110 protein-coding genes, 1 tRNA gene and 1 pseudogene (1 of these 112 running past the window's edge) are annotated in these 112,672 nt (G+C 72.4%); 43 read left to right on the top strand and 69 right to left on the bottom strand.

Features of this window, described 5'->3' with window-relative positions; translation table 11 throughout:
• Window positions 1-191: 191 nt before the first annotated feature.
• Together SM450_RS01675 and SM450_RS01670 are read left to right on the top strand one after the other, a co-directional pair.
• A complete protein-coding gene (locus SM450_RS01675) occupies window positions 192-1,121 on the top strand; it encodes a ribonuclease Z (RefSeq protein WP_474617847.1) in 930 nt (309 codons plus the stop codon).
• Entirely contained in the window at window positions 1,118-1,627 is a 510-nt protein-coding gene (locus tag SM450_RS01670; protein ID WP_474617846.1) for an N-acetyltransferase family protein, read from the top strand. The genes SM450_RS01675 and SM450_RS01670 overlap by 4 nt, the downstream gene beginning before the upstream one ends.
• A gap of 60 nt (window positions 1,628-1,687) precedes the next feature.
• Here SM450_RS01670 and SM450_RS01665 read toward each other — a convergent pair whose 3' ends face one another.
• Both SM450_RS01665 and SM450_RS01660 read right to left on the bottom strand, forming a co-directional pair.
• Complete coding sequence (locus SM450_RS01665) at window positions 1,688-3,058, bottom strand: cystathionine beta-synthase (protein WP_474617845.1); 1,371 nt, start codon at window positions 3,056-3,058, stop codon at window positions 1,688-1,690.
• A 73-nt stretch (window positions 3,059-3,131) separates the two neighbouring features.
• Window positions 3,132-3,488, bottom strand: a complete 357-nt coding sequence (locus SM450_RS01660; protein WP_474617844.1) for a YkvA family protein — start codon at window positions 3,486-3,488, stop codon at window positions 3,132-3,134.
• Window positions 3,489-3,619: 131 nt separating this feature from the next.
• On the opposite strand from SM450_RS01660, the gene SM450_RS01655 reads away from it, so the two are divergent.
• From SM450_RS01655 to SM450_RS01640, 4 genes are read left to right on the top strand one after another with little or no spacing between them, the layout of a single operon-like run.
• A complete protein-coding gene (locus tag SM450_RS01655) occupies window positions 3,620-4,666 on the top strand; it encodes an SGNH/GDSL hydrolase family protein (RefSeq protein WP_474617843.1) in 1,047 nt (348 codons plus the stop codon).
• A gap of 34 nt (window positions 4,667-4,700) precedes the next feature.
• Window positions 4,701-5,516 (top strand): SGNH/GDSL hydrolase family protein, encoded by an 816-nt coding sequence (locus tag SM450_RS01650; RefSeq protein ID WP_474617842.1) that lies wholly within the window; start codon window positions 4,701-4,703, stop codon window positions 5,514-5,516.
• 58 nt (window positions 5,517-5,574) lie between these two features.
• Entirely contained in the window at window positions 5,575-6,837 is a 1,263-nt protein-coding gene (locus tag SM450_RS01645) for an acetyl-CoA C-acetyltransferase (RefSeq protein ID WP_474617841.1), read from the top strand.
• A gap of 40 nt (window positions 6,838-6,877) precedes the next feature.
• On the top strand, window positions 6,878-8,362 hold the full coding sequence (locus SM450_RS01640; protein WP_474617840.1) for a CYTH and CHAD domain-containing protein: 1,485 nt from the start codon (window positions 6,878-6,880) through the stop codon (window positions 8,360-8,362).
• Window positions 8,363-8,470: 108 nt separating this feature from the next.
• On the opposite strand, the gene SM450_RS01635 is transcribed toward SM450_RS01640, so the two are convergent.
• From SM450_RS01635 to SM450_RS01625, 3 genes are all read right to left on the bottom strand, one after another.
• Window positions 8,471-8,791, bottom strand: coding sequence for a hypothetical protein (locus SM450_RS01635; protein ID WP_474617839.1), 321 nt, complete (start codon window positions 8,789-8,791; stop codon window positions 8,471-8,473).
• A 97-nt stretch (window positions 8,792-8,888) separates the two neighbouring features.
• Window positions 8,889-9,722, bottom strand: a complete 834-nt coding sequence (locus SM450_RS01630; RefSeq protein ID WP_474617838.1) for a Bax inhibitor-1/YccA family protein — start codon at window positions 9,720-9,722, stop codon at window positions 8,889-8,891.
• Between the two features lie 110 nt (window positions 9,723-9,832).
• Window positions 9,833-9,913: transfer RNA gene (locus SM450_RS01625), tRNA-Leu, on the bottom strand.
• A 103-nt stretch (window positions 9,914-10,016) separates the two neighbouring features.
• Here SM450_RS01625 and SM450_RS01620 point away from each other — a divergent pair.
• On the top strand, window positions 10,017-11,855 hold the full coding sequence (locus SM450_RS01620) for a DUF6311 domain-containing protein (protein ID WP_474617837.1): 1,839 nt from the start codon (window positions 10,017-10,019) through the stop codon (window positions 11,853-11,855).
• On the opposite strand, the gene SM450_RS01615 is transcribed toward SM450_RS01620, so the two are convergent.
• From SM450_RS01615 to SM450_RS01570, 10 genes are all read right to left on the bottom strand, one after another.
• Complete coding sequence (locus SM450_RS01615) at window positions 11,842-13,176, bottom strand: NAD(P)/FAD-dependent oxidoreductase (protein ID WP_474617836.1); 1,335 nt, start codon at window positions 13,174-13,176, stop codon at window positions 11,842-11,844. The genes SM450_RS01620 and SM450_RS01615 overlap by 14 nt on opposite strands.
• 102 nt (window positions 13,177-13,278) lie before the next feature.
• Window positions 13,279-13,839 (bottom strand): hypothetical protein, encoded by a 561-nt coding sequence (locus tag SM450_RS01610; RefSeq protein WP_474617835.1) that lies wholly within the window; start codon window positions 13,837-13,839, stop codon window positions 13,279-13,281.
• Entirely contained in the window at window positions 13,836-15,200 is a 1,365-nt protein-coding gene (locus SM450_RS01605) for a DUF58 domain-containing protein (RefSeq protein WP_474617834.1), read from the bottom strand. The genes SM450_RS01610 and SM450_RS01605 overlap by 4 nt, the downstream gene beginning before the upstream one ends.
• A complete protein-coding gene (locus tag SM450_RS01600) occupies window positions 15,200-16,198 on the bottom strand; it encodes an AAA family ATPase (RefSeq protein ID WP_281584911.1) in 999 nt (332 codons plus the stop codon). Before SM450_RS01600 ends, SM450_RS01605 begins: the two co-directional genes overlap by 1 nt.
• Complete coding sequence (locus SM450_RS01595; protein WP_474617833.1) at window positions 16,198-16,782, bottom strand: hypothetical protein; 585 nt, start codon at window positions 16,780-16,782, stop codon at window positions 16,198-16,200. Before SM450_RS01595 ends, SM450_RS01600 begins: the two co-directional genes overlap by 1 nt.
• A complete protein-coding gene (locus SM450_RS01590; protein ID WP_474617832.1) occupies window positions 16,779-17,498 on the bottom strand; it encodes a DUF4129 domain-containing protein in 720 nt (239 codons plus the stop codon). Before SM450_RS01590 ends, SM450_RS01595 begins: the two co-directional genes overlap by 4 nt.
• Before the next feature lie 20 nt (window positions 17,499-17,518).
• On the bottom strand, window positions 17,519-18,232 hold the full coding sequence (locus tag SM450_RS01585) for a uracil-DNA glycosylase (RefSeq protein WP_474618346.1): 714 nt from the start codon (window positions 18,230-18,232) through the stop codon (window positions 17,519-17,521).
• Between the two features lie 19 nt (window positions 18,233-18,251).
• Window positions 18,252-18,938 carry a dienelactone hydrolase family protein gene (locus tag SM450_RS01580; RefSeq protein ID WP_474617831.1) on the bottom strand — a complete coding sequence of 229 codons (687 nt, stop codon included), beginning with the start codon at window positions 18,936-18,938 and terminating at the stop codon, window positions 18,252-18,254.
• A 208-nt stretch (window positions 18,939-19,146) separates the two neighbouring features.
• Window positions 19,147-20,130 (bottom strand): HAAS signaling domain-containing protein, encoded by a 984-nt coding sequence (locus SM450_RS01575; RefSeq protein ID WP_474617830.1) that lies wholly within the window; start codon window positions 20,128-20,130, stop codon window positions 19,147-19,149.
• Window positions 20,127-20,459, bottom strand: coding sequence for a PadR family transcriptional regulator (locus SM450_RS01570; RefSeq protein WP_474617829.1), 333 nt, complete (start codon window positions 20,457-20,459; stop codon window positions 20,127-20,129). Before SM450_RS01570 ends, SM450_RS01575 begins: the two co-directional genes overlap by 4 nt.
• Before the next feature lie 392 nt (window positions 20,460-20,851).
• Here SM450_RS01570 and SM450_RS01565 point away from each other — a divergent pair, with 392 nt between their 5' ends.
• On the top strand, window positions 20,852-21,040 hold the full coding sequence (locus tag SM450_RS01565; RefSeq protein WP_474617828.1) for a hypothetical protein: 189 nt from the start codon (window positions 20,852-20,854) through the stop codon (window positions 21,038-21,040).
• A gap of 79 nt (window positions 21,041-21,119) precedes the next feature.
• Here SM450_RS01565 and SM450_RS01560 read toward each other — a convergent pair whose 3' ends face one another.
• From SM450_RS01560 to eno, 5 genes are all read right to left on the bottom strand, one after another.
• Entirely contained in the window at window positions 21,120-22,049 is a 930-nt protein-coding gene (locus SM450_RS01560; RefSeq protein WP_474618345.1) for a Ppx/GppA phosphatase family protein, read from the bottom strand.
• Between the two features lie 124 nt (window positions 22,050-22,173).
• A complete protein-coding gene (locus tag SM450_RS01555; RefSeq protein WP_474617827.1) occupies window positions 22,174-22,686 on the bottom strand; it encodes an amino-acid N-acetyltransferase in 513 nt (170 codons plus the stop codon).
• On the bottom strand, window positions 22,683-23,237 hold the full coding sequence (locus SM450_RS01550; protein WP_474617826.1) for a DUF501 domain-containing protein: 555 nt from the start codon (window positions 23,235-23,237) through the stop codon (window positions 22,683-22,685). Before SM450_RS01550 ends, SM450_RS01555 begins: the two co-directional genes overlap by 4 nt.
• A gap of 23 nt (window positions 23,238-23,260) precedes the next feature.
• Window positions 23,261-23,896: an FtsB family cell division protein gene (locus SM450_RS01545; protein WP_474618344.1), complete on the bottom strand. Its 636-nt coding sequence runs from the start codon at window positions 23,894-23,896 to the stop codon at window positions 23,261-23,263.
• Window positions 23,897-23,924: 28 nt separating this feature from the next.
• Window positions 23,925-25,208 (bottom strand): phosphopyruvate hydratase, encoded by a 1,284-nt coding sequence (gene eno, locus SM450_RS01540; RefSeq protein ID WP_474617825.1) that lies wholly within the window; start codon window positions 25,206-25,208, stop codon window positions 23,925-23,927.
• A 212-nt stretch (window positions 25,209-25,420) separates the two neighbouring features.
• On the opposite strand from eno, the gene SM450_RS01535 reads away from it, so the two are divergent.
• Entirely contained in the window at window positions 25,421-26,113 is a 693-nt protein-coding gene (locus tag SM450_RS01535) for a hypothetical protein (RefSeq protein ID WP_474617824.1), read from the top strand.
• Window positions 26,114-26,117: 4 nt separating this feature from the next.
• Here the strand turns inward: SM450_RS01535 and SM450_RS01530 are convergent, their stop codons facing one another.
• The 4 genes from SM450_RS01530 to mfd are packed head-to-tail and all read right to left on the bottom strand — an operon-like array spanning window position 26,118 to window position 33,209.
• Window positions 26,118-27,737 (bottom strand): DUF885 domain-containing protein, encoded by a 1,620-nt coding sequence (locus SM450_RS01530; protein WP_474617823.1) that lies wholly within the window; start codon window positions 27,735-27,737, stop codon window positions 26,118-26,120.
• A 47-nt stretch (window positions 27,738-27,784) separates the two neighbouring features.
• Window positions 27,785-28,774, bottom strand: coding sequence for a nucleoside triphosphate pyrophosphohydrolase (locus SM450_RS01525; protein WP_474617822.1), 990 nt, complete (start codon window positions 28,772-28,774; stop codon window positions 27,785-27,787).
• On the bottom strand, window positions 28,771-29,526 hold the full coding sequence (locus SM450_RS01520) for a hypothetical protein (RefSeq protein ID WP_474617821.1): 756 nt from the start codon (window positions 29,524-29,526) through the stop codon (window positions 28,771-28,773). Before SM450_RS01520 ends, SM450_RS01525 begins: the two co-directional genes overlap by 4 nt.
• 47 nt (window positions 29,527-29,573) lie before the next feature.
• Window positions 29,574-33,209, bottom strand: coding sequence for a transcription-repair coupling factor (gene mfd / locus SM450_RS01515; protein WP_474617820.1), 3,636 nt, complete (start codon window positions 33,207-33,209; stop codon window positions 29,574-29,576).
• 172 nt (window positions 33,210-33,381) lie between these two features.
• On the opposite strand from mfd, the gene SM450_RS01510 reads away from it, so the two are divergent.
• Complete coding sequence (locus tag SM450_RS01510) at window positions 33,382-34,284, top strand: cyclase family protein (protein WP_474617819.1); 903 nt, start codon at window positions 33,382-33,384, stop codon at window positions 34,282-34,284.
• A gap of 449 nt (window positions 34,285-34,733) precedes the next feature.
• On the opposite strand, the gene SM450_RS01505 is transcribed toward SM450_RS01510, so the two are convergent.
• Complete coding sequence (locus SM450_RS01505) at window positions 34,734-35,042, bottom strand: hypothetical protein (protein WP_474617818.1); 309 nt, start codon at window positions 35,040-35,042, stop codon at window positions 34,734-34,736.
• 65 nt (window positions 35,043-35,107) lie between these two features.
• Between SM450_RS01505 and SM450_RS01500 the strand changes: the two genes are divergently transcribed.
• The gene (locus tag SM450_RS01500; RefSeq protein WP_474617817.1) at window positions 35,108-35,476 is read left to right on the top strand and encodes a winged helix-turn-helix domain-containing protein; all 369 of its coding nucleotides are present in this window, start codon (window positions 35,108-35,110) and stop codon (window positions 35,474-35,476) included.
• Here the strand turns inward: SM450_RS01500 and SM450_RS01495 are convergent.
• Window positions 35,470-36,511 (bottom strand): annotated as a pseudogene (locus SM450_RS01495) (S66 family peptidase). The gene SM450_RS01500 and the pseudogene SM450_RS01495 sit on opposite strands and share 7 nt — an antisense overlap.
• Window positions 36,512-36,562: 51 nt before the next feature.
• Between SM450_RS01495 and SM450_RS01490 the strand changes: the two are divergent.
• Both SM450_RS01490 and ppc read left to right on the top strand, forming a co-directional pair.
• A complete protein-coding gene (locus SM450_RS01490; protein ID WP_474617816.1) occupies window positions 36,563-37,612 on the top strand; it encodes an ABC-2 transporter permease in 1,050 nt (349 codons plus the stop codon).
• Window positions 37,613-37,735: 123 nt separating this feature from the next.
• The gene (gene ppc, locus SM450_RS01485) at window positions 37,736-40,522 is read left to right on the top strand and encodes a phosphoenolpyruvate carboxylase (RefSeq protein ID WP_474617815.1); all 2,787 of its coding nucleotides are present in this window, start codon (window positions 37,736-37,738) and stop codon (window positions 40,520-40,522) included.
• Between the two features lie 69 nt (window positions 40,523-40,591).
• Here the strand turns inward: ppc and SM450_RS01480 are convergent, their stop codons facing one another.
• Window positions 40,592-41,365: a hypothetical protein gene (locus tag SM450_RS01480; protein ID WP_474617814.1), complete on the bottom strand. Its 774-nt coding sequence runs from the start codon at window positions 41,363-41,365 to the stop codon at window positions 40,592-40,594.
• A 55-nt stretch (window positions 41,366-41,420) separates the two neighbouring features.
• Here SM450_RS01480 and rmuC point away from each other — a divergent pair, with 55 nt between their 5' ends.
• The gene (gene rmuC / locus SM450_RS01475) at window positions 41,421-42,599 is read left to right on the top strand and encodes a DNA recombination protein RmuC (protein WP_474617813.1); all 1,179 of its coding nucleotides are present in this window, start codon (window positions 41,421-41,423) and stop codon (window positions 42,597-42,599) included.
• Window positions 42,600-42,745: 146 nt separating this feature from the next.
• Window positions 42,746-46,051: a S8 family serine peptidase gene (locus tag SM450_RS01470; protein WP_474617812.1), complete on the top strand. Its 3,306-nt coding sequence runs from the start codon at window positions 42,746-42,748 to the stop codon at window positions 46,049-46,051.
• Window positions 46,052-46,144: 93 nt separating this feature from the next.
• Here the strand turns inward: SM450_RS01470 and SM450_RS01465 are convergent, their stop codons facing one another.
• Window positions 46,145-46,549: a hypothetical protein gene (locus tag SM450_RS01465; RefSeq protein ID WP_474617811.1), complete on the bottom strand. Its 405-nt coding sequence runs from the start codon at window positions 46,547-46,549 to the stop codon at window positions 46,145-46,147.
• Between the two features lie 37 nt (window positions 46,550-46,586).
• On the bottom strand, window positions 46,587-47,573 hold the full coding sequence (locus SM450_RS01460) for a 4-hydroxy-3-methylbut-2-enyl diphosphate reductase (RefSeq protein ID WP_474617810.1): 987 nt from the start codon (window positions 47,571-47,573) through the stop codon (window positions 46,587-46,589).
• A gap of 69 nt (window positions 47,574-47,642) precedes the next feature.
• Between SM450_RS01460 and xseA the strand changes: the two genes are divergently transcribed.
• Together xseA and SM450_RS01450 are read left to right on the top strand one after the other, a co-directional pair.
• Window positions 47,643-48,899, top strand: coding sequence for an exodeoxyribonuclease VII large subunit (gene xseA / locus SM450_RS01455; RefSeq protein WP_474617809.1), 1,257 nt, complete (start codon window positions 47,643-47,645; stop codon window positions 48,897-48,899).
• A 13-nt stretch (window positions 48,900-48,912) separates the two neighbouring features.
• Window positions 48,913-49,125 (top strand): exodeoxyribonuclease VII small subunit, encoded by a 213-nt coding sequence (locus tag SM450_RS01450; protein WP_474617808.1) that lies wholly within the window; start codon window positions 48,913-48,915, stop codon window positions 49,123-49,125.
• A 52-nt stretch (window positions 49,126-49,177) separates the two neighbouring features.
• Here the strand turns inward: SM450_RS01450 and SM450_RS01445 are convergent, their stop codons facing one another.
• The 3 genes from SM450_RS01445 to SM450_RS01435 all read right to left on the bottom strand — a co-directional run bounded on the left by SM450_RS01445 (window position 49,178) and on the right by SM450_RS01435 (window position 51,868).
• The gene (locus tag SM450_RS01445; protein WP_474617807.1) at window positions 49,178-50,017 is read right to left on the bottom strand and encodes a hypothetical protein; all 840 of its coding nucleotides are present in this window, start codon (window positions 50,015-50,017) and stop codon (window positions 49,178-49,180) included.
• A gap of 228 nt (window positions 50,018-50,245) precedes the next feature.
• Window positions 50,246-51,064 (bottom strand): hypothetical protein, encoded by an 819-nt coding sequence (locus SM450_RS01440; RefSeq protein WP_474617806.1) that lies wholly within the window; start codon window positions 51,062-51,064, stop codon window positions 50,246-50,248.
• 114 nt (window positions 51,065-51,178) lie between these two features.
• On the bottom strand, window positions 51,179-51,868 hold the full coding sequence (locus tag SM450_RS01435; RefSeq protein ID WP_474617805.1) for a DUF4245 domain-containing protein: 690 nt from the start codon (window positions 51,866-51,868) through the stop codon (window positions 51,179-51,181).
• 160 nt (window positions 51,869-52,028) lie between these two features.
• Here SM450_RS01435 and glpX point away from each other — a divergent pair, with 160 nt between their 5' ends.
• Both glpX and SM450_RS01425 read left to right on the top strand, forming a co-directional pair.
• Entirely contained in the window at window positions 52,029-53,060 is a 1,032-nt protein-coding gene (gene glpX, locus SM450_RS01430) for a class II fructose-bisphosphatase (RefSeq protein ID WP_474617804.1), read from the top strand.
• Between the two features lie 26 nt (window positions 53,061-53,086).
• Window positions 53,087-54,016: a DMT family transporter gene (locus tag SM450_RS01425; RefSeq protein WP_474618343.1), complete on the top strand. Its 930-nt coding sequence runs from the start codon at window positions 53,087-53,089 to the stop codon at window positions 54,014-54,016.
• Between the two features lie 75 nt (window positions 54,017-54,091).
• On the opposite strand, the gene SM450_RS01420 is transcribed toward SM450_RS01425, so the two are convergent.
• The gene (locus tag SM450_RS01420; RefSeq protein WP_474617803.1) at window positions 54,092-55,021 is read right to left on the bottom strand and encodes an NAD-dependent epimerase/dehydratase family protein; all 930 of its coding nucleotides are present in this window, start codon (window positions 55,019-55,021) and stop codon (window positions 54,092-54,094) included.
• Between the two features lie 139 nt (window positions 55,022-55,160).
• Here SM450_RS01420 and SM450_RS01415 point away from each other — a divergent pair, with 139 nt between their 5' ends.
• The gene (locus SM450_RS01415) at window positions 55,161-55,847 is read left to right on the top strand and encodes a TetR/AcrR family transcriptional regulator (RefSeq protein WP_474617802.1); all 687 of its coding nucleotides are present in this window, start codon (window positions 55,161-55,163) and stop codon (window positions 55,845-55,847) included.
• 75 nt (window positions 55,848-55,922) lie between these two features.
• Here SM450_RS01415 and SM450_RS01410 read toward each other — a convergent pair whose 3' ends face one another.
• The 6 genes from SM450_RS01410 to SM450_RS01385 form a co-directional block, all read right to left on the bottom strand.
• Entirely contained in the window at window positions 55,923-56,891 is a 969-nt protein-coding gene (locus SM450_RS01410; RefSeq protein ID WP_474617801.1) for an NAD(P)/FAD-dependent oxidoreductase, read from the bottom strand.
• Window positions 56,892-56,998: 107 nt separating this feature from the next.
• Window positions 56,999-57,658, bottom strand: coding sequence for a rhomboid family intramembrane serine protease (locus tag SM450_RS01405; protein ID WP_474617800.1), 660 nt, complete (start codon window positions 57,656-57,658; stop codon window positions 56,999-57,001).
• Window positions 57,659-57,769: 111 nt separating this feature from the next.
• Window positions 57,770-58,459 carry an aggregation-promoting factor C-terminal-like domain-containing protein gene (locus SM450_RS01400; protein WP_474617799.1) on the bottom strand — a complete coding sequence of 230 codons (690 nt, stop codon included), beginning with the start codon at window positions 58,457-58,459 and terminating at the stop codon, window positions 57,770-57,772.
• A gap of 288 nt (window positions 58,460-58,747) precedes the next feature.
• The gene (locus SM450_RS01395; RefSeq protein ID WP_474617798.1) at window positions 58,748-60,160 is read right to left on the bottom strand and encodes a PhoH family protein; all 1,413 of its coding nucleotides are present in this window, start codon (window positions 60,158-60,160) and stop codon (window positions 58,748-58,750) included.
• A gap of 262 nt (window positions 60,161-60,422) precedes the next feature.
• Window positions 60,423-60,836 carry a hypothetical protein gene (locus tag SM450_RS01390; RefSeq protein ID WP_474617797.1) on the bottom strand — a complete coding sequence of 138 codons (414 nt, stop codon included), beginning with the start codon at window positions 60,834-60,836 and terminating at the stop codon, window positions 60,423-60,425.
• Entirely contained in the window at window positions 60,833-61,174 is a 342-nt protein-coding gene (locus SM450_RS01385; RefSeq protein WP_474617796.1) for a hypothetical protein, read from the bottom strand. Before SM450_RS01385 ends, SM450_RS01390 begins: the two co-directional genes overlap by 4 nt.
• Window positions 61,175-61,438: 264 nt before the next feature.
• Here SM450_RS01385 and SM450_RS01380 point away from each other — a divergent pair, with 264 nt between their 5' ends.
• The 3 genes from SM450_RS01380 to otsB all read left to right on the top strand — a co-directional run bounded on the left by SM450_RS01380 (window position 61,439) and on the right by otsB (window position 63,289).
• Entirely contained in the window at window positions 61,439-61,879 is a 441-nt protein-coding gene (locus tag SM450_RS01380; RefSeq protein WP_474617795.1) for a helix-turn-helix domain-containing protein, read from the top strand.
• 162 nt (window positions 61,880-62,041) lie between these two features.
• Window positions 62,042-62,395, top strand: a complete 354-nt coding sequence (locus tag SM450_RS01375; RefSeq protein ID WP_091060788.1) for a hypothetical protein — start codon at window positions 62,042-62,044, stop codon at window positions 62,393-62,395.
• A gap of 69 nt (window positions 62,396-62,464) precedes the next feature.
• Entirely contained in the window at window positions 62,465-63,289 is an 825-nt protein-coding gene (otsB, locus tag SM450_RS01370; protein WP_474617794.1) for a trehalose-phosphatase, read from the top strand.
• Between the two features lie 19 nt (window positions 63,290-63,308).
• Here otsB and SM450_RS01365 read toward each other — a convergent pair whose 3' ends face one another.
• The 4 genes from SM450_RS01365 to SM450_RS01350 all read right to left on the bottom strand — a co-directional run bounded on the left by SM450_RS01365 (window position 63,309) and on the right by SM450_RS01350 (window position 68,696).
• Entirely contained in the window at window positions 63,309-64,079 is a 771-nt protein-coding gene (locus SM450_RS01365) for an isoprenyl transferase (RefSeq protein ID WP_474617793.1), read from the bottom strand.
• A gap of 126 nt (window positions 64,080-64,205) precedes the next feature.
• Complete coding sequence (locus SM450_RS01360) at window positions 64,206-65,369, bottom strand: geranylgeranyl reductase family protein (RefSeq protein WP_474617792.1); 1,164 nt, start codon at window positions 65,367-65,369, stop codon at window positions 64,206-64,208.
• A gap of 605 nt (window positions 65,370-65,974) precedes the next feature.
• Entirely contained in the window at window positions 65,975-66,814 is an 840-nt protein-coding gene (locus SM450_RS01355; protein ID WP_474617791.1) for a hypothetical protein, read from the bottom strand.
• Between the two features lie 40 nt (window positions 66,815-66,854).
• A complete protein-coding gene (locus SM450_RS01350) occupies window positions 66,855-68,696 on the bottom strand; it encodes a phosphoenolpyruvate carboxykinase (GTP) (RefSeq protein WP_474617790.1) in 1,842 nt (613 codons plus the stop codon).
• A 438-nt stretch (window positions 68,697-69,134) separates the two neighbouring features.
• On the opposite strand from SM450_RS01350, the gene SM450_RS01345 reads away from it, so the two are divergent.
• Window positions 69,135-69,671, top strand: a complete 537-nt coding sequence (locus SM450_RS01345; RefSeq protein ID WP_474618342.1) for a GtrA family protein — start codon at window positions 69,135-69,137, stop codon at window positions 69,669-69,671.
• A gap of 63 nt (window positions 69,672-69,734) precedes the next feature.
• Entirely contained in the window at window positions 69,735-70,430 is a 696-nt protein-coding gene (locus SM450_RS01340; protein ID WP_474617789.1) for a GtrA family protein, read from the top strand.
• A 52-nt stretch (window positions 70,431-70,482) separates the two neighbouring features.
• Here SM450_RS01340 and SM450_RS01335 read toward each other — a convergent pair whose 3' ends face one another.
• Window positions 70,483-71,052, bottom strand: a complete 570-nt coding sequence (locus SM450_RS01335) for a PH domain-containing protein (protein WP_474617788.1) — start codon at window positions 71,050-71,052, stop codon at window positions 70,483-70,485.
• A gap of 144 nt (window positions 71,053-71,196) precedes the next feature.
• Window positions 71,197-72,072, bottom strand: a complete 876-nt coding sequence (locus SM450_RS01330) for a biotin--[acetyl-CoA-carboxylase] ligase (protein WP_474617787.1) — start codon at window positions 72,070-72,072, stop codon at window positions 71,197-71,199.
• Between the two features lie 73 nt (window positions 72,073-72,145).
• Between SM450_RS01330 and SM450_RS01325 the strand changes: the two genes are divergently transcribed.
• Window positions 72,146-73,729: an acyl-CoA carboxylase subunit beta gene (locus SM450_RS01325; RefSeq protein WP_474617786.1), complete on the top strand. Its 1,584-nt coding sequence runs from the start codon at window positions 72,146-72,148 to the stop codon at window positions 73,727-73,729.
• A 68-nt stretch (window positions 73,730-73,797) separates the two neighbouring features.
• On the opposite strand, the gene SM450_RS01320 is transcribed toward SM450_RS01325, so the two are convergent.
• The 5 genes from SM450_RS01320 to SM450_RS01300 all read right to left on the bottom strand — a co-directional run bounded on the left by SM450_RS01320 (window position 73,798) and on the right by SM450_RS01300 (window position 77,608).
• Window positions 73,798-74,676 carry a hypothetical protein gene (locus tag SM450_RS01320; RefSeq protein WP_474617785.1) on the bottom strand — a complete coding sequence of 293 codons (879 nt, stop codon included), beginning with the start codon at window positions 74,674-74,676 and terminating at the stop codon, window positions 73,798-73,800.
• Window positions 74,669-75,172: a sigma-70 family RNA polymerase sigma factor gene (locus SM450_RS01315; protein ID WP_474618341.1), complete on the bottom strand. Its 504-nt coding sequence runs from the start codon at window positions 75,170-75,172 to the stop codon at window positions 74,669-74,671. The genes SM450_RS01320 and SM450_RS01315 overlap by 8 nt, the downstream gene beginning before the upstream one ends.
• 57 nt (window positions 75,173-75,229) lie before the next feature.
• A complete protein-coding gene (locus SM450_RS01310; protein ID WP_474617784.1) occupies window positions 75,230-76,213 on the bottom strand; it encodes a ketopantoate reductase family protein in 984 nt (327 codons plus the stop codon).
• 58 nt (window positions 76,214-76,271) lie between these two features.
• Window positions 76,272-76,490, bottom strand: a complete 219-nt coding sequence (locus SM450_RS01305; protein ID WP_474617783.1) for a helix-turn-helix transcriptional regulator — start codon at window positions 76,488-76,490, stop codon at window positions 76,272-76,274.
• A gap of 374 nt (window positions 76,491-76,864) precedes the next feature.
• The gene (locus tag SM450_RS01300) at window positions 76,865-77,608 is read right to left on the bottom strand and encodes a M50 family metallopeptidase (protein WP_474617782.1); all 744 of its coding nucleotides are present in this window, start codon (window positions 77,606-77,608) and stop codon (window positions 76,865-76,867) included.
• Between the two features lie 99 nt (window positions 77,609-77,707).
• On the opposite strand from SM450_RS01300, the gene SM450_RS01295 reads away from it, so the two are divergent.
• Together SM450_RS01295 and SM450_RS01290 are read left to right on the top strand one after the other, a co-directional pair.
• Window positions 77,708-78,268: a Uma2 family endonuclease gene (locus SM450_RS01295; protein ID WP_474617781.1), complete on the top strand. Its 561-nt coding sequence runs from the start codon at window positions 77,708-77,710 to the stop codon at window positions 78,266-78,268.
• 92 nt (window positions 78,269-78,360) lie between these two features.
• The gene (locus tag SM450_RS01290; protein ID WP_474617780.1) at window positions 78,361-79,113 is read left to right on the top strand and encodes a GH25 family lysozyme; all 753 of its coding nucleotides are present in this window, start codon (window positions 78,361-78,363) and stop codon (window positions 79,111-79,113) included.
• Window positions 79,114-79,185: 72 nt separating this feature from the next.
• Here the strand turns inward: SM450_RS01290 and SM450_RS01285 are convergent, their stop codons facing one another.
• Window positions 79,186-79,401 carry a hypothetical protein gene (locus tag SM450_RS01285; RefSeq protein ID WP_474617779.1) on the bottom strand — a complete coding sequence of 72 codons (216 nt, stop codon included), beginning with the start codon at window positions 79,399-79,401 and terminating at the stop codon, window positions 79,186-79,188.
• 90 nt (window positions 79,402-79,491) lie between these two features.
• Window positions 79,492-81,498, bottom strand: a complete 2,007-nt coding sequence (locus SM450_RS01280) for a serine/threonine-protein kinase (protein ID WP_474617778.1) — start codon at window positions 81,496-81,498, stop codon at window positions 79,492-79,494.
• Between the two features lie 92 nt (window positions 81,499-81,590).
• Between SM450_RS01280 and SM450_RS01275 the strand changes: the two genes are divergently transcribed.
• Entirely contained in the window at window positions 81,591-81,803 is a 213-nt protein-coding gene (locus SM450_RS01275) for an acyl-CoA carboxylase subunit epsilon (protein WP_474617777.1), read from the top strand.
• Between the two features lie 101 nt (window positions 81,804-81,904).
• Window positions 81,905-82,357 carry a hypothetical protein gene (locus SM450_RS01270; protein WP_474617776.1) on the top strand — a complete coding sequence of 151 codons (453 nt, stop codon included), beginning with the start codon at window positions 81,905-81,907 and terminating at the stop codon, window positions 82,355-82,357.
• A 382-nt stretch (window positions 82,358-82,739) separates the two neighbouring features.
• Here SM450_RS01270 and SM450_RS01265 read toward each other — a convergent pair whose 3' ends face one another.
• Together SM450_RS01265 and SM450_RS01260 are read right to left on the bottom strand one after the other, a co-directional pair.
• Window positions 82,740-82,904 carry a hypothetical protein gene (locus tag SM450_RS01265; protein WP_474617775.1) on the bottom strand — a complete coding sequence of 55 codons (165 nt, stop codon included), beginning with the start codon at window positions 82,902-82,904 and terminating at the stop codon, window positions 82,740-82,742.
• 837 nt (window positions 82,905-83,741) lie between these two features.
• Complete coding sequence (locus tag SM450_RS01260) at window positions 83,742-83,990, bottom strand: hypothetical protein (RefSeq protein ID WP_474618374.1); 249 nt, start codon at window positions 83,988-83,990, stop codon at window positions 83,742-83,744.
• Here SM450_RS01260 and SM450_RS01255 point away from each other — a divergent pair.
• Genes SM450_RS01255 through SM450_RS01245 form a run of 3 tightly spaced genes read left to right on the top strand, consistent with a single transcriptional unit; the run spans window position 83,901 to window position 86,151 of the window.
• Window positions 83,901-84,821 (top strand): S8 family serine peptidase, encoded by a 921-nt coding sequence (locus SM450_RS01255; RefSeq protein WP_474618340.1) that lies wholly within the window; start codon window positions 83,901-83,903, stop codon window positions 84,819-84,821. The two genes, SM450_RS01260 and SM450_RS01255, sit on opposite strands and share 90 nt — an antisense overlap.
• A 10-nt stretch (window positions 84,822-84,831) precedes the next feature.
• Window positions 84,832-85,488 carry a Maf family protein gene (locus SM450_RS01250; protein ID WP_474617774.1) on the top strand — a complete coding sequence of 219 codons (657 nt, stop codon included), beginning with the start codon at window positions 84,832-84,834 and terminating at the stop codon, window positions 85,486-85,488.
• A gap of 9 nt (window positions 85,489-85,497) precedes the next feature.
• Complete coding sequence (locus SM450_RS01245; protein ID WP_474617773.1) at window positions 85,498-86,151, top strand: O-methyltransferase; 654 nt, start codon at window positions 85,498-85,500, stop codon at window positions 86,149-86,151.
• A 65-nt stretch (window positions 86,152-86,216) separates the two neighbouring features.
• On the opposite strand, the gene SM450_RS01240 is transcribed toward SM450_RS01245, so the two are convergent.
• From SM450_RS01240 to SM450_RS01225, 4 genes are all read right to left on the bottom strand, one after another.
• The gene (locus SM450_RS01240) at window positions 86,217-87,524 is read right to left on the bottom strand and encodes an MFS transporter (RefSeq protein ID WP_474617772.1); all 1,308 of its coding nucleotides are present in this window, start codon (window positions 87,522-87,524) and stop codon (window positions 86,217-86,219) included.
• A gap of 115 nt (window positions 87,525-87,639) precedes the next feature.
• On the bottom strand, window positions 87,640-88,395 hold the full coding sequence (locus SM450_RS01235; RefSeq protein ID WP_474617771.1) for an ABC transporter permease: 756 nt from the start codon (window positions 88,393-88,395) through the stop codon (window positions 87,640-87,642).
• 17 nt (window positions 88,396-88,412) lie between these two features.
• Complete coding sequence (locus SM450_RS01230; protein ID WP_474617770.1) at window positions 88,413-89,372, bottom strand: ATP-binding cassette domain-containing protein; 960 nt, start codon at window positions 89,370-89,372, stop codon at window positions 88,413-88,415.
• Between the two features lie 95 nt (window positions 89,373-89,467).
• Entirely contained in the window at window positions 89,468-90,061 is a 594-nt protein-coding gene (locus SM450_RS01225) for a PadR family transcriptional regulator (protein WP_474618339.1), read from the bottom strand.
• Window positions 90,062-90,194: 133 nt separating this feature from the next.
• Between SM450_RS01225 and SM450_RS01220 the strand changes: the two genes are divergently transcribed.
• The 5 genes from SM450_RS01220 (at window position 90,195) to SM450_RS01200 (ending at window position 97,938) form a co-directional block, all read left to right on the top strand.
• A complete protein-coding gene (locus SM450_RS01220; RefSeq protein ID WP_474617769.1) occupies window positions 90,195-91,949 on the top strand; it encodes an acetyl/propionyl/methylcrotonyl-CoA carboxylase subunit alpha in 1,755 nt (584 codons plus the stop codon).
• 119 nt (window positions 91,950-92,068) lie between these two features.
• A complete protein-coding gene (locus SM450_RS01215) occupies window positions 92,069-93,508 on the top strand; it encodes a GuaB1 family IMP dehydrogenase-related protein (protein ID WP_474617768.1) in 1,440 nt (479 codons plus the stop codon).
• A gap of 112 nt (window positions 93,509-93,620) precedes the next feature.
• Entirely contained in the window at window positions 93,621-94,154 is a 534-nt protein-coding gene (locus tag SM450_RS01210) for a MarR family winged helix-turn-helix transcriptional regulator (protein ID WP_474618338.1), read from the top strand.
• Window positions 94,148-95,881 (top strand): ABC transporter ATP-binding protein, encoded by a 1,734-nt coding sequence (locus tag SM450_RS01205; RefSeq protein WP_474617767.1) that lies wholly within the window; start codon window positions 94,148-94,150, stop codon window positions 95,879-95,881. Before SM450_RS01210 ends, SM450_RS01205 begins: the two co-directional genes overlap by 7 nt.
• Before the next feature lie 107 nt (window positions 95,882-95,988).
• Window positions 95,989-97,938, top strand: a complete 1,950-nt coding sequence (locus tag SM450_RS01200) for an ABC transporter ATP-binding protein (RefSeq protein ID WP_474618337.1) — start codon at window positions 95,989-95,991, stop codon at window positions 97,936-97,938.
• Window positions 97,939-98,008: 70 nt separating this feature from the next.
• Here the strand turns inward: SM450_RS01200 and thrS are convergent, their stop codons facing one another.
• Complete coding sequence (gene thrS / locus SM450_RS01195; RefSeq protein WP_474617766.1) at window positions 98,009-99,226, bottom strand: threonine--tRNA ligase; 1,218 nt, start codon at window positions 99,224-99,226, stop codon at window positions 98,009-98,011.
• Window positions 99,227-99,433: 207 nt separating this feature from the next.
• On the bottom strand, window positions 99,434-99,712 hold the full coding sequence (locus SM450_RS01190; RefSeq protein WP_474617765.1) for an excalibur calcium-binding domain-containing protein: 279 nt from the start codon (window positions 99,710-99,712) through the stop codon (window positions 99,434-99,436).
• 265 nt (window positions 99,713-99,977) lie between these two features.
• Between SM450_RS01190 and SM450_RS01185 the strand changes: the two genes are divergently transcribed.
• The 3 genes from SM450_RS01185 (at window position 99,978) to SM450_RS01175 (ending at window position 102,486) form a co-directional block, all read left to right on the top strand.
• A complete protein-coding gene (locus SM450_RS01185) occupies window positions 99,978-100,799 on the top strand; it encodes a DedA family protein (protein ID WP_474617764.1) in 822 nt (273 codons plus the stop codon).
• 96 nt (window positions 100,800-100,895) lie between these two features.
• A complete protein-coding gene (locus tag SM450_RS01180; protein WP_474617763.1) occupies window positions 100,896-101,546 on the top strand; it encodes a DUF998 domain-containing protein in 651 nt (216 codons plus the stop codon).
• A gap of 25 nt (window positions 101,547-101,571) precedes the next feature.
• Window positions 101,572-102,486: a PhzF family phenazine biosynthesis protein gene (locus SM450_RS01175; protein WP_474617762.1), complete on the top strand. Its 915-nt coding sequence runs from the start codon at window positions 101,572-101,574 to the stop codon at window positions 102,484-102,486.
• A gap of 9 nt (window positions 102,487-102,495) precedes the next feature.
• On the opposite strand, the gene SM450_RS01170 is transcribed toward SM450_RS01175, so the two are convergent.
• Window positions 102,496-103,899, bottom strand: a complete 1,404-nt coding sequence (locus tag SM450_RS01170) for an NAD(P)H-quinone dehydrogenase (RefSeq protein WP_474617761.1) — start codon at window positions 103,897-103,899, stop codon at window positions 102,496-102,498.
• A gap of 166 nt (window positions 103,900-104,065) precedes the next feature.
• On the opposite strand from SM450_RS01170, the gene SM450_RS01165 reads away from it, so the two are divergent.
• Window positions 104,066-104,521: a gamma-glutamylcyclotransferase gene (locus SM450_RS01165; RefSeq protein ID WP_474617760.1), complete on the top strand. Its 456-nt coding sequence runs from the start codon at window positions 104,066-104,068 to the stop codon at window positions 104,519-104,521.
• Between the two features lie 74 nt (window positions 104,522-104,595).
• On the opposite strand, the gene SM450_RS01160 is transcribed toward SM450_RS01165, so the two are convergent.
• The 4 genes from SM450_RS01160 to SM450_RS01145 are packed head-to-tail and all read right to left on the bottom strand — an operon-like array spanning window position 104,596 to window position 108,017.
• Window positions 104,596-105,558 (bottom strand): GNAT family N-acetyltransferase, encoded by a 963-nt coding sequence (locus SM450_RS01160; RefSeq protein WP_474617759.1) that lies wholly within the window; start codon window positions 105,556-105,558, stop codon window positions 104,596-104,598.
• A gap of 42 nt (window positions 105,559-105,600) precedes the next feature.
• On the bottom strand, window positions 105,601-106,341 hold the full coding sequence (locus tag SM450_RS01155; RefSeq protein ID WP_474617758.1) for an SCO6745 family protein: 741 nt from the start codon (window positions 106,339-106,341) through the stop codon (window positions 105,601-105,603).
• 43 nt (window positions 106,342-106,384) lie between these two features.
• Window positions 106,385-107,392, bottom strand: a complete 1,008-nt coding sequence (locus SM450_RS01150; RefSeq protein ID WP_474617757.1) for a hypothetical protein — start codon at window positions 107,390-107,392, stop codon at window positions 106,385-106,387.
• The gene (locus tag SM450_RS01145; RefSeq protein WP_474617756.1) at window positions 107,385-108,017 is read right to left on the bottom strand and encodes an MBL fold metallo-hydrolase; all 633 of its coding nucleotides are present in this window, start codon (window positions 108,015-108,017) and stop codon (window positions 107,385-107,387) included. Before SM450_RS01145 ends, SM450_RS01150 begins: the two co-directional genes overlap by 8 nt.
• Window positions 108,018-108,220: 203 nt before the next feature.
• On the opposite strand from SM450_RS01145, the gene SM450_RS01140 reads away from it, so the two are divergent.
• Complete coding sequence (locus SM450_RS01140) at window positions 108,221-108,934, top strand: hypothetical protein (protein WP_474617755.1); 714 nt, start codon at window positions 108,221-108,223, stop codon at window positions 108,932-108,934.
• On the opposite strand, the gene SM450_RS01135 is transcribed toward SM450_RS01140, so the two are convergent.
• The 4 genes from SM450_RS01135 to SM450_RS01120 all read right to left on the bottom strand — a co-directional run.
• The gene (locus tag SM450_RS01135; RefSeq protein WP_474617754.1) at window positions 108,931-110,316 is read right to left on the bottom strand and encodes a glutamate-cysteine ligase family protein; all 1,386 of its coding nucleotides are present in this window, start codon (window positions 110,314-110,316) and stop codon (window positions 108,931-108,933) included. The genes SM450_RS01140 and SM450_RS01135 overlap by 4 nt on opposite strands.
• A 47-nt stretch (window positions 110,317-110,363) precedes the next feature.
• On the bottom strand, window positions 110,364-111,404 hold the full coding sequence (locus SM450_RS01130) for an N-formylglutamate amidohydrolase (protein ID WP_474617753.1): 1,041 nt from the start codon (window positions 111,402-111,404) through the stop codon (window positions 110,364-110,366).
• Window positions 111,405-111,487: 83 nt separating this feature from the next.
• Window positions 111,488-112,291, bottom strand: a complete 804-nt coding sequence (locus SM450_RS01125) for a histone deacetylase (protein WP_474617752.1) — start codon at window positions 112,289-112,291, stop codon at window positions 111,488-111,490.
• Window positions 112,288-112,672 carry the final stretch of an amidohydrolase gene (locus SM450_RS01120; RefSeq protein ID WP_474617751.1) on the bottom strand. Its footprint extends 908 nt past the window's final position, so 385 of the gene's 1,293 nt are visible here — the last part of the coding sequence; its start codon lies off the right edge, out of view; it ends in the stop codon at window positions 112,288-112,290. Before SM450_RS01120 ends, SM450_RS01125 begins: the two co-directional genes overlap by 4 nt.

The following is a 112,672-nucleotide window of genomic DNA, read 5'->3' as shown; positions in this document are numbered from 1 at the left end:
GCAATCGGACTCGTGAGGTGGCTGTCCGCTAGCCGCTGTCCTCGACAGTGAAGAACGATCGTCGAGACCGTGTGGCAGCGGTGCGGCGAAACCACGACAGCCACCCGACCCCCGGGGTGCCGGCCATAGTCCAGCCGGCCCGCGCGCGAGCGCGGAAGCCCCGGGGGTCGCTTCATGCCCGGGAGAAAACCTTGTCCATGCGTGAGCTGGTGGTGCTCGGCACGGCCAGTCAGGCCCCCACCCGGGCGCGCAACCACAACGGCTACCTGCTGCGCTGGGACGACGAGGTGATCCTCTTCGACCCGGGCGAGGGCAGCCAGCGTCAGATGCTGCACACCGGCGTCACCGCCACCGACCTGACCCGGATCTGCGTCACCCACTTCCACGGCGACCACTGCCTCGGGCTGCCCGGCATGATCCAACGGCTCTCCCTGGACCGGGTGCCACGCCCGGTGGCCGTCCACTTCCCGGCCGGCGGCGGCGAATACTTCGCCCGGCTTCGCCACGCCTCCAGCTTCTACGAAACCGCCGAGCTGGCCGTCACGCCGATCGACGCCGACGGGCAGCGGATCAGCCTGGGCGTCGGCACGCTTGAGGCCCGCCGGCTGCGGCACCCCGTGGAGACGTACGGCTACCGCCTGGTCGAGCCGGACGGCTGCCGGCTGCTCCCGGAGCGGCTGTCCGCGTACGGCATCGCCGGTCCGGGCGTGGGGCGGCTGCTCCGCGAGGGCCACCTGGACCTCGACGGGCGTCGCGTCAGCCGCGACGAGGTGAGCGTCACCCGACCCGGGCAGCGGTTCGCGTTCGTGATGGACACCGGGCTCTGCGACGGGGTGTACGCCCTCGCCGAACACGCCGACCTGCTTGTCATCGAGTCGACCTTCCTGGAGTCGGAGGCCACGCTCGCCGCCGAGGTCGGCCACCTCACCGCCGGCCAGGCCGCGCGGGTGGCGGCCGAGTCGGGGGTACGCACGCTCGTGCTCACCCACTTCTCCCAGCGGTACGCCGACGCGCGCCGGTTCCACGACGAGGCCCGGCGGCACTTCACCGGCGAACTGGTGATCGCCGAGGACCTGGTAACGGTTCCGGTGCCACCCCGCCGGGTAGCGTCGCCCGGGTGACGATCTCCCTACGCCCCGCTATCGAGACCGACCTGATGGCGGTCGGCGCCCTGCACCAGCGCTCCCGAATGGCGACATACTCGTCGTTCCTGCCGCCGGAGTCGCTTGCCGACCCGACCCCGGAGGCGATGGGCAGATACTGGGTGGAGCGGCTGACCTGGGAGGGCGCCGACCACCGGATGATCGTGGCCGAGCGGGACGGGCGGCTTGTCGGCTTCAGCTATCTGGGCCCGGACGACGAGGGCGACCCGGCGACCGGGCTGCTCAACGCCATCCACCTGGAGCCGGACGAGCGGGGCCGGGGCACCGGCCGGGCGCTGATGGTGGACGCGCTTGACGCGATGCGGGCCCGTGGTTGGACCCGCGCGGCACTGTGGGTGCTGCGCGACAACGCCGGCGCACGCCGCTTCTACGAGCGCGGCGGCTGGCACCCCACCGGCGGCCACCGCACCGACCGCATCGGCCGCGCGATGGTCCCCCAGCTCCGCTACACCCGTGCGGTGTAAGGAGGGGCCCCCGCTTAACGCATTCGGTAGAGGAGGGGCCCCCGCTTAACACTCACCAACTCAGCGGGCGCCGAGGTGGGCCAGCAGGTCCTGGCGGGTCAGCACGCCCCGGGGCTTGCCGTCGACAAGCACGAGCGCCGCGTCGGCCTTCTCCAGCAGCCCGACCGCCTCGCTGACCGGCTGCCCACCACCGATCATCGGCAACGGCTCGCCCATGTGCCGCTCGATCGTGTCGTGCAGGTGCGCCTGGCCGGTGAAGAGCGCGTCGAGCAGGTCCTTCTCGGCGATCGAGCCGGCCACCTCGCCGGTCACCACGGGCGGCTCGGCCTTGAGCACCGGGAGCTGGGAGACGCCGTACTCGCGCATGTAGTCGATGGCGTCGCGGACCGTCTCGGTCGGGTGGACGTGCACCAACTCGGGCAGGCCACCCGGCTTGCTGGCGAGCGCGTCGGCCACGGTCGGCTCGGTGCCGGCGTCGTCCAGGAAGCCGTACCGGGCCATCCACCGGTCGTTGAAAATCTTGGACAGGTAGCCCCGGCCGCCGTCCGGCAGCAGCACCACGACCACGTCGTCCGGCCCGGCCCTGCGGGCCACCTCAAGCGCGCCCACCACGGCCATGCCGCAGGAGCCGCCGACAAGCAGCCCCTCCTCGCGGGCCAGCCGACGGGTCATCTCGAACGACTGCTTGTCCGACACCTCGACGATCTCGTCGGCGATCGCGCGGTCGTACGTCGTCGGCCAGAAGTCCTCACCGACGCCCTCGACCAGGTACGGCCGGCCGGTGCCGCCGGAGTAGACCGAGCCCTCCGGATCCGCGCCGATCACCTTGACCCGGCCCTCGGACGCCTCCTTGAGATAGCGGCCGATGCCGGAGATGGTGCCGCCGGTGCCGACGCCTGTGACGAAGTGGGTGATCCGGCCCTCGGTCTGCCGCCACAGCTCCGGGCCGGTGGTCTCGTAGTGCGAGCGCGGGTTGGCCGGGTTGCTGTACTGGTCGGGCTTCCACGCGCCGGGGATCTCCCGGGCCAGCCGGTTGGAGACGTTGTAGTAGGAGCGCGGGTCCTCCGGCGCGACGGCGGTCGGGCAGACCACCACCTCGGCGCCGTACGCCCGCAGCACGTCCTGCTTGTCCTGGCTGACCTTGTCCGGGCAGACGAAGACACAGCGGTAGCCCTTGAGCTGGGCCACCAGGGCCAGCCCGACGCCGGTGTTGCCACTTGTCGGCTCCACGATCGTGCCGCCCGGCCCGAGGATGCCGGCCTCCTCGGCGTCCTCCACCATGCGCAGCGCGATCCGGTCCTTGACCGAGCCGCCCGGGTTGACGTATTCCACCTTCGCCAGCACGGTCGCCTGGATGCCCTCGGTGACGTTGCGCAGGCGTACCAGCGGGGTGTTGCCGATCAACTCGACGACGTTGTCGTAGTACTGCACCTCGTTGTGCCCTTCGTCGCGCCGCCGTCGTGGGGCGGCCGGTCAGCCGGTTTCGTCGCCAGCGTACGTGCCGTCAGGGGGCCACATGCCCGGGGATGACGGAGCTGCGGCGCGCCTCCCACTCCAGGAACCGTTCCGTCTCGGCGAGCACGCTGCCGGCCAGCCAGGTGACCATGACCGCGTCGTCGGCCAGCCCGAAGATCGCCAGCGGGATCTCCGGCAGCAGGTCGATCGGGGAGACGACGTACGCCGCCGCCCCGGCCATCAGCGCCAGCCGCAGCCCGCCGTCGTACTCTCCCCGGCTGGTGGCCCGGATCATCCGGGGCAGCGCCGCCATCCGGGCGCCGAGCGACGGCCCGCGTCGCGCGCCGGCCGCCAGTGCCCGGGCCAGCGCGGCGAACGCGGCGCTGCGCTTCAACGTCTTCCCCATGTTTCCGCCCTTCTCCGCCGCACCAGGGTGCGCCACCGGGGCAAGCCCACCCCACTGGTACCCAGAACGGTCACCGTCCAGCCACCCGATCAAGGACAGCGATGGTCGTGCCGGCGCGATACTGTCGGCTCATGGGGGACGCTGGTTCCGTGACGCCGGCCCGCCGGCGACGCGCCCGGCAGATCGTCCGCCTGGCGGCGATCGGCACGGGCGCCACGGTGGCGGCCACGGCCGCCACCGGCGGGGTGCTGCTCGGCCAGGCCCGGCAGGCCCGCCGCACCATCCCGATGGCGCAGGCCCCGCCGCCGCGCTGTGACGGCGTCTACGGCGCGAGGTTTCCCGGCCCGCCGGTCACCGTGGTCGTCCTCGGCGACTCCTCCGCCGCCGGCTACGGCGTCTACCGGCGCCGGGAGACGCCCGGCTCCCTGCTTGCCACCGGTCTGTCCCGCCGCCTGCACCGGCCGGTCCGGCTGCACCGCTTCGCCGTGGTGGGCGCACTGTCGGCCGGGCTGAAGCCGCAGGTCGAATCCGCGCTGGAGGTCGGGCCGGATATCGCCGTGGTGCTTGTCGGCGGCAACGACGTCACCAACCGCACCCCGCCGGCGGTGGCCGTGCGCTACCTGGTCGACGCGGTCCGCACGCTGCGGGCCGCCGGCTGCGAGGTGGTCGTCGGCACCTGCCCCGACCTGGGCACGATCCGGCCGATCCAGCCGCCGCTGCGCTGGCTGGCCCGGCGTTGGAGCCGGCAACTGGCCGCCGCCCAGACGGTGGCGGTGGTGGAGGCCGGCGGCCGGACGGTCTCCCTCGGCGACCTGCTGGGGCCGCGGTTCGCCGCCGAGCCCGGCCGGATGTTCGCCTGGGACCGGTTCCATCCCTCGGCGGAGGGGTACGCGATGGCGGCGGCGGCGTTGCTGCCCGCCGTGCTCTCGGCGCTTGAGGCGGTGCCCGAACGCCGGCCTTCGAGCACCGGGCTGGAGGGCGTACGGTCGCTTCCGGAGGCGGCTCAGGAGGCGGCCCGGCACGCCGGCACGGAGGTCACCGGCACCCAACTGCGGGGCCGCGACCGGGGGCCGGGCGGCAGGTGGGCGCAGCTTCGCCGACGGGCCTTCTTCGGCGTCGGCGCGGTGCCCCCGACCGGCGCCGCCGCCGACTCGGCCACGCTGGAGGGAACGGCATGAGCGAGCGCAGCGTCCGACACCGGGAGGTGATGGCATGAGCGGACCGAACGAGACGGCGGCCCGGTGGGGCCGGGCCGCGGCCCTGTCGCTGCTGGCCGGCACCGTGGGTGGCGCGGCTGTGCTCGCCGGCCAGGCCATCGCCGCCCGCAGTCGCGAGTACGCGCAGCCCGAGCTGGGTCTCGTGCTGCGCGCCACGGTCGGCCGGGCCGACGCGCCGCCGCTGCGGCTGGTGCTGCTCGGCGACTCGTCGGCGCTCGGCGTGGGTGTCGACAGGTTCGAGGAGACCATCGGCGGCCAGCTCGCCCTCCTGCTCGCCGAGGGGCCGACGGGTCGGCGGGTGCACCTGTCGAGCGTGGGGGTTTCCGGGTCCCGCGCCACCGACCTGGCCACCCAGGTGGCCCGCGCGCTGCTCGGTGAGCGGCCCGACGTGGCGGTGGTGCTGATCGGGGCGAACGACGCCACCGCGCTTGGTCGCCCGGCCGAGGCGGCGGCCTACCTCGGCTCGGCGGTACGCCGGCTGCGGGAGGCGCACGTCGAGGTGGTGGTGGGCACGTGCCCCGATCTCGGCGCGGTACGCGCGGTCGCCGCCCCGCTGCGCCAGGTGCTCGGCTGGTCCGGTCGGCGGATGGCGCGGGCCCAGACGGTGGCCGTGCTCGACGCCGGCGGCACCGTGGTCGACCTGGGGACCGAGACCGGCCCGGTGTTCCGGGCCGACGCCGGCACGCTGTGCCACGACGGTTTCCATCCGTCCGCGGACGGCTACCGGGTCTGGGCGCACGCGTTGCTCCCGGCGGTCGAGGCAGCCGCGGCGGTCGCGTTCCGGCACCACCGACGGCCGCCGGCGGGGTGACATTTCCCGCCCGGCGCGTGGCTTCCACCGCAAGTTACCCGCGGGTTAACGTTGGTTCATGCCGATTGAGTCGCCCCGCGACGCCGTCATCGTCGCCACCGCCCGGTCCCCCATCGGTCGCGCGTTCAAGGGTTCCCTGCGCGAGGTCCGCCCGGACGACCTCGCCGCCACCATCGTCCAGGCCGCCCTCGACCAGGTCCCGGCGCTAGATCCCACCACCATCGACGACCTCTACCTCGGTTGCGGTCTGCCCGGCGGTGAGCAGGGCTTCAACATGGCCCGGGTGGTCGCCACCCTGCTGGGCCTGGACGGGCTGCCGGGCGCCACGCTTACCCGCTACTGCGCCTCGTCGTTGCAGACCACCCGGATGGCGATGCACGCGATCCGGGCCGGCGAGGGCGACGTGTTCGTCTCCGCCGGGGTGGAGATGGTCTCCCGGTACGCCCGGGGCAACTCGGACACCCTGCCGCCGGAGGCGCAGGCGCTTGTCGGCGGCGGCTGGGAGAACCCGCGCTTCGCCGAGGCGCGGGAGCGCTCGCAGGCCCGCGCGCAGGCCGGCGCCGAGGTGTGGACCGACCCGCGTGATGCCGGCCGGTTGCCGGACGTCTACCTCGCCATGGGTCAGACCGCGGAGAACCTGGCCCAGGTGTACGACGTGACCCGCGAGGACATGGACGCGTTCGGCGTCCGCAGCCAGAACCTGGCCGAGAAGGCGATCGCGGACGGCTTCTGGGCCCGCGAGATCACGCCTGTCACGACGCCGGACGGCACCGTGGTCAGCGCCGACGACGGCCCGCGTGCGGGAGTGACCCTGGAGGGCGTGTCCGGGCTCAAGCCGGTGTTCCGCCCGGACGGCCGGATCACCGCCGGCAACTGCTGCCCGCTGAACGACGGCGCCGCCGCCGTGGTGATCATGAGCGCCGGCCGGGCGGCCGAACTGGGCCTCACCCCGCGGGCCCGGATCGTCTCCACAGGCGTCACCGCGCTCTCCCCCGAGATCATGGGGCTCGGCCCGGTCGAGGCGTCGAAGCAGGCGCTGAAGCGGGCCGGCATGACCATCGACGACGTCGACCTGGTGGAGATCAACGAGGCGTTCGCCGCCCAGGTGATCCCGTCGTACCGGCAGCTCGGCATCCCGGAGGAGAAGCTGAACGTGGCCGGTGGCGCGATCGCGGTCGGCCACCCGTTCGGCATGACCGGCGCCCGGATCACCGGCACCCTGCTCAACGCGTTGGAGTGGCACGACCGGACCATCGGTCTGGAGACCATGTGCGTGGGCGGCGGCCAGGGCATGGCCATGGTGCTCGAACGGCTCAACTGAGGCCGATTCACGACGGCGCGAACCGGGTACCGCACCAGTCATGGCGACCGTCGTGGAACGCGAGCGCAAATTCTCCGGCGACGAGGGTTTCCGGCTGCCCGACCTGACCGGGTGCGGTGGCGTCGCGACGGTGTCCGACGCCACCGCCGTGGAGCTGGACGCCGTCTACTGGGACACCGAGGACCTGCGGCTGCTCCGCAGCGGCCACGCGCTCCGGCGGCGTACCGGCGGGCACGACGCCGGCTGGCACCTGAAGGTGGGCGCGGTCGGCGGCGCGCGGGTGGAGCACCAGTTCCCGGCCGGAGCGTCCGACGCCGGCCCGCCGGCCGACCTGGCCGCGCTGATCCGGGGCGCGTCCCGGGGCCGACCGGTGGCCCCGGCCGCCCGGATCGTCAACCACCGCCGGGAGCGGCGGCTGCTCGACTCCGACGGCCGGGTGCTGGCCGAGGTCGCCGAGGACGACGTCAGGTCCGAGGACCTGGTCGACGGCGCCATCCAGAGCTGGCACGAGGTCGAGGTCGAGCTGGTCGACGGCGACGAGGATCTGCTCGACGCGGTGGCAGCCCGGCTGTCCGGGGCCGGCGCCCGGGAGGTGCCGGTCAGCAAGTCGCACCGAGCGGTCGCCGGACGGCTCGCGCGCTTCGACGACCGGCCGCCCGCCGACGCGGCCGGGCCGGTCATCGGGTACGCCCGGGAGCAGCGCGACACGATCGTCGCCAACCACGCGGCGGCGTACCAGGGGGACGAGGACGCGGTCCACGACATGCGCGTGGCGGTCCGCCGGCTCCGGGCCACACTGCGCACGTTTCGCGGCCTGTGGGACCGGCGGGAGAGCGAGGCGGTGCGGGCCGAGCTGCGCTGGCTCGGTGGCGAACTGGGCGCGGTGCGGGACCACCAGGTGATGACCGGCCGGCTGGTCGCGGCGGTGCACGAGCTGCCGGACGAGCTGGTGCTCGGCCCGGTCGCCGCGCGGATCGGCGAACGGTACGCCGCCGACCTGGCCGAGGCGACCGCCGCGCTACGGGCCGCGCTGGACTCCGAGCGCTACCCCGACCTGCTGACCCGCCTGGACCGGCTGATCGACGGCCCGACGGGCGAGGTCGGCAGTCGGTGGGTGGACCGCCGGGTACGCCGGGCGGTGCGCCGCGCCGACGAACGGCTGGACCGGGCGCTCGCCGGCGGCGGGCCGGCCGGGGACGCCGCCCTGCACGAGGCGCGCAAGAAGTACAAGGCGGCCCGGTACGCGGTGGAGGTGCGCGAGCCGACCGCCGGGATGCCGGCCGCCCACCTGGTGAAGCGGTTCAAGAGGCTCCAGGACCTGCTCGGCACGCACCAGGACTCGGTGGTGACCCGGGAGGTGCTGCTCCGCCACGCGCTGCGCGCGTACGCCGAGGGCGAGAACACGTTCACCTACGGCCTGCTGCACGCCCGCCAGGCCGAGACCGCCGGGCACGACCTGCCGGCGGTGCTCCGGGCGCGGGACCGGGCCCGGCGGCGCAAGGTACGCCGTTGGCTGGCCCGCTGAGCCGTTGGGCGTGGGCGTGCCGGGCAACCGCGATGAGCGGCCCGGCCCCCACCGGGCAGGCACGTGACCCGGCTCCGACGGCACACGCCGGCCAGTTCCGTTCGTCGGTCAGAGGGCGGAGCGGGTGCGGGTCACCGCGTCGGCGGCGCCGGCCAGCACGGGCTCCGGCGGGGCGGCCCGGGCCAGATCGGCGGCGACCACCCGGAGCTGGTCGGGCAGGGCCAGGTCGCTGGGGAGCCGGGGCACCTCCCGGCGCGGCTCGCCGGCCACGTCGGCGGACAGGTTGGCGAGTTCCTGGACGAGCTTGTGCACCAGGTCGGCCCGGGACACGTTGCCCCCCTCGGCCGGCGCCGACCAGCGCGGCTGCTGCCAGTGCCCGACCTGTCGGACCAGCAGGGTCACCGCCCGGTCCAGTTCCGCTGCGCTCATCGCCGCCGAGTCTACGGCCGGACGGACGGGCAAACGGCGACGCCCGCCGCCGCGGGTGCGGCAGGCGGGCGTCGACGGACGGACGGGCGGGCGACGGTCAGTCGTCGCCCTGGAGGTAGCTGAGCATTCGCAGGATTTCCAGGTAGAGCCAAACCAGGCCGACCACGATGCCGAACGCGGCAGTCCAGGCGTAGCGCTGTGGGAGGCCCATCCGGACCCCCTCCTCGATCTGGGCGAAGTTGAGCACGAAGCTCAGCGACGCCACCACGATGCAGACCAGGCTGAAGCCGATCGCGAGCGGGCTGCCGTCGCGCAGGTGCGTGTTCACACCGAACAGCGACAGCACCAGGTTGACGAGCATGACGCCGAACAGGCCGGCGATGATCGCCACCATGATCCGGGCGAACTTCGGGGTGGCCCGGATGATCCGCGCCTTGTAGATGATCGCCATCAGGAAGAAGACGCCGAAGCTGGCCGCCACCGCCTGGAGCACGATGCCGTCGTAACGCGACTCGAACGCCTTGCTGACCAGGCCGACGAAGACGCCCTCGACGATCGAGTACGTCACCACGAGCGCCGGGTTGGCGATCCGGGAGAACGAAATGATCAGGCCGAGCACCAGGCCGACCACTGCGGCGCCGATCCAGGCGACGCCGACCAGGGCGTCCGGCACGAGCACCCACGCCGCGGCACCCGCGGCACCGAGCAGGGCGAGCATGAGGACCGTCTTGACCACGACGTCGTCGATGGTCATCGGGGTCACGGCGGGTGGGGTCGCCGGCTGGCCGTAGGCGCCCGGGTAGGGCTGCTGCGGCGGGTACTGCTGGGGGTATCCGGGCTGACCGTACGGCCCGGGCTGGGCGTACCCGGTCGCCCGCTCACGCTCGGCCGCCTGGCCGAGCCGGGCGAGCACCGGGTTCGAGGACTTCACTTCTCAGGCCTCCCTCAGGGGGTCGTTCGCACGCAGACGTGCGCCTCCAGGGTAGACGGGGAGGCCAACCCGCGTGCGGCGCGAAGCTGTGGGAAACCTGAGAGTTCGGGTGCCCGGGGCGGGGGTCGAACCCGCACGCCTTGCGGCAGCCGCTTTTAAGGCGGCCGTGTCTGCCGTTCCACCACCCGGGCGGGTGACACCGGCGCGTCGACGCGCGTGGCGATGCAGATCTCACCGTAGCGGGTGCGCCGCGCCTCGGCGTACCCCGGCGGTGTGGCCGCTAGGGTCGGGGCCGTGACCAGCGCCGCCCGCCCGGCCCCGGCGTCCGGCCCGGACCAGGCGCTCCGCCCCGCGCCGCCAGCCGTCGGGGCGCGGCTGGCCCGGGCGCTTGCCGCCGCCCGCCGGCACCGCCCGGACCTGCTGGTCGGGCTGGCGTACGCCGTGTTCGCCGGCTGGCTCACCCACCGCCTGTGGCCGGCGCCGGGCACCCGGATGCTCGCGCTCAACCCCGCCGACCAGACGCTCTACGAGTGGTTCCTGGCGCTCGACGCACGCGCCCTGCGCGGCGACTTCAGCCTGGTCACCGACCGGCTCAACGCGCCCGACGGGGTGAACCTGCTTGCCAACACCTCGGTGGTGGCGCTCGGGGTGCCGTTGGCGCCGGTCACCCTGGCCTTCGGAGCACCTGTCACGTTCGCGTTGCTGGTCGCCGCCAACCTGGCCGGCACGGCGGTCGCCTGGTATCTGCTGTTCAGCCGGACGCTTGGGTCCCGCCGGCTCGCCGCCGGGCTCGGCGCGGCGCTCTGCGGCTTCGGGCCGGGGATGGTCTCGCAGAGCAACGGCCACCTGCACATGACCGCGCAGTGGCTGGTGCCGGTGGTCGTGTGGTTGGTGGTCCGGCTGCTGCGCGCCGCGGATCCGGCCGGCCGCCCGGACGGCCCGGACCGCCGCCGGATGGCCTCCTCGGCGGTCGGGCTGGCCGCCGTCGTCACCGTGCAGGTCTTCGTCGGTGAGGAGGTGCTCTTCCTCACCGCGCTCACCCTGGCGGTGATGGCGGTCGGGTACGGGTTGGCCGACCGGGAGCTGACCCGCCGCGCGCTCCCCGGCTTCGCCGGCGGGCTGCTGTGCGCCGCCGGGCTGTCGCTGCTGGTGCTGGCGTACCCGCTCCGGGTGCAGTTCGCCGGCCCGCAGGGCATCGCGGACGGAATGTTCCCGGCGGCCTACTTCTCCGCCGACCTGACCGGCTGGGTCAGGCTCTCCGCGCTCACCGTGTTCGGCAGCCCGGAATCGGTCCGGCTGACCACCGGTCCGGCCGAGTTCACCACGTTCCTCGGTTGGCCGCTGCTGCTGGTGGCGGCCGGCTGCGCGCTCTGGTCGGGGCGGCGGGCACTGGTGCGCGCCATCGTGGCCGCGGCGCTTGTGATGGCCGCGCTCTCGCTCGGCCGCGAGGTGGTGGCCGGCGGCGAGCGGACCGGCGTGCCCGGCCCGTACGCGCTGCTGGACGGCCTGCCGGTGGTGGACGGCGCGCTGCCGACGCGCTTCGCGCTTGCCGTGCTGCCGCTTGTCGGCGCCGTGCTCACGCTCGCCGTGCACCTGGCGCTGCGCGAGCCGGGTCCGGCCCGCCGGCTGGTGCCGCTCGCGGTCGGCGCGGCCCTGCTCAGCGTGTTCCCCACGCCCCTGCCCACGGTCGACCGGCCGCCCCTGCCCGAGTTCGTCACCGGCGGTCACTGGCGGCAGTGCGTACGCCCCGGCGGGGTGCTGGTGCCGGTGCCGACGGCCACCCCGCGCGATCCCGGGCCGATGCGCTGGGCCACCGCCACCGGGGTCGAGTTCGGCATGCCGGAGGGCTTCTTCATCGGCCCGTACGGGCGGGGCGGCTCGGCCACCATGGGCACCTGGCAGCGCCCCACCTCGGCCCTGCTCGCCGACGTGGCCCGGCGGGGCGTGCCGCCCGCGGTCGGCGACCGGCAGCGCCGCCAGGCGGCCCGGGACGTCGCGGCCTGGCGCGCGTCGTGCGTCGCGCTCACCGACGACGCCCCGCACGCGGCGCTGCTGCGCCGCACGCTTGAGGCGCTGTTCGGGCCGGGCACCCGGGTCGCCGACGCCTGGACCTGGCGGTTCAGCCCCGCGTAGCGCCGACCGGCGGGGCGGACGCCTCGGCGAACTCCTCGCGCGGGTCGTGCAACTGGCCCAGGGCGACCACCTCACGCTTGAGGAAGAACGCCAACGACCAGTCGACCACCACCCGGACCTTGCGGTTGAGCGAGGGGATCCGCGACATGTGGTACGTCCGGTGCATGAACCAGGCCGGCCAGCCGGTCATCTTGATGCCGTAGACCTGCGCCACCCCCTTGTGCAGGCCGAGGCTGGCGACGCTGCCGACGTGCTTGTGCTTGTAGTCGACCGGCTCGCGCCCGCGGACCACGTTCACGATGTTGTCGGCCATCCGGGCCGCCTGCCGCACCGCGTGCTGCGCGCTCGGCGAGCAGAAGTTGCCCGGCTCCTTGGTGAGGTCCGGCACTGCGGCGCAGTCACCGGCGCTCCACGCGCCCTCGACCACCCGGTCGCCGTCCACGACCTGGAGCGTCGGAAGGCAGGTGACCCGGCGACGCTCGTCCCGCGGGAGGTCGGTCGCGTCAAGCATCGGCGACGGCTTCACGCCTGCGGTCCAGACGATGGTGTCGGACGGAAAACTGTCGCCGTCGGAGAGCTTGACCACCCCGTCGACGCAGGACTCCAGGCGGGTGTCCAGCCGGATGTCCATGTTCCGCTTCATCAGCTGCTGCACCGTGTAGGCACCCATGTCCCGGTCGACCTCGGGCAGCACCCGCTGGGTGGCTTCGACGAGCACCCAGCGCATCTCCTCCGGCGTCAGCTCCGGGTAGTAGCGCAGCGCGTCGCGGGCCATGTCCTCCATCTCGGCGAGCGCCTCGATGCCGGCGTAGCCGCCGCCGACGAAGGTGAACGTCAGCGCCCGGCGGCGGACCTCCGGGTCGGTGGTGGCAGCCGCCACGTCGAGCCGGTCCAGCACGTGGTTGCGCAGGAAGATGGCCTCACCGATGGTCTTGAACCCGATGCCGTTCTCGTGCAGGCCGGGGATCGGCAGGGTGCGGGAGACCGAGCCGGGGGCGACCACCACGTGGTCGTACGGGATCTCCCGGGCCGGGCCGCTGATCGGCTGCACCACAGCGGTCTTGCGGTGGTGGTCGATCCGGGTGACCGTCCCGGCCACCACCGTGCACTTGCGCAACTCCCGCCGCAGCGGCACCACAGCGTGCCGAGGGGAGATGTTGCCCGCCGAGGCCTCCGGGAGGAACGGCTGGTACGTCATGTGCGGCTGCGGGTCGACGACGACCACCTCGGCCTCACGCGAGCTCAGCTTCTTGGACAGACGCAGAGCGGCGTACAGGCCGACGTGCCCGGCACCCACGACAAGGATCCGCTTCGGATTCACGCCTCCATCTTTCCCCGGGGGGCTCGGGTAATCCCGCGCGAGACCCCCTTCTGTGACGGAGCACAACCGGTGTGACCTGCGCAACGTGCCCGGAATGTGCCGTCACCTGCGACGCAGCAGCCACCCCAGCAGCGCGCTCAGCCCCACCGCGACCAGCAGTCCCGCCACCGTCGCCGCCTGCGTGCCGCCGGTGCCGCCGACCCCGCCGAGCCAGGCGAGCACGATGCCGAGCACGGCGCTCGCCAGCACCACCCCGCCGGCCCGGGCCAGCCACCGCAGCACCAGGTCCGGGTCGATCAACCCGTCGTAGGGCAACAGGGCGGCGAGCGCGCAGAGCGTGTGCGCCAGATAGAGCAGCGTGGCCACGGCGAGCAGCCGCCACAGCGCCGGCGGCCGGTCGAAGCCGAGCGCGGCCAGCAGCCAGCCGGCGACCGTGACGAGCGCGGTGAAGGTCGGCCAGATCCGCCGCGGCCCGACCGCCGGCAGCACCGCGGCCACCGTCAGGGCCAGCAGCGCCCGCGGGGCCAGGGCCTCCGCCGGGTACGCGAGCAGGAAGCCGGCCAGCACGACGAGGAAGATGCCGCCCCGCACCAGCAGCGGCAGCGGGCTGACCCGCGCGGCCCGGTGCCGCAGCCCGCGCATCCGCTCGACCACGGTGTTCATCGGGCCCCCACCCGGGGAGCGGTGGCCAGGCGGGCCACGTCACGCAGCACCTCGTCCAGGCTGCCCGCGCCGGCCCAGCGCACCACCGGCACCCCGTGCTCGCGGAGCTGGCCGATCATCGTGTCCCGGTCCAGCCGCCACAGCCGGTACGCCACCTCGGCCCAGCCCCGGTCCTTCGGCACCGGCAGCTCGGCCGGCAGCGTGTCCACCGCGACCACGAACCGGCCGCCCCGCGCCAGCCGGGCGAGCATCTGCGCCGACCGCTCGTCAAGCAGCGGCGTGAGCACCACCACGAGCGCGTCCGAGGAGAGCACCTGCGGGCCGAACACCTGGTCGTACGGCTCGTGCGGGGAGGACTCGGCGTGCACGTCGAGCAGCCACTCCAGCACCGTCAGGTATTGCCGCCGGCCGGTCGCCGGGCGCAGTCGCCGGGCGGCCGGACCGTACTCCAGCAGCGCCACCCGGTCGCCCCGGTGCAGGTAGTGCTCGGCGATCGCGGCGGCGGCCCGGACCGTGGTGTCGAGCACCGAGGCCGGCCCGCGTACGCCGCCGGACCGGCCCGCCTCGGCCAACACGTCAAGCAGCACCACCACCTCGGCGTCCCGGTCGGAGAGGGTGGCCGCGACGTGCAGTTGGCGGGCCCGCAACGACACCCGCCAGTCGATCCGGCGCAGCCGGTCCCCGGGCGCGAAGACGCGTACGCCGGCCAGCTCCCCGCTCTCCCCCGGCCGCCGGGACCGGTGCCCGCCGACCAGCCCGGCGGCCCGGGGCATCGCCTCGACCGCGTCGAACGGCTCGGTGCGCGGGTAGACCCGGGCCCGGATCGCGTCGGTGATCACCGCCCGGGAGACGAGCAGCCCGTCGGCGGCGGCGACCCGGACGCCGGCCGGGCCGAGCGGGTGCCGGCCCCAGCGCAGCGCGGTGCCGGTCAGCTCCAGGTCGACCGCACTGCCCGGGGGCACGGAGGTGACGAACGGCCGGTCCGCGCCCCCGGAGCGGCTCACGTCAAGCGTGGCGCCACCGAAGCCGACCTGCTCCACCCGCAGCCACTGGGACATCCGGGTCCGCACCACCGCCATGTCGTACCCGATCAGGTCCGGGTTGGCGATCGCCACCGTGGCGGCCATCGGCGCGCCCTCGACCAGGTGGGTGTCGGTGACGCTCAGCTCCAGCTCGGGCTGCGCGGCCGGGCGGCGGCGCAGCGCGTACGCGGTGCCGAGCGCGAACGGCGTGGCCAGCACCACCAGGTCGAGCCGGCCGAGCAGCACGGCCGCGACGATCAGCACGCCGGTGAGCAGCACGGCCCGGCCGAGCGCCCAGGTGGGCGCCCAGCCGCCCGCCGGCTCGGCCCGCACGTCCATCAGCGCCCGGCGGCGTAGCTGGGCAGCGCGCCGCTGGCCGGGGCGGGCGTCGATTCGAGCACCTCACCGACGACGAACGCCGGGTCCACCCGGCGCAGCCACATCTCCGGCCGCAGCGTGATCCGGTGTGCAAGCGCGGGCGCGGCCACCGCCTTCACGTCCTCCGGCACCACGTAGTCCCGGTTGGCGAGCACCGCGCGCGTGCGGGACAGCAGCAGCAGCGCCAGCGACCCACGCGGTGACGCGCCGACGAGCACCGACGGGTGCTCCCGGGTGGCCGCGGTGAGCGACACGATGTACCTGCCGATCGAGTCCTCCACGACCACGTCCTCAAGCGCGGCCTGCATGGCGCGCAGCGTGCCGGCGTCCACCACCGGCTTGATCTCGGCCTCCTCGCGGCGGCGGGCGATCCGCCGGCGCAACACGTCCCACTCCTCGTCGTGCGTCGGGTAGCCGAACGAGACACGCAGCAGGAACCGGTCGAGCTGCGCCTCGGGCAGCGGGTAGGTGCCCTCGTACTCGATCGGGTTGGCGGTGGCCAGCACGTGGAACGGCTCGTCCAGCCGGTAGGTCACGCCCTCCACCGAGACCTGCTTCTCCTGCATCGCCTCCAGCAGCGCCGACTGGGTCTTCGGCGGCGTCCGGTTGATCTCGTCGGCGAGCAGCAGGTTGGTGAAGAGCGGCCCGGCCCGGAACGAGAAGTCGCCGCTGCTCTGGTCGTAGAGGAAGGAGCCGGTGACGTCGGCGGGCAGCAGGTCGGGGGTGAACTGGAGCCGGCGGAAGTCCAGCCCGAGCGCCTGCGCGAAACACCGCGCGGTGAGCGTCTTGCCCAGGCCGGGCAGATCCTCCAGCAGCACGTGCCCGCCGGCGAGGATCCCGGCCAACACCAGCTCCAGCGCGTCGCGTTTGCCGACCACGACGGTGCCGACCGCGTCCAGGACGGCCCGGGCGAGCCGGCCCACCTCGGCGGGGGGCATGCTCCGGTCCACGTCGTTCATCAGAGTTTCTCCAGTTCGGCGACGATCGCCGCGAGGTCGCGCGGCGTCGGGGGGCGGCGGGCGGGGGTGCCGAGGAACGTCCAGAGCGGCTCGCCAAGCAGCGCACGGGCGCGGGCCGGGTCGGACTCGCGGGTCACGCCGTGCCGCTGGCGCAGCCGCTCGTCGGCCAGCTCGCCCAGGCGCGGCAGCACCCGCTCGGTGAACCGCTCCCGGTTGTCGGAGCACCAGTCGAGCGGTCGTTCCCAGCCGTTGATGGCGGTCCGCAGCGCGTCCCGGGCGGACCAGTTCCAGGTGCCCGGCTCCTCCCCGTCGGCGGAGCTGCGGACGCCGGCGCGGGGCGGCGGCGGGGGTGAGAGCGCGGCCGTGACCCGGCGGACGGCGAGCACCGCCAGCACACCCGCCACGATGATCCAGATCGGCACGCGCAGACCTACCGCGCGCAGGCCGACCATGACCACCACCACCACGGCGGCGGTGACCGCGGCGGTCCGCAGCAGCAGGCGTGCCCGGCCGCCCGAGCGCCGTTCCGCGTCCCGGGCGGGCTCCTCGCCGGCGCCGAGCAGATCGTCGATGCTTGTGCTCATACCGAACCCGCCACGCTTGTCAGCTCGCCCCGCAGCCGCCGCAGCGCGGCCCGGGCCTGGTCCCGCATGCGCTCGTCGACCGCATGGGTGGCGTAACGGGCCTCCCGGTAGACGTGCGCGAAGCCGTCAAGCACGTCGGCGCTGGCGATAGCCGGGATGCCGGCCGCCGGGTCACCGCGCAGCAGCCGGCTGACCAGATCGGTGGGGGTGTCGCCGGTGTGCCGGGGCACGCCGGCGTCCTCGGCGGCCTCCTCCAGCCGCACCCAGCAGGCGATCACCGCGGTCCGCGGGTCGGTGGACCTGTCGTCCAGTTCTTCCAGGCCGGCGTCCAGGGCCGCCACCACCTCGCGGGCGGTGCCCTCGGCGGTACGCCTGGTACGTCTCGTCGCCACCGCGCGGGTCTTCCGGCGCGGCAGGGCGCGGACGATGCTCCAGAGCGCATAGCCGACGCCGGCAAGCACGATCGCGGACAGCAGCGCCACGGCGGCGGTACCAAGCCAGTCGGGCACTCCACCCGAGCTGGGCTCGCCTACTTCCCGGGGTTCGATCCGGATCGAGGGCACCGCCTCGGGCGACGGGTATTTCGGCGCGTACGGGACGCCGGGCGGGATCCGGCTGGCCCCGATGGCGGAGTGACCGGCGGCGAGCGCGGCGACCGCGAGCAGTGCCGCCACCGCCGCGACCGGCCACCACCTGCGCAGCACGCCGAAATCCATTCCACCGCCTCAGGTCTGTGTCAGTCCACCCCGGACAGCTGCTTGGCCCGGGTGAACACGTCGTCCAGCATCGAGGGCGTGAGCCGGCCGGTGAACGTGTTCTGCTGGCTGACGTGATAGCAGCCGAGCACCGCCGGCACGGACTCGCCGGACCAGTGTGCCCCATGCCCGAACACCGGTCGCGGTGTGGGCGGGCGCTGCCCGTACACCTGGCGTAGCACCGGCCACCACGCGGCCCACGCGAACGCGCCGAGCGCGACCACCACGCGCAGCGTGGGGCGTACCAGTTCGACCTCGCGGTGCAGCCACGGCGCGCAGGTGTCCCGCTCGGCCGGGGTGGGCTTGTTGTCCGGCGGCGCGCAGCGCACGGCGGCGAAGATGCGGGTGTCCCGCAGTGTCAGGCCGTCGTCGGCGGCGACGCTCGTCGGCTGGTTGGCCAGCCCGGCCCGGTGCAGCGCGGCGAAGAGCACGTCGCCGGAGCGGTCCCCGGTGAAGATCCGGCCGGTGCGGTTGCCGCCGTGCGCGGCCGGCGCCAAACCGAGGATGGCGATCCGCGCGTCCGGCGGGCCGAGGCCGGGCACCGGCCGCCCCCAGTAGTCCTGGTCGCGGAACGCCGCCCGCTTGACCCGGGCCACCTCCTCGCGCCACGTCACCAGCCGGGGGCAGGCGAAACAGTCGCTCACCGCGCCGTCGAGGTCGGCCAGGTCGGTCGCCCGCGCCGCGCGGGCGACCACCTCCTCGGGGGTACGCGACTCAGCCAAGCTTCGCCCGGAACAGTTCCAGCGTGCGGGCCCACGCGGTGGCGGCGGCCCGCTGGTCGAAGTGCTCCGGCCGGTCCTCGTTGAAGAACGCGTGCGCGGTGCCCGGATAGTCGAACGTCTGACAGGTGCCACCGGCGGCCTCGACGGCCCGGCGTACGCTCTGCACCCCGTCGGCGGCGGACAGGCCGTCCGCCTCGGAGCAGTGGATGAGCGCGGCCTTCCCCGCGTAGTCGGCCCAGTCGGCGGACATACCCTCCCAGGGCAGCCGCGGGTAGAAGCCGGCCGTGGCGACGATCCGCTCGGAGAACGTGCCGGACCACAGGGCCAGGCTGGCGCCCGCGCAGAACCCGGCGCAGCCCACCTTGCCGGCGACCTCGGGCCGGTCGACCAGGTATTCGGCGGCGGCGGCGATGTCGCTCGCCGCCTCGTCCATCTGCGTGCTGTTCAGCATCTGCCGGGGCTCGGTCGGCTTGACGGCCGGCCCGCCGTGGCGGAAGTCGGGCGCGAGGGCGACGAAGCCGGCGTCGGCGAAACGGTCGACCACGGCCCGGACGTGGGGCACCAACCCCCACCAGTCCTGGATGACGATGACCGCCGGGCTGGCCGCACCGCCGGAGGGTATCGCGAGATACCCCTCGCTCGTTCCCCCGTTGCCGGTGAAGCTCACCATTTCGCCCATGGGCCGTCCTCCTAGCGGTCAGTCAACGTTGGCTGGTCGCACAGTTGGGTGTCACGTGCCGGTAGCGTGCCACGCGATCATGGGCCCGGGGAAGACGGAACAACAGTGGCATTCACCTCCTGCCAACCCCCGGCCGCACAGCAGCCGCGTCCGCCTCGCGGTGGTAGGCGAGGCGGACGCGGGACGGCGTTCGTCGGGCCGGCGGCGGTCAGTTGGTTGGTGTCGGAGTCGGCGCCTCCGACTCCGTCGAAACGCCGGGGCCGGGCGTGGGTGTCGCCGCGGGCGTGGCGCTCGCGGTCGGCGCTGGCGTGCCGCTGGCCGTGGGAGCCGGCGCGGGCGGGACCGCCGGCCCGAACGGGGCCGACTCCGGGCAGTACGGGTAGGCGTTGCGCGGCGCGGGCACGGCGCCGAACGAGTCGAGGCAGTTCGGCCAGCCGAGCCGGATCGGCACACCGTTCTGGTCGAAGAGCTGGGCGTCGCGGATCAGCCGCCCCTGCTGGTCGTAGACGAAGACGTCCTCGATCCGGTCCAGCCGCCGGTCGACCGACGCCTGCTGGTAGTCGGCGTACACGTCGGCGCTGGCGTGCCGGTCCACGTCGGCGAGCACCACGAGCGAGAAGACCACGAGCACGGCGGTGCCCACCAGGTGCAGCCGGCGCGGCCAGCCGGTGAAACCGCCGGAGCGGCGACCGAGCCACAGGGACGCGAGGATCGCGCCGCCCAGGAGCAGCAGACCGGCAAGCGCGCTGTCGTCGAGCCGGGGCAGCAGGCCGGACCGGCCACCGCCGATCACCTCGCTGACCAGCAGCGCGGCCAGCCAGCCGCGCACCAACCACCAGGCCGGACGCAGCGAGCGCAGGAAGTCCGCGACCCGGGCGTGCCCGAACAGCGGGCCGAGCTGACGGTCGAGCAGGCGTACCTGGGTGAACGCCCGGTTCCGCGCGGCGTTCAGGCGGCGCAGGCGCACCGGTCGCCCGCCGGGCTCCGCGCCGGCCGCGCTCCGCAACTCCATCGCGTACGCCTCGGGCGGGCCGAGCCGGTCGACGAGCGCGCCGTCATCTTCGGCGGCCACCTCGGTTAGGTGCTCCGGAAGGTCCTCGGTCAACTCGTCCCGGAGCGCCGGCGGGAGGTCGGCGAGCGCGGCCCGCACCCGGTCGACGTAGTCCGTGATCTCCTGCCCAGTGACGGTCATGCCGCCATCCCCCGATCGTCGAGCAGTGCGTCCATGGTGGTGGCGAACGAGCGCCAGGTCTTGCCGGAGCAGGTGAGCTGGTCGCGCCCGGCGGCGTTCAGCGAGTAGTACTTGCGGTGCGGCCCGGACTCGCTCGGCACCACGTATGTGGTCAGCAGGCCGCCCGCGAAGAGCCGGCGCAGGGTGCCGTAGACCGAGGCGTCGCCGACCTCGGACAGGCCGGCCTCGCGGAGCCGGCGGAGGATGTCGTAGCCGTATCCGTCCTCGTCCTTGAGCACGGCGAGCACGGCGAGATCGAGGACACCCTTGAGGAGTTGCGTTGCATCCACACTCGCCACACTAGTGCGCATTGCGGAATACCGTCAAGAACGCCATACCCCCTCCCCACCGCCGCCGGCAATCAAGACAGCCGGCGTTGAATCCTCGGAGCAGGTCGGCCGTCGCGTCGAACAAGCAGGCCGCCATGTAGATCGACAGGGCGACCCGCTCGCGCCGGTAGTCCATCAGCAGCAAGAGGCGGGCCGGTTGACACGGCCAGGGGCCCGCGCACACCCGGCAGAGCCAGCACGGCCGCATCGGTAGGTGGGGTCGCACGACCCGGCGACCGCGATCGGGTACGGAGGAAGCGCTCATCCCCCGATCGCGTCGACTTCCGTTGACGACGTCAATAGCCTCCGTAATTGTCGTCATCTACGGACTGCGCCGCTGCCATCGTCAAGGCGTGGAGTTGGTGGGCGTGTCGGAGATCCGGGCGATGCTCGGCAACGTCTCGCGCCAGCGTGCGTCCGTGATCGCCAATCAGCGCAACTTCCCGGAGCCGATCGCCGTGCTGGCCATGGGCAAGGTGTGGCGGAAGTCGGACGTTGAGAAGTGGGTGCGGGAACACCGACCCGACCTGTCGACGGACTGAATCGCCACCCGAGATCTTGGAGCGGAACGGCCCCTCCAGGGGCACTTTCCTTCCAAGATCTCCTGGCGTCCTGGCAGGGCTACGCCAGGCTCCAGGCGATGCCGTCGAGGATGTCGTGTTCGGAGGCGACCACCGAGGACATCCCGGCCCGCTCCATGATCACGCGCAGCACCAGCGCACCGGCGCCGATCACGTCCGCCCGGCCGGGGTGCATCACCGGCTCAGCCAGCCGCTGTTCCCGCGTCGCGCCGAGCAGGTAGGCGGTCACCGACGCCACCCGGGCGTACGGCACCCGGGCGTGGTGGATGCGGCTCGGGTCGTACTCCCGGAGCCCTTCGGCCAGGGCGACCACTGTGGTGACCGAACCGGCAAGCCCGACGAGCGTGGCGGCCTCCCGGCCGGGCACGGCGGCCAGCGCCCGGTCCACCGCAGCCGCGATGTCGGCCTCGGCGGCGGCGATCTCGGCCGGGCCGGGCGGGTCGCCGTGCAGGTGCCGCTCGGTCATCCGGACGCAGCCGATGTCCACCGAGATCGCCCCGCGCACGCCACCGGCGCGGGTGCCGACCACGAACTCGGTGGAGCCGCCGCCGATGTCGACCACCAGGTACGGCGGCTCGGCGTCGGCGGGCAGGCCGCGCACCGCGCCGGTGAACGAGAGGCGGGCCTCCTCGTCGCCGGTCACCACCTCCGGCGGTACGCCGAGCGTCCGCTCGACCATGGTTCGGAAGTCGTCGGCGTTCGAGGCGTCGCGGGAGGCCGAGGTGGCGCACATCCGCACCCGGTCGACGCCCGCCTTCTCGATCTGGGCGGCGTAGTCGGCGAGCGCCACCCGGGTCCGCTCGATCGCCTCGGGCGCGAGCGTGCCGGTGCGGTCCACGCCCTGCCCCAGCCGCACGATCTCCATCCGCCGGCTGACGTCCACCAGCGGCGCGGACGCCCCCGCGGACGGATCCGGCAGGTCGGCGATCAGCAGTCGGATCGAGTTGGTCCCGCAGTCGATGGCCCCCACACGCACGCTCACGCCGCCCACCCTACGACAGGTCCCGCCAGCCGTCGGTGATCATGAAGCTGGCGGCGACAAACCGGACAGCGGGCGCCGTCAGCTTCATGATCACCGCAGAGGGGGCGCGGGGTCAGAGGCGCAGCAACATGCGGGTGTTGCCGAGGGTGTTGGGCTTGACCCGTTCCAGGTCCAAGAACTCGGCGACACCTTCGTCGTAGGAGCGGAGGAGCTGTTCGTAGACCGGCTGCGGGACCGGGGCGCCGTCGATCTCGCGGAAGCCGAACGCGCCGAAGAAGCCGGTCTCGAACGTGAGCACGAAGATCCGGGCGACGCCCAGCTCCCGCGCCGCGTCGATCAGCTCGCCGACGATCCGGTGCCCGAGCCGGTGCCCCCGGCAGGACGGGTCGACCGCCACGGTGCGGATCTCGGCCAGGTCCTCCCACATGACGTGCAGCGCGCCGCAGCCGACCACCGTCCCGTCCGGCGTCACCGCGACCCGGAACTCCTGCACGTCCTCGTAGAGCGTCACGGTGGCCTTGCTGAGCAGCCGCCGGTCGTCGGTGTAGGTGTCCACGAGCCGGCGGATGCCGCGTACGTCTGCGGTCCGGGCGCGGCGGATCGTGACCTGGTCGACGGTGGTCACGTGGTGGGCACGTCCACGCAGGGGCCGGCGGCCCACCACTTCTCCACGAGCGCCAGCGTCTCGTCGCCGAGCGGGTTGACCCCCGGCCCGGCGCCGAGCGCATGGCCCAGGTGCACGTGCAGGCATTTCACCCGGCCGGGCATCCCACCGGCGGAGATGCCGGCGATTTCCGGCACCTCGCCGATCGCCTCCCGGCGGGCCAGGTAGTCGGAGTGCGCCGCCCGGTAGCGGGCGGCCAGGTCCGGGTCCTCGGCGAGCCGGTCGGCCATCTCCTTCATCAGCCCGGCCGACTCCAGCCGGCTGCACGCCGCGGTGGCTCGCGGGCAGGTCAGGTAGAACAGCGTCGGGAACGGCGTGCCGTCGGCCAGCCGGGGCGTCGTCTCCACCACGTCGGGCAGGCCGCACGGGCACCTGTGGGCCACCGCCCGGGTGCCGCGCGGCGTGCGTCCGAGCTGCGCGGCCACCGCGGCCAGGTCGGCCTCGGTGGCCGGCTGGCGCTCCGGCGGGGGTACGGAGTCCGCCGCCGGATCCTGCGGTGGTACGACGTTCAACGGGTCACGCCTTCCTCGGTCGCTCACTTGTCGGGGCGCTCGGCGTTCGCCGCCTGCACGCTCGACCACAGGGTGTCGTACCACGGCTCGGGCGACGTCGGCGCCCCCGGCTTCGCGCCCTTGCCGGCGTCCCGGGCGGCGCCCTCGGCGTCGCGGAGCACCACGAGCGCCGTCTCACCCGGCCGGATCATGAAGAAGCGTTCCCGCGCCTTGGTCTCGACGTAGGCGTCGTCCTTCCACTTGGCCGCCTCGGCGGTGAGGCTCTCGATCAGCCTCCGCTGCTCGGCCTGGGACGCCTCCATCCGCTCGATGTCGGCCTGCTGGTCCAGGTAGACCCGGACCGGATAGGTGTACGCCAGAGCGAGCGCGATGAGCACGGCGAACAGCACTGTGGCGCGCCCGGTGAAGCGCCGGGGTTGGGGTGCGGTGAGCCGCTTGACCGTGCCACCGGCGGCGGTACGCCGGGCCGCGGCCGGGCGGCTCGCGGAGCGTACGCCGTCGGCGGCCCGGGGTGCGCCGGGTGACCGGCCGGCGGCACGCGGCTCGGCGCGGACGCCGCCGTCGCGGGCCGTGGACCGGACCCGGGGACCGCCCGCCCGGCCGGCCTGTCCCGGCCGGCGGGCGGGTCGCTGGCCGCCCGGTGTGCGGCGCTGCTGCATCGTCACACCCCTCCCCGGAGCGCTGGCCTCAGGCCGAACGGTAGCGCGGGAACGCGCCGGCGCCGGCGTACCGCGCCGCGTCGGCCAGCTCCTCCTCGATCCGCAGGAGCTGGTTGTACTTGGCCACCCGGTCGGAGCGGGCCGGCGCGCCGGTCTTGATCTGGCCGCAGCCGGTGGCGACCGCCAGGTCGGCGATGGTGGTGTCCTCGGTCTCGCCGGAACGGTGGCTCATCATGCACTTGAAGCCGGCCCGGTGGGCCAGGTCCACGGCGTCGAGCGTCTCGGTGAGCGAGCCGATCTGGTTGACCTTGACCAGCACCGCGTTCGCGGACCGCTCGGCGATGCCCCGGGCGATGCGCTGCGGGTTGGTCACGAACAGGTCGTCGCCGACGATCTGGATCCGGTCTCCGAGCGCGGCGGTCAGGGTGGCCCAGCCACTCCAGTCGTCCTCGGCGAGCGGGTCCTCGATGGACACGATCGGGTAGTCGCCGGCGAGCTTGGTGTAGTAGTTGCTCATCTCCTCGGCGCTCTTGGCGCTGCCCTCGAACGTGTAGGTGCCGTTGTCGAAGAACTCGGTGGCGGCCACGTCGAGCGCGAAGACGATATCGGTGCCCAGCCGGTAGCCGGCCTTCTCCACCGCCTCGGCGATCAGGTCCAGCGCGGCGGCGTTCGTGGGCAGGTTGGGGGCGAAACCGCCCTCGTCGCCGAGGCCGGTCGACAGGTCCTTCTTCTTCAGCACCGACTTCAGCGCGTGGTAGACCTCGGCGCCGGAGCGCACCGCGTCCCGGAACGTCGGCGCGCCGATCGGCGCGATCATGAACTCCTGGATGTCGACGTTCGAGTCGGCGTGCGCGCCACCGTTGAGGATGTTCATCATCGGCACCGGGAGCAGGTGCGCGTTGGGGCCGCCCAGGTAGCGGAAGAGGCTCAGCTCGGCGCTGCCGGCGGCGGCCTTCGCCACGGCCAGGGAGACACCGAGGATGGCGTTGGCGCCGAGCTCGCCCTTGTTGTCCGAGCCGTCGATGTCGATCATCTTCTGGTCGATCAGCCGCTGCTCGCTCGCCTCGTAGCCGATGAGCTGGTCGACGATCCGGTCCTCGATGTTGGCGACCGCCTTCTCGACACCCTTGCCCAGGTAACGGCCCTTGTCACCGTCGCGCAGCTCGACCGCCTCGAACGCGCCGGTGGAGGCGCCGGACGGCACCGCGGCGCGGGCGATCGTGCCGTCGTCGAGCCCGACCTCGACCTCGACCGTCGGGTTGCCCCGCGAGTCCAGGATCTCCCGGGCGACGATTCCCTCGATGGTTGCCACTGAGTCGCTCCTCGTTTGTGTGTACCGGTCCGGTGTGGGCCGCGACGGTGCGGCTGAGGCAGGTGTTGAACGCAGCGTATCGGTCCCCGCCCTCCGGCATGCCGCTCGGGGCGGCCTCCGCGGCGGCGAATGAGACGGACATTCCCGCTTTACCGGGCGTCAACCGGCAACGGGTTTGCGAGAGGTTGCGTCGATCGACAAGGCTGGGCATCATGCCTGCCGCCACGACGACTCTCCGCGTGCTCGCCGCCACGGCCATCGCGTCGCTCTCGGTCACCGGCTGCCAGGCCCTGGACGGCGCGGGCGTCGCGCTCGGGCGGGCCGACCTGGTCAACGACCTCGCCGCGCGGATGGACCGGGCGCTGGAGCAGACCTGGGCCGCCGACTACCAGCTCGCCGGCGGGCAGACCGCGTCGATCGCGCAGACCAAGGACCCGCTGCGCTCCACCTACACCTGGCCGGGCGGCAAGATCACGGTGACCCAGGAGGCGGTGACCCGGTGCACGAGCACCGCCGCGCGCACCTCCTGCACCATGTCGCCGCCGGTGCTCACCGCCGGCAAGCCGTCGGTGATCGTCTACGACGAGGCGCGCAAGCAGGGCCTGGTCACCCCACCGGCGGTGATCCGGCTGCTCACCGACGCGGCGCTGGAGCCGGAGGCCGCAATCAAGCAGACCGACACCACGCTGGCCGGGCACCACGCCACATGCGTCGACGTCACAAGCGCCGGGGAACGCTTCACCGCCTGCGTGACCACCGAGGGAGTGCTCGGCAGCTTCACCGGCACGCTCGACGGCAAGCCCGCCGAGGTGACGCTGAGTCGCTACACCGAGACGGTCGAGCCGTCCGCGTTCGCCGTGCCGCCCGGCGCCGGCGTGGTGGACCGGCGCACCAGGAAGTCCTGACCCCTCACACCCCCAGCAGGGTGCGCAGGTGACGCGGGGGCGGGCAGTCGTGCGCAAGCATCGCGTCGTGCCAGTCGCGCACCGGCACGCCGTCCGGCCGGGACGCGGCGATGTCGGCCATCTCGCTGTAGCCGACGAAATAGGTGGAGAGCTGGGTGGAGGTGAGCAACGCCCGCCGCCACTTGCCGGCCGCCTCGCCCTCCTCCTGGAAGCCGCGCCCGGTCATCAACGCCATCGCGTCGGCCTCGGACATGTCGTCACAGTGCACGAGCTGGTCGAGCAGCGCGTTGATGGTCATCCGGAGCTGCATCTTGAGCTGCTGCAACCGCACCGGCAGCCCGCCGAAGCCGAGCCCGGCCATCAGCTCCTCGGCGTAGACCGCCCAGCCCTCGATGAACACGCCGGACTCGGTGAGCGCCCGCACCCGGGTCGGGCCGGCGTACCGCCGAGCGTGGGCGAGCTGGAGGAAGTGCCCGGGCATCGCCTCGTGCACGGTCAAATTGCGGATCATGTGGTCGTTGTATTCCCGGTAGAACGACTCGACCCGCCGCGCCGGCCAGCCCGCCGGGGTGGGCGCGATGCAGTAGAACGTCGGCACGTCAGCCGTCTCCAACGGGCCCGGCGAGTCGCAGTAGGCCACCGCCACGCCCCGGGCGAACTCCGGCATCTCCTGGATCACGCACGGGTCGTCGACGAGGCTGACCAGGTCGTGGAGGCGGACGAAGTCACCCGCCTCGTCGAGCGTCACCGAGGCGAGGTCCACGATGGTGCCGTCGTCCGGGTGCTCGGCGGCAAGCAGGTCCAGCGCTCGGCGTACCGTCTCGTCGTCGGCCGGACCACCGACCAGCTCGACGGCCGCCGCCCGGATCTCGTCGGTGACCCGGTCGAGGTTGGCCCACGCGCGGCGCTGCACCTCGGCGGCGCCCAGCTCGGTGTCGAGCGTGTGCCAGAGCCGCGCCTCCCAGCGCCGCCGGCCCAGCCGCGGGTCACGCCCCGGGCCGGCGTCGGCCGCCAACCCCGCCCGCAGCCACGCCACGAACTCGTCGAGCGCGGCGATCGCGGCCGTCGCCGCCGGCCCCACCCGGTCGCGCAGCGCCGGCGCCTGGGCGAGCAACGCCGGCACCTCGTCGCGGACCAGCGCCGCGGCGCCGGCGAACTGCCCGACCGCCGTCTCGGCATGGACCCGCGGCATGTCCCGCAGCGTCGCACGCGCGGTCGCCAACGCATCCGGTACGGCGTCGAGACGCCCGGCGAGGTGGCTGAGCCGCTCCTCGACCGGCGCGTACGGCCGGGCCAGCAGCGCGTGCAACAACGGCCCCGGGTTGTGCCGCAGCGGATCCCACTCGTGGCCGCGGATCTCGGTCGCCTCGAACAACCCCTGGTCGACCAGAGCGCTGAGCAGCGCGTGGTCGACGCTCTCGTCGACGTCGAGCACGTCCGGGTCGATCTCGGAGAGCGCGTCGGCCGCGTCCTTCAGCATCGCCTGGTCGGCGGCGAGCGCGTCGGCGGAGAGGTCGGGCAGGCGGTCGTCGTAGCGGTGGTCCCCGACGGAGGTGGCCAACCCGGGCCGGCTCTCCAGCAACGCCTCCACGATCCGCTCCGCGAGCGGCACGAACGCTTCCATGCCCGAACCCTACCGACCTCCCCCGACGTTCCCCGCGGGCTCGGAGGTCAGGTGGGCTGGGCGGGGGTGGCGCGTTCGGCCGCGCGGACCGCGTCGGCGTACGCCAGGGCGGCGCGACGCAACGCGGCCTCCGGGTCGATGCCGGCCTGCCGGGCGGCGGCGACCGTGGCCAGCAGACTCGCGCCGAGCCGCGCCTCCGGGTCCACCTGCGACTGCGCGAGCGGCGGCGGCACGGCCAGGCCGACCCGGCCGGCGCGGTCCAGGATCTTCGCGGCCAGGGCGAGCGCCGGCTGGCTCAACGCCACGCCGTCGAGCACCGAGTCACGGGTCTTCTCGGCCCGCTTGATCCGCTCCCAGTTCGCCTCGATCTCCTCGATCGAACCGGCCTGCTCACCGGAGAACACGTGCGGGTTGCGCCGCACCATCTTGTCGACCAGGGTGCCGGCCACGTCGTCGACGGTCCAGCGCTCGCCCTCCGGCAGGTCCTCGGCCAGCCGGGCGTGCAGCAACACCTGGAGCAGCACGTCGCCAAGCTCCTCGCGGAGCGCGTCAGTGTCGTCGGCGCTGATCGCGTCGTACGCCTCGTAACACTCCTCGATGAGGAAGCCGGCCAGGCTGCGGTGGGTCTGCGCCCGCTTCCACGGGTCACCGCCCGGCGAGGCCAGCCGGTCCATCACCTCGACCGCGTCGAGCAGCCGGGCGCCGGGCGGATCCCAGGAGCCGTACATCAGCTCCAGCTCGGCCAGGCCGGGCTGGCGGGCCAGCCGCAGCCCCAGCTCGCGGGCGAGTGCCTCGTCGCCGGCCGGGCCGGCCAGCCACACCGCGCCGCCGTGCGCCGCGGCGGCGTCGAGCAGGGCCTGCGTCGCGCCCTCGGTCACCACGCGCACCTCGGCGCCGGCCGTCCGGACCGCCCGGGTCAGCTCACTCTCCGCGCCGGTGAGGACCGGTGCGGCGCGTACGGCGTCCCAGGCGGCCGACGTCAGCAGGCCGGCCGGCAACCGGGGCGAGGTGACAAGCAGGACGATGCGCGCGGTCATGCTCCGGGCGCCGCCGACGGGTCGACCACAGGCATCGACTCACCGGCGTCCGGCTCCGGGGTGGAGACGTCGGTGACCGACGAGCCCGGCTCGCCCAGCGGCACGGCCACCGCCGGCACGTTGCCCTTGAAGCTGAGCAGCGGGAAGGCCAACGGACGGTAGCGCGGGTTGACCGAGACGTCGTACCCGCCGATGGCGTCGGCGAGCGACTTACGGGTGCCCAGGGCGGAGCGGAGCTGCTCGCCGTCGAGCTGGCGGGCGGCGTCGGCGTCCGAGACGTCCGGCGGGATGGCGCCGGCGGCCCGGCCGGCGGAGATCACCGTGGCCAGCTCGTCCGGCGTGGGGGCGGCCTGCTCGGAGGCCGGCAGGCCGGACATGCAGGTGTAGAACTCGGCCACCTTCTTCGGGTACGTCGCGTCGGCGGGCAGGCCGGTCTGCTCGGCGACCTGATCCGGGGTCACCTGGCCCTGCGGCTGGTAGCCCTTGTCGGCGGAGAGTTCCCGGCACACGTCCGACAGCACGAGGGTGGCGACCACCTGGTCCCGGGCCGGCAGCAGCGCGTCGGCCTGCGGGGCGGTGGCCGGCTGGCTGGCCAGGCCGTCCCGCACCTCGTCGAGGATCGAGGTGACCTGATCCTCGGTGACGCGGTGGCCGCCGACGTAGGCGGCGACCCCGGGCTCGGTACGGCAACCGGAGAGGGCGACGAGGCCGACCGCCACGCTGGCGACGGCGACAAGACGGCGAGCACGCATGACGGTCACTCTCTCACGCCCCGTATCCGGCTGTGACGCCGCCCACCTCACCGCGCCCCCGCCCCGGCCGGCTGCGCCGCCGGCTCGCCCAGGACGTCGGAGAGGAGCTGCGCGCACCACTCCAGCAACGCCTGGTCGCGCAGCGGCTCGCCGCCGATCCGGCGGGTGCTCGGCCGGGGCACGCTCACCTGGTCGGCCGCCTGCTTGTAGACCGAGTCCGGGTGGTAGCGCTTGAGCCGCATCTGCTTCGAGTCGGGCAGCGGCAACGGGCTGAACCGGAGATGCTTGCCCTGCATCGACACGTCGGCCAGGCCGTAGCGGCGGGCCAGCAGCCGGAAGTTCGCCACCGCGACCAGGTTCTGCACCGGCACGGGCGGCTCGCCGTAGCGGTCCGTCATCTCGGCCACCACCTCGCGCAGCCGCTCGGCGTCGCGTGCCTCGGCGAGCTTGCGGTACATCTCCAGCCGCAGCCGTTCCACCCCGACGTAGTCGTGCGGCAGGTGCGCGTCGATCGGCAGGTCGATCTTGACGTCGGCCTCCTCCTCCGTGCTCTCGCCCTTGAACGCGGAGACGGCCTCGCCGACCATCCGCACGTACAGGTCGAAGCCGACGCCCTCGATGTGACCGGACTGCTCGCCGCCGAGCAGGTTGCCGGCGCCACGGATCTCCAGGTCCTTCATCGCCACGTACATGCCGGCTCCCAACTCGGTGTGCTGGGCGATGGTGGCGAGCCGCTCGTGCGCGTTCTCGGTGAGCGGCTTGTCCGCCGGGTAGAGGAAGTACGCGTACGCGCGCTCCCGGCCCCGGCCGACCCGACCCCGGATCTGGTGCAACTGGGCCAGGCCGAGCAGGTCGGCGCGCTCGACGATGAGCGTGTTGGCGTTCGGGATGTCGATGCCGGACTCGACGATCGTGGTGCAGACCAGGACGTCGAACTCCTTCTCCCAGAAGCCGACCATCACCTTCTCCAGCGCTTCCTCGCCCATCTGGCCGTGCGCCACCGCGACCCGCGCCTCGGGCACCAACTCCCGGATCCGGCGGGCCGCCCGGTCGATCGACTCGACCCGGTTGTGCAGGTAGAAGACCTGCCCGTCGCGGAGCAGCTCGCGGTGGATGGACGCGGCCACCTGCCGGTCGTCGTACGCCCCGACGAACGTGAGCACCGGGTGCCGCTCCTCCGGCGGGGTGGCGATGGTGGACATCTCCCGGATGCCGGTGATCGCCATCTCCAGCGTCCGCGGGATCGGGGTGGCCGACATGGCGAGCACGTCGACCGAGGCGCGCAGCGTCTTCAGGTGCTCCTTGTGCTCGACGCCGAAGCGCTGCTCCTCGTCGATGACGACCAGACCGAGATGCTTGAACCGGGTGGCCGCCTGGAGCAGCCGGTGGGTGCCGATGACGATGTCGACGCTGCCGTCGGCGACCATCTCCAGCGTCCGCTCGCTCTCCTTCGGCGTCTGGAAGCGGGAGAGCTGCCGGATGTTCACCGGGAACTGGCTCATCCGCTCGGCGAACGTGTTGTAGTGCTGCTGCACCAGCAGCGTGGTGGGCACCAGCACCGCCACCTGCTTGCCGTCCTGCACCGCCTTGAACGCCGCCCGTACCGCGATCTCGGTCTTGCCGTAGCCGACGTCGCCGCAGATCAGCCGGTCCATCGGGACGGTCTGCTCCATGTCCCGCTTGACCTCCTCGATGGCGGCCATCTGGTCCGGCGTCTCCTGCCAGGGGAACGCGTCCTCAAGCTCCCGCTGCCACGGCGTGTCCGGGCCGAAGTTGTGCCCCTTGGACGCCTTCCGGGCCGCGTAGAGCTGGATGAGCTGGGCGGCGATCTCGCGGACCGCCTTGCGCGCCCGGGCCTTGGACTTCTGCCAGTCCGAGCCGCCCATCTTGTGCAGCGTGGGCTGCTCGCCGCCGACGTAGCGGGAGAGCTGGTCGAGCTGGTCGGTGGGGACGAAGAGCCGGTCGCCGGGCTGGCCGCGCTTGCTCGCCGCGTACTCGATCACCAGGTATTCCCGGCTGGCGCCGTTGACGGTGCGCTGCACCAGCTCGACGTACCGGCCGATGCCGTGCTGCTCGTGCACCACGAAGTCGCCGGCCCGCAGCTCCAGCGGGTCGATGGTGTTGCGCCGCCGGCTGGGCATCTTGCGCATGTCGCGGGTGGAGGTGCCCCGCCCGCCGGTGACGTCGTTGCCGGTCAGCAGCACGAACCGGGACGCCTCGTCGACGAAGCCTGCGGTCAGGCAGCCGCAGGAGACGAGCAGCTCGCCGGGGGCGGGCGCGGTGGGCACCTCCTCGGTGAAGCGGGCGCCGAGACCGGCGTCACGCAGCACCTCGACGGCCCGCTGGGCGGGACCGTGCCCCTCGAAGACGAGCGCGATCGACCAACCCTCACCGGCCCAGCGCTTCAGGTCGTCGACCACCCGGGCGGTCTCGCCGTGGTAAAGCGGAGCCGGCTGGGCGGCGAGACTCACCGCGATGGCGTCGTCGGGCGTGACGTCGACCTCGGCCGGCGCGTCCTCCCAGGGCTGCCGGGCCGGCGCGCTCTCGGCCTCCACCAGGCCGAACGGGGCGAGCGTCCACCAGGGCTGGCGCAGGGCGCGGGCCTGCGTGCGTACCTCGGCCAGGGTCTTGAAGGCGGCGGCGCCGAGGTCGACCGGGGCCTGGCCGCCGACGGCGGCTGCGGCCCAGCTCGCCTGGAGGAACTCCTCCGAGGTACGGACCAGGTCGTGCGCCCGGGTGCGGATCCGCTCCGGGTCGCAGAGCAGCACGTGGGTGCCGGCCGGCATGCAGTCGACGAGCAGCTCCAGCGCGTCGTCGCCGATGAGCGCCGGCGCCAGGGACTCCATCCCCTCGACCGGGATGCCCTCGGCCAGCTTGTCGAGGATCTCGGCCAGCTCGGGGTGCTCGGCGGCGAGCGCGGCGGCCCGCTGCCGCACCTCCGGGGTGAGCAGCAGCTCGCGGCAGGGCGGCGCCCAGAGCTGCGGTACGCCCTCGATGGTGCGCTGGTCGGCGACCGCGAAGGTGCGGATCTCCTCCACCTCGTCGCCCCAGAACTCGACCCGGGACGGGTGCTCGTCGGTGGGCGGGAAGACGTCGAGGATGCCGCCGCGCACGGCGAACTCGCCGCGCTTGGTGACCAGGTCGACCCGGGCGTACGCCATGTCGGTGAGCCGGCGGGCCACCTCCTCCAGGTCGGCCTCCTCGCCGGCGGCGAGCTGCACCGGCTCCAGGTCGCCGAGGTTCTTGAGCTGCGGCTGGAGCAGCGACCGGACCGGCGCCACGACCACCCGCAGCGGCCCGGTGCGCCCGTGCGCGTCGGCCGAGTCGGGGTGGGCCAGCCGGCGCAGCACGGCGAGACGCCGCCCGACCGTGTCGGAGCGGGGCGAGAGCCGTTCGTGCGGCAGCGTCTCCCAGGACGGGAAGACCGCCACCTGCTCCGGCGGCAGCAGGCTGCCAAGCGCCGAGACCAGGTCGTCGGCCTCACGGGTGGTGGCGGTGACCGCGAGCACCGGCCGCCCGGCCCCCTGAACGTCGGCGGCCACCGCCGCGACCGCGAACGGGCGCAGCGCGGCGGGTGCGGTGAGGTCGAGGCCGTCGACCTGCGCGGCACCGGAGCGCGCCAGGTCACGCGCCCGGGCCAGCCCGGGGTCGGCCAGGGCGGCGGCGAAGAGTCCGGTGAGCATCAGCATTCACTTCCAGCGCTTGACACGACGACGACCCCGCGTCCAGCCGGACGGGGGGTGCACCCCCCGACCTTATCCCCTCCCACCCCGTTACCCGGATGCGCGCCGACTCACGGCACGATGCGCGCTGGCGCTTCTTGACGGGGTGGAGGGGGCATGGTGGCGTGGTGGCATGGGCGAGTATCGGGCGGTCTTCGACGCCGAGGTGGAATTTGTCAACGGCGGCGGACTGCGCACCGACGGGTTCCGGCTTGATGTGCCCGGCCCGGACGTCACCGACGACGAGCTGGCCGCGCTGCTCGTCCGGCACCTCGGGCTGCTCATGGTCGGCGAGGTGCGGATCAGCAACCGGAGCGTGGTGGCGGAGCCGCACAAGGGCGGGCGCGGCGTCGACACCCCGGCCACCGCCGGACGGCGTCTCGTCGAGTTGAGCCACGTGATCGGCGACGGCATGGTCACGCTGCCCGGCTGGCCCGCGCCCCGGATCACCGAGTGGCTGACCCGGGAGGCGTCCCGTCAGCGGTACGCGCCGGGCGTCGAGTTCCACGTCGGCCGCATCGACATGATCGCCAACACCGGCACGTACGTCGACACGCCGTCGCACCGCTACGCCGACGGGGCCGACCTGACCGGGGTCGGGCTGGACCGGCTGGCCGACCTGCCCGGCCTGGTGGTGCGCGTGCCCGCCGGCACCCGGGCGGTGGACCGGCTGCTGCTCGCCCCCTACGACGTGGCCGGGCGGGCCGTGCTGCTGCACACCGGGTGGGACACCCACTTCGGCACCGACCGGTACGCCGCTCCGGACGCGCCGTTCCTGACCGGTGACGGCGCGTCCTGGCTGGTTTCGGCGGGTGCCACGCTTGTCGGCATCGACTCGATCAACATCGACGACATGACCCCGGCGGCGGCCGGCGAGCGCCCGGCACACAGCACGTTGCTCGCCGCCGGCATCCCGATCGTGGAGCACCTGACCGGCCTGGGTGCGCTGCCGCCGGCCGGTTTCCGGTTCACCGCCGCGCCGCCGCGGGTGGCCGGCATGGGCACCTTCCCGGTCCGCGCCTTCGCCGTCGTCTGACCGCCCGCAGTATCCGTCGATCGGTAAGTGGAGGTCGTCAGGGGCTCATGAGGTTGGCGACGACAGCCGGGCGCCCCGCACCGCCGACGCCATGACGCCGGCCGGGCCGGAAGCGCCCGCCCACCGCCGCTCCCACACGACGCACGATCCCTCCCGTATCCCGGGAGCAGAAGAGATCTTGGAAGATTTCGGCCCCTCCGGGGGCCCTTTCCTTCCAAGATCCCGGCTGTCCCGCCACCACAAGCCCAACCCGCCCTCCCATCGGGCAAGCCGGGTGATCATGAAGTTGACGGCAAGGTTGATCTCCTGGAACGCCGCCAACTTCATGATCGCCGCGGGCAGGGTGCGATGCGTGAGTTGACCAAGGAGTTTGGGGTGCGGGAGGGCGGTTTCGACGACAGGAACTCGTTGATCAACTCGCGGGGCGGGGGCGGGGGCGGGGGTGGGGGTCAGGCGGCGCGGGATGCGGTGGGGTGCAGGTGGCGGAGCAGGTGTTGGGACGCGCGGACCAGTGCGCGGGACTGGGGCAGGTCGATCGGCCACCGCTCGACGTCCTCACCCGCGGAGAACTCCAGCAGTAGGCCGGACGGCGGCGTCGGGCCGACATCCATCCGCCACAGGCCGACTCCGGCCTGGATCACCTCGTCACCCCGGACCGCCGTGCCGACTAGGCGGGACAGATGCAGGCCGTTACGACCGGCGCAGTCCGGGCCACGCAGGCACCAGGGCGGGTGGGCGATGTTCGATAGATTGCTCATGGGCCGGGCGTCCTTCCCGGTCAAGGCCCGGGGAGCGGAGTGCCACCTCCACCCCGGGCCGCCTTATGCGTCGTGGGGACCTGCCACGGTCACCCAGATGCAACCTACGACTACCTGTCATGCCAGGTCAGTACCTGCCACCACATTTGATTGACGCTTCGTCGTCCGCCGTGATCACATGGGTGCACCTGCCACGGAGTCGACCCATGCCTGCCTACACCAAGAAGCAACGCCTCATCGAGACCTTGACCGAGCGCATCGAATCAGGCGACTATCCGCCCGGCGCGAAGCTGCCCTCCGGCACCGAGCTGTGCGCCGAGTTCGACGTCTCCCGCCAGGTGGTGCGTTCCGCCATTGACTGGCTGAAGGCGCGGGGACTCGTCGAGGGCGCGCCCGGCGCCGGTGTGTTCGTGCGGGAGCAGCGCGGTCAGTAGCGCACCGCGATCCGGCGCTCGACCGCGTCGACCCGGATCTCCCCGCCGTACGGGATGATCAGTTGCGGATCGGTGTGGCCGAGGTCGACGTCGAAGACCACCACCGGGTCGTCGGTGTACGGCCCGATCGCCCGCAGGACCGCCGCCCGCTGCTCCTCGCCCCAGGCCAGCCGCTCCCGCGACGGTCAGCGGCCGATCGAAGTCCCACGCCTTGGGGCGGCCGACCACGATGGCCGGGAAGCCGGCGAGCAGACCGCGCTCGCCCAGGTTGCGCACGATCCGGAAGACCTCCTGGGCCGGCGGCATCTCCTGCGAGGTCTCGATGACCAGCACCGAGCCGGCCAGCTCGGCGGCGGACGGCACCCGGTCCGCCGCCGCCAGCCAGTGCAGGATCTCCAGGTTGCCGCCCCAGGTGCGACCCCGCACCACCCGGGCGGGCCCGTGCCAACGCCAGCCCCCGCCCGGATACATGGGCGGTTCCTCGGTGAGCGTCGCCGGGTCGCGCCAGTCGTGCGGCTCGTCGCCCCACTCGGCGGCGGCGGTCAGGTCGTACCAGCCGGCGCTGAACAGCGCGGCGCGCAGCGAGTCGAGCGTCAGCGGGTGCGGCCGGCCGGAGCGGCCGAGGTGCACAAGCACCGAGCCGCCGTGGTAGGCCACGATCCCCAGCCGGTAGAGGTGGTTGAGCACGTTGGTGTTGTCGGAGTAGCCGAAGTACGGCTTCGGGTTGGACCGCAGCACGTCGTCGTCGAGGAAGGGGGTGACCGTGACCAGGTCGTCCCCACCCACGGTGGCGAGCACCGCGGTGATCGCCGGGTCGGCGAACGCGGCGGTCAGGTCACGGGCCCGGTCCCGCGGGTCGGCGCCCATCACCCGGGTGGTCGGATATTCCACCGGCTCCAGGCCGAGTTCCTCGCGGAGCCGGCGCAGGCCCAGTTCGTACACGTGGGGGAAGAGACCTGGCAGGCCGGCGGAGGGTGAGACGACAGCGACCCGGTCGCCCGGCTCCGGCTTGGTCGGGTAGCGCGGTGGCGTCATGATCCGACGCTATCGGCCCGCACCAGCGATTTCCGACCATAGGCTGAGGCCGTGGACGACGAGCCGGAGTTGCGGACCCGGGACTGGCTGCCGCGCACGGCGGCGCTGGTGCTCGGCACCCTGGCGCTTGCGAGCGCGTTCATCGCGGCCTACGTCGGCGCGCTGCACAAGCCGGACCCGAAGGACGTGCCGGTCGCCGTGGTCACCACCGACCAGCAGGCCCAGGCCGTGATGTCGGCCGTCCGCGCCCGCACCGACACCATCAAATCCGTCGGGTACGACAGTCAGGAACGCGCCGTCGACGGCCTGAACGACCGATCGGTGTACGCGGTGCTGCACTCGAACCCCGGCGGCGGGCTCACCCTGGCCACGGCAAGCGCCGGCGCGCCCGCCGCCACCGAACTCGTCACCGACGTGTTCACCGAGGCGGCCCGGCAGGCCGGCGTGCCGCTCCAGGTCACCGACGAGGTGCCGGTGTCCGGCGGCGACCCGCGCGGCCTGGTCCCGTTCTATCTGGCGGTCGGCGTGGTGCTCGGCGGCTACCTGGCGTCCACGGCGCTCGGCATCTCGCTCGGCACCAGCCCGCGCGACCTGCGCCGGGCCGGGCTGCGGATCGCCACGCTCGCGGTGCACTCGATCCTGCTCGGCCTCATCGCCGCGGTGCTCGTCGGCCCGGTGCTTGACGTCTTTCCGCACAGGGTGGGAACCGTCGCGGTGATCGGCGCGCTTTCCGCGTTCGCGGCCGGGATGGTCGCGGCGGCCGTGCAGGCGTGGCTCGGGCTGCTCGGCACGGGCATCGTGATCCTGCTGCTGGTGGTGCTCGGCAACCCCGGCTCCGGCGGCATCTACGCGCCCGAGTTCCTGCCGCCGTTCCTGCGCGGGATGCACCGCTGGAACGTGCCCGGACTCGCCACCGACCTGTTCAAGTCGGCCATCTACTTCGGCTGGCGCGGCGGCGGCTGGGCGCTGACCGGCCTGCTTGTCTGGGTGGTCGCCGGCCTGGTCGGGCTGCTCACCGCCACCATGTTCCGGGCTCGCCGGCGGGCCGCCCGGACCGCGCCGGGACGACACGCCGCAGGCGCCCGGCACGCCGAGGGGTGACCGGCCGGCGCATCCCGGAGTGAAGGTCATCACGTCGTCCCCCTCCTGCCGTCGGGGCGTACGCGGATACCATCCAGGGGAGTCGGACAGCGCTGTCCTTCGTCCTCGCGTAAGGAGCGCACCGTGACCGACCAGCACGACCACGACGGCCCCGACGCCGCTCTCCGGGCCGACATCCGCCGACTCGGCACGCTGCTCGGGCAGACCCTGGCCCGCCAGGAGGGCCGGCCACTGCTCGACCTGGTCGAGGAGATCCGCGCCCAGGTCCGCTCCGACGCGCCGGCCGCGGCCCAGCGACTCGCCGGGCTCGACGTCAGCACCGGCACGAAGCTGGCCCGCGCCTTCTCCACCTACTTCCACCTGGCGAACATCACCGAGCAGGTGCACCGCGCGCGTGACCTGCGCCGCCGCCGCGCCACCCACGGCGGCTGGCTGGACCAGGCCGCCAAGACGATCGCCGAGCGCGGCGTACCGGCCGAGGAGATCGCCGCCGCGGCCCGCCGGCTGGCCGTCCGCCCGGTCTTCACCGCCCACCCCACCGAGGCGGCCCGCCGGTCCATCCTGTCCAAGCTTCGCGCCGTCGCCGACGAGCTGGACGCCGAGACCGCGAACGCGATCCTCTACGGAGCGAGCGACGAGGGCCCGGCCAACCGCCGCCTCGCCGAGCTGCTCGATCTGATGTGGCAGACCGACGAGCTGCGGCTGGACCGGCCGGACCCGACCGACGAGGCCCGCAACGCCATCTACTACCTGCGTGACCTGCACGCCGAGGCGGCGCCGCAGGTCCTCGACGACCTCGCCGACACGCTGCGCACACTCGGCGTGGAGACGTCGCCGACGGCCCGCCCGCTGTCGTTCGGCACCTGGATCGGCGGCGACCGGGACGGCAACCCGTTCGTCACCCCGGCGGTCACCCGCGAGGTGCTGCGGATCCAGCACGAGCACGGCATCGAGGCCACCGAGAAGGCGATGGACGAGCTGATCAGCGAGGTCAGCGTCTCCCGCCGGCTGCGCGCGGTCTCCCTCGACCTCTCCGCCAGCCTGGCCAAGGACCTGGACGCGCTGCCCGAGGTGGCGCCCCGGTTCCGCCGGGTCAACGCCGAGGAGCCCTACCGGCTCAAGGCCCGGTGCGTGAAGGCGAAGCTCGCGAACACCCGGGAGCGGCTGCGCGCGGGCACCCCGCACGTGCCGGGCCGGGACTACCAGGGCTCGACCGAGCTGATCGCCGACCTGGAGCTGCTGCGCGCCTCGCTGGCCCGCAACTCCGGTCAGCTCACCGCCGTCGGGCGGTTGGCCTCCACCATCCGTACGGTGTCCGCGTTCGGGCTGCACCTGGCCACGATGGACATCCGGGAGCACGCCGAGAAGCACCACGAGGTGCTGGAGCAGCTCTACGAGGCGGTCGGCGAGGTGTCCGACTACCCGTCGCTGACCCGGCTGGAGCGCACCAAGCTGCTCGCCGACGAGCTGACCGGCCGCCGGCCGCTCTCCACCCAGGACAGCCCGCTCACCGAGTCGGCCCGCAAGACGTTCGACGTGTTCGGGGCGATCCGCGAGGCGCAGGACCGGTTCGGCCCCGAGGTCATCGAGTCGTACATCATCTCGATGACGCTCGGCGTGGACGACGTGCTCGCCGCCGTGGTGCTGGCCCGCGAGGCGGGTCTGGTCGACGTGCAGAGCGGGCGGGCCCGGGTCGGCATCGTGCCGCTGCTGGAGACCCCGGCCGAGCTGGACTCCGGCGGCGAGCTGCTGGACGAGCTGCTGTCGCTGCCGGCGTACCGGGCGCTCGTCACGGCCCGGGGCGACGTGCAGGAGGTGATGCTCGGTTACTCCGACTCCAACAAGGAAGCCGGCATCACCACCAGCCAGTGGTCCATCCACCGGGCCCAGCGGGCGCTGCGGGACGTGGCCGCCCGGCACGGCGTACACCTGCGGTTGTTCCACGGCCGGGGCGGCACGGTCGGCCGGGGTGGCGGCCCCACCCACGAGGCGATCCTCGCCCAGCCCTACGGCACGCTCGACGGTGCGATCAAGGTGACCGAGCAGGGTGAGGTCATCTCCGACAAATACACGCTGCCGGCGCTGGCCCGGGAGAACCTGGAGCTGACCGTGGCCGCCGTGCTCCAGGCCACGCTGCTGCACACCGCGCCCCGGCAGCCGGCCGAGATGCTCGAACGCTGGGACGCGACGATGGACGTGGTGTCCGCCTCGGCGTTCCGGTCCTACCGGTCCCTGGTCGAGGACCCGGACCTGCCGGCCTACTTCTGGGCGTCCACCCCGACCGAGCTGCTCGGCGCGCTCAACATCGGCTCCCGGCCGGCGAAGCGCCCGAACACCGGCGCCGGCCTGTCCGGCCTGCGCGCCATCCCGTGGGTGTTCGGCTGGACGCAGACCCGGCAGATCGTGCCGGGCTGGTTCGGCGTGGGCTCCGGGCTGGCCGCCGCGCGGGAGGCGGGCCTGGCCGACGTGCTCGCCGAGATGAACCGGAACTGGCACTTCTTCCGCACGTTCCTGTCAAACGTCGAGATGATGCTTACCAAGACCGACCTGAGCATCGCCCGCCGCTACGTGGAGACCCTGGTCCCGAAGAAGCTGCACCCGATCTTCGCCAAGATCGAGGAGGAGTACGAACTGACCAAGCGGGAGGTGCTGGCGGTGACCGCCTCGCCGGCCCTGCTGGAGAACTCGCCGGTCCTCCAGCGCACGCTCGCCGTGCGGGACACCTACCTGGAGCCGCTGCACCATCTCCAGGTGGCGTTGCTGCGGCAGTATCGCGAGTCCGGCGCCGCCGGCCGGGCGGTGGCCACCGCACCTGGCGGCCGGCGCGCCCCGAACGACGGCACGGCGCTGGAGCGGGCGCTGCTGACCACGGTCAACGGCATCGCCGCCGGCATGCGCAACACCGGCTGAGAGGTAAGGAGGGGCCCCCGCTTAACGCTTTCTGCATAGGCGGGGGCCCCTTTTAACACCTGGCTCCGATTAGAAGTCGCCGCCGCCGAAGTCACCGCCGCCGCCGAAATCGCCGCCGGCGTAGTCGCCGCCGCCCGGGTCGCCGCCGAAGTCGCCGCCCTGGTCGCCGAAGTCCTGGCCGTCGCCGAAACCGTCCTGGAAGCCCTCCTGATAGCCGGAGTCGTAGCCGTAGCCCGGGTCGGCGAACGCGGGTGAGAAGAGCGCGTCCGCGATCAGCATGCCGCCGATCACCCCGGCGCCGGCGCCGAGCGCGGTCTTCCACCACGGCGTCGAGTACCACCCGGCGGGCACCGGCCGGCCCTGGAGACGGCCGCCGGGATAGTAGTAGGGCGTCTGACTCCCCGGCTGCGGGCCGGCCCGGAACCGCTGGCCCTGCACGTCGACCTCGCGCTCCTTGGTGAGCGCGCCGGCGCCGCGGGCCGCGGCCAGCGGCGGCAGCTCCGGGCCCGGGTCGATGCCCATGGCCGTACGCGCCGCCCGGATGTACGCCAGCCCCTCCAGCGCGGTCTCCCGCGCCAACGCGAACTGGTGCGTGGTACGCGCCTGCTCCAGTTGCGAGCCGGCCGCGTTGTACCGCTCACCGGCGTCGGCGAGCGCCTGCCGGACCGCCGGCGCGTCGCCGTGCAGGTTCATCAGCTGGCCGCCGAGCCGCTCGTACCACCGCTGCGCCTCGGCGCGGGCGTCCGCCAGCTCGTTGGCCCGCCGGGACCTGCTTCCCCATCGCCAGAACACAAGCGCACCTCCGAGCATCAGCACCAGGAACAGCCACAGGGCAATGTCCATGACCTCGAACGTACCCACCGCGCGCACGTCGTACCCGTTTGGCAAGCTCTCTGGCATGAGCTTCTCGACGCTGGCCGTGGTGGTGCTCTGCCTCGCCGCGGGCGGCGCGGTGGGCTGGTTGGCGGCCCGGGCGCGGTCGGCGGCGGAGGTGGCCCGGCTGGAGGCGACGCTTGCCGCCACCCGGGAGGGCGAGGGGCGGCTGGAGCAGTCGATGCGGGCGCTCAGCTACGAGGCGACCGCGCAGTCCCAGGAGGCGGTGGCGCGCGCGGTGGCGCCGCTGCACGACACGCTCCGCCGCTATGAGCAGCGCGTCGCCGAGTTGGAACACGACCGGGTCGACGCGTACGCCGAGCTGCGCGAGCAGGTGCGCGCGATGGGCACCGTCTCGGGTGAGTTGCGCACCGAGACCAAGCAGCTCGTCGCGGCGCTGCGCGCACCGCAGGTGCGGGGCCGCTGGGGCGAGCACCAGCTCCGGCGGATCGTCGAGGCGGCCGGCATGCTTGAGCACTGCGACTTCAACGAGCAGGTCACCGCCGCCACCGAGCATCAGGGGGTCCGCCCCGACCTGGTGGTGCGCCTGCACGGCGGGCGCACGGTGGTGGTCGACGCGAAGGCCCCGTTCGACGCCTACCTGACCGCGATGGAGGCGCGTGACGAGCGTGGGCGGGACACCCAGCTCGACGCGCACGCCCGGCACCTGCGCGCGCACGTGGACAGCCTGGCCGCCAAGTCCTACTGGACCGCGTTCGACCAGACCCCCGATTTCGTGGTGCTGTTCGTGCCGGCCGACCCGTTCCTGGACGTGGCGTTGCAACGCGACCCGGCGCTGTTGGAGCACGCGTTCGCCCGCAACGTGGTGCTTGCCACGCCGGCGACGCTTGTGGCGCTGCTGCGCACGGTCGCCTACTCCTGGCGGCAGGAGGCGCTGGCCCGCAACGCCGCGACCGTCCACTCGCTGGCCCGCGAGCTGTACGGGCGGCTGTCCACGCTCGGCGACCACGTGGGCAAGCTGGGCAGCTCGTTGAGCGGGGCGGTGACTGCCTACAACCGGGCGGTCGGTTCGTTGGAGGCCCGGGTGCTTGTCAGTGCGCGCAAGCTGGCCGAGCTGGGCGTCTCCGGCGACGAGCTGGTTGCTCCGGCGCAGGTCGAGGTTGCGCCCCGGCAGCCGCAGGCGCCCGAGTTGCTGGGCCAGCCGTCCACATCGGCCGAACGGCCGGCAGATATCGACGTCTAACACATCCGACGTGACGATGACGGCCGATCTCGTCACGGAGTGGTCACAAACCCCTCTCCACTAGTGACACGCCTGGTCGCGACACGCAGGATCTGCGTCACACGTGCCCTGCCCCTGAAGGGCCCTGTTCTCTGGAGGAAGAGAACGTGAGTCAACCCCTCAACCGGAGCCGGCGCCCCTCCGCCGCGCTCTTCGCCTCGGTCCTCGCGGCCGGGGCCATCACCGTCGGGGGTGGCGCCGCGACCGCGAGCGCGGCCCCCGCCGCCCCCCAACCCTCGCCGCCGACCGCCGCGAAGGCCCTGGGCGCCCACGACGCCAAGCTGCTCGACGCGGCGGAGGCGAAGCACGCGCCCACCGTCACCATGATCATCGCGGCGAAGAAGGGCTCGGCGAAGAAGGTCGTCGACGGGCTCGCCGGCCTCGGCGCCACCGTCAGCCAGCGCTACGACCAGGTCGGCTACGTGCTGGCCAAGGTGCCGACGGCCAAGGCGCTCAAGGCCGCCACGCTGCCCGGCGTCGCCGCCGTCGACCTCGACGAGACGATCACGCTCCCCGACCCGACGCCGGAGGCCGCCCCGAACGGCGCGAAGGCCGCCGAGCAGGGTGAGACGCTTGCCGGCCCCGGTGAGGGCACCGGCGCGGTCAACCCGTACATGCCGACAAACGAGACAGGCGCGGAGGCCTTCAAGGCCGCGCACCCGGAGTGGGACGGCCGCGGGGTCACCATCGGCATCATGGACTCCGGGGTCGACCTGGACCAGCCGGCGCTACAGAAGACCACCACCGGCGAGCGCAAGATCGTCGACTGGGTCACCGCGACCGACCCGCTCGAGGACGCCTCCTGGCGTCCGATGATCACGCAGGTCACCGGCCCCACGTTCACCACCGGCACCGGTGCCTCGGCCGTGACCTGGACGGCGCCCGCCGGCACCTACCGGTTCAACCAGTTCAGCGAGTCGATCACCGCGGCCAGCGACCCGGCCGGCGACGTCAACCGCGACGGGGACAAGACCGACACCTTCGGCATCCTCTACAACCCCACGAACGGCGACATCCGCGTCGACGTGAACCAGAACCGCGACTTCACCGACGACGAGGTGATGCGGCCGTACAAGGAGAAGTTCCAGGTCGGCCACTTTGGCACGGACAACCCGGACACCGCGGTGCGGGAGCAGATCCCGTTCGTGGTCGAATACCGGCGCAACGTCGACACCACCCCGGCGGGCGGCCCCGGCCTGGTCGACTACGTAAGCATCGGCATCATCGAGAGCACCCACGGCACCCACGTCGCCGGCATCACCGCCGCCAACGACATGCTCGGCAACAGCGCCTTCGACGGCGCCGCACCGGGCGCCAAGCTGGTTTCCGCCCGGGCCTGCTCCTGGGGCGGCGGCTGCACCGCCGCGGCGCTCACCACGGGCATGGTCGACCTGGTGGTCAACCGCAAGGTCGACGTGGTGAACATGTCGATCGGCGGCCTGCCGGCGCTGAACGACGGCTCGAACGCCCGCGCGGTCCTCTACAACGACCTGATCAACACCTACGGCGTGCAGCTGTTCATCTCGGCCGGCAACTCCGGCCCGGGCGTGAACACCGTCGGCGACCCCTCGGTCGCCACCGACGTGGTGAGCGTCGCGGCGAACGTCAGCAAGGACACCTGGCTTGCCAACTACGGCTCGGTGGTCCGCAAGGACAACTGGCTGTTCAACTTCTCCTCCCGCGGCCCGCGTGAGGACGGCGGCTTCAAGCCGAACATCACCGCGCCCGGCTCGGCGATCTCCACGGCGCCGACCTGGCAGCCGGGCAACCCGGTGCCGGAGGCGGGCTACCCGCTGCCCCCGGGCTACCAGATGCTCAACGGCACCTCGATGGCCTCCCCGCAGGCCACCGGCGCCGCCGCGCTGCTGCTGTCGGCGGCGAAGGCGACAGGCACGGGGGTCACCCCGGCCGCGCTGCGCCGGGCCGTCTACACCTCGGCCGAGCCGATCGCGGACGTTCCGACGTACGCGCAGGGCTACGGCATGTTCAACGTGCCGGGCGCGTGGGACCTGCTCGCCAAGGGCGTGCAGACCCGCACCTACACCTCCGAGGCCGACGTCTGCACCGAGCTGTCGCCGAATCTGACCCGCTACGACCGGGCTTCCGGCACGTTCGTGCCGAACCCGAACGTCGGCACCGGCATCTACAACCGATGCGCCGCCGACCGGGGTGGCCAGAAGGCCAAGGAAGGCCGCTACTACGAGGTCAAGCTGACCCGGACCAGCGGGCCGAACAAGGGCATCAAGCACCTGGTCGACTTCCGCGGCGACGACGGCACCTGGACCTCCCCCAAGGAGGTGTGGCTGCCGTTGAACACGACCGTCACGGTCAAGGTGAAGGCCAAGCCGATGACCGCCGGCGCACACGGCGCGATCATGACCGTCGACGACCCGGCCACCTCGGTGGTCGACTTCGAGGTCGCCACCGTCGTGGTCGCCTCGAACGCGGTGGCCGCCCCGGCGTACGCGTACTCGACGAACGGCTCGGTCGAGCGGAACGGCTTCACGTCCTACTTCGTGACGGTTCCGCAGGGCGCGGGCGCGCTCCAGGTCAACCTGTCCGGCATCGCCACCGGCTCGCAGACCCGGTTCATCGCCATCAACCCGTACGGCGTGCCGGTCGAGAGCACCGCGAGCACCGCCTGCTACACCAACTTCTCCGACGTCGCCGCCTGCAAGCCGCAGGAGCGGGACTACCAGAACCCGATCCCGGGCGTCTGGGAGATCGAGGTGGAGGCACGACGCACCTCACCGGCGCTTGACAACCCGTTCCAGCTCCAGGCGCGGGTGCAGGGCGTACAGGTGGAGCCGGCAGTGGTCCAGCTCCCGTCGGTCACCGCCGGCACGCCGACCCCGGTGAGCTGGAAGCTGACCAACACGTTCGGTCCGGTGCAGGTGGCAGGCGTCGGCGGGCCGCTCTCCAGCGTCCGCGCCGAGCGGCCGACCATCACCGAGGGCACCAGCCAGGAATACACGGTGGACATCCCGGCCGGGACCACGTCGTTCTCCGCCCGGATCGGCAACACCTCCGACCTCGGCGCCGACCTGGACCTGTTCGTCTTCCGGGGCACCACCGAGGTCGGCCGGTCGGCCGACGGCGACTCGGAGGAGGCCGTCACCCTGACCAACCCGGTCGCCGGCACCTACCGGGTGGTCGTCGACGGCTACGCGGTCGCCGCGGGCGGCACCGCGTACGACTACCGGGACTCGTTCGCGTCCCCGGCGCTGGGCTCGCTCTCCGCGCCGAACACGCCGCTGTCGCTTGCGAACGGCGCCACCGCCACCCTGACCGGTTCGGTGACCGCCCTGTCCACCCCGTCGGAGGGCCGTGAGCTGTACGGCGACATGGCAGTCACCACCGTCGAGGGCGCGGTCGTCGGCCGCGGCTCGGTGGAGATCAACGCGGTCAACTGACCGCTGGTACGACGGAGCCCCGCCCCCCTCATCCGGGTGGCGGGGCTCCTGCCGTCAGGCGGCGCGGCTCCTGCCGTTAGGCGGGGCGACCGGTCAGGCCCGCCGGGCGGACTCGACCACGAACGGCGTGCCCTGCTGGCAGGTGGTCATCATGCCGGGCTCGGGCCGGCCGGTGACCGCCACCTTGGCGCCGGGCTTGAGCAGGTCGCGTGGGCCCCCGACCAGCAGGTGGTCGTCGAGCAGGAGGCAGTTCGGCTCGACCCCGGCGCGGATGGTGCCGTTTAGGGTGGTGCCGCCGACGCCGGGCGGCGTCGACGGGCCGCCCTTCCAGGTCGGGTCCGGGCGGCTCGGGCTGGTGCCGGGAGCGGGATCGGACTGGCTGGTCACCGGAGCGGCTCCCGTCGGGCTGGGGCCGGCGGGCTCGTCGCCCGGCTCGGCGCAGGCGGTCAGCGCGGCAGCGGCGAACAGGGCTACGAGCACCGTCCGAGAAGTCTTCATGTCGGTTGGACGCGGCCGGCGGCGGATCCGTTCCCGGTCAGCCGCGGACCGCGGCGGCCTTCATGTCGCGTTTGAGCTCCTGGGGCAGCGAGAACGTCAGCCGCTCGTCCGCGGTGGTGATCTCCTCGACGTCGGCGAAGCCACGCTCGGCCAGGTGGGCGAGCACGTCCTGGACCAGGTCGTCCGGCACGCTGGCGCCGGAGGTCAGCCCCACCGTGCGGGCGCCCTCCAGCCAGGCGTCGTCGATCTCGTGGGCGAAGTCGACGAGGTGACCGGCGCGGGCGCCGGCGTCCACCGCCACCTCGACCAGCCGGACCGAGTTCGAGGAGTTACGCGAGCCGACGACGAGCACCACGTCGCACTCGGGAGCGATCTCCTTGACCACGTGCTGGCGGTTGGAGGTCGCGTAGCAGATGTCGTCGCTGGGCGGCGACTGGAGCAGCGGCAGCCGGGTCTTGAGCCGGGCCACGGTCTCCAGCGTCTCGTCGACCGACAGCGTGGTCTGGGAGAGCCACACCACCTTCTCCGGATCACGCACGGTGACCTGGTCGACGCTGTCCGGGCCGTCGACGAGCTGGATGTGGGCGGGGGCCTCACCGGCGGTGCCGATGACCTCCTCGTGCCCCTCGTGACCGATGAGCAGGATGTCGTAGTCCTGCTGGGCGAACCGCCGGGCCTCGTGGTGCACCTTGGTGACAAGCGGGCAGGTGGCGTCGATCGCCTTGAGCGAGCGCTCCTTCGCCTGCGCGTAGACCTCGGGCGCCACGCCGTGGGCGGAGAAGATGACGGTGGCGCCCTCAGGCACCTCCTCGTTCTCCTCCACGAAGATCGCGCCCTTGGCCTCAAGCGTCTGCACCACGTGCCTGTTGTGCACGATCTGCTTGCGCACGTAGATCGGCGCGCCGTAGAGCTTCAACGCCTCCTCGACGGTCTGCACCGCCCGGTCCACGCCCGCGCAGTAGCCGCGAGGGTTGGCCAGGAGCACGCGCTTGCCGGTCCGGGGAGTCGTCTGCGCATCAGTCACCCGACCATCGTACGTGCGCCGCGAGCGCCCTGCCCCGGGCTGTCGGGCCCGGGCCGTAGGGTGGGCGGCGTGAGCGCGGGTGAGGTGGGTCGGAGCACGCCTTCGGACCGGAGCACGCCCCCGGACCGGAGCACGTCCGAGGAGCCGTGGCCGGTCCGGGTGGTCAGCCAGAAGGTCGGCGCCTGGATCGCCCGGCTCGGCTGGGTGTGGGTCGACGGTCAGGTGGCGCAGATCAGCCGCCGGCCCGGCGCCGCCACCGTGTTCCTCACCCTGCGTGACCCCTCGGCCGATCTGAGCCTGACCGTCACCACCAACCGCGACGTGCTCGACGCGGGCGCGCCGGAGCTGCGTGAGGGCGCCCGGGTGGTGCTGCACGCCAAGCCGGAGTTCTACGCCGCGCGGGGCACGCTCAGCCTGCGCGCCGACGAGATCCGCCAGGTCGGCCTGGGCGAGCTGCTGGCCCGGCTGGAGAAGCTCAAGAAGCTCCTCGCCGCCGAGGGGTTGTTCGACAGGTCGCGCAAGCGGCGGCCCCCGTTCCTGCCGGGCCGGGTGGGCCTGATCACCGGGCGTGCCTCGGCGGCCGAGCGGGACGTGTTGACGAACGCGCGGCGCCGCTGGCCGGCGGTCGACTTCCGCACCGTGAACGTGGCGGTGCAGGGGCCGGGCGCGGTGCCCGACATCGTCGGCGCGCTCAAGGTGCTCGACGCCGACCCCGCGGTCGACGTGATCGTCATCGCCCGTGGCGGCGGCAGCCTGGAGGACCTGCTGCCCTTCTCCGACGAGGCGCTGTGCCGGGCGGTCTTCGCCTGCCGCACGCCTGTGGTCAGCGCGATCGGCCACGAGACCGACGCGCCGCTGCTCGACTACGTGGCCGACGTGCGCGCCTCCACGCCCACCGACGCGGCGAAACGGATCGTGCCCGACCTGACCGACGAGGTCCGCCTCATCGGTCAGGCCCGGTCGCGGCTGGAGCGGGCCGTGCGCCATCTGGTCGACCGCGAGCAGCACCGGATCGACCTGCTGCGCTCCCGCCCGGTGCTGGCCCGGCCGCAGGTGATGGTCGACCAGCGGGCCGCCGAGGTCACCGCGCTGCACGACCGCGCCGGCCGGTCCCTGGAGCACCGGCTGGGCGCCGCCGCCGACGACCTGCGGCACACGCTGGCCCGGCTGCGTGCCCTCTCCCCGGCGGCCACGCTCGACCGCGGCTACGCCATCGTCCAGCGGGCCGACGGCCACGTGGTCCGCGCGGCGTCCGCGGTGGCCAAGGGCGATCCGCTGCGGGTACGCCTCGCCGAGGGCGAGCTGACCGCCACCGTCGACGGCTGATGAGATGGGACCGATGACTGAAACGACCAGGAACGAGCAGCTCAGCTACGAACAGGCCCGCGCCGAGCTGGCCTCGGTGGTGGAACGGCTGGAGGCCGGCGGCACCTCGCTCGAGGAGTCGTTGGCGCTGTGGGAGCGCGGCGAGGAGTTGGCCGGCGTGTGCCAGCGCTGGTTGGACGGCGCCCGGGCCCGCATCGACGCGGCCCGGCAGCGCCCCGAGGAGTGACGCACCCCGGCGGCGCGGACGGCCTCCGGGGTGCGTCGACGAACTGTCGCGCTCAGTTGAACAGGTTGTACAGCTCCTGTGGCGCCTCGACGACCTGGTCGGCCGGGGGCTTCTGGGCCGCGGCGGCGTTGCCGTAGTCGGTGTAGGTGATCTTCATGTCCTGCGCGGCGCTCTGGCCGGCGGCCGGAATCTGGAGCACCAGTTCGCTGAGCCGGCCCTGCGGGTCGACCTTGGCGGTGAACGGCACCGACTGGGCCTGCGCCCCGAGCGCGGTGATCACCGCCGGGTCGAGCGAGCCCGCCGCGGCGGCCTTCGACACGTCCACGGTGCCCGCGTACGCGCCGTCGCCGGTCTGCCGTACCTCGGTGACGCCCTTGGTGAGCACGGCGCTGCCGGCCGGGTCGACCTTCTCGAAGTCGAAGCCCAGCGCCCGGTTGCCCTTGATCCGGTTCTGGTCGAGGTGCTGGTACTTGCCGGTGTTGATGTTCTTCGCGCCGGGGATCTGGGCCGCGGCCGTGCCGCCCAGCTCCAGCTTGACCCAACTGTCCGGCTTGGCGTGGACGAGGTCCAGCTTCATCGACAGGTCCGACGACGGGTCACCGATCGTCATCCGCATCTCGGCGCTCTGGCTGGGCTCGTGCACCTGCCCTTCGGCGGTGGAGCCGGCGCCGGTCATGGTGAACCGGAAGTTGCCCTCGCGGATCGCGTTTGTGGAGTCGAGCAGCGCCTGCTTGGCGTCGCCGGCGGGCGTGCCGCTCGGGGCGATGCTGTCGGAGGCGGCCGGGGTCGCGGAGGCCCCCGCTCCGGCGGTGCCGGTGTCGTTGCAGGCGGCCAGGCCGGGAATGAGCAGCGCCGCGGCGAACGCGGTGGCGCTGAAGCGTCGAATCTTCACGTCAACCTCTCCAGGTGGGTCGTCCGGCCCACGGAGGTGCCGGAGTCGGGCGCCGCAGCCCGGACGCCGGCTCCGGCGCACGAGCCCGATCCGGCCGGTGTGGTCGGTCCCGGCGGGCTCGTGCCCCCTCTGTTCCCTGAAGTGGTGTTCCGCAATCCCTGTCCGGTGCGCGTCGGCAGCGGAGGCGGCGGTCGGGGACGGCGCGAGCCGTCCCCGACCGCTGGAGGATCAGCCCTTGAACATCTCGTAGAGGCTGGCGGGTGCCTCGACGACCTGGGCGGCCGGCGGGGTCTGCACCGGGGTGGTGGTGCCGTACTCGGCGTAGGTGACGGTCACGGTCTGCGCCTCGGCGGCACCGGCAGCCGGCACCTCCACGGCGAACTCGGTGAGCCGGCCCTGCGCGTCGAGCTTGGCGGTGAACGGCACGGCGCTGGCCTTGGCGCCGAGGGCCTTGACGGTCTCGGCGTCGAGCAGGTCCGCGTCGGCGGCCTTGCTGGCGTCGATGGTGCCCTCGTAGGTGCCCTCACCCGTCTTCTTGACGTCGGTGATCGCCTTGATCATCTTGTCGCTGTCCGCCGGGTCCACCTCGTTGAAGTCGAAGTTCAGATCCTTGGCGTCCTTGATCCGGGTGCGGTCCAGGTGCTGGTACTTGCCCTTGGTCGCCTTGAAGCCCGGGATGGCGTCGGCCATCGCGCCGTCCAGGTCGAGCTTGAGCCAGCTGTCGGTGTCGATGAACACCAGGTGCATGGTCATCGAGGTGTCGTCCGCAGCGGACGCGCCGCTGGACATCTTCATCTCGGCGCTCTTGGACGGCATGTGCACCTTGCCGTCCCCGTTGAACTCGCCACCCCTGACGGCGAAGCTGAAGTTGCCCTTCTGGATCTCCTTGGTGGAGGCGGCAAGCGCCTCCTTCGGGTCCGCGGGCACCGCCGGGGCGGTGGACGTGCTGTCGGCGGTCGGCGAGTCGGCCTCGGTCTTGCAGGCGGTCAGACCGGGGACGAACAGGGCGGCGGCGAGGACGCCGACGCTCCACCGTCGAATGTTCACGGCATCTCTTTCCGGTTGCTGTCCGGGACGCGTCACGCGTACCGGTTTGTCGGGCTCAGGCAGCGTAGCGGAACGCCGCCGGCCCCGGGGGGCAGCGGCGGCGGGGCGGGCGCCTCAGCGCAGCGCGGTGGCCAGCTCGCGCAGCTCCGCCTCCCCGGCGTCACCCACGACGATCACCGTGCGGTCCGGCTCCAGCAGGACGAGGGCCTGCTGGTTGCCGCGGGCGGTGTACCGCTGCCAGCTCAACCCGTCGGGCAGGTCGACCGGGCCCTGTGGCTGGCCGTCGCTCAGCTCGGCCGGCAGCAGCTTCTCGGCGGGGACGTCGCTCTCCACGAGCTGCGCGCCCCGGCCCTCCGGGGTGACGTACCCGATCCGCAGCGTGGCGCCGTCCGCCTCGGTGCGGAAACGGGCGGTGACCGTACGCCAGTCGGAGTCCAGCCCGGACGGCGCGGCGACCGGGAAGGCGTTGGCCGACCGCGCCTGTTCCAGGGCGGGCGCCGGGTCGACGGTGACCGGCGAGTCGCCGCCGAGGAACCCCCGGTAGAAGGCGATCAGCAGGGCGATCGGAACGAGCAGGATGAGCAGCGAGAGCACCATGTCCTTCGGCGACCGCTCGGAGCGGGCCTTGTCCCGGCCGGCGGGCGGCGCGGGCCGGTCCCCCGCGTCCGCAGCCGGCGTGGGGGACTCGACGAGCGCGGGCGGCCCGTCCGGCGGCGTCGCGCCGGCGGTGGGCCGCACCGGCGGCTGCCCGTCGGGCGGGGTGGCGTCGGGCGGTACGCGGTCGGCAGGCTGTGCGGGGTCCACCCGGCCATTGTCGCAGCCCTTCGGGTGAGGTGATCCTTGCCTCCTCCGCCCCGCCGGGGCGGCGAACCTGAGATCGTGTGAGGATCAGCGACAAAACCGGCGGCGGCGACGGCCGCACTCCCGCCGGTCCACCCCGCAACGTCGCGAGGAGGAGGCCGCCATGACAACCACCAGGACGCGGACGCCCCAGGATCTCGACCGCAATCTCGCCCTCGATCTGGTCCGGGTCACCGAGGCCGCGGCCATGGCCGCGGGCCGTTGGGTCGGCCGGGGCGACAAGGAGGGCGGCGACGGCGCCGCCGTCGACGCCATGCGCAAGCTGATCAACTCGATCCCGATGCGGGGCGTCGTGGTGATCGGCGAGGGCGAGAAGGACAACGCCCCGATGCTCTTCAACGGCGAGGAGGTCGGCGACGGCACCGGTCCCGAGGTGGACGTGGCGGTCGACCCGATCGACGGCACCACGCTGATGAGCAAGGGCATGCCGAACGCGCTAGCCGTGCTCGCGGTGGCCGAACGCGGCGCGATGTTCGACCCGAGCGCCGTCTTCTACATGGAGAAGCTGGCCGTCGGCCCGATGTACGCCGACGTGGTCGACATCAACGCCGGGGTGGCCGAGAACATCCGCCGGATCGCGAAGGTCAAGGGCACCGACACCGCCGGGGTGACGGTCTGTGTGCTGGACCGGTCGCGCCACGACGACCTGGTGAAGCAGATCCGGCGTACGGGCGCCGGGATCCGGTTCATCTCCGACGGCGACATCGCCGGCGCCATCGCGGCGGCCCGGGGCGAGTCGGACGTGGACGTGCTGATGGGCATCGGCGGCACCCCCGAGGGCATCACCGCGGCCTGCGCGCTGAAGTGCATGGGCGGCGTGATGCAGGCGAAGCTCTGGCCGAAGGACGACGACGAGCGCCGGAAGGCGCTGGACGCCGGGCACGACCTGGACCGGGTGCTGTTCACCGACGACCTCGTCACCGGCGACAACTGCTTCTTCGTGGCCACCGGCGTCACCTCCGGTGACCTGCTGCGCGGCGTGCGCTACCGGGACAGCGGGGCGTACACGCAGTCGATCGTGATGCGGTCCAAGAGCGGCACGATCCGGGTCATCGACTCGTACCACCGCCTGGAGAAGCTCGCCCTCTACTCGGCGGTCGACTTCGACGGGCGCCCGCTGGCCGAGCAGGAGTGACGGCCGGGACGGCGGCGCCACAGGCGCTGTCGACCGGGCGACGGGTCGCCGGCGTCGGGCTGGCCACCGCCGGCGGCGTCCTGGTGGCACTCCAGTCCCGGATCAACGGCGAGTTGGGCGTACGGCTGGCCGACGGGATCGCCGCCGCGGTGGTCTCGTTCGGCCTGGGCCTGCTGATCCTCCTGGTGCTGGTCCCCGCCACCCCCGGTGGCCGGCGGGGCCTGACCGCCCTGTGGGGCGCCCTGCGCGCCGGCGCGCTGCGACCGTGGCAGTGCCTGGGCGGGGTGTGCGGCGCCTTCCTGGTGGCGGCGCAGGGGCTCACCATCGGCGTGCTGGGGGTGGCCGTCTTCACCGTCGCGGTGGTGGCCGGACAGTCCGGCAGCAGTCTTCTCGTCGACCGCGCCGGCATCGGCCCGACCGGCCGGCAGCCGGTCACCCCGAACCGGCTGGTCGGCGCGGTGCTCACCGTACTGGCCGTGCTGCTGGCGGTGGGCGACCGGCTCGGCGACCCGGGGGCTCTCGCGCTGGCCCTGCTGCCGCTGGCCGGCGGGATCGGCATCGCCTGGCAGCAGGCGGTGAACGGCCAGGTCCGGGCCGCGGCGAACAGCGCGGTGATCGCCGCGCTCGTCAACTTCACCGTCGGGACGGTGGCGCTGCTCGCCACCTTCGCGGTGGAGGTGGCGGTACGGGATTGGCCGGCCGGCGGTCTGCCGCGTGAGCCGTGGCTCTATCTGGGCGGTCCGATCGGCATCGTGTTCATCGCGCTTGCCGCCGCGCTCGTCCGGTTCACCGGGGTGCTGCTGCTCGGCCTGGCCACCATCGCCGGGCAGATCGTCGGCGCGGTGCTGCTGGACGTGGTGCTGCCGACCGCCGCCTCGCACCCGGGCGTACACACGTTGCTCGGCGCCGCGCTGACCCTGCTGGCCGTCGCGGTCGCCGCCGCCCGCCGGGGGTAAGGCGGGGGCCCCGCTTAACGCTTTCGGTAGAGGCGGGGGCCCCGCTTAACACGAGGCGTTAAGCGGGGCCCCCGCCTAACGCGCGGACGGGGTGCGCAAGCCGGTGACGATCTCGTCGATGATCCGGTCCAGCGGGGTCGGCTCGATGCCGAGCGTGGCGGTGGCCGCGGTGGAGTCCAGCACGAACGGCCCGGCGAACTGGTGCGCCGTCTCCCGCAGTTCCCGGGCGAACGGGTTGGCCACGCCGGCCGCCCAGAGCACCGGGTGGGGCATCCGGGTCAGCCGCGGCGCCGGCGCGCCGGCCCGGGCCGCCGTCCGCTCGGCCACCTCCCGCATCGAGGTCGCGGGCGCGCTCGGCACGTGCCAGGCCCGACCCCAGGCCCGCGGTTCGGTCGCGGCGGCGACGAGGGTACGGGCGACGTCCGGCACGTACGTCCAGGTGTGCGGCGCGTCCCAGTCGACGGGCAGGAACACCCGCTTCCCGGCGAGCACCCGGGGCAGCACCATCATGGCCAGGGAGACGCCGCCGATGCCGATGTAGTCGGAGCCGCGTACCTCGGTGACCCGGGCCCGACCGGCGCGGTGCGCGGCCAGGGCGTCGGCCCACATCTGGTTGCGGACCCGGCCCTTGGTGCCGGTGGCGGCGAGCGGGGTCGCCTCGGTCATGGGGGCGTCCACCGGGCCGTACCCGTAGAGGTTGCCGACGGTGGCGAGCACCGCGCCGCTGCGTTCGGCGGCGGTGAGCAGCGCGGCGGCAAGCGGCGGCCAGTCCGTCGCCCACTTGTGGTACGCCGGGTTGGCGCAGTTGTGGAGCGCGACCGCGCCCTCGGTAAGCGCGGTGAGCCGCTCCGGGTCGGCGGCGTCGGCGGCGATCCGCTCGACCGCCGGGTGTTCCGGGCCGGTGCCGCGCCGGGTCACCATCCGCACCCGCTCGCCGCGCTCGGTGAGGAGGCGGGCGGTGGCGGTGCCGACGGGTCCGGCGCCGACGATCACGTGCAGGGCCATGGCGGGTCCACCTTTTCTGAAGCAGTAGTCCGAATCGAGAGCGCCGCTCTCGAAGAAGAGCATGCCTCGGGGCATGGCCGAAGTCAAGAGCAGTGCTCTCTCTTTTGATTGCTGCTCTCATTCATGGCACAGTGGGGGCATGGTCGCTCCCTCGCTGCGTGCCCGCGTCCGCGCCGGCATGATCGAAGAGATCAAGGCGGTCGCCCGTCGCCACCTGGCCACCGACGGCGCGGACCTGTCCCTACGCGCCGTCGCCCGGGACCTCGGCATGGTCTCCTCGGCGATCTACCGCTACTTCCCCAGCCGGGACGACCTGCTCACCACGCTGATCCTGGAGGCGTACGACGCGCTCGGCGACGCGGTGGAAGCGGCGGACGCCGCCGCCGACCCCGACGACCCGCGCGGGCGGTGGCTCGCCGCCTGCCGGGCCGCGCGCACCTGGGCGACGGCTCACCCCGCCGAGTACGCGCTGCTCTACGGCAGCCCGATCCCCGGATACGCGGCCCCGGACGACACGATCGCGCCGGCCCAGCGCCCCCCGATGACCTTGCTCGGCATCCTGCGCGACGGGGTGTCCACCGGCCGGCTCGTCCCGCCGGACGCGGACCTGCCCGAGCCGCTGCGCGGCGACGTGGCCGAGCTGGTCGACCAGACCGGCGTGGCCCTGCCGCCCGCGCTGATGGCCCGGGGCATGGCCGGCTGGACCCAGCTCTTCGGGCTGATCAGCTTCGAGCTGTTCGGCCGGATCAACCGGGCGATACCGCACCGGGACGAATACTTCGACCACCAGGTCGGCCTGATGGCCGACCTCATCGGCCTGCCCTGACACCGGTCACCGCCCCGCCGCAAGTGTTAAAAGGGGGCCCCGCCTCTACCGGAGGCGTTAAGCGGGGGCCCCGCCTTACGTGCCATCGGAGGAGTGGCCGGGGAAGAGGTGCGCGGAGGGGTCGATGGCTACCGCGGCGTTGTTGACCGCGGTCGCCGCCTCGCCGAAGCCGGTGGCGATCAGGCGGACCTTGCCCGGATATTCGGTGATGTCGCCGGCCGCGAACACCCGCGGCAGGTTGGTGGCCATGGCACTGTCCACCACGATGTGTCGCCGGTCGAGGGTGAGCCCCCACTCGGCGAGCGGACCCAGGTCGGCGGTGAAGCCGAGCGCGGCCACCACCGTGTCCACCGGCAGCGCCTCCACGTCGCCGTCGCGTACGGTCAGCTCGGCGCCGGTGACGCGCTCCTCCCCGTACAGCCGGCTCACCTCGGCGTTGACCACGACCCGCACCGGCAGCGCGCGGACCCGCTCGACGGTGGCGGCGTGTGCGCGGAAGCGCTCCCGCCGATGGACCAGGGTCACCGACCGGGCCAGCGGGGCGAGCGTGGCCGCCCAGTCGAAGGCCGAGTCGCCGCCGCCCACGATGAGCACGTGCCGGTCGGTCAGCTCGGTCGGCTGCGGCACGAAGTAGACGATCCCGGCGCCGGTGAAGCTCTCCGCGACCGGCAGCGACCGGGGCGTGAAGCTGCCCAGTCCCCCGGTCACCACCACCGCGCCGCAGCACAGTTGCTCACCGCCGGCCAGCCCGAGCACCGGTCGCCCGTCGACGTACGACAGCTTCTCCGCGCGGACGCCGAGCAGGTATTCCGGGTGGAACGGCGCGGCCTGGGCGACCAGGTTCGCGACCAGTTCCCGGCCCTTGACGGCGGGGAAGCCGGCGACGTCGAGGATCAGCTTCTCCGGGTACATCGCGGTGACCTGACCACCCGGCTCGGGCAGCGCGTCGACCACGGCCACGGAGAGCCCACGGAAGCCGGCGTAGTAGGCGGCGAAGAGCCCGGCCGGGCCGGCCCCGATCACGGCGACATCGACCTCGCGCATGGCGTACCGTCACTTTCCGCCCGGGATGGATCAACGCGTGCTGATGCCGACGGTAGGCGGACGGTTGGCCGTGGGCAAGCACGTCCCGCCGTTGGACGAACGCGTCGTCAGGGGAGGGTGACCGGCGGTGACCCGAGCCGGTCCGGCACGTCGGCGTCGGAGCGGCGACGGAACAGGATCGCCGCGACCACGCCGCCGAGCAGCCCGAACAGGTGCCCCTGCCAGGAGATCCGCTCGTCGGTGGGGAGGATGCCCAACAACTGCCAGCCGTAGAGCAGGCCGACAAGCAGCACCACGGCGAAGTTCCACCAGCTCCGCTCCACCACGCCCCGGGTGAGCAGGATGCCGAGATAGCCGAAGATCACCCCGCTCGCGCCGACCACCACCGAGCTGGGCGAGCCGGTGAACCAGACGCCCAGCCCGCTGACCAGGATGATCACGGCGGTGGACCAGAGGAACCGGCGGGTGCCGGCGGCGAGCACGAACGTGCCGAGCAGGATCAGCGGGATGCTGTTGCTGTAGAGGTGGTTCCAGCCGGCGTGCAGGAACGGCGAGAAGAAGACGCCGTCCAGGCCCTGGATCCGGTGCGGGATGATGCCGGCGGTGACGTCCAGGTTGAGGCGCAACCCGACGTCGAGCGCCTCGATGAGGAACAGCACCGGCACGACCGCGCACATGGCGACGAAGGCCCGGCCGAGCGCCGCGTAGAACGCGTCCGTGCCGAACCGGTTGGGGTCTCCGCCGCGAGGGCTGTCAGGCCAGGTCACCCACCAACAGGTATCAGTAAATGAGCCCGGCCGCCAGTCGAGCGGGGAGACGACGGCGGCGGGACACGCGCATCTCCGCATATCCCGCCGCCGGTCGGTCGGTCAGCCGGGTCAGTACCAGCCCTCGCTCTGCGACTGCTGCCAGGCGCCGCAGGGGGTGTCGTACTTGCCCTTGATGTAGTTCAGGCCCCACGTGATCTGGGTGGCCGGGTTGGTCTTCCAGTCGTCGGCCACCGAGCTCATCTTGCTGCCCGGCACGGCCTGCGGGATCCCGTACGCGCCGGAGCTGCTGTTGGAAGCCTTCGGGTTCCAGCCGCTCTCCTTCTTCCAGAGCTTGTCCAGACAGGGAAACTGGTCGATGCCGAAGCCCTTGTCGAGCATGAGGGCGCAGCCGATCTTCCGGTTGCCGCTGTATTCCGCGCAGGAGGAGGGGATCTTCCCCTCGTACGGCTTGATCTCGGCGTCGGCCTCCGCCTTCGCCGCGTCCCGCTCCTTCTTGCGGTTCGCGGCGGCCTTCTCGGCCGCCTTGGCCCGCTCGGCGGCCTCCTTGGCCGCCGCCGCGGCGCGCAGCTTGGCCTGGTATTCCGCGGCCCGTTGCCGGGACGACTGCACGCGGTGTTGGGACTGCTGCTCGCGCTGGTAGGTGTATTCGGCTCGGTCGACCTCGCGGCCGACCTGCGCGGTCAGGCCCTGCTGTTGGGTCTGACGATCTTCGCCCAGGTAGAAACCGCCGGCAACGCCCACGGAGAGCAGTGCGACAGCGGCCGTACGGGCGCCGAACCGGCTCCACAGCCGACTCACGAAGTTTCCCTTCGTCGGAGGCAGGGACACGGCACCACGCGTGGCCGGAGTTCGGCCGCGCCCGGGTGCCGCGAGCGCCCCGACCCGCCGGTCTCAGCCGACGCACCGGCCCTCGTGGCTCCCGCCACCGTGGCGGAGAATGCTCGACGAGTTTCAGGTGTGAATGGGACTCCAGGGACTGGAGTTGTCGGTGACGCTCGATGGACACCATCGCGCACGGTGAGGCCGCTGGGAAACCGCAGGGGCCAAAAGTGATCTGCGCCACACTAATAATGCGGACAAATACGCTCAGCCCGGGATGTCCTCCAGCAGGTCGGTAACCATCGCGGCGATCGGAGAACGCTCCGATCGGCTGAGCGTGACGTGCGCGAAGAGGGGATGCCCCTTCAGCGCCTCGATCACCGCGGTGACGCCGTCATGGCGGCCGACCCGGAGGTTGTCGCGCTGCGCCACGTCGTGGGTGAGCACCACCCGCGACCCCTGGCCGATCCGGGAGAGCACGGTGAGCAGCACACCCCGCTCCAGCGACTGGGCCTCGTCGACGATGACGAACGCGTCGTGCAGGCTCCGGCCCCGGATGTGGGTGAGCGGCAGCACCTCAAGCAGCCCGCGTGAGGTGACCTCCTCCATCACGTTCTCGTGCACCACCGCGCCGAGCGTGTCGAAGACGGCCTGGGCCCAGGGCGACATCTTCTCCGACTCCGAACCGGGCAGGTAACCGAGCTCCTGGCCGCCGACGGCGTACAACGGGCGGAAGACGATCACCTTCTTGTGCCGGCGGCGCTCCATCACCGCCTCCAGGCCGGCGCAGAGGGCCAGCGCCGACTTGCCGGTGCCGGCCCGGCCGCCCATCGACACGATCCCGATCGACTCGTCCAACAACAGGTCGAGCGCGATCCGCTGCTCCGCCGAACGTCCGTGCAGGCCGAACGCCTCCCGGTCGCCCCGGACCAGCCGCACGGTCTTGTCCGGCAGCACCCGGCCGAGCGCCGAGCCGCGCGCCGAGTGCAGCACCAGCCCGGTGTGGCAGGGCAGGCCCGCGGCGGCGTCCGCGTCAAGCGTCTCGCCCGCGTAGAGCCGGGCGATCTCCTCCTCGGCCAGCTCCACCTCGGCCATCCCGGTCCAGGTCGGGTCGCTGGCCTGGCCGTGCCGGTACTCGTCGGCGCGCAGGCCCACCGAGGCGGCCTTCACCCGCAGCGGCATGTCCTTGCTGACCAGGGTCACCTCGCGCCCCTCGGCGGCGAGGTTGAGCGCCACCGAGAGGATCCGGGCGTCGTTCGACTCGTTGCGGAAGCCGGGCGGCAGCACCCCGTCGTCGGTGTGGTTCAGCTCCACCCGGAGCGTGCCGCCCTGGTCGTTGGCGGGCACCGGCCGGTCCAGCCGGCCGTGCCGCACCCGCAGCTCGTCAAGCATGCGCAGCGACTGCCGGGCGAACCAGCCCAACTCGGGGTGGTGCCGCTTGCCCTCCAGCTCGGAGATGACCACCAGGGGCAGCACCACCTCGTGCTCGGCGAAGCGGTGGAACGCCGCCGGGTCGGAGAGCAGGACCGAGGTGTCCAGCACGAAGGCCGGGCCCGCTGGTCGAGGCTCCTCGGGGGCGGCGGCAGCGGCGGCGGTGCGGCGGCTGCGGGTGGTCCGACGGGTGGTGGCGGGCGCGGCCGGGGTCTGGTCGGCACCGGCGGGGGTACGGCGAGTGGTCACAGGCCTGCTCCGCGGATGGGCACCCGGCCACCCGAGTTCCGCCTCTTCCGGTGCCCGGCGGGCACGGGGTCGGATGCGGGCCCCGTGCGCGAGGTTCGCAGGTCCGGGCTGTCCGGCTGGCCCGGGAAAACCCCGCGCCATGCCTAGACGCTAATCGCCGTCGGCCCGCGCGGCTAGAGGTCCGGGTGGATCATCGGTGAACACGCCGGAACCGGCCGGGACGCGATGCCCCCTGGGCGCGTCCCGGCCGGCCCGGCGGGCCTCAGCCCGACCGACGGACAAGCGTCCCGGCGGCCGTCGCGCCGAACGAGGATCCGGTGTACGTGGTTCCCGCGCGGGCCGCCGTCCCGCCCGGCGCGGCGGGCGCGGTGACCCGTACCGCCGGGGCGCCGGGGCGGGCGGTCACCGCGGCGGGCGCGGCGGTGCCGGCGAACGGTGTGGCCGGACGGCCGACCGACGTCACCACCGCCGGGGTCGGGCCGGCCAGCGCCGACGCGATGACGGCCTGGGCCTCGCGCCGCCTGCGGTTCCACGCGCCCCGGTCGCCGTCGAAGTAGCCCTGCCGGTAGCCGAACCGGTAGCCGATCCGATAGCTGAGCTGGCCGTGCAGTCGTCCGGCGGCGTAGCAGGTGGCGCCGAGCACAAGCGCGAGGACGACGGCGAGGAAGGGGCTCACCGTTCGTCCGCCCCGGGCAGCGGGTCGACCACCAGCAGCCGTTCCAGGTCGGCGGTGCTGACCTCCTCGACCAGCTCGACGCTGATCCGGCATCCGTCGAGGATCACCTCGGCCACGGACGCCCGGCGGATCTCACCGCCGGAGTCGTAGACCCGCACGCTCAACTCGGGACAGCCGAGATGGGTACGCCAGGCGTCCCACTCCGCCCGGTCCCCGACGCTGAGCGAGAGATACCGGCAGCCCCGGGCGAGGTAGAGGCGCCACGGGGCGCTCAACCCGGCGGAGACTCCGTCCGCGATCAGCCCGAATGCCTGGGCTCGGGTCGCGAGCTCGGTCACGAGACTCTCTCCGCAACCGCGGAGTGACGCATGTGAGCACTCGTAGCCTCAAGCACGTGACACACCGTAAGTTGTCTCATGAGCGTGACAGTATCAGCTTTTCGGCCGTTTGCCGTCGCACTCATGCCTATCTATTCTAGCCGGGTGACACCCCTCAGGAGCAGTTCTGGATCGTTTACCGGAAACCTCGGATCAGCGTCACGTCGGCGTGACATCAGCGTGCCGGGTCGCCCCGGCGCGACGGACTGGCCGTACCGTCACGGGGTGACCGAGACGGCCAACGCACGGAAGATCGCCTTCGCCACCTTCGTCCGCCGGGCGCTCGACGACGCCCGCGCCATGCGGGCCTGGAGCGGCACCGAGGTCTCCCGTCGCACAGGCGTCTCCCGACAGACCATCAACCGCTGGGTACGCGGCGACTGGGCCAGCGACCCCGAGGCCGAGCGGGTGGTCGCGTTCTGCGAGGGGCTCGGCCTCGATCCGGCCGCCGCGTTCGCCGCGCTCGGCTGGGACCGCGCGACCGGCCCCCGCGCCACCCCCACCCCACCCCCGATGGACCCGGACGTGGAGGCGCTGCTGCGCCGGCTGGTCGACCCGAGCGTCTCCGACGCGGAGAAGTTCCACATTCGAGAAACCATTCGCTACCTCGCATATCGCCCAACTCTCCCGGCGAATGTCCGAAATAGGGGGAAACAGGCGGGGTAGTTCCTCAGATGGCGAAAGAACGGAAGGTCAGGACCGATCAATTCGCCTCGGGGGCAGATCGGACCCGCTAGCGTCCACGTTTGTACTGCTAAGGGCTCGTCATCGGCGGGGGACGGGACACAGCCGAACCCAGCCCTGCGGGACAGAAGGAGGGGTCTGTCCATGACCCTGAAATGGTTGGCAGTCGTGGTCGCGGTGGTGTCGGTGACATCGTGCGTGACCGGCAACGTGGTGGTCGGCGTGCTGAACGGCGGGCAGCTTCCGCTCGTCGTCAATCTCCTCGCGCTCACCACGGCCGGCACGGCGGTGATCCTCGCCGTCGTCGCCGAACTGCACGATCGGCTCAACGACCGGGTCAGCGCGCTCACCGAGTTCCTGGTGGCGCGACTCAACGAGATCGAGGCACACACCGGCGACCGGAACACCGGCTTCGTGGAGGGCTACCTGCTCAGCCACGGGCAGGAAGCGGCAGTCGTGCCGTTCGGGCGCCGGGGACGAGGAGCCGCCGAACGCTGACCAGCCGGTCGTCCCACAGTCACATCTCGGCCACGAATACGCCGCCCCGCGCGGGGTACGCTGACGCGCGTGCCGCCGTTGAATCTGGGCAACCAGCAGCCGAAGACTCCGTTGGACGCCGAGAACGCGTGGCGTGCCACCGCCGCCCGTGCCAGTGACGTGGTGCTCTTCTTCGACTTCGACGGCACACTCGCGCCTGTCGACGACGACCCCACCGCCGTCCGGCCCGCGCCGAAGGTGCTCGCCGCGCTGGAGGCGCTCGCCGCCCGCGTACGCCGGATCGCCATCGTCTCCGCACGCCCGGTGGAGTTCCTCCGCAACCACCTCGGTGGCCTGGCCGGCATCGACCTGTACGGGCTCTACGGCCTGGAGCACAGCCACTCCGGCGGCGAGACGGTCACCGAGCCGGCCGCCCTGCCCTGGGTGCCGACCATGGCCGAGCTGGCCGAACAGGCCGAGGCCGAGCTGCCGCCCGGCGCCCTGGTCGAGTTCAAGCGGCTCTCCGTCGCGCTGCACTGGCGCACCGCCCCGCAGCTCGGCGACCTGGTGCAGGAGTGGGGCCGGGCCCGGGCCGAGCGGCTGGGCCTACGCTGCCAGGCCGGCCGCATGGTGCTGGAGCTGAAGCCCCCGGTCGACCGGGACAAGGGCATGGTCATCGGCGAGACGGTCCGGGACGCCGGCGGCGCGTGGTATTTCGGCGACGACGTCTCCGACATCAAGGCGTTCGCCGCGCTCCGCGCCCGCGCCGCCACCGACCCGGACTTCCTCGGCGTCTGCGTGGCCGTGGCGAACCCGGAGACCGGCCACGAGGTGGCCGACGCCGCCGACCTCACGCTCGACTCCCCGGCCGCCCTCGGCGACTTCCTCACCGCCGCCCTGCCCCACCTGCGCTGACCGGCTCTGGCGGCGGAGGTCAGACCCCGTAGCGGCGTTGCCGGGTGGCGTAGGAGCGCAGGGCGCGAAGGAAGTCGACCTTGCGGAAGTCGGGCCAGTTCAGCTCGCAGAAATAGAACTCCGAGTGCGCGCTCTGCCAGAGCATGAAACCGGAGAGCCGCTGCTCGCCGCTGGTCCGGATGATCAGGTCCGGGTCGGGCAGCCCCTTGGTGTAGAGGTGCTCCGAGATGTGGTCGACGTCGATCGTGGTGGCCAGCTCCTCGATCGTGCCGCCCTGGGCCGCGTGCTCCAGCAGCAGCGAGCGGACCGCGTCGGCGATCTCGCGCCGGCCGCCGTACCCGACGGCGATGTTGACCTGAGCCCCGCCGTCGCGGTCCCGGGTGCGCTCCGCGGCGCCCTTCAGCGCCGCCGCGTGCTGCGCCGGCAGCACGTCGAGCGCGCCCACCATGCGCAGCCGCCAGGGGTTGCCCTCCTCGGCCAGCTCGGTGGTGAGATCCTCGATGATCTGGAGCAGCGGGTCCAGCTCGGCGGCCGGCCGGGACAGGTTGTCGGTGGAGAGCAGCCAGAGCGTCACGTGCCCGACGCCCGCCGCGTCGCACCAGCGGAGCAGTTCCTTGATCCGTTCGGCGCCCATCCGGTGGCCGTCGTTCGGGTCGACGAGACCCATTTCCCGCGCCCACCGACGGTTGCCGTCGCACATCACGCCGACGTGCGCGGGCACGGGCTTGCCCGCGAGCTTCGCCGTCAGCCGGCGCTCGTACACGGAGTAGAGGAGTTTCCGCAGAGTCATCACCTTGCAGGGTAGCGACCCACGGGAAAGATCAGTGCCGCGGTGGCGCATCGCGGGACGGCGCGTCCCTGCGCTCTCGGTCAACATGGCCTCGACCCGGCCGCCTCAGCTCGGCGTCGACCCCGGTCACCTGGCCCGGCGCGGGCGCGGCACGGCGGCGGCGATCGCGGCCAACGTGCGGGCGTCCAGCCGGCCGTCGCCGAGCCCCAACTCCACCACCGTCCGGTAGACCCGATCGTCCCGGCCGGCCGCGCCGACCGCCGCGTCCACCACCCACCGACGCCGGGCCAGCCAGGCCGCCGCCGAGCTGTGCCGCAGGTGGGTGCCGAGCCGGGCGCGCAGCATGGACGCGTACCGGTGGGCCGCGTCGGCGTGCGCGTCGGCGGGCGCGCCGGCCGCGTCGGCGGGCGCGCCGGCCGCCGCCGTCCCGGCCAGCGCGCCGGACCGCAGCGCGTAGAAGATGCCCTCGCCGGTGAACGGGTTGATCAACGACAGCGCGTCGCCGGCCAGCAGCACCCGGCCCCGGCCCGGCACCGGCCGGTGGGTGGAGAGCGGCAGGTGGTGCGCCCGCAGGTCGGTCACCGTGCCCGGATCGACGCCGGGCAGCAGCACGGCCATCCCGTCCAGCAGGTGCGCACGGGTCAGCGGCTCGCCGCGCAGCACCTCCCCGTACCCGACGTTCGCGCGCCCGTCGCCGATCGGAAAGGCCCAGGCGTACGCGGGCCAGCGCGCCGCCGAGGTGACGATGAGCTGCTCGGGCGGGCCGGGCGGCGCAGGCGCGTAGCCCCGGATGGCGAGCGCGAGATGCCGGTCCGGGTTCACCTGATGCCCGAGCGCCCGGCGCAGCACCGAACCGGCGCCGTCCGCCCCGACCACCACCCGCGCGGCCAGCTCCCCGTCGAGCACCACCCGGTCGGCGCCCACCTCCACCCGGCGGACGGTGTGCCGCCGCAGCTCCGCCCCGGCCTCGACCGCCGCCCGGACCAGGCGCGCGTCGAACACCCGCCGGGGCACCGTGTACGCGGGGCGGGGCAGCGCCCGGGCCACCGTGCCGCCGCCCGGGCCGACCAGGCGCAGCGCCGGCAGGGGCGCGTACCCGTCGACCGCGCCGGTCACGCCCAGCTCGGCGAGGACGTCCAGCGCGTGCGCGGCGATCCCGTCCCCGCACGCCTTGTCCCGGGGAAAGTCGTACCGGTCGAGCAGCAGCACCCGCCCCGCCCCACCCCGCCGCGCCGCGATCGCCGCGGCGGCACCCGCAGGCCCCGCCCCCACCACCACCACGTCCCACACCGCACCACCCCCCGCACCACCCCCCGCACCCCGCACCCCCACATCCTCCCCCGCTTCCCCCCGCCCTCCCCACCCACCGCGCCCGCCCACTTCACTCCACCTACCACACTCCCGCCCACCTCGCCCCGCCCCGCTCGCCTAGGTGATCATGGAGTTAACGGCATCCACAGAGATCAACACCGCCGTCAACCTCATGATCACCCGCTTGCCCCTTCTCGGAAGTGCGGGCGGGTTTGGATCAGGGGTTTCGTCGATCTTGGACTTGCGGTGCCACGACATGTCGGTTTCGGGCCGATATCGGAGGTGCCACAAGTCCAAGATCGACGTCGGGCGAGGGGTTGCCCGCCGCATGGGAGCGGTGCGGTGGATAGCCACGGCGGATCGGCCCGGCGCGGCGCGGCGCTGGTGGCGCAGGGCATCCGCTTGTCGCCGCCGACGTGATGAACTTCTGACAGCCCCCCACGCACAGATCACCACCCCAACCCGGGCGGCGTCCGGACCGGAGGCTGCCGTCGGTGATCAAGGAGTTTTGTCCTGAGGCGATGTCGTGGTGACACGAACTCCTTGATCGACGGGACTGGGGTGAGCGGGGTGCGGTGGGTGGGTCAGGGGGTGGAGCGGTGTAGGGAGTAGAGGCATAGGGTGGCCGCGGTCAGCAGGGGGGCGCCGTCGCGGATCAGGCCGTCGGAGCCGAGCAGCCACCAGCAGAGCGGAAGGTCGAGCGCGAGCACGCCGAGCGTGACCACCACGAGTGCGCGGCGGGCCCAGCCCTTTCCGCGCAACAGGAACGCGGTGCAGAAGAGCACCGCGTAACTGGCCGCGATGCCGGCGCCGAACCAGAACACCAGCGCCGGCACGGCCGCGACGCCTCCGTCCAGCACGGATCCGGTCGCCACAAGCGCCGGCACAAGCATCAGCGGGCTGTAGGTGAACGCCGCGACCCGGGCGGTGAGCAGCCAGCCGTTCGCCTGCGGACGCTTCGGCACCATCTCACGCCAGGCGATCGTCCCGCCCTCGACGACCAGGCCCTTGCGGTGCCGGACCAGGTGTGCCCGGACCGCGTCGGAGCGGTAGAGCAACACCACCACTGCCACGCAGAGCGCGGTGAGCGCCGCGAAGCCCAGCAGGCCGGGCAGCGCGGGTACGCCGGCCCGCGGCACGATCAATCGGCCCACCGCGAAGACAGTGGTCACGGCCAGGATCAGCCCGAACGGCCGGGCCGCCACCCGACCCCGGTTGACGTGCCCGATCAGGATCAGGAAGCCCAACGACCGGAGCATCGCCCAGCCGGTGCGTACCGCGAGACCGAACTCCTGCTCCGGGGCGTACCAGTAATTGAGCAGTTCGACCACGACGGTGGCCGCCGCCGTCACGGCGAGCAGCGTGGTAAGCGCCCGGACGGCGGACGGCCGCCGGACCTCGACAGGTTCGACGGCCGTCCTCATGGCATCCGATGTTGCCCGGCAGGGGCAACCTGCACACCTGCTACTTCTGCGGCTCCGCGTCCAGCCGCGCGCGAAGCGCGTCCAACTCGGCCCAGAGCACGCCGGGGAGCTTGTCGCCGAACTTCTCGAACCACTCGGTGACCAGCGGCAACTCCCGCCGCCACTCCTCCGGGTCGACCTTCAGGGCGATCCGGACGTCCTCCGGCGTCATGTCGAGGCCGTCGACATCGAGCGCGTCCTGCGCCGGCACCATGCCGATCGGGGTCTCCACGGCCTCGCCCCGGCCCTCCAGCCGCTCGATGATCCACTTGAGCACGCGGGAGTTCTCGCCGAAGCCCGGCCAGAGGAAGCTGCCCTCGGCGTCCTTGCGGAACCAGTTGACGTAGTAGATCTTGGGCAGCTTGGCCTCGTCGCCGTCGGTGCCCTTGCCCATCTCGATCCAGTGCCGGAAGTAGTCACCGGCGTGGTAGCCGATGAACGGCAGCATGGCCATCGGGTCGCGACGCACCACGCCGACCGCGCCGGAGGCGGCGGCCGTGGTCTCCGAGGAGAGCGTGGCGCCCATGTAGACCCCGTGCACCCAGTCCCGCGCCTCGGTGACCAGCGGGACGGTGTCGCGCCGCCGGCCGCCGAACAGGATCGCGTCGATCGGCACGCCGTTCGGGTCGTAGTAGTCCTCGGCCAGGATCGGGCACTGGGTGATCGGGGTGCAGAACCGGCTGTTCGCGTGCGAGGAGAGGTTCTCGCTCTCCGGCGTCCAGTCGTTGCCCTTCCAGTCGATCAGGTGCGCCGGCGGCTCACCCATGCCCTCCCACCAGATGTCACCGTCGTCGGTGAGGGCCACGTTCGTGAAGACCGAGTTGCCCCGGTCCAGCGTCCGCATGGCGTTGGCGTTCGTCTTCCAGTCGGTGCCGGGCGCGACGCCGAACAGGCCGTACTCCGGGTTGATCGCGTAGAGGCGGCCGTCCGGGCCGAACCGCATCCAGGCGATGTCGTCACCGATGGTCTCGACCTTCCAGCCCGGGATGGTCGGCTCCAGCATGGCGAGGTTGGTCTTGCCGCACGCGGACGGGAAGGCGCCGGCGATGTGGTAGACCTTGCCCTCGGGCGAGGTGATCTTGAGGATCAGCATGTGCTCGGCCAGCCAGCCCTCGTCGCGCCCCATCACGCTGGCGATCCGCAGCGAGTAGCACTTCTTGCCGAGCAGCGAGTTGCCGCCGTAGCCCGAGCCGTAGGACCAGATCTCCCGGGTCTCCGGGAAGTGCGAGATGTACTTGGTCTCGTTGCACGGCCAGGCCACGTCCTGCTGGCCGGGGGCCAGCGGGGCGCCGATGGAGTGCAGCGCGTGCACGAAGTCGGCGTCGTCGCCCATCGCCGACAGGACCGACGACCCCATCCGGGTCATGATCCGCATCGAGGCGACCACGTACGGGCTGTCGGTGATCTCGACGCCGAACATGGGGTTCTCCGCCTCGACCGGGCCCATGCAGAACGGGATGACGTACATGGTGCGCCCGCGCATGCTGCCGCGGTACAGCTCCGTCATCGTCCGCTTCATCTCGGGCGGCGCCATCCAGTTGTTGGTTGGGCCGGCGTCCGCCTCGTCGACGGAGCAGATGAACGTGCGTTCCTCGACCCGGGCGACGTCCGTCGGGTCCGTCCGCGCGTAGAAGGAGTTGGGCTTCTTCTCGGGATTCAGCCGGATCAGGGTGCCGCTGGAGACGAGCTCGTCGGTGAGGCGACGCCACTCCTCGTCGGACCCGTCCACCCAGACCACCCGCTCCGGGGTGGTCAGTTCCGCGACCTCGCGAACCCAGGCGAGCAGCTTCGGGTGGGACGTCGGGGCCTGATCGATACCCCGCACAACAGCCGGAGCAACCATGTCACATCTCCTTGTGGTCGACGCTGACCGATCTATGGGATGCACGAGTTCTGGCGAGCGAGAGCGCCGCCGTCGTGGAAACCTGGGATTGGACTCAGCGTAAACCGGGCTGCGTCCCCAGTCAGTGGGACTGGTTGTGAAGAACTGCACAAGGTACGCCCACGCTGCGGCTTCACGATCTGATACCCGCTTTCGCGCGCAGTTTCACGCAAATCCTGCGGTGAACCTTCCCGGCGCCGGCCCGGAACACGTTCTCCGCATTCGTACCGTCCGTTACGCTCCGTTCACGGACCGGCGAATCGCGCGAACCGCGCCAGGGGCAGCGGCGGCCGGCGGCGGTGATCCGCCAGGCGGTCGGCGAGGTTCCCGCCGGGCGACTCGCCGTTGCAGTCGGCCCCGTTCAGGGGCAACCGGTACTCTCTGCGAGTGGCCACGACGATGACCGGGGATCAACCGGGGGCTCCACCGACCCGCCGGGGTCCGATCGGAGCCCTGCTCCACCGTTTCGGTCACCTCATCCACGAGCTGAGCAAGTTCGCCACCGTCGGCGGTTTCGCCTTCTTCGTCGACTTCGCGCTCTTCAACTACATGGCGAGCGGTCGCGGCATGCCCCCGCTGGCCGCCAAGACCATCTCCACCGTGATCGCCGCGACCGTCGCGTTCGTCGGCAACCGGTTCTGGACCTGGCGGCACCGGCAGCGCTCCCACCCCGCCCGCGAGTACGCGCTGTTCTTCTTCTTCAACGCCGTGGGCCTCGGCATCGCGGTGTCCTGCCTGGCGATCAGTCACTACGGCCTGGGAGCGCTCTGGCCGGAGGTGTTCCAGACGCCGCTGGCCGACAACATCGCCAGCTTCATCGTCGGCACCGGCCTGGGCACGCTGTTCCGGTTCTGGTCGTACCGACGGTTCGTCTTCGTCGAGGCGGGAACTCCCCCCGTTCCGGCGACGAGCCACGATCGAGAGTCCGGGGCGTGACCCACCGCCCATCCCGACCCGCCGGGCCCAGCCGGCCCTGCCCACTGCCCTAAGGTGTTCCGCATGCCTGGAGTCCGTCTGCTGCCCGAGCGCTGGCAGAAGTTCATCCGCGAGGCGGCCAAATTCGGCATCGTCGGCGGCATCAACACCGTCATCAATTACGCGGTGTTCAATGCGCTGGCGCTCACGATTTTCCGGGACGGTCAGCTCAAGGCGACGGTGATCGCGACCATCGTGGCGACGATCACGTCGTATCTGATGAATCGGCACTGGACGTACCGGGATCGACCGAAATCCGCGCTCCGGCGCGAATACGCCCTTTTCTTCGTTTTCAACGGCGCCGGCCTGATCATCGAACTGGGCGTCCTGGCCCTGGCCAAGTACGGCTTCGGCGTGCACGGTCTGCTGGCGTTGAACCTCGCGAAGACGGTCGGCGTCCTGCTTGCCACCCTGTTCCGCTTCTGGTCCTACCGGACGTTCGTGTTCCAGCCGGTGCCCAAGCACGCCGAGGAGACCTGGCACGCGGTGCCCCGGGACGAGTGGGACAACGTCGCCGAGATGGACCCGGTGGCCGAGCTGGCCGAGTCCGTCAGCGAACTGGAGGAGGAAGAGCCGCCCCTGGGCACGGGCCGCCCGGCGGGCGACTACACCCCGCCGCAGGGCCGGGCCGCACCGGCCGACGCCCTCGGCGGCGCGATCGGCGCCAACCTGGACGCCGAACTCGCCGCCGAGCTCCAACCCCGCCGCGCCCGCCGCTGACAATTCTCGCCCGGTCCGGCGGCCCTCGCGCCGCTCCGGCGCTACGGGAACGTCAGGACGGGTCGCGCAGGGACTTCCCCTCGGCCATGTCGGCCAGGATGTCGCGCATCTCGCCGTCACCCAGGCTGTGCTTGTCGTGGTGGGCCTCGACCAGCTCGTAGAGCTTCGTCTGCACCCGGTCCACGTGCGGCACGTCGGCGAGCACCGACTGGCCCCGCTCACCTGCCGACTCGATCGTCAACGTGCCGCAACCGAGCATCCGCTCCACGAAACGCTGACTCATGGCGTGGTCGTTGATCCGGGTCAGCGGCAGGTCCCGCCGGTGCCGGGAGAACACCCCCTCCTGGAGCAGCACCCGCTCGTTGGTGAAGAGGTAGTGCGTGGTGCGCCAAACCAGGAACGGCCACAGGCCCAGCCACAGGGCCAGCACCAGACCGAGCCCGGCGATGGTGTAGAGCGCGATGGTGCCGCCGTCGCCACCTGGTAGCAGGATCCAGGCGACGACCACCGCCGCGACGGTCAGGGCCAACACCAGGATCGGCCGGATGAGGGCCTTCCAGTGCGGGTGCAGGTGCAACACGACGTGCTCGTCCTCGGTGAGCACGTCTTCGGGAAATGCCACTTCCGACCTCCTCGCAGAACCAGACGCGCTGACCGTAACCGGTCAGCGCACCCGGGCGGCATCGGCCGCGCGGGCGGCTGCCGAGGGCGGGTGTTAAGAAGGGGCCCCGCCTCTACCGAAGGCGTTAAGAAGGGCCCCCGCCTTTCACCTCAGGTGGAGGACGTCGCCGGCGGCCAGGTGGAGGGTTTCGGCGGCGGTCTCCACCAGGAGCTGGCCGTCGGGGTCCACGCCGGTGGCGGTGCCGTGCACCGCACGGCCGTCCGGCAGCAGCACCCGCACCTGGCGGCCGATCGTGGCGCAGCCGGCCAGGTACGCCTCACGCAACCCGCTGGCCACCGCGTCGCCCCCGGCGTCGCGCCAGCGTTCGTACCAGTCGGCGAGCGCGCGCAGCAGCGCCCGCAGCAGCGGATCCCGGTCGGTGGCGGTGGCGCCGGCGAGTTGGAGCGAGGTGGCCGGCAGGCCGGTCGGGTTCTCCGGCAGCTCACCGGCGCGCAGGGTCACGTTCAGGCCGACGCCGACCACGATCGCGGGTGGCTGGGCGGCCCCGTCGCCGGGCACCGCCTCGGCCAGCACCCCGGCGCACTTCGCGCCGTCGACGAGCAGGTCGTTGGGCCACTTCAACCGGGCGTCCAGCTCGGCCAGCAGCCGTACCGCCTCGGCCAGCGCGACGCCTGCGAGCAGCGGCAGCCAGCCGTACCCGGTGGCGGGCACCGGCGCCCAGCCGCGTTCGGCGACCGCCTCACCCGGCCGGAGCAGCACGCTCGCGGCGATGCCGGCGCGCGGCGGCGACTGCCAGATCCGGCCGCGGCGGCCCCGGCCGGCGGTCTGCCGTTCGGCGACCACCACCAGGCCCTCCGGCTCGCCGGCCCGCGCCGCGGCCACCACGTCGGCGTTCGTCGAGCCGGTCTCCGCCACCAGTTCCAGCCGGCGCCAGGGCCCGTGCGGGGCGACGAGCGCGCGCCGCAGCCGGGCCGCCGACAGCGGCGGGCGGTCCAGATCGGTGTACGGCGAGCCGGGCATCCCGCCAGCCTACGGCCCCGGGTGAGGCGCACTGCACAGCATCACTCACCTGAACCATCGTTATATTCCACGGGTGACTACCGAGACCGGGACCAACATCCACACAACCGCCGTCAAGCTGGCGGACCTGGAGCGACGGGTCGACGAGGCGGTGCACGCCGGGTCGGCACGCGCGGTCGAGAAGCAGCACGCGCGGGGCAAAAAGACGGCCCGGGAGCGGATCGACATGCTCCTCGACGAGGGCTCCTTCGTCGAGCTGGACGGGTTCGCCCGGCACCGCTCCACCAACTTCGGCCTGGAGCGGACCCGACCGTACGGCGACGGCGTGGTGACCGGTTACGGCACCGTGGACGGCCGGCAGGTCTGCGTCTTCGCGCAGGACTTCACCGTCTTCGGCGGCTCCCTCGGCGAGGTCTTCGGCGAGAAGATCGTCAAGCTGATGGACCTGGCCATGAAGATCGGCTGCCCGGTGGTCGGCATCAACGACTCCGGCGGCGCGCGGATCCAGGAGGGCGTCGCCTCGCTCGGCCTCTACGGCGAGATCTTCTTCCGCAACGTGCGGGCCAGCGGCGTCATCCCGCAGATCTCCCTGATCATGGGCCCGTGCGCGGGTGGCGCGGTCTACTCCCCGGCGGTCACCGACTTCACCGTGATGGTCGACCAGACCTCGCACATGTTCATCACCGGCCCGGACGTCATCAAGACGGTCACCGGCGAGGACGTCGGCATGGAGGAGCTGGGCGGGGCCCGCACCCACAACTCCCGCAGCGGCAACGCGCACTACCTCGGCACCGACGAGGAGGACGCGGTCGACTACGTGAAGGCGCTCCTGTCGTACCTGCCGTCGAACAACCTGGACGAGCCGGTGGTGTTCGACGCCCCGGCGGACCTGGCGGTCACCGACGACGACCGGGAGTTGGACACGCTGATCCCGGACTCGGCCAACCAGCCGTACGACATGCACCGGGTGATCGAGCACGTGCTCGACGACGGCGAGTTCCTCGAGGTCCAGCCGTTGTACGCGCAGAACATGGTGGTCGGCTTCGGCCGGGTCGAGGGACGCCCGGTAGGCGTGGTGGCCAACCAGCCGATGCAGTTCGCCGGCACGCTCGACATCGCCGCCTCGGAGAAGGCGGCCCGGTTCGTCCGCACCTGCGACGCGTTCAACGTGCCGGTGCTGACGTTCGTGGACGTGCCAGGCTTCCTTCCCGGCACCGGGCAGGAGTGGGACGGCATCATCCGCCGGGGCGCCAAGCTCATCTACGCGTACGCCGAGGCCACCGTCCCGAAGGTCACCGTCATCACCCGCAAGGCGTACGGCGGCGCGTACGACGTGATGGGTTCCAAGCACCTCGGCGCGGACCTCAACTTCGCCTGGCCGACCGCGCAGATCGCGGTGATGGGCGCGCAGGGCGCGGTGAACATCCTCTACCGCTCGGATCTGGCGAACGCGGACGACCCGGCGGCGGTGCGGGCCGAGAAGATCGCCGAGTACGAGGACACGCTCGCCAACCCGTACATCGCGGCTGAGCGCGGTTACATCGACGGGGTGATCCCACCGCACGAGACGCGCACCCAGATCGTCCGGGCGTTGCGGGTGCTGCGCACCAAGCGCGAGACGCTGCCGCCGAAGAAACACGGCAACATCCCCCTGTAGGTGTAAGGAGGGGCCCCCGCTTAACGCCTCCGGTAGAGCAGGGGGCCCCTCTTAACACGCGGCCCGGTTCAGCAGCCGGGGTTGGCGGCGACGCACATCCGGTCGGCCGCGGCACGCGCCAGATCGAACAGCTTCGCCTGCGTCATCGTGGCCCCCGGGACGTCCGGTTGCAGGGGTCCCTCCGGGACCACGACCGTGACCAGGTCGCCGACCTGGACGACCAGCCGGTCCTCGGGCCGAGCCGGGATCATCACCGGCTCGGCGACTGTCGGGTACACCGCCTCGGACACGGTGTGCCGGAGCAGGATCGCCTGATCACCGGCGAAGGCCCGGGCAAGCACCGTCCACCGGTGCCCGACCGTCATGTCGACCACCCCTTGATCGCCCTGAGCCCGGATCGACTGCCGCCAATCCGCACAGGCCGTGACGGACTGGTCGAGATCGGCGAAGAGCCGTTCCGCGCCCCCGGTCTCCAACCGGTAGACGTCCTGGCTGACGAACGGCGTCCGGTAGGGGGCGGCGCCCGAAACCTCGACGGTCCCGATCAGGGTCTGCGAGCGGGAGTAACGCGACGTGAGCTCATCCGCCGGCAGACCCTGTTTCTGTGCGCACGCCTGAAGGATGTCGTCCACCCGGACCCGCTCGCCGAGGCCGGTGTCGCCGAGGCGCTCGTCCGTCTCCGCCGGCACGTCGGTCGCGGCCAGCATCGCCTCCACGCTGATCTCCGCGCTTCCCGCCGGGCCAGCGGCGGGGGCCGGTGCCGGTGCGCGGGTCCGGTCCACGAATGTCGCGCCGAGCGCGGCCACCAGCACCAGCGACACGGCGGCCAACGCGGCGGTCCGCCGGCTGCGCCGCCCGCCGGCGGCTCGGATCTCCGCCGGCTCCGCCCACCGGACGTCCCGCAGGTCCTGGTGCAGCACCTCCACGAGCGTGGCATCGTCAGGCATCTGCCGCCTCCTCCTCCAGATCCACCACGGCGAGCAGCCCGGCGAGCGCGGTCCGCCCCCGGGACAGCCGGGCCTTGACAGTGCCGACCGGCGCCTCTGTCTCCCGGGCCACCTCGGCGACCGGCATGCAGAGCAGGTAGTGCATCGCGATTGCGGTGCGTTGGGCCTCGGGCAACCGGCGCAGCGCGGCGACCACGTCCATCGTCTCGGTGCTCGGCGCCGGCGCGTGCTCCACCGCACCGTGCCGCAGGTAGGCGCGGGCGCGGCTACGCAGGTTGCGCCACCGGCTCACCGCGACCCGGCTGGCCACCACCCGCACCCAGGACTCCGGGTCGTCGTAGGAGCGCACCGTCGACCACCGCTGCCAGGCCCGGATGTACGCCTCCTGCACGGCGTCCTGCGCCTCGGCCAGGTCACCGGTGAGCACGTAGACGAAGCCGAGCAGCCGTTGTCGGCTGCCGCGGTAGAACTCGTCGAACCCGTCGCTGTCGGGCACTGCCACCTCCCCGTCTCCGCCAGGGACACGCCTGGCGGCGCGGTTCGGGTTGCGCGGTCAGCCGAGCAATTTCTCCAGCTCGCTCAGCGGGAACTCGCCGGCCGGGATCCGCTCCCGGACCGCCCGGCGCACCGCGACCTGCACCGCCGCGTTGACCGGGGTGGGCACCCCGTGCAGGCGGCCGAGCAGCACGATCTCGCCGTTGAGGTGGTCGGCCTCGGCGGAGCCGGCGCCCCGGGCCAGGCTCTGCCAGGTGGAGCCGCCGGCTCTCGACTCGCCGTCGACCGGCTGGTATGACACCAGGTCGCCGCGTTCGGCGGCCTCCTCCTCGCGTGTGGTGTGCGGGATGCCGGCGGCGGCAAGCGCCGCCTCGCCCTCGGCGCGTACCCGCTGCGACAGGTCCTCGGGCATGTCCCGGCCGAGCAGCGCCTGGAGGCCGTTGCCGAGGTTCACCAGGAGTTTGCCGTACTTCCAGCGCATCACGTCGTCGCGGACCGGGGCGACGAAACCGGCGGCGGTCAGGTCGGCGGCGACCGCCCGGCTGGTGTCGTCCGCGCCGGTCGGGTAGCGCCCGAGGTGCAGCATGCCCGGATGCGGATGCCCGTTGGCGATCACCACGCCCGGCTCCAGGTGGGTGCAGGGCAGCCACACGCAGACCGGGTGCACGCGGGCGAAGAGGCGCAACGCGGCCGTTTCGTTCGCCACGCCGTTCTGGGCGAGCACGACCGGCAGCCGCTCCCCCGCCGTCCCGCCGCCCTCGACCGGGACGTCCGCCCAGGTCGCCAGCGCGGCGGCGGTGTCCTGCGACTTCACGGTGAGCACCAGCACGGTGTCCGCCGGCAGCGGCGGACCGTCCGGGCCGGCCACCGCTGGCGGCCGGGCGGTCACCGCGCCGTCGGGCCGCCGCAGCGTCAACCCTCGCTCACGCACCGCGTCCAGGTGCGCGCCGCGGGCCACGAGCGTCACGTCCCGGCCGGCCTCGGCCAGGAGTACGCCGATGGTGCCGCCGACCGCGCCCGCTCCGATGATCACGTATCGCATCGTCCGATTCTGCCCCACGGGGGTGACATCAATCGACGGGTGGAGCGGGCGCTCAGTCCTAGCTTTCGGGCAGGGGCGGCTCGTCCGCTCCGCGCGCCTTCCACGGCTGGTGTGCTGCGATCCACCGCTCCACGTCTTCCGCCCACCAGACCGAGCCACCGGCCAGGCGTTCGAACGGCTCGGGGAAGTCGGGTCGGCTCGTGAGCTGGACGACCCGGACGCGCGACACGCCCAGACGTTCCTGTAGCTCAGCGGAGCCGTACAACTTCCGGACCATGAACAGAGGATCCCGAGCTCACCCCCTTACGGATTCGCAAGCCCATGAGCGTCACCTGTTTGAGCTGCTAGTGCCGTGGCATGGGCAATCCTTATTCCCTGTCACACTTGACAGGGGGTCGACTCTCGGGCGACGGTTACCTGGTCACAACCGGTAGCGGTTCGGGCACTTGAACGGGGTTCGGTGCTCGGACCTGCCTGTCTGGGAAGGTCTGACCGTGCCGATCGATGAAGGGGCCATGACGCCGGCCCTTGTGATTTGGACAGCGCAGCGCGTGGTGACGCAGCACCACGTCACAGGCCGCTGCGCTCACTGCCGGGAGAACGGGTGCGGGATGCTGAAGTGGGCGCGCGTGGTACTGAACGCGGGAAGGGTCAGCCGGTGAGGCCGGAGTCGGCGAGGAGCGGGCCGGTCAGCAGCAGCGCGCCGGCGAGCAACGCGCCGACGCTGGTCAGCAGGAACAGCCCCACCCAGAACAGCGGCGGGAACGGCGTGAGCCGGGCGAGCTGGTCGGCGTCCGACTCCGGCATCCGGCCCCGGCTGCGCTGGCGGCGCAGCTCGAACACCGGCCGCACGCCGCCGAACAGCAGGAACCAGATCGAGGTCCAGGCGAAAACGGCCTGCACCTGGGGCGAGGTGTACCAGGAGACGGCGAGCACGACACCGCCCGTGACGAGCACCAACAGCGCGCCGAAGAGGTTGCGGATCAGCAGCAGCATGGCCAGCAGCAGCGCCACCGCCAGCCAGAGCAGCAGGGTGATCCGGTTACCGGCCAGCAGCCACGCGCCACCGAGACCGAGCAGCGACGGGGCGACGTACCCGGCGACAAGCGTGAGGATCATGCCCGGCCCGGTGGGTCGGCCGGCGGAGAGGGTCAGCCCGGAGGTGTCCGAGTGCAGCCGGATGCCGTGCAGCCGGCGGCCGGTGAGCAGCGCCACAAGCGCGTGGCCGCCCTCGTGCGCGATGGTCACCGCGTTGCGGGCGATCCGCCAGGGCACCCGGGCGGCGACCACGGCGAGCGCGACCACGGCGGTGAGCACCACAAGCAGCGGCGGCGGGTCCGGCTGGGCGCTCAGCAGCGTGTCCCAGAGCGTGGTGAGGCCGTCGAACAGGGGCATGGGCGGGGAGCCTACCGGCCCGAGCCGTGTCGTTCGACCGGCCGCGTCTCATAGAGTGTGAGACTGATCGGACGAGGCGCCGGAACGGAGGTGAGGTCGATGAGCGCAGCTCCGTGGGAGCCCCCGAGGTCACACGTTGAGCCGTTGACCGAGGCCGACTATTTCGCGCTGGGTGACAACCACGACCGCATCGAACTGCTCGACGGGAGCCTGATCGTGAGCCCTGCTCCGAGCAAGAGGCATCAGCTGGTCTCCTGGAATCTCGTGGACAGCCTGCGCCGGGCCGCCCGGCCACTCGGGCTGCTGGTGTTCGAGGCGGTCAATGTCCGGCTCGGCGCCGACCGCATAGTCATCCCCGACGTCGTTGTCGCCGACACCGACGACGAAGGCGCGGTGGTCGAAGCGGGCGAGGTGAAACTCGTCTGTGAGATCGTCTCGCCCGGTAACGCCGGTGCCGACCGGGTGGTCAAGATGCAGCTCTACGCGGTGGCCCGGATTCCGTGGTATCTGCTGGTCGAGCAGGACGGCGACAGCCACTCGCTGCGGCTGTACCGGCTCGACGGGGGGCACTACGTCGAGGACCGCGTGGCGAAGGCCGGTGAGACGCTGAGCGTTACCGAGCCGTTTCGTTGGGCGATGGACCCTGGCGACCTCCGGTGACTGAATGAAAATTTCTTTGCGCCCTATTGCGATCTAGGGCACTAACCTCCAAAGATGGGCGTCAATCAGTTGACGTCCTCTGGAGGCAAACCATGGCCCGTACCAGACTCTCCGTACGCCGGCTGCTCGCGACCGGCCTGACCGTGGCCGCCACCGCGGCCGCGGCCCTCGTGGCGACCGGCGGACCGGCCGCCGCCGCGACCACGCCCGGCGTCGACGTCTCCCACTACCAGGGCAGCATCAACTGGACAAGCGTGCGCAACGCCGGCATCCAGTTCGCCTACATCAAGGCCACCGAGGGCACCAGCTACAAGGACAGCAGCTTCAACGCGAACTACGTGAACGCCTACAACGCCGGGGTGATCCGGGGCGCCTACCACTTCGCCCGGCCGAACATCTCCGCCGGCTCCACCCAGGCCAACTACCTGGCCAGCAACGGCGGCGCCTGGTCCGCGGACAGCCGTACGCTGCCCGCCGCGCTCGACGTCGAGGCCAACCCGTACAGCGGCGGCACCTGCTACGGCCTGAGCACCACAGGCATGCGCAACTGGATCCAGGACTTCCTCAACACCTACCGCTCCCGCACCGGCCGGTACGCGGTCATCTACACCACGGCGAGCTGGTGGAACCAGTGCACCGGAAGCTGGACCGGCCCGTGGGCCAACCACCCGCTGTGGCTCGCCCGCTGGGCCAGCGCGCCCGGCACCCTGCCGGCCGGCGCGCCGGTGTGGAGCTTCTGGCAGTACACGAGCACCGGCAGCGTCTCCGGGATCAGCGGCAACGTCGACCGCAACTACTGGAACGGTGACCGCAGCCGGCTGATCGCCCTGGCCAACAACACCTGACGGACACGGCTCCGCAGCGGGATCGCCTCGGGTCGAGGCGGTCCCGCTGTCGTCGTACCGTCTGGTCCTGGCTCAGGCGCGGCGGCGGGTGGCGGTCGGGACGGGAACCGTGGCGGGTCGGCGCGTCCAGCGCCACACCGCGACCCCCGCGATGGTGAGGGTGAAAACACCGAGGACCGCGACCGGCGCGGACATGCCGGCGGAAATCAGGAGCAGGACGGCGTCGCCGAGCGCGACGAGCATCCACAGCGCCAGCCGGGGGCCGGTGTCCCTGCGTCGGTAACCCATGTCGCACCTCCTTCCGTCGTCAGGGGTATCCATACCCCCCGCTACGGAAAGTCATGCCAGTGAGTTGGACGACGGTGGGATTACCGGGCGTCAGTTCTCCCGGTCCGGCACGAAGCCCCTGGTGATGACGTCGAAGGCGCCCAGGTTGGCTTCCCAGTCCTTCGCCGGCACCTCCCAGCGCAGCGCGTACCCCCGGTTGCTTGCCGTCGCCACGCCCCGGTTACGCACGTGGAAGCGGGTGCCGCCGTCGCGCGTCTCCAGCCAGTCCCAGTCCGCGCAGGTGCGGTAGTAGCCGTTGCACCGGGTGATGTCGACCAACTTGTAGCCGCTGACGCGCGAGCCCCGGTACGGCTCCTGTTCACGCCAGTCGGCCAACGCGTCCTTCTTCGGCGAGTTGGTCCACTGCATGAACAGGACCCGCTTGGCGCCGCCGACCTCGTAGAGCACGACCTGGTTGTTGCCGGGCCGGGCCTGCCAGCCGTTCGGGATCGGCACCTTGAAGCCGTTCGAGCCGGTGTAATAGCGCCAACCGGTCGGCAGGGTGAACGCCGACGCCGACGGGCTCGCCGACGGCGTCGGGCTGGGCGACGAACTGCTCGGGGACGCGCTGGCGCTGGCGCTCGGCGAGGCGCTGTCGCTTGCTGCGGGCGGGACCGCCGACGCCACCGAGGAACCGGCCGACGGCTGATCGCCGTCGTCGTCGCCGTTGTTGAGCAGCGGCACGGCCACCGCCAGGCCAACGAGCAGCAGCAGGGCCAGCGCGCCGATCAGCAGGTTCCGCCGGTTCGGCGCCTTGACCCCCGGCAGCACCGTCGCCCGGCCGGTCGTCGGCGCCGGGCTGACCGGGGCCGGGCTGACCGGAACGGAGTCACCCGAGGCCGGACTGACCGGGGCCGGGCTGACCGGGGCCGAGCGCTGGGCGGGAGCGGCGGCCACCGGCTCACCGTCGAGCCGGGTCTCGTCGAGCGCCGGATCGACGTCATCCACCCGCACCTCGTCGACCTGCGGGCCGGCGTCGAGCTTCGTCGTCGGCTCGGTGACCGGCGGGCTCACCTTCGCGGTCGGGCCGGCGTCGGAGGTAGGCGTCGGCACCTTCGCCGTCGGGTCGGCGGCGGCCACAGCACCGGCCGCGGCGACCCCGGACGCCGAGGTGGCCGCGCGCTCGACCTGGTCGTCGGCCGGGCGCGGCGCCGGCACCAGCGGCGGGCGCGGCACGCGCGGACCGTTCGGCCCCGGCCGGCGTACGCCGTCAAGCAGCGAGATGCCCTTGACCCCCCGCCGACCACCGACCTTGCGCAGCATGCGCTCCGCCACCTCGGCGGTGATCCGCTCGTCCGGGTCCTTGCGCAGCAGGCCTTGAAGCACCGGCTTGAGCGGCCCCGCGTTGCGTGGCGGCGGCATCGGCTCGGTGGCGAGCGCGGCAAGCGTGGCGATCGCCGACGGGCGGGCGTACGGCGACTTGCCCTCCACGGCGGCGTAGAGCGTCGCGCCGAGCGACCACAGGTCGGCCTCCGGCCCGGCCGTGCCGTCCCGCGCCCGCTCGGGCGAGATGTAGGCCGGCGAACCGAGCACCATGCCGGTGCGGGTCACGTTCGGGTCGCCCGGGATGGTCGCCAGGCCGAAGTCGGTGAGCACCACCCGACCGTCCTCGCCGAGCAGCACGTTGCCCGGCTTGACGTCGCGGTGCATGATGCCGGCCTTGTGCGCGGCCTTCAACGCGCCGAGCACGCCGAGCCCGACCTCGACCGCCTTGGCCACCGACACCGGGCCGTCCTCGGCGATCGTGTCCTGCAACGACTTCGACGCGACGTACTCCATGACGATCCACGGGTCGCCGTCGGTGCGCAGCACGTCGAAGATGCGGACCACGTTGACGTTGTTGAGCCGGGCGATGGCCCGCGCCTCACGCAGCGAGCGCTCCCGCATCTCGCGGCGCTCGTCCGGGGTCAGACCCGGTGGCGGGACCAACTCCTTGATCGCGACATCCCGGTGCAGCACCTCGTCCCGCGCCTTCCAGACGCGGCCCATGCCGCCCTGACCGAGCGGCGTGAGAAGCCGATACCGGTCAGCGACGAGTTGGGGAAGTGCGTTCGACATCGCAGAAACGGTACCCGGCCACCCCGACGCGCACACCGCCGGCACGCCACTGTCTGACGAAGGTCGACTTCACGACGCGTACTCTCGGGTCCATGTCTGCCGAAGAGCCGATGTTCCGGATCGTCCGTGGGGTGCCCACCGCCGAGGAGCTGGCCGCTCTGGTCGGCGCGATCATGGTGCGGACCCGGCCGGTCGCGGTCGCCGCCCCCACCGCGGTGTCGCACTGGACGCGCAGCGCCCGCCCGGTCGGCGCGACGCCCGCCGCCGGTCCCGGCGCGTGGCGCGCCTCCGGCCTTCCCCGCTGAAACCTTCCCCGCGTACGGGAGCCACGTCGGGGCTGCCGGGATTCGAGTGGAGCCATTAACCTCACTCAGGGAAACCGTGTGGTGACGGGCAGGGAGGTCCGATGATCCCGGAGGACAACCGGCCAGGCGGCTGGCTGCGTGACTACGGCGGCATCGAGGCCGACATCCGCCAGATGAGGGAGTTCGCCGACCGGCTACAGGACGAGGTCACCCGCAACTACGCGCCCCACCTGTCCTACATCGCCGACGACATGAAAGCTCCCGTGCCCAACCCGGCCGACGCCTTCATCGAGCTGGTCCAGTTCATGCAGGCCCACCACGAGACCCAGAAAGCCGCGGTCAGCGCCGTGTGGGACCTCGCCCCCGCCACCGGCCGGCTGGCCGACGCCGCCGGGCGGATCGCCGCCCACTACGACGACTCGGACGCCTTCTCCTCCGCCCGCGTCGCCGACGTCGAACGGGCGCTCGCCGCACCCCCCACCACCGTCGCGCGCCCCACCCCACCACTTGCCGACCCCACCGGACCCGACCAGGGGCGGGTGGTCCTGCCGTGATCGAACGGGGCGGCGGACGCACCTCCGGGCTCACCGACTGGCGGCTGATGGACGTGCTGAGCATGTGGGCGTGCCTGCACGACCAGGACACCACCGGCCAGTGGAAGCAGGTCGCCGGCTGGCGCAAGGTCTGCGACCTCGCGCTTGCCCACCTCGGCCGGCTGCGGGAATACCGACGCGGGCTCGCCGAAGCGTGGCCACCCGAGACCAACGCCGCCGCCAGGGCGTACGTCGGCGAACTCGACCAGCTCATCGAGCGCGTCCAACACACACACGACGCCGCCGCCGCGAACTACGACGCGCTGGCCGCCGCATCCCGCGCCATCGGAAGCGCCCGCACCCAACTGCAACCGCTCTACGACGAGTACGCGACCAAGCTGGGTCAGAAGCGGGCGTACGAGGCGATCATCGCCGACCCGAAGGCGGTGGCGGGCAGCCGGCTGCCGGAACGGCCCCCGGTGACGGACGACGACCTGGAGCAGTTGAACGTACGGGCGCGCGGGTTGATGACGGGGTTGAGCGGAGAACTCCAGCAGGCCCAGGTCATGCTCCGCCAGCCTCCTCCGAGGGCCAAGCTCCCGAGACAAACCGAAGACGCAGATGCGTATGGGAACGCTGTCCCGATAATTCCACCCGTCGTCCCGGTGCCCGCCAGCTCCCCTGGTGCGCAGCCACGGGCGACGCCCAGGGCAGACCAGCCGCCAGTGTCGTCCCACCCAGGCGGCGGACCCATTCTGGGTGCCGCCAGCAGTGCGGTTACATCGCCGGGACCCGCTACGCCTTCGGGTCTGTCCGTCCCAAGCCCCGCAACGGCTACAGGCGGGGCCATAAACCCTCCACTTCCTCCAATCACTAATTCGCAGAGCCCCGCTAGACCTGAGGCGATCGGACCAAATCGCACAATCGGGGGAGGCTCAACCTTTCCTTCCCCACCCCGGCCGTTGCCAACCGGAGGCATAATTGGCGGAAACCCAACTATAGGTGTTCCGAACACGAATGGGGGCGCGTCACCCCGCAGAGCCAACCCGGTGGGCGGAGTGATCGGCGGAGGCGGGGCAGGAACTGCGCCTACGGGCGGCGCCGGTTCACGGCCTGGAACCGGGAAGTTAACGCCACCGATTGGCATTAATGGGCTGTCACCCCTGGGCGGAAGCCCGGGCTCCACAACCACCGGAGGCAGCTTCCCGAATGGCCATGCCACACCACCTAGACTCAGAGGTGGAATCGAAAATAAGAGCCATTGGGATGCCGACAACCCTTGGCAAGTGGAAGAGGGAGTAGAGCCAGTAATGCGGCCACCGAAGGATCATGGTCCCCCCGATCCGGGCCCAGCAATTGGTCTCGACCGGCAATGATTTCAGTCCTAGCAGTTGGACTTGCTCTCTCAGCTCTCACCGGCTCTCTGATCGCACCTCTCAATGGACCACCTCCAGCTCAGAGAGAAATCCGCAAGGATCAATGGCACCTCGGCTTCCTCAAAGTGGGGGAAGCTCAGCACCTTAGCCAAGGCGGCGGCGTCACGGTCGCGGTTCCAGACACTGGCATCGATCTCCATCCAGATTTGGCGGGCAACATTCTTCCTGGAACCGACGCGACCGGCGAAGGTGACGGTCGCCAAGATCAAAATGGCCATGGCACGTCGATGGCAGGCTTAATTGCGGCTCACGGCAATGGAGGAAATGGCGGAGCAATGGGGGTGGCGCCCAAGGCGAAGCTACTACCCATACGAACCGGCATCACAGAAAAGAAGGGAAATTCGGACGAGCTTGCGGCGAGCATCGAGTGGGCAGTCACTCAACATGTGGATATAGTAAGCGTTTCCGCGGTCACAGGTGCCAGCATTCGCCTTCAGAGGGCCATTAAGCTAGCCCTAGATGCAAACATTGTCATAGTCGCTTCAGCCGGGAACCTACCTGAAGACGTAATTGTGGGTTACCCTGCGTCCGAGCCAGGTGTCATCGCTGTAAGTGGGATCGATCGGGACGGCCTGCACGCGGCAATATCTGCAAGCGGGCCCGAAGTTGATGTCGCGGCTCCGGCGGTCGACATCTACAGCACAAGCATTGGCGGCAAGTACTCAAAGGGCACTGGAACCTCCAGCGCCACTGCGATCGTGGCCGGGGCCGCCGCCCTTATCCGCTCCAAATATCCCGACCTCCCCGCCGAAGAAGTCGCTCACCGGCTCACTGCGACCGCCATCGACAAGGGACCGCCCGGCCGCGACGACCAGTACGGCTACGGGGTCATCGACCTGGTCGCCGCGCTCACTGCCGACGTACCCCCGCTTGGTTTTGAATCGACCGGGGTCACGGCCCCCGCCTCGACCTCGCCCGGGACCGGCAGTGACAACAGCACGGTCCGGGGCGTCGCGACTCTCGGGGTGCTGCTGGCCGCGGGCGGCGGCTATCTGTTCTGGCGGCGGCGTCGACGTGCCGGGGACCCGCCGCCGAGGATCAGCCGGTAGCGTCGGCGGGGTGTCGACCTCCGTGCCGTTGCGCCTCGTGCTCGCCTCGCAGAGCCCCGCCCGCCGCAAGCTCCTCCAGGCCGCCGGGATCGAACCCGACGTGCTGGTCAGCGGCGTGGACGAGTCGCAGGTGGTCAGCGACCGGGCCGAGGATCTGTGTCTCGATCTGGCCCGGCTGAAGGCGCAGGCGGTGCTCGGTCGGCTGCGTCCGGGTCCGGACGAGCGCACGCTGGTGCTCGGCTGCGACTCGGTGCTCGCGTTCGACGGCGAGATTCTGGGCAAGCCGGACGACGCGGCGGACGCGACCCGGCGGTGGCAGCGGATGCGTGGGCGCAGCGGCGTGCTGCACACCGGGCACTGCCTGATCGATGTGGCGCGCGAGTCACGTGCGGAGGCCGTCGCCTCGACCACTGTGCACTTCGCCGACATCAGTGACGAGGAGATCGCCGCATACGTGGCGACAGGTGAGCCGCTCGCGGTGGCCGGGGCGTTCACCATCGACGGGTTGGGTGGCGCGTTCCTCACCGGCATCGAGGGTGATCCGGGCACGGTGGTGGGGCTCTCGCTGCCGTTGCTGCGGAGGCTTCTCGGCGAGTTGGAGCTGCGCCTGGTCGATCTGTGGACGAAGGTCGCGCCAGGGGGCCAGGAAATCGAACATCTCGGCTAACGTCCGGGCATGACCACGAAGCCGTTGCCGCTGACCCCGGAACTGCACGCCTACCTGGTGGCCCACGGGTCCACCCCCGACGAGATCGTCCGGGATCTGGTTGAGGAGACCCGGGCAGCCCTACCGGCCGAGGCGGGCATGCAGGTGGCGCCGGAACAGGCGGCGTTCCTGACGTTCCTGACCCGGCTGCTCGGGGCGCGGCAGGCGGTGGAGGTGGGCACGTTCACCGGGCTGTCCTCGCTGGCGATCGCCCGCGGGTTGGCCGAGGGCGGCCGGCTCACCTGTTTCGACATCTCCGAGGACTACACGGGGGTGGCCCGGCGATACTGGGCCCGGGCGGGTGTCCAGGACCGGATCGAGCTGCGCATCGGGCCGGCCGCGGACACGCTGCGTGAGCTGCCGAGGGAACGTCACCTCGATTTCGCGTTCATCGACGCGGACAAGGCCGGATATCCGGTCTACTGGGATGAGCTGGTGCCCCGGATGCGTTCGGGCGCGGTGATCGCGGTCGACAACACGCTCCGTGGCGGGCGGGTGCTCGCCCCGGGCAACGCGGACGACCGGGCGATCGCCGCCTTCAACGACGCGGTCATCGCGGACACCCGCGTCGAGGCCGTGATGCTGCCGATCGCCGACGGGGTCACCCTCGCCCGCGTGCGTTGAACCAGTTCGCCGAGGTGGCGGTATGCCAGCCAGTCTGATCCCGCGACCTCGCCGAGATGGGTGGGTCAAGCGGGGACGGGAGAGGACGGGGGTAGGGCGCGGCCGAGGCGCACGGCCAGCAGCGCGGCCACCGCGATGAAGGCGGGCAGCAGCAGGAAGGCCAGATGCGGTCCGACGCCGTCCGCCACCCGGCCGAGCACGACCGGCGCGATTCCGAAACCCACCGCCATCGAGTACGACGACCAGCCCGCCGCCCGATCGGCTGCGGGCCCGGCGACGGTGAGCGCGATGGAGATGGCCAGGGGATAGTGCAGCGCGTTGCCCAGGCCGAGCACGACCAGGCCGGTGACCGCGAGCCAGCCGACCGGGCTGGCCCAGAACAGCGTGAACCCGGCGAGCGAGACGGTGAGCGCGCCGAGCAGCAGCGGCACCGGCGGCCAGCGCAACGCGGCCCGGCCGCCGAGGGCCCGGCCGACGAACATGCCGCAGACGATCGCCGCGACCGCCGCCGACGCCCGGCCGGCATTCAGCCCGGCGTGGGTCCGCAGCACGTCGGCGGTCCAGAGCGACAGGCAGACCTCGATCGATCCGGTGAACGACATCAACACCCAGGCGATCCAGTACGCCCGCGGCAGCCGCCCCGCGTCACGTCCCGCGCCGGGGTCGAGATCGGTTTCTGCGGCGTCGACCGCCCCCACGGTGGTGGTGCCGGCCCCAACGGGCACAGGGACGACGCCGGGCCCGGTGGGCAGGGGAACGGCGGCCGGGGCCCCGACGGGGACGGCGGCAGCCGCGGCAGCGGGGGCGCGCTTCGGTAGGCGTACCCGGAAGGTCACGGCGACGAGCGCGACAAGCGTGATCAGCCCGACCTCGACGGCCATCATCGGCCGCCAGCCGAGGCCGGCGTCGACGGTGACGCCGATGGTCAGCGGAGCGAGGATGCCCATGCCGGCGCAGACGGCGTTGGCCTCGGTGAGCGCGGCGGGGGCGGCGGGGCCGTGCCGGGCGGTGAGCACCACGTTGACGCCGCTGATGACCATCATGCCGAAGGTGGCGACGGCGGCGACGGCGGCGATGGTGGCGGGCAGCGGGCGGAGCAGGCCGAGCGCGGTGACGCCGGCGGCCACGCCGGCGAGGCCGAACCAGACGGCCGGGCCGCGACCGAAGCGGCGGGCGACCGGGGCGAAGAGCGCGCCGCCGGCCAGGGCGCCGACCGCGATGCCGGTGCTGTGCAGGCTGGCCACCGCGGCGCTGGTGCCCTGTTCGTCGCGGAGCAGGGGTACGACGGGACCGAACCCGTAGAGGAAGAAGCCCCACAGGCCCAGTTGGGCGTAGGTCAGCCAGGTGGTCCGGTCACGGGTGAGGCGGGGCACCGGCCCGACGCTACTTGCGCCGGCCGGCGTCCCGCCGCGAGTGAGAGGCAGCTCTCGTGGGGTGTTAAGCGGGGCCCCTTCCTCTACCAAAGGCGTTAAGCGGGGGCCCCTCCTTCTATCTCACGCTGCGGGCGAACTGGCGGGCGGCCCAGAAGACGCCGGCGACGGCGAGCACCGCGATGATGCCGAGCCCCTGCCATACGTTGTCGTTGCCGAGGTCGCCGTCGAAGAGCGCGCGGGTGCCGTCGACCGCCCAGGAGAACGGGTTCCATTTGGCCACGCCCTGGAGCCAGCCGGGGGCGAAGGTGAGCGGCAGCAGGATGCCGGAGAGCAGCAGTACCGGCTGCGCGACGGTGTTCATCAGCGGGGCGAGCGCGTCCTCGCTCTTGACCTTGAGGGCGACGCCGTAGGAGACGGCCGAGGTCATGAGCGCGATGAGGGCGAGCATCAGATAGGCCAGGAGCAGGTAGCCGATGAAGACACGCAGGTCGAACAGGAGCGCCAGCAAGGTGATGATGACGGCCTGGGCGACAAGTGAGACCACGTCGCGCAGGGATCGGCCGAGCAGCAGCGCGAGCCGGCTGACCGGGGTGACCCGGGAGCGTTCGATCACGCCGGCACGCAGCTCGGCGATCAGGCCGAAGCCCTGGAACAGGCCGCCGAAGATGGCCAGCAGCACCAACAGGCCGGGTACGAAGATCTTGTACGCGGCGGCCTGCGTGGGCGCGTTCAGTGCCGGCTTGAGCAGCGGCGCGAAGAGCAGCAGGTACATCACCGGCTGGAAGACGCCGACGAAGAGCCATACCGGGTTGCGCAGCAGCAACTGGGCTTGGCGCTGGAAGATCAGCCAGGTGTCGCGGGCGAATTTCATGACAGTTTCTCCGGAGGTCAGGACTCGCGCAGCGAGCGGCCGGTCTTGGTGAGGAAGACGTCGTCGAGGCTGGGGCGGTGCAGCTCGATCGAGCGCAGTTCCAGCCCGGCGTGGTCGAGGCGACGCAGCACCAGCGGGATGGCGACGGCACCCTCGTCGACGTAGAGGCGCAGCCCGCCCTCGTCGACGGTTTCCAGCTTGGTCACGTACGCCTCGGTGTCGAGCAGTTCGGCGGCTCGGGGGGTGGTCGCGGTGTCCAGGCCGACGACCACCACCTCGCCGGAGATCTCGCGTTTCAGCTCGGTCGGGGTGCCCTCCGCGACCACCTCGCCATGGTCCATGATCGCGATCCGGTCGCAGAGCGCGTCGGCCTCGTCAAGGTAGTGCGTGGTGATGAAAACGGTCATGCCCTCGGTGCGGAGCCGGCGGATCTCGTCCCACATGTGCGCGCGGCTCTGCGGGTCGAGGCCGGTGGTCGGCTCGTCGAGGAAGACGATCTTCGGCTCGTGGATGATGCCGAGCGCGATCTCGACCCGCCGGCGCTGACCGCCCGAGTAGGTCTTGCACTTGCGGTCGGCGTACTCGCTGAGCTGGAAGGCGTCGAGCGCGCGGGTGGCGCGCCGGTTCGCGTCGGCCTTGGAGATGCCGTAGAGGCGGGCCTGGAGCACCAGCTCATCGCGGGCGCTCGACTCGTCCCAGGTGCTGCCACCCTGGGGCACGTAGCCGATCCGGCGGCGCACCCCCGCCGGGTCGCTGAGCAGGTCGGCGCCGGCGATGGTGGCCTGGCCGCCGTCCGGCTCGATGAGGGTGGCGAGCATCCGCAGGGTGGTGGTCTTGCCGGCGCCGTTGGGCCCGAGGAAGCCGAAGATCTCCCCCTCGGCGACGTCGAGGTTGACGCCGCGGACCGCGTCGACGGTTTTCGTCTCGCGACCCGCGCGGGAGCGGAACGACTTCCGCAGCCCCCTGGTCTCGATCATCTCTGCTCCTGGTCGTTCCGGGCCGGCGTTGCGCGGCCACCGATCAGCGATTCGCGTCGAGGCTAACGCGATATAGCTCTTCTGGTCAACGTTGATTATTTCGTGTCGTCGTCGGTCCAGCCCGACCAGCCCTCGGCCCGCTCCATCCCAGCGGGCGCGTACGACACTCCCGACTCGATCCGCTCCGCGATCCGCTCGCACCAGGCCATCTCCGCCTCCGCCCGGGCCAGCCACAGCTCGAACATCCAGCCCACGTGCGCCGGCTTGCGGGCGCGTACCCAGTCGGAGTCAAGTGACGCACGCATCGACTCGACGCTGGCCCGCAGCAGGTTGGCCCGGTTGCGCAGCGCCGCCGCGGCCTCCTCGCGCGGCATCGCCGGCAGGAACGAGAACGCCGCCACGAACGGGTCCGGTGACTCGTGGACCTGCCACCACTGGGCCCGCAGCAGCGTCTCGAACTCGTCCTCGCCCTTCGGCGTCACCTCGTACGTGGTGCGGGCCGGACGGGCGCCCACCTGCTCGACCGAGACCGTCCGCAGCAACCCCTCGTCAGCGAGCTTGCGCAGCGCGTGATAGATCGAACCGGGCTGCACGTTCGCCCACTTGTCCGCGCTCCAACTCAGCAGCTCACGGCGCACGTCGTAGCCGTGCACCGGCTGCATCCACCGGACCAGCCCCAGGATCATCATCCGCGTCGCCGACATCGGGCAAGCGTAATAACCAAACTTGACTACAGTGCGGCATCCCACACTGAGCGATCGTTAGGCCGCCCTGGCCCGGGGCTAGACTCCCGAAATCGACCTCCCGGGAGGAGCCCACAAGGTGCGCAAGGTTCTCATCGCCAACCGCGGCGAGATCGCCGTCCGCGTCATCCGCGCCTGCCGTGACGCCGGGCTCGCAAGCGTCGCCGTCTACGCGGACTCCGACCGGGACGCCCTGCACGCCACGCTCGCCGACGAGGCGTACGCCCTCGGTGGTGACACCGCCGCGGACAGCTACCTGCGCATCGACAAGCTGATCGACGTCGCCGCACGGGCCGGCGCGGACGCGGTGCACCCCGGCTACGGCTTCCTCTCCGAGAACGCCGACTTCGCGCAGGCCGTCCTCGACGCCGGCCTGACCTGGATCGGCCCCACCCCGCAGGCGATCCGCGACCTCGGCGACAAGGTGACCGCCCGGCACATCGCCCAGCGCGCCGGCGCGCCGCTGGTGCCCGGCACGTCCGACCCGGTGGCCGGGGCCGACGAGGTGACCGCGTTCGCCACCGAGCACGGCCTGCCGGTCGCCATCAAGGCGGCGTTCGGCGGTGGCGGTCGGGGCCTCAAGGTGGCCCGCACCATGGAGGAGATCCCCCACCTGTTCGAGTCGGCCACCCGCGAGGCGGTCGCCGCGTTCGGCCGGGGCGAGTGCTTCGTCGAGCGCTACCTGGACCAGCCCCGCCACGTCGAGGCGCAGGTGCTTGCCGACCAGCACGGCAACGTGATCGTCGTCGGCACCCGGGACTGCTCGCTCCAGCGCCGGCACCAGAAGCTCGTCGAGGAGGCGCCCGCGCCGTTCCTCACCGAGGCCCAGCGCGCCCAGATCCACGACAGCGCCAAGGCGATCTGCCGGGAGGCCGGCTACCACGGCGCCGGCACGGTGGAATACCTGGTCGGCCGGGACGGCACCATCTCCTTCCTGGAGGTCAACACCCGGCTCCAGGTCGAGCACCCGGTGACCGAGGAAACCGCCGGCATCGACCTGGTCCGCGAGCAGTTCCGCATCGCCGACGGCGAGAAGCTGCGCCGCACCGAGGACCCGACGCCGCGCGGGCACGCCATCGAGTTCCGCATCAACGGCGAGGACCCGGGCCGCAACTTCCTGCCCGCCCCCGGCACCGTCACCGCGCTGCGGCTGCCCACCGGCCCCGGGGTCCGGGTGGACGCCGGCATCTCGGCCGGCGACGTCATCGGCGGCAACTTCGACTCGCTGCTGGCCAAGGTGATCATCGTCGGCGAAACCCGCACCGAGGCGTTGGAGCGGGCCCGCCGGGCGCTCGACGAGATGGTGGTCGAGGGCATGGCCACCGCGCTGCCCTTCCACCGCCTGGTGGTCCGCGACGAGGCGTTCACAGGCGAGCCGTTCACCGTGCACACCAGGTGGATCGAGACCGGCTGGGAGAACACCGTCCCGGCCTTCACGGCGGTCGCCGACGCCGCCGAGGGCCCGGCCGACCGCGAGACCGTCGTGGTCGAGGTGGGCGGCAAGCGGCTGGAGGTCGTCCTTCCCGCCGGCCTCGGCGCGGGTACGACGACCGCCGCGCCCGCCGGGAAGAAGCCGGCCCGCCGCGGTGGCGGAGGCAAGGCGGGCGCCGCGGTGAGCGGGGACACGCTCGCCTCCCCGATGCAGGGCACCATCGTGAAGATCGCCGTGGCCGACGGTGACACGGTCGCCGAGGGCGACCTGGTCGTGGTGCTGGAGGCGATGAAGATGGAGCAGCCGCTGCACGCGCACAAGGCCGGCACGGTGAGCGGGCTGGCCGCCGAGGTGGGTGCCGTCATCACCGCCGGCGCCCCCATCTGCACCATCGAGGGTTAAGGAGGGGGCCCCGTTTAACGCCTCCGGTATAGGCGGGGCCCCTTCTTAACACCTCGCGCGACGGGTGGTCTGGGCCACCAGCGGCGGCGGGGAGCGCCGGGAGCAGGAATGATGGCCGGGTGCGGTTCCTTCATGGCGCGGTCCCCGCGCACGATCTGACCTACAACGACGTCTTCATGGCGCCCAACCGTTCGGAGGTGGGCTCCCGGCTCGACGTCGACCTGTCCTCCGGTGACGGCACCGGCACCACCGTTCCCCTGGTGGTGGCGAACATGACCGCCGTCGCCGGCCGGCGGATGGCCGAGACCGTCGCCCGTCGCGGCGCCGTCGCGGTGATCCCGCAGGACATCCCGATCGAGGTCGTCGCGAACGTCGTCGGGTGGGTCAAGCAGCGGCACCTGGTGCACGACACGGCGATCACGCTCGGCCCGACCGACACCGTCGGCGACGCCATCCACCTGCTGCCCAAGCGCGCGCACGGCGCGGTGATCGTGGTCGACGAGGGCGGCCGGCCGATGGGCGTGGTGACCGAGGCCGACACCGTGGGGGTGGACCGCTTCGCCCAGCTCCGGCACGTGATGTCGACCGAGCTGCACACGGTGCCGGCGGACGCGGACCCGCGTACCGGATTCGAGCGGCTCTCGGCGGGCCGGCGGCGGCTCGCCCCGGTGGTGGACGCCGACGGCCGCCTGGTCGGCGTGCTGACCCGCGCGGGCGCGCTGCGCGCGACGCTCTACACGCCGGCGGTGGACGACCGGGGCCGGCTGCGCATCGCGGCGGCGGTGGGCATCAACGGCGACGTCACAGGCAAGGCCGCCGCGCTGCTGGAGGCCGGCGTGGACACGCTCGTCGTGGACACCGCGCACGGGCACCAGGAGCGGATGATGCAGGCGCTGCGGACCGTCCGCAAGCTCGACCCGGGCGTCCCGGTCGCGGCCGGCAACGTGGTCACCGCAGACGGGGTACGCGACCTGGTCGAGGCCGGCGCCGACATCGTCAAGGTGGGTGTGGGTCCGGGCGCGATGTGCACCACCCGGATGATGACCGGGGTGGGCCGCCCGCAGTTCTCCGCGGTGCTCGACTGCGCGGCGGCGGCCCGCTCGCTGGGCCGGCACGTCTGGGCCGACGGCGGCGTACGCCACCCGCGGGACGTGGCGCTGGCACTTGCGGCCGGCGCCTCGAACGTGATGATCGGCTCCTGGTTCGCCGGCACCTACGAGTCCCCCGGGGACCTCTACACCGACGCCGACGGCCGGCGCTACAAGGAGAGCTTCGGGATGGCCTCGTCCCGGGCGGTGAGCGCGCGGACCGCCGAGGACAGCATGTTCGACCGGGCCCGGAAGGCGATCTTCGAGGAGGGCATCTCGACCGCCCGGATGTATCTCGACCCGAACCGGCCGGGTGTGGAGGACCTGATCGACGAGATCGTGTCCGGGGTGCGCAGCGCGTTCACCTACGCGGGGGCGCGCAGCCTGGACGAGTTCCACGAGCGGGCGCTCGTCGGCGTGCAGAGCACGGCGGGCTACACCGAGGGCATGCCGCTGCCGACGAGCTGGTGAGCGTCAGGCGTTAATAGGGGCCCCCTCCTCTACCGGAGGCGTTAACAGGGGGCCCCTCCTTAAAATTAGTTTGGGGCCTGATGATTCGGGCGCTAACCTGACTCCCGTGAACATGGGTCCGCTCGTCCGCTTCCCCGATGCGCTGCAACACGCGCCGCTCGGCCGGCTCGTCTCCATCGCCGGCCACGTCGTCGAGCAGCACTGGGGGCGCTACCTGGCCGAGCACCACGGCCTCACCTCCGCCGGCATGCGCGTGCTGATGATCCTGCTGCGCTCCGGCGACATCACCCACCGCGACATGGCGGAGCTGTGCTTCGTCCGACCGGCCACCCTCACCGGCATCGTCGACACCCTGGAACGCGACGGATTCGTCACCCGACGGCGCGGTCCCGAGGACCGCCGCACCGTCCAGCTCACGCTCACCGACAAGGGGCACGAGCACGCCCGCGCGATCATCGACATGATCCACAGCGACCGCCCGCTGACGTCTGTCGACGCCGACCCGGCCAAGCGGGCGATCATCCGCGAGTTCCTGACCGAAATCGTCACCGGCATGTCCGACGGGGACCTCCGTCGGTTGAACCGGGACAACGAGTCCGACAGCGAGTCCGACACCGAGTCGCCAACGGGGAGACATCCGTGCTGATCCGCCTGCTCCGCACCTACCTACGCCCATATCGTCGACCACTGGCCGCCGTGGTGGCGTTCCAGTTCGTCGGCACCATGGCGTCGCTCTACCTACCAAGCCTGAACGCCGACATCATCGACCGCGGCGTCGCCCGTGGCGACACCGACGAGATCCTGCGTACGGGCGGGTGGATGCTGCTTGTCAGCCTGGTCCAGATCGCCTGCTCGATCGCCGCGGTCTACCTCGGCGCCCGGACCGCGATGGGCTTCGGCCGGGACGTCCGGGGCGCCATCTTCGGGCACGTCAACCGCTTCTCCGCCCGCGAGGTCGCCCGGTTCGGCGCCCCGTCGCTGATCACCCGCAACACCAACGACGTCCAGCAGGTGCAGATGCTTGTGCTGCTGAGCTGCACCATGCTGGTGGCCGCGCCGATCATGAGCATCGGCGGCGTGGTGATGGCGCTGCGCGAGGACATCGGACTCTCCTGGCTGATGCTCGTCTGCGTACCGGTGCTGGCCGTCGCGTTGGGCCTGATCATCCGCCGGATGGTGCCCGGGTTCCGGCTCATGCAGACCCGGATCGACACCGTCAACCGGGTCCTGCGCGAGCAGATCACCGGCATCCGGGTGGTCCGGGCCTTCGTCCGCGAGCCGTACGAGACAGACCGCTTCCGGGTGGCGAACACCGAGCTGACCGCGACCGCGCTGCGCATCGGCCGGCTCCAGGCGCTGATCTTCCCGATCGTGATGCTTGTGCTCAACGTCTCAAGCGTCGCGGTGCTCTGGTTCGGCGCGTCCCGGGTCGACTCCGGTGAGATCCAGATCGGCGCGCTCACCGCGTTCCTGGCCTACCTGATGCAGATCCTGATGGCGGTCATGATGGCCACCTTCATGCTGATGATGGTGCCCCGCGCCGCCGTCTGCGCCGAACGCATCTCCGAGGTGCTGGACACCGACTCGTCGGTGGTGCCGGCGGCGGCCCCGGTGACCGAGGTGTCCGGCCACGGCGAGCTGGAGCTGCGCGGTGCCGGCTTCCAGTACCCGGGCGCGACCGCGCCGGTGCTGCACGACATCTCGTTCCAGGCCCGGCCCGGCCGGACCACGGCGATCATCGGTTCCACAGGCGCCGGCAAGACCACGCTGCTGACGCTGATCCCCCGGCTGGTCGACCCGACCGCCGGCGCGGTCCTGGTCGACGGCGTGGACGTGCGGGAGCTGGCCCCGGACGAGCTGTGGCGGCGGATCGGGCTTGTGCCGCAACGGCCGTACCTGTTCAGCGGCACGGTCGCGAGCAACCTGCGCTACGGCAACCCGGACGCCACCGACGCGGACCTGTGGGCGGCTCTGGAGATCGCCCAGGCGCGCGACTTCGTGACCGAGATGGCCGGCGGGCTGGACGCGCCGATCGCGCAGGGCGGCACGAACGTCTCCGGCGGCCAGCGGCAACGCCTGGCCATCGCCCGCGCGCTGGTACGCAAGCCGGAGATCTATCTCTTCGACGACTCCTTCTCCGCGCTCGACCTCGGCACGGACGCGCGGCTGCGGGCCGCCCTCAAGCCGGTCACCGCGGACGCGGCGGTGGTGATCGTGGCCCAGCGGGTTTCCACGATCATCGACGCCGACCAGATCATCGTGCTCGAGGACGGGGGTGTCGTCGGGATGGGACGACATGACGAACTGCTGGAGAACTGTCCGACATACGCCGAGATCGTGGCGTCCCAGCAGACGGCGGGGGTGGCCGCGTGAGCGCGGAGAAGAGCACGACCGCGGTACCCCAGCAGCAGAAGGCCGAGCCGAAGCGGCTGCCTGAGGCCGGGCGGCGTCCGGGCGGCCCACCGCACATGAACATGGGCATGCCGGCCGAGAAGGCGATGCGCTTCGGGCCGTCCGCGCGCCGGCTGCTGGGGCGGCTGCGACCGCACCGGATCCAGCTCACCGGCGTGCTGGCGCTGGCCCTGGCCGGCGTCGGTCTCAGCGTGATCGGGCCGAAGGTGCTCGGCCATGCCACCGACCTGATCTTCAACGGGGTGATCGGCCGGCAACTGCCCGCCGGCACCAGCACCGAGGCGGCGGTGGCCGCGGCCCGGGCCTCGGGCAACGGCAGCTTCGCCGACATGCTGGCCCGGATGGACGTGGTGCCCGGCGTCGGCATCGACTTCTCCCGGCTGGGCCGGGTGCTGGCGCTCGCGGTCGCGCTCTACGTCGCCGCCGGCATCCTGACCTGGGGGCAGGGCTGGGTGCTCAACGGCGTGGTGCAGCGCACCGTGCTGCGCCTGCGCGCCGACGTGGAGGACAAGCTCAACCGGCTGCCGTTGCCCTACTTCGACAAGCAGCCGCGCGGTGAGCTGCTGAGCCGGGTCACAAACGACATCGACAACATCGCGCAGACCCTCCAGCAGACGCTGAGCCAGTTGCTCACCTCGCTGCTCACGGTGGTCGGCGTACTCGGGATGATGTTCTGGATCTCGCCGCTGCTGGCGTCCGTGGCCCTGGTGGCGATCCCGCTGTCGGTGATCGTCACCAGTCAGATCGCCAAGCGGTCGCAGCGCAAGTTCATCGCCCAGTGGACGCACACGGGCGAGCTGAACGCCCAGATCGAGGAGGCGTACACCGGGCACGAGCTGGTCAAGGTGTTCGGCCGGCAGAAGGAGGTCGAGGCCGCCTTCCGCGCCAAGAACGACGAGCTGTTCGAAGCTAGCTTCGGCGCCCAGTTCGTCTCCGGGATCATCATGCCGGCGATGTTCTTCATCGGAAACCTGAGCTACGTCGCGATCGCGGTGGTCGGCGGCCTGCGGGTGGCCTCGGGCGCGATCAGCCTCGGCGACGTGCAGGCGTTCATCCAGTATTCCCGGCAGTTCACCCAACCGCTGACCCAGGTCGCGTCGATGGCCAACCTGCTCCAGTCCGGGGTGGCCTCGGCCGAGCGGGTCTTCGACGTGCTCGACGCCGACGAGCAGAGCACCGACCCGACCGAGCCGGCCCGGGTCGCCGACCCGCACGGCCGGGTCGAGTTCGCGCACGTCTCCTTCCGGTACGACCCGGAGAAGCCGCTTATCGACGACCTCTCCCTGGTCGCCGAGCCCGGTCACACGGTGGCCATCGTCGGCCCCACCGGCGCCGGCAAGACCACCCTGGTCAACCTGGTGATGCGGTTCTACGAGCTGGACGCCGGGCGGATCACCCTGGACGGGGTGGACATCAGCACCATGCGCCGGGACGACCTGCGCGGCCGGATCGGCATGGTGCTCCAGGACACCTGGCTCTTCGGCGGCACCATCCGGGACAACATCGCCTACGGGCGGCCGGACGCCACCGAGGAGGAGATCCTGGCCGCTGCCCGGGCCACCTTCGTGGACCGGTTCGTGCGCAGCCTGCCGGACGGCTACGACACCGTGATCGACGAGGAGGGCAGCAACGTCAGCGCCGGCGAGAAGCAGCTCATCACCATCGCCCGGGCGTTCCTGGCCGAGCCGTCGCTGCTGATCCTGGACGAGGCGACCAGCTCGGTGGACACCCGTACCGAGGTGCTGCTCCAGCGCGCCATGGCGGCGCTGCGTTCCGACCGGACCAGCTTCGTCATCGCGCACCGGCTCTCCACCATCCGCGACGCCGACCTGATCCTGATGATGGAGCGGGGCCGGATCGTCGAGCAGGGCACGCACGACCAGCTCGTCGCCGCCGACGGCGCGTACGCCCGGCTCTACCGGGCGCAGTTCACCGGCGCGGTTCTCGCCGACGAGGTGCCGGCGCCGGCGGGCCCGCCGGCCGGGATGCGTCCCACCGGCGCGCCGGTCGGGAACTGACGTGGACCCCGCGACAGCCTCGACACCGGGCCCCGCCCGGGTGACGGTCCGTCACCCGGGCGGGGCCGGGTCAGGCCGGTGGGAGCAGGTCGGCCGAGCGGCTCGCGACCACGGCCCCGACGAGGCCCCACGCCGCGTCCGCGGCCATCGGCGCGAGCCGGCGCCCGTCGCGCAGGCGCAGCGAGACCGCGCCGTCGGCCGCCTCCCGGGCGCCGACCACCCCGACGTACGGGACCCGGCGCCGGGCCGCGTCCCGGATGCGGGCGCCGAGCGAGCCGCCGGAGTCGACCTCGGCCCGCAGCCCGGCCGCCTCCGCCGCACGGCACAGCCGCCGGGCCGCGTCGGCCTGCGCGTCGTCGACCGGGAGCAGCAGCACCTGCACCGGGGCGTACCAGGCGGGGAAGGCGCCCTCGTGCACCTCGATCAGGTACGCGAACAGCCGCTCCATGCTGCCGACCAGGCTCCGGTGCACCATCACCGGCCGCTTCCGGCCCCCGTCGGAGTCGGTGTACGACAGGTCGAACCGCTCCGGTTTGTCGAAGTCGATCTGCACGGTGGAGATGGTCGACTCCCGGCCGGCGGCGTCCACGATCTGGACGTCGATCTTCGGGCCGTAGAACGCGGCCTCGCCTGGCGCCTCGACGGCGTCCACCCCGTCGAGCGCGGCGCGGAGCAGATCCTCGGCCCGCGCCCAGCCGGCGTCGTCGCCGACGTAGCGCTGCCCCGGCCCGCGCAGCGACAGCCGGAACCCGGCCGGCCGGACGCCGAGCGCGGCGTGCGCCTCGCCAATCAACCGCAGGATCTCCCGGACCTCGTCGCCGACCTGCTCAAGCGCGCAGAAGTTGTGGGCGTCGTTGAGCGAGATGGCACGCACCCGGGACAGGCCGCCGAGCACCCCGGAGCGTTCCGCCCGATACATTCCGCCCAGCTCGGCGACGCGCAGCGGCAACTCCCGGTAGGACCGGCCGCGCGCGGCGAACACAAGCGCGTGGTGCGGGCAGAGCGCCGGCCGGAGCACGAACTCGTCGTCGGCGCTCAGCCGCATCGGCGGGAACATGTCGTCGGCGAAGTAGCCGAGATGGCCGGAGCGCTCGAACAGCTCCCGTTTGCCGAGCGGGGGCGAGTAGACGTGCCGGTAGCCGGCCCGGCGTTCCAACTCCCGGACGTACTCCTCGACGGCGTGCCGGGCGGCGGCGCCGGCCGGCAGCCAGATCGGCAGGCCGGCGCCCGCGAGCGGGTCGGAGACGAACAACTCCAGGTCCCGGCCGAGCCTACGGTGGTCGATCATGTCGCTCTCCTTGATCGGGTACGACCCGGAGGCGAGCGGTGCCGGAACGCCGCGAGGCCCCGGAGCGGATCGCCCCGGGGCCTCGTCGACGGAAACGTCAGTGCGGCGCGCCGGGAACACCCGGCGTCGTGGTCCTCTCCGCGCTGCGCATGCGGTGACTGTACGGCCGGCCGGCCGTACCGCGCGACCGCATTTCCGGCCGGCGGGTCAGCGCTTCTCGCAGGCCACGCCGTCCTTGTCGCGGTCGTGCTTCGTGTTCTTCGCGTAGACCGCGTTGGACACCGTGAAGTTGGTGACCGGCTTGGTGCTGCCGCGCACCTTGTCCTTCGCGCCCTTCTTGCCGACGCCGTGCTTGTAGGTCTTGTTGAGCTCGGTGCAGTTCTTGTATGTCTTCGCCGCCGCCTCGGCCGGGCCGACCGCGACGGCCATGCCGCCGCCGATCGTCAGGGTCAGGGCGAGCACACCCCGGAGCAGGGTGGAAACCATGGAGCCTCCTGTGCGCGAGTGCTGCTAGAGCCCAAGATCGTATCTAAGGAGCGCATCCGGGGAGGCGTGCTGTCGCAGGCCCGACAGCGGAGAGTGGGTGCGGGTCGCCGGCACGGGACCTGCCGGCGACCCGCGGCGGCCCGGCCATCGGGAACGGGGGACCCGACGGCGTCGGTGCCGCGTCCCGTCAACGGTACGCCGGTGCGCACGGATCCGCCGCCCCGGTCGATGCCCACATCCGGGAACTCCGGACCGGGTGGCGGTCGTGGCTGAGCTCATCGCCCACGTCACGTCGCCCGCGTGGGCGTACGCGCTGCTGTTGACTCTGCTGATCGCGGACGCCTTCGTCCCGGTCGTGCCGACCCAGGTCATCATGATCACCAGCGGCGCGCTCACCGTCTACGGCGGACTCAGCCTGCCGGTCACCATCGCGGTCGGCGCGGCCGGCGTCTTCGTCGGGGACCTGGCCTGCTACCTGCTCGGCCGCACCACGCCGACCCGCAAGGCGACCCGGCACGCGACGCCCGGACGGGCCCGGCGTGCGGTCGCCCGGGCCACCCGCCGGCTGCGGGAGCCCGGTCCGCTGGTGATCCTGCTCTGCCGGTTCGTGCCCGGCGGCCGGATGGCGGCCTGCTTCTCCGCCGGCCGCAGCCGCTACCCGTACCGCCTGTTCCTGGTCTACGAGGCGGCGGCGGCCATCGGCTGGGCCGGCTACGGCGCGCTCGTCGGGCACCTGGGCGGCACCGCGCTCACCCAGTCGGGGTGGCGGTTGCTGCTGGTCGGGGGCGTTGCCGCGGGCGGGTTCGCGGCGGCGGGCTGGGCGATGACCTGGATCGGCACCCGCCAGGCCCAGCCGTCCGTAGCGACGCCACGAGCACCTGACGACATCGAAGGAGAATCGATCATGAACAGTGGAGCGAACTGGCGCGACGTCAAGGTGAAGGCCCAGCGGCTCGATCCCACCTGGAACGATCCCGAGCGGGTGGCCCGACGCCGGCAACTCCGGAAGCAGATGCTGGCGGCGGTGGACGGCGCGCGGCCCGGCCCGGCCGGCGAGGAGCCGGACCAGCCGGTCGGGACCGAGTGATGGACGGCCGGGTCGCCCGGTAGGGGAGGACCCGGGGATCGAAGTGGGTGACCGCCCCGGATCCGTCTCGGGCGGTTCCGGCGGCAGGCTTGGCGTATGCCCGGAACCCGGAGAAGCGGCCTGCTGGCCCTCGGCGGGATCGCCCTGGCGGCGGTGCTCGTCGTGATCGGTCACGTCGAGGTGAACGACGACCTGAGTCCCCTGTCGCTGACCGTCAGCGACTTCGCCGTCTCCGACCGGGGCGGCGTCATCGACACCGCGATGGCGGTCCTCGCGGCGGCCACCGTCGTACTCCTGCCGGCCCTGCGCCGCAGCGGCGCGGACCGGGCGTCCGTCGCGCTGCTGGCGGCCTGGTCGGGCGGGCTGCTGGCCGCCGCCGTGGTGCCCACGAACTCCCCGGGCCTGCCCATGGACACCGCGGCCTACGTGCACCGGTACGCCTCGGTGGTGTCGTTCCTGGCCCTGCCGGTCGCCGGCTGGCTGCTCGCCCGGCGGCCCGGCGGCCCACCCGCCCGGTGGCTGCGCGCCCTGACCCTGACCAGCCTGCTGCTGGCCGTCGCGATGATTTGGTCCGCCTATCCAGGCGACCGCGCCCTGATCGGCCTGGCCGAACGCCTCCTCATCCTCACCGAGACCGCTCTCCTGACCACCGTCGCCCTCCACCTGACGCACGGTTCCGCCGACCGAAGCCCGGCTGACATCTCCGCGAGGCGCATGGGTAGCGTCGGACGCGCCGAGCAGTGCTGAGCGTCGACACAGGAGGATGGAAGCGATGGAGACGGTACGGCCAGCCAACGGCAGCCCGGGGACCCGGACCACCCATCGGTACGCCGTGGTCGACGTCTTCGCCGATGTGCCGCTCACGGGCAACCCGCTCGCCGTCGTCACCGACGCCGACGATCTCACCGACGACCAGATGGCCGCCATCGCCGTCGAGTTCAACCTCTCCGAGACCACGTTCGTCTCCCGGCCCACCATCCCCGGGGCCGACCACGCGCTGCGCTCGTTCACGCCCGGCGGCGACGAGGTGAGCGGCGCCGGCCACAACGCCCTCGGCGCCTGGTGGTGGCTCGTCACCACAGGCGCCGCCCGGGCGCCCGGAGCCGTCCAGCAGCTCGGTGGTCAGACGCTGCCGGTGCACATCGACACCGTCGACGGCGTGGTCACCATCGGCCTCGACCAGGGGCCGGTCGATCTGGCTGAGGCACCGGTGCCGGGGCAGGCGCTGAACGAGGTGCTCACCGGCGGCGAGCCGGTACGGCTGGACCCGGCGCTCCCCCCGGTCATCGGGTCCGTCGGCAGCGCCCACCTGCTCGTCGCCCTGGCTTCCCCGCGGGATGTCGACGCTGTCGATCCGTACCGCCCGGCGCTGGCCCGGCTCCTGGCCGCCGCCGGGGCCGAGGGCTGCTACGTCTACAGCCCGACCGGCGACGGAAGCGTCGGGCACGACGCGTACTGCCGGTTCTTCAACCCGACCGTCGGGATCGACGAGGACCCGGCCACCGGCACCGCGGCCGGTCCGCTCGCCGCCCACCTGCGCCGGCGCGGGCTCGTCGGCGACCGGGTGCGGTTCCTCCAGGGCAACGCGATGGGCCGGCCGTCGATCCTGACCGTCGACGTCGCGCCGGAGGGGACCAGGCTCACCGGTCGCTGCGCCCTGGCGGCGACCGGCGAGCTGCACCTCTGAGGGTGCCTGTCACTCCAGTTCGTGCAGCATGAGCTGGCGGGCGGCCTCGGTGATGGAACCGGACAGGCTCGGGTAGATCGTGATGGTCTGGGCCAGCTCGTTGACGGTGAGGTTGTTCTCCACCGCCATGGTGATCGGCAGGATCAGCTCACTGGCCTTCGGCGCCACCACCACGCCGCCGATCACCTGGCCGCTGGCCGGCCGGCAGAACAGCTTGACGAAGCCGTCGGCCAGGTCGTCCATCTTCGCCCGGGCGTTTCCCGACAGCGGCAGCATGACCTGGCGGGCCGGGGTCTTCCCGGCGGCCACCTCGTCCTGCGACACGCCGACCGTGGCCAGCTCCGGGTCGGTGAAGACGTTCGCCGCGACGGTACGCAGGCGCAGCGGCCGGACCGCCTCGCCGAGCGCGTGCCACATCGCGATCCGGCCCTGCATGGCGGCGACGCTCGCGAGCGGCAGCACACCTGTGCAGTCGCCGGCGGCGTAGACGCCCGGCACGTTGGTCCGGGAGACCCGGTCGACCGTGACGTAACCGCCCCGGGCCAGCTCGACGCCGTATTCCGCCAGGCCCAGGTCGGCGGTGTTCGGGATCGAGCCGACCGCGATCAGCGCGTGCGAGCCGGCGACCTGGCGGCCGTCGGAGAGCACCACCTCCACGCCGTCGCCGACCCGGCGGACGGCCTCGGCCCGGGAGTTGTTGAGGATGCTCATGCCCCTGTTGCGGAAGACCCGCTCGATCGCCATCGCGGCGTCGGCGTCCTCGTGCGGCATCACCCGGTCCCGGCTGGAGACAAGCGTGACCTTGACGCCCATGGCCAGGTAGGCGCTTGCGAACTCGGCGCCGGTGACGCCGGAGCCGACCACGATCAGGTGCTCGGGCAGCTCGGGCAGGTCGTAGACCTGACGCCAGGTCAGGATGCGCTCGCCGTCGGGCAGCGCGGTGGGGAGCTGGCGCGGGGTCGCACCGGTGGCGACAAGCACGGTGGAGGCGCCGATCGGGTACGCGGGCGAGCCGTCGGCCGGGGTGACGATCACCTGGTGGGTGTGACCGAGCGTGTCCTCGCCCAGCCGCGCGGTGCCGGCGACGAACTCCACCCCGGCCTTGACCAGCTTGGTGTGGATGTCGGCGGACTGGGCCAGGGCGAGCCGCTTGACCCGCTCGTGCACCGCCACGGCGTCGACCGTGACCGCCTCCAGGCCGTCGGAGTGCACCCCGAACTCCTCGGTGTCCCGATAGTTGGTGACCACTTCCGAGCTGGCGATGAACGTCTTCGAGGGCACGCAGTCGGAGAGCACGCAGGCACCGCCCGCGCCCTCCGCCTCGACCACTGTGACCTCGGCGTCCAGTTGGGCGGCGACGAGCGCCGCCTCGTACCCGGCCGGCCCGCCGCCGATGATCACGATCTGGCTCACTGAGCCGTCCTTCCGTTCGCGACTGCGGGGCTCCGCTTCGCTGCGCTCCTCGCGCTCACCACAGCCGTCCTCTCGTCAGTGCTCACAGTGACTTTCTTCTCCCCGTCGCGTCCGACACGCACCGTCGTATTCTCCCCCACCGGCAGACCGGGCTATCGTCGTCGCCGTGCGTCTCTACGCCGCTTACGGCTCAAACCTGGACCCCGCTCGAATGCGCGCCTACTGCCCGCATTCGCCGATGGTGGGCACCGGCTGGTTGGAGGGGTGGCGGCTGACCTTCGCGGGCGAGGACGTCATCGGCTGGGAGGGCTCGGTCAGCACCGTGGTCGAGGCCCCGGGTGAGCGGGTCTTCGTGGCGCTCTACGACATCCACCCGTACGACGCCGCCCAGCTCGACGAGATCGAGGGCGTGACCGCCGGGACGTACCGCAAGCTGACCGTCCGCGTCTCGACGCTTGACGGGGACGTGACCGCCTGGGTCTACGTCTTCGACGGGTACGAGGGCGGCCTGCCGACGTCGTGGTATCTGTCGGAGATCGCGAACGCGGCGGAGAAGGCGGGCGCGCCCGACGACTACGTCACCGAGCTGCGGTCCCGTCCGACCGGCACGGCGTCCGCGTAGCGCGTCTCCCACCCCGACAGTGTGCGCCGGTCGGCCGCCCGCCCGCTCGGCGACCCCCGACGCGGGGTCCCGGGTCACACCCGCGGGGCGGGCACGCTCCGCTCGTACATGTCGACCCAGCGCTCCTCCACCAGGCCGACCGAGCGGTAGAGGGTGACCGGCGCGGTCGGGTTGGCCAGATCCACGCCCAGCCCGGCCCGGGCGCGGCCCTTCGCCGCGTAGACCGCGAAGGCCCGGCGCAGCAGCGCCGCGCCCACGCCACGCCGGCGGTGGGCCGGCAGCACGGACAGCGTCCGGACCCAGCCGGCATCCTGCTCCACCGCCTGGTCGGAGGACTGCAGGGCGCCGGCCGGCTCGCCGTCGACCTCGGCCAGGAACCACTCGTCCCAGACCTTGCCGTACGAGGGCAGCAGCTCCCGCCAGCGGTCGAAGCCGAGCGGGTCATGATCGAGCGTGTCCCGGAACGCGGTGTCGTAGATCCGGTGGAACAGCCGCAGGTCGGCCTCGTCGTCGGGGCGCAGCGGCCGGATCGTCACCCCGGCCGGCGGCGCCGGCTCGGCGGGCAGGTCGGCAAGGGAGCGGCTCATCCGGACGTACCGCTTGACCCGGGTGAACCCGGCCTCCACCAGCTCACCCGCCCAGCGGGTCTCCGGCGCGTACACGCCGGCGCGGGCGGTGAGCGCGGGCAGGCCGCGCTCGGCGGCCCGTTCGGCGACCCGGTCGAGCAGCCGGGCCAGCAGCGGGGCGCGGAACCGCGCGCCGCGGTCCGGGTCGACGAGCACGTCCACCCACTCCCGGCCCACCCCGCTCGGGTTGCTCAGGATCGACCAGGCCACAGGCGTTCCGTCCGGATCGGTGACCAGCCAGGAGTCCCGGGCGGGATCGACGAAGGGTGCGGTGAGCGCGTCCCGCACGTCGTCCGCGTCGAAGTCCGGATAGCCCACGGCGAACGTGTCGGCGGCGTGCACCACCGCCAGGATCGCGGGCACGTCGTCGAGAGTGGGACGGCGGGCCGTCCAGCCGGCGGGGAACGTCACGCGGCAGATCCTGGCAGTCGGACCGCCGCCCACGCCTCCCATTTATCCGCGCCGGGCGTGCAGCCGCGCGACCGTGAGCAGGTCGACCAGCTCCGCGCCGCCGGCCTGGCCGAGGGCGTGGAACGCCGGCGACACCAGGCGGTCGGTAACCGCCTCGGCCCAGATCCGCCGCCGCACAAGCGGCCCGACCGGCGGGTACGGCGGCGTCCAGCCGCAGGCGGCGGCGCCCGCCTCCCCCTCCGGGCCGGCCAGCACCGCCTCCAGCGGCGTCAACCCGGACGCCCGCACGGCCAGCAGGTAGGCCCCGGCGAAGTGCTCGCGCAGCAGCAGCAGGCCGACGGCCGCGCGGGCGCCCGGGGACGGGTCGGACATCGGCATGGCCCGCCAGGCGGCGAAGAGCGGCATGGCGCTGCCGTCCGCCGCGTCGACCGCACGGTCGAGCAGACCGGCGAGCCGGGACACCCCGGGGGCCTCGCCCAGCCGGTCCACCCCCCACCGGCAGCACTCGACCAGGTTCGCGCCGGCCACCTCAAGTGGCGGCACCGCCCGCGCCGCGGCGTCCCAGCCGTCCGCCACCGCTTCCGGGGCGATGAAGCCGAGCGCCGCCGCAACCGTCTCGGCGCGTACGTCCCCGAGTGCGCCGGCCCGGCCGGTGATGTAGAAGGCCCAGCCGGAGATGCCGAGCAGCCGGGCCCGGCGCTGCGTCGACGGACAGCGGGAGAATGCCTCCCCGAGCTCCAGCACCAGCGGTTTGCAGGCGGCGGCGACCTGCTCCGGCGTCATCGGTGACCCACCGCCGTCCGTCCACCGTGGGCATCCATCACGGTCAGTCTGCCCGGTCGTCACCGGCTTCGGCATCCCCCTCTTCGGCGTCGAGCGCCTCCAACACGGCCTCCACCTCGCCGGCCCGCCGCCGGGCGGCGGTGAGCGCCCGTTCCGCGCCCCGGCGGGCCAGCTTGGCCCGGCTCAGCTCCTGCTCGGCCACGGCCCGGCGGCGTTCCAGCTCGGCCAGCTCGGTCTCGATCCGGTCCAGCGTCGCGGCGCCGTCCCGCTCGGCCGTGTCCGCGCCGGCCAGCTCCGCCTGGGCCCGGTCCAGGTCCGCGTGGGCCTTCGCCAGCTCGCGTGTCGCGGTCCGCCGCCGCCCGGCCCGTTCGGCCCGCGCCGCCCGCTCGTCGCGGGCCCGGCGCGCCTCGGCCCGCTCGACCGCCCTGTCCGGTACGCCGGACCCGACCGCCTCAGCCGGTACGCCGGACCCGACCGCCCCAGCCGGTACGCCGGACTTCCCGGCCCGATCCGGTACGCCGGCCTTCCCCTCGTGCTCGGTCACCAGCCGGAGCTGGGGGCGGGGCACCTCGCCGAATCCGGCGTAGTGGCTGGACCGCAGCAGCCGGCCGGCGCGTACCTGCTCGGCCACCTCGGTGTCGGAGAGCGCGGCGTTGAGCGTGGCCTCCACCTCGCCCAGCGGCAGCTTCCCGGCCGGCGGCGCGGCGGGCTCGGCGGCGGCCAGCCGGCGGACCTCGGCGACAAGCGCGCCCACGACGGCGCGGCGCTGGGCGGAGAGCTCCCGCAGCTTCCCGCCGCGCAGGTCGCGCTGCGCCGCGCGGAGCGACTCGGCGAGCTGGGTCAGGTCGGCGACCAGCTCGGGTCGCCTGATCGCGAGCAGGTTGACGAGCCAGGCCGCGACGGTGGGCCGGCGTAGCCGGCCGATCTCCCGGGCGGTACGCGGGTCGCCGGCCTGACGCGCCTGCGCCACGGCGGCGTCGCGGGCCTCGACGAACTTCTCCGGCGGGGTGGCGTAGAGCCGCCGGACCACCTCGACCGGTACGTCAGGCATCGATCCGGGTGCCCGGCTCCAGACGGCGGTAGTCGGTCTTCGACAACGCGGTGTACTGCCGGTCGAGCACGCCGAAGCCGTTGGCGTTGAGCAGCCCGTCGTGCAGCGCGTAGGCCCGCCGCGGGGCGACCGCGCGGATGAAGTCGACCACCTCGGAGAACTTCGACCAGGGCGCGTGTATCGGCGCGAACAGCGTGTCCACCTGGACGTCGTCGGGGACGAACAGCGCGTCGCCCGGGTGGTAGACCACGTCGGCGAGGAGATAGCCCAGGTTCTGGATCACCGGGATGTCCGGATGGATGACGGCGTGCTGGCCCCCGTACGCGCGCACCGGCACCCCGGCGGCGGTGAACGACTCTCCCGGCCCGACCGGGACGAGCGTCTCGGCGGCGTCACCGAGCACGCCGGCGAGCGAGGCGGGGCCGTGCACCGGCACCTGTCGCCGCTCCAGCGCGCGGGTCAGCGCGGCGACGTCCAGGTGGTCCTGATGTTCGTGGGTGACAAGCACCGCGTCCACCCCGTCCAGCGCCTCGGACGTCTCGCTGAACACCCCGGGGTCGACGACCAGCACTCCCCCGTCGTGCTCCAGCCGGAGGCAGGAGTGGGTGTACTTGGTGAGTTGCATGGTGGCTCCTCGATCGTCTAATCGTGCCGTCCTCACCGCAGTCTGCCGGACGAGTCGCGACCGCGCGTGACGTCGGACGTTAATGGGAATCCCGCGGACTCCGTGACCTTTCCGGGCCGGGCCGGACGCGCACCACCATGAGATACTTGTCGCACCACTAAGGACTGTGCGTCGTACGGGGATTCCGGCGGAAGGGAGTTCCGTTGAACAACGACGAGACCGGGCAGTCCCGGATCGAGGAACTTGAGTCCAGGCTGATCACGGTCGCGCTCACCGGGGCGCTCGGGGTCAGCCTCGCGGACAACATCTTCCACTTCATGACGAACAAAGACTGGACGATTCCCCTCATTTTCCTGACCATGCTCGTCTTTCTCCGGTGGCTCGACATCACCCGGCGACGGGTCCTCACCATCGCCACCGGGGCGCCGCTGCGCACGTACGATTCCTCGTCTGCCTTCTACGGCGAGGCCCTGCACGCCATTTCCCGCAGTTCGAAATCCGTCTACGCCGTGTTCTCGCACGACACCGCCCCCGGGCAACAGACGGAGGAGTCCCGCCGCTATTACACAGGCACCATCCGCTGGGCGCGGAAGACACCTGGCAAGCGCTCCCTGCACCGGGTGATCCGCCTGCCACACAGCAGTCCCGACATCCAGCAGTGGGTCGACGAGCAGGTCGACCTGGCCAGCAAGATCGAGAATTACCACGTCAAGATCCTGCGTTATCCGCCCGGGATGGAACTGGAGGGCGAGAACTTCGCGGTCATCGACTCCGTGGTGGTCTTTCTCGGCTTCGCCGTGGACGACCGCGGGGAGTTGCGCGGCTTCAGCATCCGCGACGCCGGGGTCGCGGCTGCCTTCGAGCACCACTTCCGCGAGTTGTGGCGGCTCGCCAACGCCAATCCGCAGCCGTCCTAGCCGGTCTGCTCCGTCGGGACGCCAAGCGCCGCCACGTACCGGTCCGGCCGCTCGGCCCAGTCGTTCGTCCACCTGGCGACGATCGCGTCGGCCGGCGGCCGGCCGGTGGCGGCACTGTGGAAGGCCGGCTCCAGCGACGTCACGATGTCCGGATGCTCCAGCCCACGGGAGACCCGCGCGGCGAGGCCCTTCTCGGCCAGATGCACGAGGTGCCCGGCCACCTCGCGAATCTGCGGGCTGATCCCGTCCGGGCCGCCCTGTGCGGCCTTGACCGCGATCAGGTCCAGCGCATCGGTCCGGAACTCCGACACCACGTCGAGCGCCGACCGCCGGACCGTCGGCTCCTCGGCGAGACCGACGAAGAGCGCCGGGACGAGCGCGAGCTGATCCCATGCCTGGCCGTCCGGCAGCCGGGTCTCAAGCGTCCGGCGCGGCCGGATCGAGGGCCACACCTGCCCCAGGTGGGTCCGCCAGTCGGCGATCGTGGGACGGCTTCCGTCCCCGAAGCCGTCCCGCAGCGACTCGCGGAAACTGTGGGCGCCGCCCGGCACGTACCCGTCGTCGGAGCGTCGGTAGATCATCGGCAGGTCGCACAGCACCTCGACCAGCTCCGCCAGATCCGTCACGGCATACAGGCGGGAGGCGAGGTGCTGGCACCGGGCCGGATCGATCCGACGCCAGTAGGCCATCCGCCGGGAGACGAGCCCGTCGTCCAGGTGCGGCCCGGCGAGCGCCGGCGCGTTCGCCAGGAGCGCGGCGAGGAAAGGCGAAACCCCGAGCAGCATCCGGAGCTTCTCCACGTATTCGGCCTCGTCGAGCGCGTCCAGGCTCACCTGGGTCGACAGCGTCAACCCCATGACCTGGTCACCCAGCCGACCGCCGTCGCCCAACTGGGCGAACCAGCGACGCATGATGCGGGTCCGTTCCTTGGGCGTCCAACTGATCCCGGCCGGGTCGTCGAAGGGCAGGTGCGCACCGGTCAGCAGGCGGAGCCGCAACGGCTCGGCGACCCGCGCCACCTCGACCAGGCGCCGGCGGGCCGCGGCCACGCTCTCGCTCACCGACGCCCGGGGCGCCGACGAGTATTCGATCGCGCCGGCCATCTCCAGGGTCAGCGCGGCGCCGTCCGGGAGCGACAGGCCGACGAGCGCGCCACCCTCGTGGATCGGGTCGCCCCCCAACCCGTCGAGGAGCGCCTCCAACAGGGCCCGGGTGCCCTCCGGCTCGTCGTACGAGACGGACCGCCCGGTGTCCGGGCGGACCAGACCGCACTCGACCTCAAGCCCGATCCGGTGGCCGTGCCGGCCGGCCGGCCGGAACCACCCGACGAGGTCGGGAATCTTCAGCTGTGGCTCGTCGTGTGGCACCAAGCCCTGGCTCATGGGTCACTCCCGCTCCCGGTCGCTCTCCCGACGGCGCCGAGCAGGGCTCAGCTGATCTTCGCCGGAGGCGCGTAACCTTCCGCCAACCCTACCGTCGGCCCGGACGAATCCCGGAAACGCCACGGTGCGACGACGACCCAGGAATGAATGTGCTGCTCGGTCGCGAGCAGGTCTTTGCGCAGGTCGTAGACGAGGTGCCGAGGAGCGCCCGGCGGGTCGCCGACCCTGGTCCCGCGGAACGGCAGCACCGGCAGCAGGAGCGGGTAGTCGATCTGTCCGGTGCCGTTGCCGACACCGATCTCCTGTTCCAGGAAGTCGCGGATGGTCGCCTGGACGTCCTCGATGTCCTCGACCGGGGCCAGCCCCGGGTCGGTCTCGGCGGGGTCCACATCCATCGGGCTCAGCGGCGCACGCCGCCAGATGAGCTGGAACGCCGGACGCTTCTCGGTGAAGCCACGGTCCCAGGGCCGGGGGCTCATCGAATAGACGTCGTAGGTGTGGTGGTGGTAGACCTTGCCCGCCCCACCGATCTCGCGCAGCACGTCGTCGACCGCCGCCAACCAGGGCAGAAGGGCCTCGACCCGAAGCCGGCCCCCCTCGCTGAGCAGGTATTCCCGGTAGAGATCCGCCGAGCCGACGTACGGTGCCGGCGGCAGTTGCTCGTCGACGAGGTGCCGGTTCGCGTCAAGCAGCAGGCGCGACAGGTGGAACCCGGCCACCGCCACGCCCCGGGCCCGCCCGGCGACGATGTCGTCGACCAGGTGCCGGTAGATCGCGGCCGTACCCAGGTCGACGTTCTCGTGCACCAACCGGGCCAGCCCCGGGTAGTCGGCCGGGTCGACCGCGGAGAGCAGGTCGGCCGGCAGCTCGGTGCCACCGTGCGGCACGATGTGCAGCTCCCGCAGCGGCTCGTCGGTGTTGGCGACGATCGTCCCACCGCCCACCCGCAACCGCCGGAAGTGCTCCCCCACCGGCCCGAGGTGCGAGTCCAGGTATGAATGGCCGCAGTCCGTGCAGGAGTGCTGGCGCTGGTGACCCAGGAACAGGCTGCTGCGTTCCAGGTCGGCCATCGTCGCGCTGAGGTGCATGGCCATTCCTCCTCGATATGTCGCCCGATCGGCGCGCACCGCTTGTCGGGCACCGGCGGAAGCAGGGTGGGGTGGGTGGTCGATCAGCCCGTGACCACGCCGAGAGGCGCCGGCATCGCCCCGAGATGCCGGACGGGATTGATCCGGGGCGGTCCCGTGGCCTCCGGGCAGAGGTCGGCGAAGAGCGTCAGCAGTTCGTCGGGCAACCAGTGCCCGGCCGCTCCCGGCCGGCTGCCGAGATAGGTGGCGACCTCGGCGACGCCCCAGCCGTGGGCCTCCACCAGACCGGCGGCCAGGTGCCGCAGGTAGATCGCGGCGGGCTTGCGATGCTCGACCTCGTCACTGCACCACGGGGAGGTGAAGGTGAAGGCGGGAACACCGTCGATGTCACCCAGGTGAAGGAGGGTCTGGTAGCAGCCCGGCCCGAGGGTCAGTCGCCCCTGGTCGAGCACGTCGGTGAGGTCGACGTCGTCGCCCGGCTCCAGGTTCATCTCCTGGGCCAGGATGTCGGAGAACTGCGACACGGTGAGCTGGTATCCCCGAGCCGGCGTGTCCCCGGGGCGGCCGTGGTCGTAGAAGGCCATCCCGCCGGTCCAGGCCACCGCCTCCAGGGCGAAGTAGATGGTGCCCGGCAGCCGCAGCGGGCGGCTCCCGCTCGGCGGGGTCTTGTCCCGGCAACCGGGGTACGTCAGCGTGCCCGCGGGCGGGCGACCACCAAGCAGGTAGTAGTTGAGCCGGTTCAGGCTCATGTTCGAGCCGTAGCAGACGTACCAGATGTGGGTGGGGCGGACGGTCGCCGGGCCGGGGGTGAGCTCCGAGACGACGCTCGCCACCTGGTCTTGGAGTTCGCCGCGACCGTCGGGCTCGGTCGACGGCCCGCCGCTCACCGCGGAGTCCCGTTCCCCGGCTCCCGCCCGGAATCGGCGAGCGCGGCAAGCGCGGTGTGCGCCATCACCCGGACACCGCACTCGATCGCCCGTTCGTCGACGTCGAAGCCGGGCTGATGGGTGTCGTGCGGATCGGTGTCGTCCGGCGCGGTGACCCCCAGCCGGATCATCGCGCCCGGCACCTGCTCCAGATAGAAGGAGAAGTCCTCGCCGCCCATGCTCACCGGCGCCTCCAGCACCTGGTCGACGCCGAGGGCGCGGGTGGCGGCCGAGGCGATGAGCGCCGTCGCCTGGTGATCGTTGATCACCGGCGGGAAGCCCTCGACGTAGTCGACCTCGACGTCCGCTCCCGACCCGGCGACCAGGTCCGGCACCAGATTC

The organism is Micromonospora marincola (assembly GCF_056150385.1).
Note: the sequence above shows the minus strand (reverse complement) of the source record. Positions and strands in the feature narration are given on the sequence as shown.

Excerpts from the sequence above, each read along its gene's own strand:
- SM450_RS01660 (WP_474617844.1), bottom strand. The coding sequence starts at position 3,488 with ATGGGGAAGACGTTGAAGCGCAGCGCCGCGTTCGCCGCGCTGGCCCGG.
- SM450_RS01655 (WP_474617843.1), top strand. The coding sequence starts at position 3,620 with ATGGGGGACGCTGGTTCCGTGACGCCGGCCCGCCGGCGACGCGCCCGG.
- SM450_RS01650 (WP_474617842.1), top strand. The coding sequence starts at position 4,701 with ATGAGCGGACCGAACGAGACGGCGGCCCGGTGGGGCCGGGCCGCGGCC.
- SM450_RS01645 (WP_474617841.1), top strand. The coding sequence starts at position 5,575 with ATGCCGATTGAGTCGCCCCGCGACGCCGTCATCGTCGCCACCGCCCGG.
- SM450_RS01640 (WP_474617840.1), top strand. The coding sequence starts at position 6,878 with ATGGCGACCGTCGTGGAACGCGAGCGCAAATTCTCCGGCGACGAGGGT.
- SM450_RS01635 (WP_474617839.1), bottom strand. The coding sequence starts at position 8,791 with ATGAGCGCAGCGGAACTGGACCGGGCGGTGACCCTGCTGGTCCGACAG.
- SM450_RS01610 (WP_474617835.1), bottom strand. The coding sequence starts at position 13,839 with ATGAACACCGTGGTCGAGCGGATGCGCGGGCTGCGGCACCGGGCCGCG.
- SM450_RS01605 (WP_474617834.1), bottom strand. The coding sequence starts at position 15,200 with ATGGACGTGCGGGCCGAGCCGGCGGGCGGCTGGGCGCCCACCTGGGCG.
- SM450_RS01600 (WP_281584911.1), bottom strand. The coding sequence starts at position 16,198 with ATGAACGACGTGGACCGGAGCATGCCCCCCGCCGAGGTGGGCCGGCTC.
- SM450_RS01595 (WP_474617833.1), bottom strand. The coding sequence starts at position 16,782 with ATGAGCACAAGCATCGACGATCTGCTCGGCGCCGGCGAGGAGCCCGCC.
- SM450_RS01590 (WP_474617832.1), bottom strand. The coding sequence starts at position 17,498 with ATGGATTTCGGCGTGCTGCGCAGGTGGTGGCCGGTCGCGGCGGTGGCG.
- SM450_RS01580 (WP_474617831.1), bottom strand. The coding sequence starts at position 18,938 with ATGGGCGAAATGGTGAGCTTCACCGGCAACGGGGGAACGAGCGAGGGG.
- SM450_RS01575 (WP_474617830.1), bottom strand. The coding sequence starts at position 20,130 with ATGACCGTCACTGGGCAGGAGATCACGGACTACGTCGACCGGGTGCGG.
- SM450_RS01545 (WP_474618344.1), bottom strand. The coding sequence starts at position 23,896 with ATGCAGCAGCGCCGCACACCGGGCGGCCAGCGACCCGCCCGCCGGCCG.
- SM450_RS01535 (WP_474617824.1), top strand. The coding sequence starts at position 25,421 with ATGCCTGCCGCCACGACGACTCTCCGCGTGCTCGCCGCCACGGCCATC.
- SM450_RS01530 (WP_474617823.1), bottom strand. The coding sequence starts at position 27,737 with ATGGAAGCGTTCGTGCCGCTCGCGGAGCGGATCGTGGAGGCGTTGCTG.
- SM450_RS01525 (WP_474617822.1), bottom strand. The coding sequence starts at position 28,774 with ATGACCGCGCGCATCGTCCTGCTTGTCACCTCGCCCCGGTTGCCGGCC.
- SM450_RS01520 (WP_474617821.1), bottom strand. The coding sequence starts at position 29,526 with ATGCGTGCTCGCCGTCTTGTCGCCGTCGCCAGCGTGGCGGTCGGCCTC.
- mfd (WP_474617820.1), bottom strand. The coding sequence starts at position 33,209 with ATGCTCACCGGACTCTTCGCCGCCGCCCTGGCCGACCCCGGGCTGGCC.
- SM450_RS01510 (WP_474617819.1), top strand. The coding sequence starts at position 33,382 with ATGGGCGAGTATCGGGCGGTCTTCGACGCCGAGGTGGAATTTGTCAAC.
- SM450_RS01505 (WP_474617818.1), bottom strand. The coding sequence starts at position 35,042 with ATGAGCAATCTATCGAACATCGCCCACCCGCCCTGGTGCCTGCGTGGC.
- SM450_RS01500 (WP_474617817.1), top strand. The coding sequence starts at position 35,108 with ATGCGTCGTGGGGACCTGCCACGGTCACCCAGATGCAACCTACGACTA.
- SM450_RS01480 (WP_474617814.1), bottom strand. The coding sequence starts at position 41,365 with ATGGACATTGCCCTGTGGCTGTTCCTGGTGCTGATGCTCGGAGGTGCG.
- rmuC (WP_474617813.1), top strand. The coding sequence starts at position 41,421 with ATGAGCTTCTCGACGCTGGCCGTGGTGGTGCTCTGCCTCGCCGCGGGC.
- SM450_RS01465 (WP_474617811.1), bottom strand. The coding sequence starts at position 46,549 with ATGAAGACTTCTCGGACGGTGCTCGTAGCCCTGTTCGCCGCTGCCGCG.
- SM450_RS01450 (WP_474617808.1), top strand. The coding sequence starts at position 48,913 with ATGACTGAAACGACCAGGAACGAGCAGCTCAGCTACGAACAGGCCCGC.
- glpX (WP_474617804.1), top strand. The coding sequence starts at position 52,029 with ATGACAACCACCAGGACGCGGACGCCCCAGGATCTCGACCGCAATCTC.
- SM450_RS01420 (WP_474617803.1), bottom strand. The coding sequence starts at position 55,021 with ATGGCCCTGCACGTGATCGTCGGCGCCGGACCCGTCGGCACCGCCACC.
- SM450_RS01415 (WP_474617802.1), top strand. The coding sequence starts at position 55,161 with ATGGTCGCTCCCTCGCTGCGTGCCCGCGTCCGCGCCGGCATGATCGAA.
- SM450_RS01410 (WP_474617801.1), bottom strand. The coding sequence starts at position 56,891 with ATGCGCGAGGTCGATGTCGCCGTGATCGGGGCCGGCCCGGCCGGGCTC.
- SM450_RS01375 (WP_091060788.1), top strand. The coding sequence starts at position 62,042 with ATGACCCTGAAATGGTTGGCAGTCGTGGTCGCGGTGGTGTCGGTGACA.
- SM450_RS01365 (WP_474617793.1), bottom strand. The coding sequence starts at position 64,079 with ATGACTCTGCGGAAACTCCTCTACTCCGTGTACGAGCGCCGGCTGACG.
- SM450_RS01355 (WP_474617791.1), bottom strand. The coding sequence starts at position 66,814 with ATGAGGACGGCCGTCGAACCTGTCGAGGTCCGGCGGCCGTCCGCCGTC.
- SM450_RS01350 (WP_474617790.1), bottom strand. The coding sequence starts at position 68,696 with ATGGTTGCTCCGGCTGTTGTGCGGGGTATCGATCAGGCCCCGACGTCC.
- SM450_RS01345 (WP_474618342.1), top strand. The coding sequence starts at position 69,135 with ATGACCGGGGATCAACCGGGGGCTCCACCGACCCGCCGGGGTCCGATC.
- SM450_RS01340 (WP_474617789.1), top strand. The coding sequence starts at position 69,735 with ATGCCTGGAGTCCGTCTGCTGCCCGAGCGCTGGCAGAAGTTCATCCGC.
- SM450_RS01330 (WP_474617787.1), bottom strand. The coding sequence starts at position 72,072 with ATGCCCGGCTCGCCGTACACCGATCTGGACCGCCCGCCGCTGTCGGCG.
- SM450_RS01320 (WP_474617785.1), bottom strand. The coding sequence starts at position 74,676 with ATGCCTGACGATGCCACGCTCGTGGAGGTGCTGCACCAGGACCTGCGG.
- SM450_RS01310 (WP_474617784.1), bottom strand. The coding sequence starts at position 76,213 with ATGCGATACGTGATCATCGGAGCGGGCGCGGTCGGCGGCACCATCGGC.
- SM450_RS01305 (WP_474617783.1), bottom strand. The coding sequence starts at position 76,490 with ATGGTCCGGAAGTTGTACGGCTCCGCTGAGCTACAGGAACGTCTGGGC.
- SM450_RS01300 (WP_474617782.1), bottom strand. The coding sequence starts at position 77,608 with ATGCCCCTGTTCGACGGCCTCACCACGCTCTGGGACACGCTGCTGAGC.
- SM450_RS01295 (WP_474617781.1), top strand. The coding sequence starts at position 77,708 with ATGAGCGCAGCTCCGTGGGAGCCCCCGAGGTCACACGTTGAGCCGTTG.
- SM450_RS01290 (WP_474617780.1), top strand. The coding sequence starts at position 78,361 with ATGGCCCGTACCAGACTCTCCGTACGCCGGCTGCTCGCGACCGGCCTG.
- SM450_RS01285 (WP_474617779.1), bottom strand. The coding sequence starts at position 79,401 with ATGGGTTACCGACGCAGGGACACCGGCCCCCGGCTGGCGCTGTGGATG.
- SM450_RS01280 (WP_474617778.1), bottom strand. The coding sequence starts at position 81,498 with ATGTCGAACGCACTTCCCCAACTCGTCGCTGACCGGTATCGGCTTCTC.
- SM450_RS01275 (WP_474617777.1), top strand. The coding sequence starts at position 81,591 with ATGTCTGCCGAAGAGCCGATGTTCCGGATCGTCCGTGGGGTGCCCACC.
- SM450_RS01270 (WP_474617776.1), top strand. The coding sequence starts at position 81,905 with ATGATCCCGGAGGACAACCGGCCAGGCGGCTGGCTGCGTGACTACGGC.
- SM450_RS01265 (WP_474617775.1), bottom strand. The coding sequence starts at position 82,904 with ATGACCTGGGCCTGCTGGAGTTCTCCGCTCAACCCCGTCATCAACCCG.
- SM450_RS01260 (WP_474618374.1), bottom strand. The coding sequence starts at position 83,990 with ATGGCCATTTTGATCTTGGCGACCGTCACCTTCGCCGGTCGCGTCGGT.
- SM450_RS01245 (WP_474617773.1), top strand. The coding sequence starts at position 85,498 with ATGACCACGAAGCCGTTGCCGCTGACCCCGGAACTGCACGCCTACCTG.
- SM450_RS01235 (WP_474617771.1), bottom strand. The coding sequence starts at position 88,395 with ATGAAATTCGCCCGCGACACCTGGCTGATCTTCCAGCGCCAAGCCCAG.
- SM450_RS01230 (WP_474617770.1), bottom strand. The coding sequence starts at position 89,372 with ATGATCGAGACCAGGGGGCTGCGGAAGTCGTTCCGCTCCCGCGCGGGT.
- SM450_RS01225 (WP_474618339.1), bottom strand. The coding sequence starts at position 90,061 with ATGATGATCCTGGGGCTGGTCCGGTGGATGCAGCCGGTGCACGGCTAC.
- SM450_RS01210 (WP_474618338.1), top strand. The coding sequence starts at position 93,621 with ATGGGTCCGCTCGTCCGCTTCCCCGATGCGCTGCAACACGCGCCGCTC.
- SM450_RS01200 (WP_474618337.1), top strand. The coding sequence starts at position 95,989 with ATGCCGGCCGAGAAGGCGATGCGCTTCGGGCCGTCCGCGCGCCGGCTG.
- thrS (WP_474617766.1), bottom strand. The coding sequence starts at position 99,226 with ATGATCGACCACCGTAGGCTCGGCCGGGACCTGGAGTTGTTCGTCTCC.
- SM450_RS01190 (WP_474617765.1), bottom strand. The coding sequence starts at position 99,712 with ATGGTTTCCACCCTGCTCCGGGGTGTGCTCGCCCTGACCCTGACGATC.
- SM450_RS01180 (WP_474617763.1), top strand. The coding sequence starts at position 100,896 with ATGCCCGGAACCCGGAGAAGCGGCCTGCTGGCCCTCGGCGGGATCGCC.
- SM450_RS01175 (WP_474617762.1), top strand. The coding sequence starts at position 101,572 with ATGGAGACGGTACGGCCAGCCAACGGCAGCCCGGGGACCCGGACCACC.
- SM450_RS01155 (WP_474617758.1), bottom strand. The coding sequence starts at position 106,341 with ATGACGCCGGAGCAGGTCGCCGCCGCCTGCAAACCGCTGGTGCTGGAG.
- SM450_RS01150 (WP_474617757.1), bottom strand. The coding sequence starts at position 107,392 with ATGCCTGACGTACCGGTCGAGGTGGTCCGGCGGCTCTACGCCACCCCG.
- SM450_RS01145 (WP_474617756.1), bottom strand. The coding sequence starts at position 108,017 with ATGCAACTCACCAAGTACACCCACTCCTGCCTCCGGCTGGAGCACGAC.
- SM450_RS01135 (WP_474617754.1), bottom strand. The coding sequence starts at position 110,316 with ATGAGCCAGGGCTTGGTGCCACACGACGAGCCACAGCTGAAGATTCCC.
- SM450_RS01130 (WP_474617753.1), bottom strand. The coding sequence starts at position 111,404 with ATGCACCTCAGCGCGACGATGGCCGACCTGGAACGCAGCAGCCTGTTC.